The sequence below is a fragment of the Streptomyces sp. NPDC091376 genome, assembly GCF_044757085.1.
GTDB classification, from domain to species: Bacteria; Actinomycetota; Actinomycetes; order Streptomycetales; family Streptomycetaceae; genus Streptomyces; species Streptomyces pratisoli.
In genome coordinates this window covers 1-112,628 of sequence record NZ_JBIVUF010000012.1, presented here as the reverse complement: position 1 = coordinate 112,628, position 112,628 = coordinate 1, and the positions used below count along the sequence as shown (strand labels likewise).

At 71.5% G+C, this 112,628-nt stretch carries 106 protein-coding genes and 1 riboswitch (1 of these 107 running past the window's edge); of the genes, 46 read left to right on the top strand and 60 right to left on the bottom strand.

Annotation, left to right across the window (positions count from 1 at the left end; genetic code table 11):
• From ACIQMR_RS25100 to ACIQMR_RS25085, 4 genes are all read left to right on the top strand, one after another.
• Positions 1-1,203, top strand: partial view of an acyl-CoA carboxylase subunit beta gene (locus tag ACIQMR_RS25100; protein ID WP_401391287.1) — the 3' portion only. The gene continues 399 nt to the left of window position 1, outside the view; the window shows 1,203 of its 1,602 coding nt (coding positions 400-1,602); its start codon lies off the left edge, out of view; its stop codon occupies positions 1,201-1,203.
• A 25-nt stretch (positions 1,204-1,228) separates the two neighbouring features.
• Positions 1,229-1,435, top strand: a complete 207-nt coding sequence (locus ACIQMR_RS25095; protein ID WP_401391284.1) for an acyl-CoA carboxylase epsilon subunit — start codon at positions 1,229-1,231, stop codon at positions 1,433-1,435.
• Positions 1,436-1,509: 74 nt separating this feature from the next.
• Positions 1,510-1,638 carry a morphogenic membrane protein MmpB gene (gene mmpB, locus ACIQMR_RS25090; protein WP_401391281.1) on the top strand — a complete coding sequence of 43 codons (129 nt, stop codon included), beginning with the start codon at positions 1,510-1,512 and terminating at the stop codon, positions 1,636-1,638.
• A 154-nt stretch (positions 1,639-1,792) separates the two neighbouring features.
• The gene (locus ACIQMR_RS25085; RefSeq protein WP_401391278.1) at positions 1,793-2,407 is read left to right on the top strand and encodes a nucleoside triphosphate pyrophosphatase; all 615 of its coding nucleotides are present in this window, start codon (positions 1,793-1,795) and stop codon (positions 2,405-2,407) included.
• Positions 2,408-2,446: 39 nt separating this feature from the next.
• Here the strand turns inward: ACIQMR_RS25085 and ACIQMR_RS25080 are convergent, their stop codons facing one another.
• Positions 2,447-2,893: a hypothetical protein gene (locus ACIQMR_RS25080; RefSeq protein ID WP_401391689.1), complete on the bottom strand. Its 447-nt coding sequence runs from the start codon at positions 2,891-2,893 to the stop codon at positions 2,447-2,449.
• 474 nt (positions 2,894-3,367) lie between these two features.
• On the opposite strand from ACIQMR_RS25080, the gene ACIQMR_RS25075 reads away from it, so the two are divergent.
• Complete coding sequence (locus ACIQMR_RS25075) at positions 3,368-5,122, top strand: acetyl/propionyl/methylcrotonyl-CoA carboxylase subunit alpha (protein WP_401391275.1); 1,755 nt, start codon at positions 3,368-3,370, stop codon at positions 5,120-5,122.
• Positions 5,123-5,204: 82 nt separating this feature from the next.
• Positions 5,205-5,801: a TetR/AcrR family transcriptional regulator gene (locus ACIQMR_RS25070; RefSeq protein WP_266382051.1), complete on the top strand. Its 597-nt coding sequence runs from the start codon at positions 5,205-5,207 to the stop codon at positions 5,799-5,801.
• 71 nt (positions 5,802-5,872) lie between these two features.
• Here the strand turns inward: ACIQMR_RS25070 and ACIQMR_RS25065 are convergent, their stop codons facing one another.
• Positions 5,873-6,793 (bottom strand): DeoR/GlpR family DNA-binding transcription regulator, encoded by a 921-nt coding sequence (locus ACIQMR_RS25065; protein WP_266382048.1) that lies wholly within the window; start codon positions 6,791-6,793, stop codon positions 5,873-5,875.
• A gap of 154 nt (positions 6,794-6,947) precedes the next feature.
• A complete protein-coding gene (locus tag ACIQMR_RS25060; protein WP_266384390.1) occupies positions 6,948-8,387 on the bottom strand; it encodes an NAD(P)H-quinone dehydrogenase in 1,440 nt (479 codons plus the stop codon).
• 191 nt (positions 8,388-8,578) lie between these two features.
• Between ACIQMR_RS25060 and ACIQMR_RS25055 the strand changes: the two genes are divergently transcribed.
• From ACIQMR_RS25055 to ACIQMR_RS25040, 4 genes are all read left to right on the top strand, one after another.
• Positions 8,579-9,016 carry a gamma-glutamylcyclotransferase gene (locus ACIQMR_RS25055; protein WP_266382045.1) on the top strand — a complete coding sequence of 146 codons (438 nt, stop codon included), beginning with the start codon at positions 8,579-8,581 and terminating at the stop codon, positions 9,014-9,016.
• Between the two features lie 131 nt (positions 9,017-9,147).
• On the top strand, positions 9,148-9,957 hold the full coding sequence (locus ACIQMR_RS25050) for a purine-nucleoside phosphorylase (RefSeq protein ID WP_401391269.1): 810 nt from the start codon (positions 9,148-9,150) through the stop codon (positions 9,955-9,957).
• 139 nt (positions 9,958-10,096) lie between these two features.
• Entirely contained in the window at positions 10,097-11,746 is a 1,650-nt protein-coding gene (locus ACIQMR_RS25045) for a phospho-sugar mutase (RefSeq protein ID WP_401391267.1), read from the top strand.
• A 175-nt stretch (positions 11,747-11,921) separates the two neighbouring features.
• Positions 11,922-13,118, top strand: a complete 1,197-nt coding sequence (locus tag ACIQMR_RS25040) for a mannosyltransferase family protein (RefSeq protein WP_401391264.1) — start codon at positions 11,922-11,924, stop codon at positions 13,116-13,118.
• A 70-nt stretch (positions 13,119-13,188) separates the two neighbouring features.
• Here the strand turns inward: ACIQMR_RS25040 and ACIQMR_RS25035 are convergent, their stop codons facing one another.
• The 11 genes from ACIQMR_RS25035 to ACIQMR_RS24985 form a co-directional block, all read right to left on the bottom strand.
• Positions 13,189-13,983: a hypothetical protein gene (locus tag ACIQMR_RS25035; protein WP_401391261.1), complete on the bottom strand. Its 795-nt coding sequence runs from the start codon at positions 13,981-13,983 to the stop codon at positions 13,189-13,191.
• Between the two features lie 8 nt (positions 13,984-13,991).
• Complete coding sequence (locus ACIQMR_RS25030; protein ID WP_401391259.1) at positions 13,992-14,825, bottom strand: phosphate ABC transporter ATP-binding protein; 834 nt, start codon at positions 14,823-14,825, stop codon at positions 13,992-13,994.
• A gap of 29 nt (positions 14,826-14,854) precedes the next feature.
• Complete coding sequence (locus ACIQMR_RS25025) at positions 14,855-15,811, bottom strand: sortase (RefSeq protein WP_401391256.1); 957 nt, start codon at positions 15,809-15,811, stop codon at positions 14,855-14,857.
• A gap of 141 nt (positions 15,812-15,952) precedes the next feature.
• Entirely contained in the window at positions 15,953-17,371 is a 1,419-nt protein-coding gene (locus ACIQMR_RS25020) for a hypothetical protein (protein WP_401391253.1), read from the bottom strand.
• Positions 17,372-17,595: 224 nt separating this feature from the next.
• Positions 17,596-18,573 carry a hypothetical protein gene (locus tag ACIQMR_RS25015; RefSeq protein ID WP_401391250.1) on the bottom strand — a complete coding sequence of 326 codons (978 nt, stop codon included), beginning with the start codon at positions 18,571-18,573 and terminating at the stop codon, positions 17,596-17,598.
• Between the two features lie 144 nt (positions 18,574-18,717).
• Positions 18,718-21,216: a hypothetical protein gene (locus ACIQMR_RS25010; RefSeq protein WP_401391248.1), complete on the bottom strand. Its 2,499-nt coding sequence runs from the start codon at positions 21,214-21,216 to the stop codon at positions 18,718-18,720.
• On the bottom strand, positions 21,200-22,960 hold the full coding sequence (locus ACIQMR_RS25005; RefSeq protein WP_401391245.1) for a phosphate ABC transporter substrate-binding protein PstS: 1,761 nt from the start codon (positions 22,958-22,960) through the stop codon (positions 21,200-21,202). The genes ACIQMR_RS25010 and ACIQMR_RS25005 overlap by 17 nt, the downstream gene beginning before the upstream one ends.
• Entirely contained in the window at positions 22,957-24,231 is a 1,275-nt protein-coding gene (gene pstA / locus ACIQMR_RS25000) for a phosphate ABC transporter permease PstA (protein WP_401391242.1), read from the bottom strand. The genes ACIQMR_RS25005 and pstA overlap by 4 nt, the downstream gene beginning before the upstream one ends.
• A gap of 37 nt (positions 24,232-24,268) precedes the next feature.
• Positions 24,269-25,267: a phosphate ABC transporter permease subunit PstC gene (gene pstC, locus ACIQMR_RS24995; protein WP_266382014.1), complete on the bottom strand. Its 999-nt coding sequence runs from the start codon at positions 25,265-25,267 to the stop codon at positions 24,269-24,271.
• 365 nt (positions 25,268-25,632) lie between these two features.
• Positions 25,633-26,019: a hypothetical protein gene (locus ACIQMR_RS24990; protein ID WP_401391239.1), complete on the bottom strand. Its 387-nt coding sequence runs from the start codon at positions 26,017-26,019 to the stop codon at positions 25,633-25,635.
• 268 nt (positions 26,020-26,287) lie between these two features.
• Entirely contained in the window at positions 26,288-26,914 is a 627-nt protein-coding gene (locus ACIQMR_RS24985) for a PH domain-containing protein (protein ID WP_401391237.1), read from the bottom strand.
• A gap of 93 nt (positions 26,915-27,007) precedes the next feature.
• Here ACIQMR_RS24985 and deoC point away from each other — a divergent pair, with 93 nt between their 5' ends.
• From deoC to ACIQMR_RS24970, 3 genes are read left to right on the top strand one after another with little or no spacing between them, the layout of a single operon-like run.
• Positions 27,008-27,961 carry a deoxyribose-phosphate aldolase gene (gene deoC, locus ACIQMR_RS24980; RefSeq protein WP_401391234.1) on the top strand — a complete coding sequence of 318 codons (954 nt, stop codon included), beginning with the start codon at positions 27,008-27,010 and terminating at the stop codon, positions 27,959-27,961.
• Positions 27,962-27,973: 12 nt separating this feature from the next.
• Complete coding sequence (locus tag ACIQMR_RS24975; protein WP_401391233.1) at positions 27,974-29,443, top strand: aldehyde dehydrogenase family protein; 1,470 nt, start codon at positions 27,974-27,976, stop codon at positions 29,441-29,443.
• Positions 29,440-30,336, top strand: a complete 897-nt coding sequence (locus ACIQMR_RS24970) for an aldehyde dehydrogenase family protein (RefSeq protein ID WP_401391230.1) — start codon at positions 29,440-29,442, stop codon at positions 30,334-30,336. The genes ACIQMR_RS24975 and ACIQMR_RS24970 overlap by 4 nt, the downstream gene beginning before the upstream one ends.
• Before the next feature lie 61 nt (positions 30,337-30,397).
• Here the strand turns inward: ACIQMR_RS24970 and ACIQMR_RS24965 are convergent, their stop codons facing one another.
• The gene (locus ACIQMR_RS24965) at positions 30,398-30,742 is read right to left on the bottom strand and encodes a hypothetical protein (RefSeq protein WP_401391228.1); all 345 of its coding nucleotides are present in this window, start codon (positions 30,740-30,742) and stop codon (positions 30,398-30,400) included.
• A 120-nt stretch (positions 30,743-30,862) separates the two neighbouring features.
• On the opposite strand from ACIQMR_RS24965, the gene ACIQMR_RS24960 reads away from it, so the two are divergent.
• Positions 30,863-31,522 (top strand): uridine kinase, encoded by a 660-nt coding sequence (locus ACIQMR_RS24960; RefSeq protein WP_401391226.1) that lies wholly within the window; start codon positions 30,863-30,865, stop codon positions 31,520-31,522.
• 119 nt (positions 31,523-31,641) lie between these two features.
• On the opposite strand, the gene ACIQMR_RS24955 is transcribed toward ACIQMR_RS24960, so the two are convergent.
• Complete coding sequence (locus ACIQMR_RS24955) at positions 31,642-32,397, bottom strand: SigE family RNA polymerase sigma factor (RefSeq protein WP_401391223.1); 756 nt, start codon at positions 32,395-32,397, stop codon at positions 31,642-31,644.
• Positions 32,398-32,590: 193 nt separating this feature from the next.
• Here ACIQMR_RS24955 and afsQ1 point away from each other — a divergent pair, with 193 nt between their 5' ends.
• The 5 genes from afsQ1 (at position 32,591) to ACIQMR_RS24930 (ending at position 36,521) form a co-directional block, all read left to right on the top strand.
• Complete coding sequence (gene afsQ1, locus ACIQMR_RS24950) at positions 32,591-33,268, top strand: two-component system response regulator AfsQ1 (protein WP_266381994.1); 678 nt, start codon at positions 32,591-32,593, stop codon at positions 33,266-33,268.
• On the top strand, positions 33,265-34,821 hold the full coding sequence (locus ACIQMR_RS24945; protein WP_401391220.1) for an ATP-binding protein: 1,557 nt from the start codon (positions 33,265-33,267) through the stop codon (positions 34,819-34,821). The genes afsQ1 and ACIQMR_RS24945 overlap by 4 nt, the downstream gene beginning before the upstream one ends.
• 77 nt (positions 34,822-34,898) lie before the next feature.
• Entirely contained in the window at positions 34,899-35,516 is a 618-nt protein-coding gene (locus ACIQMR_RS24940) for a hypothetical protein (RefSeq protein ID WP_401391686.1), read from the top strand.
• 145 nt (positions 35,517-35,661) lie between these two features.
• A complete protein-coding gene (locus tag ACIQMR_RS24935; protein WP_401391217.1) occupies positions 35,662-36,228 on the top strand; it encodes a VanZ family protein in 567 nt (188 codons plus the stop codon).
• A 92-nt stretch (positions 36,229-36,320) separates the two neighbouring features.
• On the top strand, positions 36,321-36,521 hold the full coding sequence (locus tag ACIQMR_RS24930) for a PspC domain-containing protein (RefSeq protein WP_266381987.1): 201 nt from the start codon (positions 36,321-36,323) through the stop codon (positions 36,519-36,521).
• Between the two features lie 99 nt (positions 36,522-36,620).
• Here ACIQMR_RS24930 and ACIQMR_RS24925 read toward each other — a convergent pair whose 3' ends face one another.
• Both ACIQMR_RS24925 and ACIQMR_RS24920 read right to left on the bottom strand, forming a co-directional pair.
• Positions 36,621-36,905, bottom strand: a complete 285-nt coding sequence (locus ACIQMR_RS24925; RefSeq protein WP_401391214.1) for a hypothetical protein — start codon at positions 36,903-36,905, stop codon at positions 36,621-36,623.
• A gap of 134 nt (positions 36,906-37,039) precedes the next feature.
• Positions 37,040-38,227: an adenosine deaminase gene (locus ACIQMR_RS24920; protein WP_401391211.1), complete on the bottom strand. Its 1,188-nt coding sequence runs from the start codon at positions 38,225-38,227 to the stop codon at positions 37,040-37,042.
• Between the two features lie 295 nt (positions 38,228-38,522).
• Here ACIQMR_RS24920 and ACIQMR_RS24915 point away from each other — a divergent pair, with 295 nt between their 5' ends.
• Positions 38,523-39,203 carry an alpha/beta hydrolase gene (locus tag ACIQMR_RS24915; RefSeq protein WP_401391683.1) on the top strand — a complete coding sequence of 227 codons (681 nt, stop codon included), beginning with the start codon at positions 38,523-38,525 and terminating at the stop codon, positions 39,201-39,203.
• A 36-nt stretch (positions 39,204-39,239) separates the two neighbouring features.
• Here the strand turns inward: ACIQMR_RS24915 and ACIQMR_RS24910 are convergent, their stop codons facing one another.
• Positions 39,240-40,193, bottom strand: coding sequence for a LysR substrate-binding domain-containing protein (locus tag ACIQMR_RS24910; protein ID WP_401391208.1), 954 nt, complete (start codon positions 40,191-40,193; stop codon positions 39,240-39,242).
• A 62-nt stretch (positions 40,194-40,255) separates the two neighbouring features.
• Here ACIQMR_RS24910 and ACIQMR_RS24905 point away from each other — a divergent pair, with 62 nt between their 5' ends.
• The 3 genes from ACIQMR_RS24905 (at position 40,256) to ACIQMR_RS24895 (ending at position 43,462) form a co-directional block, all read left to right on the top strand.
• Positions 40,256-41,560, top strand: a complete 1,305-nt coding sequence (locus ACIQMR_RS24905; protein ID WP_401391205.1) for an MFS transporter — start codon at positions 40,256-40,258, stop codon at positions 41,558-41,560.
• Positions 41,561-41,753: 193 nt separating this feature from the next.
• Complete coding sequence (locus tag ACIQMR_RS24900) at positions 41,754-42,398, top strand: L,D-transpeptidase (RefSeq protein ID WP_266384383.1); 645 nt, start codon at positions 41,754-41,756, stop codon at positions 42,396-42,398.
• Positions 42,399-42,466: 68 nt separating this feature from the next.
• The gene (locus ACIQMR_RS24895) at positions 42,467-43,462 is read left to right on the top strand and encodes a sigma-70 family RNA polymerase sigma factor (RefSeq protein WP_401391202.1); all 996 of its coding nucleotides are present in this window, start codon (positions 42,467-42,469) and stop codon (positions 43,460-43,462) included.
• Here ACIQMR_RS24895 and ACIQMR_RS24890 read toward each other — a convergent pair.
• The 12 genes from ACIQMR_RS24890 to ACIQMR_RS24835 all read right to left on the bottom strand — a co-directional run bounded on the left by ACIQMR_RS24890 (position 43,437) and on the right by ACIQMR_RS24835 (position 57,375).
• Positions 43,437-43,766 (bottom strand): STAS domain-containing protein, encoded by a 330-nt coding sequence (locus tag ACIQMR_RS24890; protein ID WP_401391199.1) that lies wholly within the window; start codon positions 43,764-43,766, stop codon positions 43,437-43,439. The two genes, ACIQMR_RS24895 and ACIQMR_RS24890, sit on opposite strands and share 26 nt — an antisense overlap.
• 75 nt (positions 43,767-43,841) lie before the next feature.
• On the bottom strand, positions 43,842-45,119 hold the full coding sequence (locus ACIQMR_RS24885; protein WP_401391196.1) for a thymidine phosphorylase: 1,278 nt from the start codon (positions 45,117-45,119) through the stop codon (positions 43,842-43,844).
• Between the two features lie 103 nt (positions 45,120-45,222).
• Complete coding sequence (locus ACIQMR_RS24880) at positions 45,223-45,648, bottom strand: cytidine deaminase (protein ID WP_266381964.1); 426 nt, start codon at positions 45,646-45,648, stop codon at positions 45,223-45,225.
• A complete protein-coding gene (locus tag ACIQMR_RS24875) occupies positions 45,645-46,934 on the bottom strand; it encodes an ABC transporter permease (RefSeq protein ID WP_401391192.1) in 1,290 nt (429 codons plus the stop codon). Before ACIQMR_RS24875 ends, ACIQMR_RS24880 begins: the two co-directional genes overlap by 4 nt.
• A complete protein-coding gene (locus ACIQMR_RS24870) occupies positions 46,931-48,043 on the bottom strand; it encodes an ABC transporter permease (protein WP_401391189.1) in 1,113 nt (370 codons plus the stop codon). Before ACIQMR_RS24870 ends, ACIQMR_RS24875 begins: the two co-directional genes overlap by 4 nt.
• Positions 48,040-49,614, bottom strand: coding sequence for an ABC transporter ATP-binding protein (locus tag ACIQMR_RS24865; protein WP_401391680.1), 1,575 nt, complete (start codon positions 49,612-49,614; stop codon positions 48,040-48,042). Before ACIQMR_RS24865 ends, ACIQMR_RS24870 begins: the two co-directional genes overlap by 4 nt.
• Before the next feature lie 201 nt (positions 49,615-49,815).
• Complete coding sequence (locus ACIQMR_RS24860) at positions 49,816-50,856, bottom strand: BMP family protein (RefSeq protein WP_401391186.1); 1,041 nt, start codon at positions 50,854-50,856, stop codon at positions 49,816-49,818.
• 426 nt (positions 50,857-51,282) lie between these two features.
• On the bottom strand, positions 51,283-52,569 hold the full coding sequence (locus ACIQMR_RS24855) for an amidohydrolase (RefSeq protein WP_401391677.1): 1,287 nt from the start codon (positions 52,567-52,569) through the stop codon (positions 51,283-51,285).
• A gap of 204 nt (positions 52,570-52,773) precedes the next feature.
• On the bottom strand, positions 52,774-53,853 hold the full coding sequence (locus tag ACIQMR_RS24850) for a hypothetical protein (RefSeq protein ID WP_401391183.1): 1,080 nt from the start codon (positions 53,851-53,853) through the stop codon (positions 52,774-52,776).
• Positions 53,854-53,858: 5 nt separating this feature from the next.
• Positions 53,859-54,773, bottom strand: coding sequence for an N-acetylneuraminate synthase family protein (locus ACIQMR_RS24845; RefSeq protein WP_401391180.1), 915 nt, complete (start codon positions 54,771-54,773; stop codon positions 53,859-53,861).
• 23 nt (positions 54,774-54,796) lie between these two features.
• On the bottom strand, positions 54,797-56,029 hold the full coding sequence (locus tag ACIQMR_RS24840; RefSeq protein ID WP_401391177.1) for a cytidylyltransferase domain-containing protein: 1,233 nt from the start codon (positions 56,027-56,029) through the stop codon (positions 54,797-54,799).
• A gap of 32 nt (positions 56,030-56,061) precedes the next feature.
• Positions 56,062-57,375, bottom strand: coding sequence for a DUF6716 putative glycosyltransferase (locus tag ACIQMR_RS24835; RefSeq protein ID WP_401391174.1), 1,314 nt, complete (start codon positions 57,373-57,375; stop codon positions 56,062-56,064).
• Between the two features lie 188 nt (positions 57,376-57,563).
• Between ACIQMR_RS24835 and ACIQMR_RS24830 the strand changes: the two genes are divergently transcribed.
• Together ACIQMR_RS24830 and ACIQMR_RS24825 are read left to right on the top strand one after the other, a co-directional pair.
• Complete coding sequence (locus tag ACIQMR_RS24830) at positions 57,564-58,562, top strand: glycosyltransferase family 2 protein (RefSeq protein ID WP_266381944.1); 999 nt, start codon at positions 57,564-57,566, stop codon at positions 58,560-58,562.
• On the top strand, positions 58,562-59,878 hold the full coding sequence (locus ACIQMR_RS24825; RefSeq protein ID WP_401391170.1) for an alpha-2,8-polysialyltransferase family protein: 1,317 nt from the start codon (positions 58,562-58,564) through the stop codon (positions 59,876-59,878). The genes ACIQMR_RS24830 and ACIQMR_RS24825 overlap by 1 nt, the downstream gene beginning before the upstream one ends.
• A gap of 116 nt (positions 59,879-59,994) precedes the next feature.
• Here ACIQMR_RS24825 and ACIQMR_RS24820 read toward each other — a convergent pair whose 3' ends face one another.
• Entirely contained in the window at positions 59,995-60,657 is a 663-nt protein-coding gene (locus tag ACIQMR_RS24820) for a TetR/AcrR family transcriptional regulator C-terminal domain-containing protein (protein ID WP_401391167.1), read from the bottom strand.
• A 37-nt stretch (positions 60,658-60,694) separates the two neighbouring features.
• Between ACIQMR_RS24820 and ACIQMR_RS24815 the strand changes: the two genes are divergently transcribed.
• Complete coding sequence (locus ACIQMR_RS24815; RefSeq protein ID WP_401391165.1) at positions 60,695-62,137, top strand: FAD-dependent monooxygenase; 1,443 nt, start codon at positions 60,695-60,697, stop codon at positions 62,135-62,137.
• Here the strand turns inward: ACIQMR_RS24815 and leuE are convergent.
• Together leuE and ACIQMR_RS24805 are read right to left on the bottom strand one after the other, a co-directional pair.
• Positions 62,121-62,783, bottom strand: coding sequence for a leucine efflux protein LeuE (leuE, locus tag ACIQMR_RS24810; protein ID WP_401391162.1), 663 nt, complete (start codon positions 62,781-62,783; stop codon positions 62,121-62,123). The two genes, ACIQMR_RS24815 and leuE, sit on opposite strands and share 17 nt — an antisense overlap.
• A gap of 63 nt (positions 62,784-62,846) precedes the next feature.
• On the bottom strand, positions 62,847-64,427 hold the full coding sequence (locus tag ACIQMR_RS24805; protein WP_401391159.1) for a methylmalonyl-CoA mutase: 1,581 nt from the start codon (positions 64,425-64,427) through the stop codon (positions 62,847-62,849).
• Positions 64,428-64,623: 196 nt separating this feature from the next.
• Here ACIQMR_RS24805 and ACIQMR_RS24800 point away from each other — a divergent pair, with 196 nt between their 5' ends.
• Positions 64,624-65,478, top strand: a complete 855-nt coding sequence (locus tag ACIQMR_RS24800) for a L,D-transpeptidase family protein (protein ID WP_401391156.1) — start codon at positions 64,624-64,626, stop codon at positions 65,476-65,478.
• Positions 65,479-65,675: 197 nt separating this feature from the next.
• Here the strand turns inward: ACIQMR_RS24800 and ACIQMR_RS24795 are convergent, their stop codons facing one another.
• The 5 genes from ACIQMR_RS24795 to ACIQMR_RS24775 all read right to left on the bottom strand — a co-directional run bounded on the left by ACIQMR_RS24795 (position 65,676) and on the right by ACIQMR_RS24775 (position 69,682).
• Positions 65,676-66,749, bottom strand: a complete 1,074-nt coding sequence (locus tag ACIQMR_RS24795) for a hypothetical protein (protein ID WP_401391153.1) — start codon at positions 66,747-66,749, stop codon at positions 65,676-65,678.
• On the bottom strand, positions 66,749-67,444 hold the full coding sequence (locus tag ACIQMR_RS24790; protein WP_401391674.1) for an RNA polymerase sigma factor: 696 nt from the start codon (positions 67,442-67,444) through the stop codon (positions 66,749-66,751). The genes ACIQMR_RS24795 and ACIQMR_RS24790 overlap by 1 nt, the downstream gene beginning before the upstream one ends.
• Positions 67,445-67,789: 345 nt before the next feature.
• Positions 67,790-68,263 carry a DUF3995 domain-containing protein gene (locus ACIQMR_RS24785; RefSeq protein WP_401391150.1) on the bottom strand — a complete coding sequence of 158 codons (474 nt, stop codon included), beginning with the start codon at positions 68,261-68,263 and terminating at the stop codon, positions 67,790-67,792.
• Positions 68,264-68,380: 117 nt separating this feature from the next.
• Positions 68,381-68,950, bottom strand: a complete 570-nt coding sequence (locus ACIQMR_RS24780) for a TetR/AcrR family transcriptional regulator (protein ID WP_401391147.1) — start codon at positions 68,948-68,950, stop codon at positions 68,381-68,383.
• Positions 68,951-69,001: 51 nt separating this feature from the next.
• Positions 69,002-69,682 carry a hypothetical protein gene (locus tag ACIQMR_RS24775; protein ID WP_401391145.1) on the bottom strand — a complete coding sequence of 227 codons (681 nt, stop codon included), beginning with the start codon at positions 69,680-69,682 and terminating at the stop codon, positions 69,002-69,004.
• 148 nt (positions 69,683-69,830) lie between these two features.
• Here ACIQMR_RS24775 and ACIQMR_RS24770 point away from each other — a divergent pair, with 148 nt between their 5' ends.
• Entirely contained in the window at positions 69,831-71,339 is a 1,509-nt protein-coding gene (locus tag ACIQMR_RS24770) for an FG-GAP-like repeat-containing protein (protein WP_401391142.1), read from the top strand.
• A gap of 92 nt (positions 71,340-71,431) precedes the next feature.
• Here ACIQMR_RS24770 and ACIQMR_RS24765 read toward each other — a convergent pair whose 3' ends face one another.
• The 3 genes from ACIQMR_RS24765 to ACIQMR_RS24755 form a co-directional block, all read right to left on the bottom strand.
• On the bottom strand, positions 71,432-71,950 hold the full coding sequence (locus ACIQMR_RS24765) for a hypothetical protein (protein ID WP_401391139.1): 519 nt from the start codon (positions 71,948-71,950) through the stop codon (positions 71,432-71,434).
• Positions 71,951-72,011: 61 nt separating this feature from the next.
• Positions 72,012-72,698: a DUF4328 domain-containing protein gene (locus ACIQMR_RS24760; RefSeq protein WP_401391137.1), complete on the bottom strand. Its 687-nt coding sequence runs from the start codon at positions 72,696-72,698 to the stop codon at positions 72,012-72,014.
• Between the two features lie 153 nt (positions 72,699-72,851).
• On the bottom strand, positions 72,852-74,456 hold the full coding sequence (locus ACIQMR_RS24755) for a glycoside hydrolase family 20 protein (protein WP_401391671.1): 1,605 nt from the start codon (positions 74,454-74,456) through the stop codon (positions 72,852-72,854).
• A 251-nt stretch (positions 74,457-74,707) separates the two neighbouring features.
• Here ACIQMR_RS24755 and ACIQMR_RS24750 point away from each other — a divergent pair, with 251 nt between their 5' ends.
• From ACIQMR_RS24750 to ACIQMR_RS24725, 6 genes are all read left to right on the top strand, one after another.
• Entirely contained in the window at positions 74,708-75,304 is a 597-nt protein-coding gene (locus tag ACIQMR_RS24750) for a 2-oxo-4-hydroxy-4-carboxy-5-ureidoimidazoline decarboxylase (RefSeq protein ID WP_401391668.1), read from the top strand.
• 167 nt (positions 75,305-75,471) lie between these two features.
• Positions 75,472-75,852: a succinate dehydrogenase, cytochrome b556 subunit gene (gene sdhC / locus ACIQMR_RS24745; RefSeq protein ID WP_266381909.1), complete on the top strand. Its 381-nt coding sequence runs from the start codon at positions 75,472-75,474 to the stop codon at positions 75,850-75,852.
• 8 nt (positions 75,853-75,860) lie between these two features.
• Entirely contained in the window at positions 75,861-76,337 is a 477-nt protein-coding gene (locus ACIQMR_RS24740) for a succinate dehydrogenase hydrophobic membrane anchor subunit (protein ID WP_358668556.1), read from the top strand.
• Positions 76,338-76,361: 24 nt separating this feature from the next.
• Complete coding sequence (gene sdhA, locus ACIQMR_RS24735; RefSeq protein WP_401391133.1) at positions 76,362-78,116, top strand: succinate dehydrogenase flavoprotein subunit; 1,755 nt, start codon at positions 76,362-76,364, stop codon at positions 78,114-78,116.
• On the top strand, positions 78,116-78,877 hold the full coding sequence (locus ACIQMR_RS24730; protein ID WP_401391130.1) for a succinate dehydrogenase iron-sulfur subunit: 762 nt from the start codon (positions 78,116-78,118) through the stop codon (positions 78,875-78,877). Before sdhA ends, ACIQMR_RS24730 begins: the two co-directional genes overlap by 1 nt.
• A 101-nt stretch (positions 78,878-78,978) precedes the next feature.
• Positions 78,979-79,446: a hypothetical protein gene (locus tag ACIQMR_RS24725; protein ID WP_401391127.1), complete on the top strand. Its 468-nt coding sequence runs from the start codon at positions 78,979-78,981 to the stop codon at positions 79,444-79,446.
• A gap of 59 nt (positions 79,447-79,505) precedes the next feature.
• Here the strand turns inward: ACIQMR_RS24725 and ACIQMR_RS24720 are convergent, their stop codons facing one another.
• On the bottom strand, positions 79,506-80,369 hold the full coding sequence (locus ACIQMR_RS24720) for an alpha/beta fold hydrolase (RefSeq protein ID WP_401391125.1): 864 nt from the start codon (positions 80,367-80,369) through the stop codon (positions 79,506-79,508).
• Positions 80,370-80,493: 124 nt separating this feature from the next.
• Between ACIQMR_RS24720 and ACIQMR_RS24715 the strand changes: the two genes are divergently transcribed.
• The 3 genes from ACIQMR_RS24715 to ACIQMR_RS24705 are packed head-to-tail and all read left to right on the top strand — an operon-like array spanning position 80,494 to position 82,116.
• A complete protein-coding gene (locus ACIQMR_RS24715; protein WP_358668552.1) occupies positions 80,494-80,928 on the top strand; it encodes a hypothetical protein in 435 nt (144 codons plus the stop codon).
• A gap of 7 nt (positions 80,929-80,935) precedes the next feature.
• Positions 80,936-81,334 (top strand): thiol-disulfide oxidoreductase DCC family protein, encoded by a 399-nt coding sequence (locus ACIQMR_RS24710; RefSeq protein WP_401391120.1) that lies wholly within the window; start codon positions 80,936-80,938, stop codon positions 81,332-81,334.
• An 11-nt stretch (positions 81,335-81,345) separates the two neighbouring features.
• A complete protein-coding gene (locus ACIQMR_RS24705) occupies positions 81,346-82,116 on the top strand; it encodes a TetR family transcriptional regulator (protein WP_401391118.1) in 771 nt (256 codons plus the stop codon).
• A 9-nt stretch (positions 82,117-82,125) separates the two neighbouring features.
• Here ACIQMR_RS24705 and ACIQMR_RS24700 read toward each other — a convergent pair whose 3' ends face one another.
• The 3 genes from ACIQMR_RS24700 to ACIQMR_RS24690 all read right to left on the bottom strand — a co-directional run bounded on the left by ACIQMR_RS24700 (position 82,126) and on the right by ACIQMR_RS24690 (position 86,831).
• On the bottom strand, positions 82,126-84,666 hold the full coding sequence (locus ACIQMR_RS24700; RefSeq protein ID WP_401391115.1) for an MMPL family transporter: 2,541 nt from the start codon (positions 84,664-84,666) through the stop codon (positions 82,126-82,128).
• 383 nt (positions 84,667-85,049) lie between these two features.
• Positions 85,050-86,573: a metallophosphoesterase gene (locus tag ACIQMR_RS24695; RefSeq protein WP_401391112.1), complete on the bottom strand. Its 1,524-nt coding sequence runs from the start codon at positions 86,571-86,573 to the stop codon at positions 85,050-85,052.
• A 12-nt stretch (positions 86,574-86,585) separates the two neighbouring features.
• Positions 86,586-86,831, bottom strand: a complete 246-nt coding sequence (locus tag ACIQMR_RS24690; RefSeq protein ID WP_266381884.1) for an SCO4848 family membrane protein — start codon at positions 86,829-86,831, stop codon at positions 86,586-86,588.
• Positions 86,832-86,961: 130 nt separating this feature from the next.
• Between ACIQMR_RS24690 and ACIQMR_RS24685 the strand changes: the two genes are divergently transcribed.
• A complete protein-coding gene (locus ACIQMR_RS24685) occupies positions 86,962-88,230 on the top strand; it encodes a D-alanyl-D-alanine carboxypeptidase family protein (protein ID WP_401391108.1) in 1,269 nt (422 codons plus the stop codon).
• Here the strand turns inward: ACIQMR_RS24685 and ACIQMR_RS24680 are convergent.
• From ACIQMR_RS24680 to ACIQMR_RS24670, 3 genes are all read right to left on the bottom strand, one after another.
• Positions 88,178-89,107 (bottom strand): YihY/virulence factor BrkB family protein, encoded by a 930-nt coding sequence (locus ACIQMR_RS24680; protein WP_401391107.1) that lies wholly within the window; start codon positions 89,105-89,107, stop codon positions 88,178-88,180. The genes ACIQMR_RS24685 and ACIQMR_RS24680 overlap by 53 nt on opposite strands.
• Before the next feature lie 124 nt (positions 89,108-89,231).
• Positions 89,232-90,200, bottom strand: coding sequence for a decaprenyl-phosphate phosphoribosyltransferase (locus ACIQMR_RS24675; RefSeq protein WP_401391104.1), 969 nt, complete (start codon positions 90,198-90,200; stop codon positions 89,232-89,234).
• Positions 90,193-90,765: a phosphatase PAP2 family protein gene (locus ACIQMR_RS24670; protein WP_401391101.1), complete on the bottom strand. Its 573-nt coding sequence runs from the start codon at positions 90,763-90,765 to the stop codon at positions 90,193-90,195. The genes ACIQMR_RS24675 and ACIQMR_RS24670 overlap by 8 nt, the downstream gene beginning before the upstream one ends.
• Before the next feature lie 150 nt (positions 90,766-90,915).
• On the opposite strand from ACIQMR_RS24670, the gene ACIQMR_RS24665 reads away from it, so the two are divergent.
• Both ACIQMR_RS24665 and ACIQMR_RS24660 read left to right on the top strand, forming a co-directional pair.
• Positions 90,916-92,277: an FAD-binding protein gene (locus ACIQMR_RS24665; RefSeq protein ID WP_401391098.1), complete on the top strand. Its 1,362-nt coding sequence runs from the start codon at positions 90,916-90,918 to the stop codon at positions 92,275-92,277.
• Between the two features lie 34 nt (positions 92,278-92,311).
• A complete protein-coding gene (locus tag ACIQMR_RS24660) occupies positions 92,312-93,067 on the top strand; it encodes a decaprenylphospho-beta-D-erythro-pentofuranosid-2-ulose 2-reductase (RefSeq protein WP_266381868.1) in 756 nt (251 codons plus the stop codon).
• A gap of 16 nt (positions 93,068-93,083) precedes the next feature.
• Here the strand turns inward: ACIQMR_RS24660 and ACIQMR_RS24655 are convergent, their stop codons facing one another.
• Both ACIQMR_RS24655 and trpS read right to left on the bottom strand, forming a co-directional pair.
• Positions 93,084-93,674, bottom strand: a complete 591-nt coding sequence (locus ACIQMR_RS24655) for a 2'-5' RNA ligase family protein (protein ID WP_266381865.1) — start codon at positions 93,672-93,674, stop codon at positions 93,084-93,086.
• 122 nt (positions 93,675-93,796) lie between these two features.
• Entirely contained in the window at positions 93,797-94,810 is a 1,014-nt protein-coding gene (trpS, locus tag ACIQMR_RS24650) for a tryptophan--tRNA ligase (protein ID WP_358668533.1), read from the bottom strand.
• Positions 94,811-94,884: 74 nt separating this feature from the next.
• On the opposite strand from trpS, the gene ACIQMR_RS24645 reads away from it, so the two are divergent.
• From ACIQMR_RS24645 to ACIQMR_RS24635, 3 genes are all read left to right on the top strand, one after another.
• Entirely contained in the window at positions 94,885-95,499 is a 615-nt protein-coding gene (locus ACIQMR_RS24645; protein WP_401391094.1) for an RNA polymerase sigma factor, read from the top strand.
• Positions 95,492-96,301 (top strand): hypothetical protein, encoded by an 810-nt coding sequence (locus tag ACIQMR_RS24640; RefSeq protein WP_401391091.1) that lies wholly within the window; start codon positions 95,492-95,494, stop codon positions 96,299-96,301. Before ACIQMR_RS24645 ends, ACIQMR_RS24640 begins: the two co-directional genes overlap by 8 nt.
• Before the next feature lie 105 nt (positions 96,302-96,406).
• A complete protein-coding gene (locus ACIQMR_RS24635; protein ID WP_401391088.1) occupies positions 96,407-97,120 on the top strand; it encodes a hypothetical protein in 714 nt (237 codons plus the stop codon).
• 116 nt (positions 97,121-97,236) lie between these two features.
• Here the strand turns inward: ACIQMR_RS24635 and glyA are convergent, their stop codons facing one another.
• Positions 97,237-98,511, bottom strand: coding sequence for a serine hydroxymethyltransferase (gene glyA / locus ACIQMR_RS24630; protein ID WP_401391086.1), 1,275 nt, complete (start codon positions 98,509-98,511; stop codon positions 97,237-97,239).
• A 30-nt stretch (positions 98,512-98,541) separates the two neighbouring features.
• A riboswitch (ZMP/ZTP riboswitch) is annotated at positions 98,542-98,631 on the bottom strand.
• Between the two features lie 201 nt (positions 98,632-98,832).
• On the opposite strand from glyA, the gene rocD reads away from it, so the two are divergent.
• Positions 98,833-100,041, top strand: a complete 1,209-nt coding sequence (gene rocD / locus ACIQMR_RS24625; RefSeq protein ID WP_401391083.1) for an ornithine--oxo-acid transaminase — start codon at positions 98,833-98,835, stop codon at positions 100,039-100,041.
• 56 nt (positions 100,042-100,097) lie between these two features.
• Here the strand turns inward: rocD and ACIQMR_RS24620 are convergent, their stop codons facing one another.
• Entirely contained in the window at positions 100,098-101,279 is a 1,182-nt protein-coding gene (locus ACIQMR_RS24620) for a glutathionylspermidine synthase family protein (protein WP_401391080.1), read from the bottom strand.
• A 20-nt stretch (positions 101,280-101,299) separates the two neighbouring features.
• On the bottom strand, positions 101,300-101,578 hold the full coding sequence (locus ACIQMR_RS24615) for a hypothetical protein (RefSeq protein WP_401391077.1): 279 nt from the start codon (positions 101,576-101,578) through the stop codon (positions 101,300-101,302).
• A gap of 132 nt (positions 101,579-101,710) precedes the next feature.
• Between ACIQMR_RS24615 and ACIQMR_RS24610 the strand changes: the two genes are divergently transcribed.
• Positions 101,711-102,610: a hypothetical protein gene (locus tag ACIQMR_RS24610; RefSeq protein WP_401391665.1), complete on the top strand. Its 900-nt coding sequence runs from the start codon at positions 101,711-101,713 to the stop codon at positions 102,608-102,610.
• An 11-nt stretch (positions 102,611-102,621) separates the two neighbouring features.
• On the opposite strand, the gene ACIQMR_RS24605 is transcribed toward ACIQMR_RS24610, so the two are convergent.
• Complete coding sequence (locus ACIQMR_RS24605) at positions 102,622-104,082, bottom strand: PLP-dependent aminotransferase family protein (RefSeq protein ID WP_401391074.1); 1,461 nt, start codon at positions 104,080-104,082, stop codon at positions 102,622-102,624.
• Between the two features lie 47 nt (positions 104,083-104,129).
• On the opposite strand from ACIQMR_RS24605, the gene ACIQMR_RS24600 reads away from it, so the two are divergent.
• Entirely contained in the window at positions 104,130-104,624 is a 495-nt protein-coding gene (locus ACIQMR_RS24600; RefSeq protein WP_401391071.1) for a carboxymuconolactone decarboxylase family protein, read from the top strand.
• Positions 104,625-104,746: 122 nt separating this feature from the next.
• Here the strand turns inward: ACIQMR_RS24600 and ACIQMR_RS24595 are convergent, their stop codons facing one another.
• The 5 genes from ACIQMR_RS24595 to ACIQMR_RS24575 form a co-directional block, all read right to left on the bottom strand.
• The gene (locus tag ACIQMR_RS24595) at positions 104,747-105,709 is read right to left on the bottom strand and encodes a glycine betaine ABC transporter substrate-binding protein (RefSeq protein ID WP_401391069.1); all 963 of its coding nucleotides are present in this window, start codon (positions 105,707-105,709) and stop codon (positions 104,747-104,749) included.
• A gap of 31 nt (positions 105,710-105,740) precedes the next feature.
• Positions 105,741-107,702 (bottom strand): ABC transporter permease, encoded by a 1,962-nt coding sequence (locus tag ACIQMR_RS24590; RefSeq protein ID WP_401391066.1) that lies wholly within the window; start codon positions 107,700-107,702, stop codon positions 105,741-105,743.
• Between the two features lie 118 nt (positions 107,703-107,820).
• Positions 107,821-108,927 (bottom strand): glycine betaine/L-proline ABC transporter ATP-binding protein, encoded by a 1,107-nt coding sequence (locus tag ACIQMR_RS24585; RefSeq protein WP_401391662.1) that lies wholly within the window; start codon positions 108,925-108,927, stop codon positions 107,821-107,823.
• A 41-nt stretch (positions 108,928-108,968) separates the two neighbouring features.
• On the bottom strand, positions 108,969-110,510 hold the full coding sequence (locus ACIQMR_RS24580; protein ID WP_401391064.1) for a GMC family oxidoreductase: 1,542 nt from the start codon (positions 110,508-110,510) through the stop codon (positions 108,969-108,971).
• Positions 110,511-110,535: 25 nt separating this feature from the next.
• Positions 110,536-112,026, bottom strand: a complete 1,491-nt coding sequence (locus ACIQMR_RS24575) for an aldehyde dehydrogenase family protein (RefSeq protein WP_401391060.1) — start codon at positions 112,024-112,026, stop codon at positions 110,536-110,538.
• Between the last annotated feature and the right edge of the window lie 602 nt (positions 112,027-112,628).

The following is a 112,628-nucleotide window of genomic DNA, read 5'->3' as shown; positions in this document are numbered from 1 at the left end:
TGTCCGGTCATCGGGATCAACGACTCCGGAGGCGCGCGGATCCAGGAGGGCGTCAGCGCCCTGGGCATGTACGGCGAGATCTTCCGCCGGAACACCCATGCCTCCGGCGTGATCCCGCAGATCTCGCTGGTCGTCGGCCCGTGCGCGGGCGGCGCCGTCTACTCCCCCGCGATCACCGACTTCACGGTCATGGTGGACCAGACCTCGCACATGTTCATCACCGGACCCGACGTCATCAAGACGGTCACCGGCGAGGACGTGGGCTTCGAGGAACTGGGTGGCGCCCGTACGCACAACACCACGTCCGGTGTCGCGCACCACATGGCCGGCGACGAGAAGGACGCGATCGAGTACGTCAAGTCGCTGCTGTCGTACCTTCCGTCGAACAACCTGTCCGAGCCGCCGGCCTTCCCGGAGGACATCTCGCTGGACCTCACCCCCGAGGACCAGGAGCTGGACACGCTGATGCCGGACAGCGCCAACCAGCCGTACGACATGCACACGATCATCGAGCATGTGCTGGACGACGGTGAATTCCTGGAGACCCAGGCGATGTTCGCGCCGAACATCGTCACCGGCTTCGGCCGGGTCGAGGGCTTCCCGGTCGGTATCGTCGCCAACCAGCCCATGCAGTTCGCGGGCTGTCTCGACATCGACGCCAGCGAGAAGGCCGCGCGCTTCGTGCGCACCTGCGACGCGTTCAACATCCCGGTGCTCACGTTCGTGGACGTGCCCGGCTTCCTGCCGGGTGTGGACCAGGAGTACGGCGGCATCATCCGCCGCGGCGCCAAGCTGATCTACGCCTACGCCGAGGCGACCGTCCCGCTGATCACCGTCATCACGCGCAAGGCGTTCGGCGGCGCGTACGACGTCATGGGCTCCAAGCACCTGGGCGCGGACCTGAACCTCGCGTGGCCGACGGCGCAGATCGCGGTCATGGGCGCGCAGGGCGCGGTGAACATCCTGCACCGCCGCACGATCGCGGCCGCCGGGGACGCGGAGGCCCAGGAGACGATCCGCGCCGAGCTGATCGCGGACTACGAGGACGCCCTCCTCAACCCCTACACCGCGGCCGAGCGCGGCTACATCGACGCCGTGATCATGCCGTCGGAGACCCGCGCGCAGGTGGTCAAGGGACTGCGTCAGCTGCGGACGAAGCGGGAAAACCTTCCCCCGAAGAAGCACGGCAACATCCCCCTGTAGATCCCCGAGACCGCGAGGAGCCGCGATGATCAAGGTCGTACGGGGAAACCCGACCCCGGAGGAGCTGGCCGCCGCCCTGGCGGTGGTCCAGGCGCGCGCCGCGGCGACGGCCTCGGCCACCTCCGGCGCGCCGCAACCGCCCGAGGAGTGGTCGGATCCCGCCCGGATCGCGCGGGCCCGGGCCCTGCGGCCGGGCCCCCGGGCCTGGACGCGCACGTTCTGGCCGGGCTGACTGGTCCATCGGCACCGGGCGCCTGAGTACGCGTACTCAGGCGCCCGGGCCGTCCCGCCAGCACGATCGGAAGCATGCTGTGGTCCGACCCGGAGAACGAACCCCCACAGGAGATGCGCGACATGCAGGCGATGCTGCGCCGCGCGGGAATCCTGCTGGCCCTCGCCATGATCGTCGCGATGTTCGTGGTGGGCCTGCACTGACCGCGCCGGGCCGCGGGCGGCGTGCCGTGCCGTGCCGCGAAGCCGGCGCCACCCGGCCCCGCGCCCACGCCGGCCGCCCGCACCAGGACCACGCCCCGGGGCGGACATCGCGTATCCCCGGTCCGCGTCCACGGGGTCGTACACGGCGCCTACGATGGCCCGCATGAGTGATCAGCGCCGTCGTGTCGTGCTCGCCTCCGCCTCGCCCGCCCGGCTCAATCTGCTCCGGGACGCCGGGCTCGCGCCCGAGGTGATCGTCAGTGGTGTCGACGAGGACGCTCTGACCGCACCCGATCCGGGCACGCTCGCGCTGGTCCTCGCCGAGGCGAAGGCCACCGCGGTGGCCGGGCGGCCCGAAGCCGCCGGCGCCCTCGTCATCGGCTGCGACTCCGTCCTCGAACTCGATGGTGAGGCCTTCGGCAAGCCCGCCGACGCGGAGGAGGCCACCGCACGCTGGAAGTCCATGCGCGGCCGCGCCGGCATCCTGCAGACCGGCCACTGCGTCATCGACACCGTCTCCGGCCGCCGCGTCTCCGCGACCGCCTCCACCACGGTCCGCTTCGGCGAGCCGACGGACGCCGAGATCGCCGCGTACGTCGCCAGCGGCGAACCGCTGCACGTGGCGGGCGCGTTCACGCTGGACGGCCGCTCGGCGCCGTTCGTGGACGCCATCGAGGGCAGCCACGGCAATGTCATCGGGCTGTCGCTGCCGCTGCTCCGGCGACTGCTGGGCGAGCTGGGGACCGGGATCACGGACCTCTGGGTCTGACACGGGCCCGACACCGGCGGGCGCCGTGCCCGGGAGCCCTCAGGCGGTGGCTGCGCCGTCGCTGACCACGGGGCCGCCGTCCTCGCTCTTCTCCGCGCCCGGCGTGCCGTACGCCACGAGCGACAGCACGACCAGTCCCAGCACCACCATCAGGAACGCGAAGGCGTGCCAGCCGACCAGGCCCACGGTCAGCGCACCCAGGACACCGTGCACGACCGCGCAGCTGACCAGCAGGATGCGGCCGAAGCGGCCGGGCGCACGGTCACGGATGCCCGCCACGAGAAGGACCGTCCCGCAGGCGGCGAGGAAGACGCCGAACACCCCGCCCATCACCCACGTGCCCATGGCCATGGCTTCGGGGTCGAGGCCGTCCAGGGACATGTTCTGCTTGCCCACGAAGGTGGCGAGAACGCCGTTGATCACCACGATGCCCACGGCTTCCAGGTAGAGCACGATCGCGGCCACCACGGCCACCGGTCTGCGCACCACGGCGCCCACCCCTTTGGTTCACAGCTTCTGTTACCAGCAGTACGAACGACACCGCGCACGCTACTAACGGGTAAACCCGTGGACAAGGGTCCGGGCACAGGCAAAGAATCATTCGGCCATTCGTAGGGACTCCACAAAGAAACGCGTGGCGCCGCTGGCCGCCCGAGCAGAGACCTTGACCACATCGGACGGCTACGCTGCTCAGGAGGAACCCGGCGTACCGTGGTGCGACAAGGGCTTTCGCGATACGGATACGCCTCGGATCACCCTCCGTGTGGGCAAGCTCACGACTGGGAACGGGTCGAAAGGCCGTGTCGGTAGTCCCTAAACTCAGCGTGTTTCAGCGAAGTCTTCGGCGCGGTGACCTGCCGAGTGCTCCGGTCCCGGTGCGCCCGGACCGGGGACCGGCCCGCGGCGTAGCCGCACACCGGGGGTGGGATCCCCCGGAATAACAGCAAGGAGGGAGCCATCGTGCGCAAGGTGCTCATCGCCAACCGAGGCGAGATCGCTGTCCGCGTTGCCCGTGCATGCCGGGACGCCGGGATCGCGAGCGTAGCCGTCTACGCCGACCCGGACCGTGACGCTCTGCACGTCCGCGCGGCCGACGAAGCGTTCGCCCTGGGCGGTGACACCCCGGCAGCCAGCTATCTGGACATGGCCAAGGTCCTCCAGGCCGCCGCCGATTCCGGCGCGGACGCCATCCACCCCGGTTACGGCTTCCTCTCCGAGAACGCCGACTTCGCCCAGGCCGTCATCGACGCCGGGCTGACCTGGATCGGCCCCCCGCCGGCCGCGATCCGCGACCTGGGCGACAAGGTGGCCGCCCGTCACATCGCGCAGCGCGCCGGTGCCCCGCTGGTCGCCGGCACCCCCGACCCGGTCTCGGGCGCCGACGAGGTCGTCGCCTTCGCCAAGGAGAACGGGCTGCCGATCGCCATCAAGGCCGCCTTCGGCGGCGGCGGGCGCGGCCTGAAGGTCGCCCGCACGCTGGAGGAGGTCCCGGAGCTCTACGATTCGGCGGTGCGCGAGGCCGTCGCCGCGTTCGGTCGCGGCGAGTGCTTCGTCGAGCGGTACCTGGACAAGCCCCGGCACGTGGAGACCCAGTGCCTGGCCGACCAGCACGGCAACGTCGTGGTCGTGTCGACCCGTGACTGCTCGCTGCAGCGCCGGCACCAGAAGCTGGTGGAGGAGGCCCCCGCGCCGTTCCTGACCGAGGCGCAGAACGCCGAGCTGTACCGCGCCTCCAAGGCCATCCTCAAGGAGGCCCACTACGTCGGCGCGGGCACCGTGGAGTTCCTGGTCGGCGTGGACGGCACGATCTCCTTCCTGGAGGTCAACACCCGGCTGCAGGTCGAGCACCCGGTCACCGAAGAGGTCACCGGCATCGACCTGGTGCGGGAGATGTTCCGCATCGCCGACGGCGAGAAGCTCGGGTACGACGACCCGCCGATGCGGGGTCACTCCTTCGAGTTCCGTATCAACGGCGAGGACCCGGGCCGGGGCTTCCTGCCCGCGCCCGGCACCGTGACGTCCTTCGTCCCGCCCACCGGTCCCGGTGTCCGCCTCGACGCGGGCGTGGAGTCCGGCAGCGTCATCGGTCCCGCGTGGGACTCGCTGCTGGCGAAGCTGATCGTCACCGGCGCGACGCGCGAACAGGCGCTGCAGCGTGCGGCGCGGGCGCTGGCTGAGTTCCAGGTGGAGGGCATGGCCACGGCCATCCCCTTCCACCGTGCGGTGGTCGCCGACCCGGCGTTCACCAGCGACCCGTTCCGCGTCCACACCCGCTGGATCGAGACCGAGTTCGTCAACGAGATCCCGGCGTTCGCCGCTCCGGCCGACGCCGAGGTGGAGGACGAGCCGGGCCGCGAGACGGTCGTGGTCGAGGTCGGCGGCAAGCGCCTGGAGGTCTCGCTCCCCTCGTCGCTCGGCATGACCCTGGCGCGTACGGCCGCGGCCGGCGGTGCCAAGCCGAAGCGCCGCGCGGCGAAGAAGTCCGGGCCCGCCGCCTCCGGCGACACGCTGGCCTCCCCGATGCAGGGCACGATCGTCAAGGTCGCCGTCGAGGAGGGCCAGGCGGTCAAGGAGGGCGACCTCGTCGTCGTCCTGGAGGCCATGAAGATGGAGCAGCCGCTGAACGCGCACCGCTCCGGCACCGTCAAGGGGCTGAACGCCGAGGTGGGCGCCTCGCTCACGTCCGGCGCGGTGATCTGCGAGATCAAGGACTGACGTCAGCCTGACGCGTACGGGGCCCGCCGGAGTCGTCCGGCGGGCCCCGTCGGCGTTGCGCGGCGATGGCATTCTGGGTGCCATGACGACGAGTACGGCAGCTGATCCGGTACCGGGCGGCGCGGCACGGCCGATGCGGGCCGACGCGCGCCGCAACTACGAGCGGCTGCTCGTCGAGGCGCGTGCGGCGTTCGCCGAGCACGGCACGGACGCGTCGCTGGAGGACATCGCACGGCGGGCGGGCGTGGGCATCGGGACGCTGTACCGGCACTTCCCGAACCGGCACGCGCTGATGAACGCGGTCTTCCAGGACGCGCTCGAGTCACTGCTCTCCCGGTCGAGGGAGCTGGCCTCGGCGGAGCAGCCGTGCGCGGCGCTGGTGGAGTGGCTGCGTGCCGTCGTCACTCATGCGGGTGAGTATCGCGGCGTCGCACGCGCGCTCATGTCCGCCTCGCACGATGCGAGTTCGGCCCTCTCCCAGTGCAGTGTCCCCCTGCGCGAGGCGGGTGCCCGTCTCCTCGCCCGCGCGCAGCAGGCGGGCACGGTCCGCACCGACGTCTCCGTCGCCGACCTGATGCAGCTGACCAACGCCATCGCGCTGGCCGCGGAGCAGGCCCCCACGGACCCGGAACTCGCCGATCGCCTGCTGACCCTGACCCTTCGGGGCCTGAAGCCGTAACCCGCGCCGTACGGGCTCACGCCAGGCCCGCGAGGGACACCCCGCAGGGGCGTCCCCGTCGGGCGGCGGGGTCAGCGGCGGCGGAGGTCGGCCACACGGCGGTCCGGGGCGTCCGTGGAGAGGGACGTCGCCGGGCGGAGGGTCGGCGTGGGGTGCGTGCGCCGCTGGCCCGGGAGGGGGACCTCGCGACGGGCGCGAGGAGTGTCGACCGTGCCGCCCGCCACCGCGACCTGCACGCCCTGGTCGGCGAGCGCCTGCAGCTCCGTCACCGCGCGGTCGTCGTGCGGCGGCGGCTCGTCCGTCACCAGGCGCGTGATCACGTCCGTCGGCACCGTCTGGAACATCGTGTCCGTGCCCAGCTTCGTGTGGTCCGCCAGGACCACGACCTCCGCCGCCGCCTGCACCAGCGCCCGGTCGACGCTCGCGGACAGCATGTTGGACGTGGACAGCCCGCGCTCCGCCGTCAGCCCGCTGCCGGAGAGGAACGCACGGGAGACCCGCAGCCCCTGCAGCGACTGCTCGGCACCGCTGCCGACCAGCGCGTAGTTCGAGCCACGCAGCGTTCCGCCGGTCATGACGACCTCGACCCGGTTGGCGTGCGCCAGCGCCTGAGCGACCAGCAGGGAGTTGGTGACCACGGTCAGCCCCGGGATCCGCGCGAGCCGGCGCGCCAGCTCCTGCGTGGTCGTACCGGCGCCGACCACGATGGCCTCGCCCTCTTCGACCAGGGCCGCGGCGGCGTCGGCGATGGCCGTCTTCTCCGCGGTCGCGAGATGGGATTTCTGCGGGAAGCCGGACTCTCGCGTGAATCCACCCGGCAACACCGCACCGCCGTGCCGGCGGTCGAGGAGTCCTTCTGCCTCCAGTGCCCGCACGTCCCGCCGTACGGTCACTTCGGAGGTCTGGACGACGCGGGCGAGCTCACGGAGCGACACGGCACCGTTGGCACGCACCATTTCGAGGATCAATTGACGACGTTCTGCAGCGAACACGAAACTGACAGTAACCCCAGCGGTCTAGGGGTTTCAGCACTTTGCGCCGAATTGGGGAAGTTGCGCACACAGAGGCCCCCGAAGTGGTATAGGCACCCTGCCCGATCGTCCCGGCTTGCCGGGGTTGATCCCCGTCGCGCCGGCCCCGGCTCCGTTACGCCTCGCCCATCGCCTTCCGCGTGTGCAGCTGGCGGGCGACCTCCGCGATCGAGCCCGACAGCGACGGGTACACGGTGAACGCGTTTGCGATCTGTTCCACCGTCAGGTTGTTGTCGACCGCGATCGAGATGGGATGGATCAGTTCCGAAGCGCGCGGCGACACGACCACTCCGCCGACCACGATGCCCGTGCCCGGACGGCAGAAGATCTTCACGAAGCCGTCCCGGATGCCCTGCATCTTGGCGCGCGGGTTGCGCAGCAGCGGCAGCTTGACGACGCGGGCGTCGATGACGCCGCCGTCGACGTCCGCCTGCGAGTAACCGACGGTCGCGATCTCCGGGTCGGTGAAGACGTTCGAGGAGACCGCCTTCAGGTTCAGCGGGGCCACCGCGTCGCCGAGGAAGTGGTACATGGCGATACGTCCCTGCATCGCCGCCACCGACGCCAGCGCGAAGATCCCGGTGACGTCACCTGCCGCGTACACACCCGGCGCGGTCGTGCGCGAGACCTTGTCCGTCCAGATGTGCCCGGACTCGGTGAGCTTGACCCCGGCCTCGTCCAGGCCCATGCCCGCGGAGTTCGGGATGGCGCCGACGGCCATCAGACAGTGCGTGCCCGAGATGACCCGGCCGTCGGCGAGGGTCACCTCGACCCGGTCGCCGACCCGCTTGGCGGACTGGGCGCGGGAGCGGGCCATGACGTTCATCCCGCGGCGCCGGAAGACGTCCTCCAGGACGGCGGCGGCGTCCGGGTCCTCACCGGGCAGCACCCGGTCGCGGGAGGAGACGAGCGTGACCCGGGAGCCGAGCGCCTGGTAGGCGCCGGCGAACTCGGCGCCGGTGACACCCGAACCGACCACGATCAGCTCTTCGGGCAGCTCGGTCAGGTCGTAGACCTGGGTCCAGTTGAGGATCCGCTCGCCGTCGGGCTGCGCGTCCGGGATCTCGCGGGGGTGACCGCCGGTCGCGATCAGCACGGCGTCGGCCGTGAGCGTCTCCTCGCTGCCGTCCGCGGCGGTGACGACCACCTTGCGGGAGCCGTCCATGGCCTGCATGCCCTGGAGCCGGCCCCGGCCGCGCATGACGCGGGCGCCGGCACGGGTGACGGAGGCGGTGATGTCGTGGGACTGGGCGAGCGCGAGCCGCTTCACCCGCCGGTTGACCTTGCCGAGGTCGACGCCGACGATCCGGGCCGCCTGCTCGATGTGCGGGGTGTCGTCCGCGACGATGATGCCGAGCTCCTCGTGCGAGGAGTCGAAGTTCGTCATCACCTCGGCGGTGGCGATCAGGGTCTTCGACGGCACGCAGTCGGTGAGGACGGATGCCCCGCCGAGGCCGTCGCAGTCGACGACGGTCACCTCCGCGCCGAGCTGGGCGCCCACCAGGGCCGCCTCGTATCCGCCGGGTCCGCCACCGATGATCACGATCCGGGTCACTGGGGTCACGCCTCGCGCTCTCGCTCGCTCTGCCGGGGGTCGGTCCCACCCATTGTCCCGCACGCTTCAAGGTGCTTCGCGCCGGGGCCTCGGTACCGGCCGGGATCCCGGCCCCGCGGACGCGCCCCCCCGACAGAGGCCCGTCCGTCGGGACGGGCGGTCACGGCTCCCCCTCCCGTACCCTCGATCCCATGTCGCTCTACGCCGCGTACGCCGGCAACCTCGACGCGCGGCTCATGACCCGCCGCGCACCGCACTCGCCGCTGCGCGGCACGGGCTGGCTCAACGGCTGGCGGCTGACGTTCGGCGGCGAGCAGATGGGCTGGGAAGGCGCGCTGGCCACGATCGTGGAGGCCCCGCGCTCGCAGGTCTTCGTCGCGTTGTACGACGTCGCTCCCCTGGACGAGGACTCGCTGGACCGCTGGGAGGGTGTCGGGCTCGACATCTACCGGCGCATGCGGGTGCGGGTGCACACACTGGACGGCGAGGAACCCGCCTGGGTGTATGTGCTGAACGGATACGAGGGCGGGCTGCCCTCCGCCCGCTATCTCGGCGAGATCGCGGACGCCGCCGAGTCCGCCGGCGCACCGCACGACTACGTGATGGAGCTGCGCAAGCGTCCCTGCTGAGCGACGGCTCTCTCGTACGCACGGCCGGGTCCGGTCCGCGCGTCCCCTTGTACGTTCCCACGAGGAAACGTTCACAGAGTCGTGAGCATCCTCATCTACGCGCGTAGGGCTTCTCGGGCTACCCTTTTCCCGTGAACGTTTCAGTTACCCCGGACCCCCACGCCGCCGCCGACGCCGCGGCCGCGCGCCTGCGAGAGCTGACCGGCGCCGAGACCCATGACGTCGCCTTGGTGATGGGCTCGGGCTGGGCGCCCGCCGTCGACGCGCTCGGCGCCCCCGAAGCCGAGTTCCCGGTCACCGAGCTGCCCGGCTTCCCGCCGCCGGCGGTCGAGGGCCACGGCGGCAAGATCCGCTCGTACAAGATCGGTGAGAAGCGCGCGCTCGTCTTCCTCGGCCGTACGCACTACTACGAGGGCCGCGGCGTCGCCGCCGTGGCGCACGGAGTGCGCACCGCCGTCGCCTCGGGCTGCAAGACCATCGTGCTGACCAACGGCTGCGGCGGCCTGCGCGAGGGCATGCGGCCCGGCCAGCCGGTCCTCATCAGCGACCACATCAACCTGACCGCCGCCTCCCCCATCATCGGCGCGAACTTCGTGGACCTGACCGATCTGTACTCGCCCCGGCTGCGGGCGCTGTGCAAGGAGGTGGACGCGACGCTGGAGGAGGGCGTCTACGTCCAGTTCCCCGGCCCGCACTACGAGACCCCGGCCGAGATCAACATGGTCCGCGTCATGGGCGGCGACCTGGTCGGCATGTCCACGGTGCTGGAGGCGATCGCGGCCCGCGAGGCCGGCGCCGAGGTGCTGGGCATCTCGCTCGTCACCAACCTGGCGGCGGGGCTGTCGGGCGAGCCGCTGAACCACGAAGAGGTCCTGCAGGCCGGGCGTGACTCGGCCGCGCGGATGGGCGAGCTGCTGACCCGGGTGCTGGCCCGCATCTGACGGGCCCCGCCCCGGTGCCCGCGCGGTGCCGGGGCCGCTTCGCCGCCCGGCGGCGACCCCGCCCGCGGCGGGTGGACGTGGCCGAGCAGGGGCGCGTGGACGCTCACTGCGACAACGACATTCAGAGAGGCACATCACCGTGGCGCAGGACCTGATCGCGCAGGCCCGGGCTTGGCTGGCCGAGGACCCCGACGCGGAGACCCGGGACGAGCTGGGCAAGCTCATCGAGGCGCGGGACACGGCGGAGCTGGGCGCCCGGTTCGCCGGGACGCTGCAGTTCGGGACCGCCGGGCTGCGTGGCGAGCTCGGAGCCGGGCCCATGCGGATGAACCGGTCGGTCGTCATCCGCGCGGCCGCGGGGCTGGCCGCGTACCTCAAGGCCCAGGGCCACGGCGACGGCCTCGTCGTCATCGGATACGACGCCCGTCACAAGTCCGCGGACTTCGCCCGCGACACCGCCGCCGTGATGGTGGGCGCCGGACTGCGCGCCGCACTGCTGCCGCACCCGCTGCCGACGCCCGTGCTCGCGTTCGCGATCAGGCATCTGGGCGCCGTCGCCGGTGTCGAGGTCACGGCGAGTCACAACCCGCCGCGCGACAACGGCTACAAGGTCTACCTCGGTGACGGCTCCCAGATCGTGCCCCCGGCCGACGGCGGGATCGCGGCGCGGATCGACGCCGTAGGGTCCCTGCACGACGTACCGCGCCCGCGGGACGGCTGGCAGACGCTCGGGGACGAGGTCCTTCAGGCGTATCTGGAGCGGACGGACGCGGTGCTGAGCCCCGGCTCCCCGCGGACGGCCCGCGTCGTCCACACGGCCCTGCACGGCGTCGGCACGGACGTGCTGCTGGCGGCCTGGAAGCGGGCGGGCTTCCCCGCGCCGGTGCTCGTCGAGGAACAGGCCCAGCCCGACCCCGACTTCCCGACGGTCGCCTTCCCCAACCCGGAGGAGCCGGGCGCGATGGACCTGGCGTTCGCCAAGGCGCGCGAGGCCCGTCCGGACATCGTCATCGCCAACGACCCCGACGCGGACCGCTGCGCGGTCGCCGTCCCCGACGACACGGTCGACGGCGGCTGGCGCATGCTCCGCGGCGACGAGGTCGGCGCACTGCTCGCCGCGCACCTGGTGCACAAGGGCGCCCGTGGCACGTTCGCCGAGTCGATCGTGTCGTCGTCGCTGCTGGGGCGGATCGCCGAGGCCGCCGGGCTCGGGTACGAGGAGACCCTGACCGGCTTCAAGTGGATCTCGCGCGTGGACGGCCTGCGGTACGGGTACGAGGAGGCGCTCGGCTACTGCGTCGACCCCGACGGTGTCCGCGACAAGGACGGAATCACCGCCGCGCTGCTCGTCGCCGAACTGGCCTCGGAGCTCAAGGCGCAGGGCCGTACGCTCTCGGACCTGCTGGACGACCTGGCCGTCGCGCACGGTCTGCACGCGACCGACCAGCTGTCGGTGCGGGTGGAGGACCTGGGCGTCATCGCGGACGCGATGCGCCGGCTGCGCGAGCAGCCGCCGGTGCTGCTGGCCGGGCTGCGGGTCGTGTCGGCACAGGACCTGACGCAGGGCAGCGGGCAGCTGCCGCCGACGGACGGTCTGCGCTACCACCTCGACGGCGCGTACACGGCGCGGGTCATCGTCCGGCCGAGCGGCACCGAGCCCAAGCTCAAGTGCTACCTGGAGGTCGTGGTCCCGGTCGCCGGGGCGAGCGGCCTGACGGACGCGCGGGCCCGGGCGACGGAGGTCCTCTCGGCGGTCAAGCGCGATCTGGCGGCCGCCGCCGGCATCTGACGGCTTCGGGGACGGGACGTCCGAAGGCCGCGGGCGCGGCCGTGGCACCCGCGCCCGCGCGGTCTACTTGCGGGTGATTTCCGTACGGCAGTTGACGCAGCGGCCCGTGCCTGCCCCCGCCGAGCGGGCGATGGTGGCCCCGAGCAGTGCCCGTCGAGTCACCGGAGCCACGCCCGTGCCCCCGACCGCAACGCATCACGTCACCGTCCCCGCCTCCCGCCGGCCACCCGCCCCGGGAGGCGGTCCCGTACCGGGCAGGGAGAACCGGCTGCTCCGGGCGCTGAACCGGGCCGCGCCCGCGCTGCTCGGATATGTCGCGGTACGGCTGACCGGGCTTCTCGTCCTCGCCCACTGGTCGCACCTCAAGGGGCAGACGCTGTGGCCGGCGCTGGCCACGTCCTGGGACTCCGAGTGGTATCTGGGGATTGCCGACCACGGCTACGAGCACCGGCTCGGCACCGCGATGGAGTCGAACAACCTGGCCTTCTTCCCGCTGTACCCGGTGCTGGTGAAGGCCGTCGCGGGGGTGACACCGGGCAGCCGTGCCTCGGTGGCCCTGGCCCTCGCGATCGGGTCGTCCCTGGTGGCCGCGTGGGGGATCTTCGCGGTCGGCGAGCGGCTCCACGGGTGGCGTACCGGGACGGTCGCGGCGGTGCTGTGGGGGGCGATGCCCGTCGCGGTCGTCCAGTGGATGGGCTACACCGAGTCGCTGTTCACGGCGTTCGTCGCCTGGGCGCTGTACGCGGTGCTCACCGGCCGCTGGCTGTGGGCGGGCTGGCTCGCGACGCTCGCCGGGCTGACCCGCCCGACGGGCATCGCGATCGCGGCGGCGGTGACGCTGGCCGGTCTGGTGGCACTCGTCCGCACCCGTGAGCTCCGCCCCCTCGCGGGCGCGCTGATCGCCCCGCTGGGCTGGTGCGGATACGTCACGTGGGTGGCGCTGCGGCTCGGGCGGTGGGACGGCTATTTCGCCGTGCAGGAGCGGTGGAAGAACGCGTGGGACGGCGGGCGTCTGACGCTGGAGGAGCTGACGAAGCAGCTCGCCTACCGCCCGCACCCGCAGCTGCTGATGGTGGTGGTCTCCGTCGTCCTGCTGGTGTCCACGGGGTTGTACCTGCTCTGCCTCACCGACCGGCAGCCGCTGGTGCTGCTGGTGTTCACCGGCGTACTGCTGCTGATCGTGCTCGGCAGCGGCGGCGTCTACTTCCCGCGGGCCCGCTTCCTCCTGCCCGCCTTCCCGCTGCTCCTGCCCGTCGCGGCCGGGGTGGCGCGGGCCCGGCGGCCGGTGGCGCTGCTGGTGCTGGGCGGGGCGGTGCTGTCGTCGGCGTGGCTCGGCGGGCATCTGCTGCTGGTGTGGCAGGGACCACCGTGACCGGGAGCAGCTCCGGGGGTCTCCTTCGGACCGCGGGGGCCCTCCCCTCCAGGGCGCCTTCGGAGCACCTTCAGGGCTCGCGAGCGGGCGAGACGCGTTCGAGGTAGCTGAAGCCGGTGTCCGGGCCGAGGCAGCTCTGCAGGGTGATGTCGCCCCAGTAGAGGCCGCTGTTGGAGCCGCCCTGGCCGGGGGTGACGTAGGTGGCGTAGACGCGGTACCTCAGCTCGCCCTTCGGGCCGGTGATCCGCACGTCGGTGCCGACGGGGAGATCCGCGAACAGGTCGAAGCCGCAGAAGTCATGACCGACGATCACCGAGGTGTCCAGCTCGAAGCCGTTCTCCCTGCCCGGCTCGGGCCCGTCGAAGAGGACCGCAGCCCGGCAGGCGTCCACCTCCTGCTGGCCGCCACGGACCAGCGGCCGGGACCAGGCGCCGATGTGCAGGACGGTCTCCTTCGGGTCGTACGCCGGCACCCTCGGCGTACGGGACTCGCGCGCCGAGGGCTTCGCGGTCGACGGCGCGGCGGCCCTCGACGGTCCGGCGGGTCCGGCGGTTCGCGCGGGCGTCGAGGGCTCGGCGACGCGGGACGGCGTACGGCCCTCGGGCCGCGCGCTGCGGGACGGCGCACGGCTCCCGGCCGGCGTCGGGGGCGATGCCGACGCCGCCGGGGGCGCCGATACGGACGCGCCCGGCCGTCCGGAAGGAGCCTGGCGCGGGGCGTCCGGCTCCACGGACCGGCCCCGGCCGGCATCGGCCTGCCGGCGGGCGGGGTCGGGGGCGGGGTCGGGGGCGCACGAGGCGAGCGCCCCCGCGAGGGCGGCGCAGACGACGGCGCGGGCCCAGCGGTGTGTGCCGTGCGGGACCATGTTCCCCCTCAGCCGAAGCGGCCGTTCACGTAGTCCGACGTCCGCTCGTCCTGGGGCGAGTTGAACATGGCCTCCGTGTCGCCGTGCTCGACGATCACGCCCGGGGTGCCCTGCTCGGCGAGGAAGAAGGCGCAGCCGTCCGACACCCGCTGGGCCTGCTGCATGTTGTGGGTGACGATGACGATGGTCACCTCGCTCGACAGCTCGCCGATGGTCTGCTCGATACGGCGCGTCGACGTCGGGTCGAGGGCCGAGCACGGCTCGTCCATCAGCAGCACGCGCGGACGCACCGCCAGCGACCGGGCGATGCACAGCCGCTGCTGCTGGCCGCCGGAGAGCGCGCCGCCGGGCTGGCGCAGCCGGTCCCGCACCTCCTTCCACAGCCCGCCCTTGGTCAGGCACTCCTCGACCAGGCCGTCCCGGTCGGCGCGGGACGCCTTGATGCCGTTCATCTTCAGGCCGGCCAGGACGTTGTCGTAGATCGACATCGCCGGGAAGGGGTTCGGCTTCTGGAAGACCATGCCGATCTCGCGGCGGGCGTGGGTGATACGGCGGCCGCGGTCGTAGATGTCGTCGCCGTCGAGCAGCACCTGTCCGGCCAGCGACGCGGAGCCGATCAGCTCGTGCATCCGGTTGAGGATGCGCAGAAACGTGGACTTGCCGCAGCCGGAGGGGCCGATGAGGGCCGTCACCTTCTGGGCGGGCATGGTCAGCGACACCCGGTCGAGGACCTTGTGGTCGCCGAACCAGGCGGAGATGTCACGGGCTTCGAGCGTGGCGGGACGGCCGCCGCCGACGGCGGGCAGCGTGACGGTGGATGCGAGAGCGTCGGTCGTGGTCATGGTGTGGGCACCTCGGGTCGCGGCGGGGGTCAGAGGAGGTTCGGCAGGAGCCGGGTGAGGGCGCCGGACAGGGCGATGCCCACGGCTCCGAGGACGGGGACACCGACGATCCAGGTCTGCCAGCGGCCCCAGCGTCGAAGGGTCCAGGTCACCGCCGCGGCCACGACGAGCAGGAGCTGGCTCCACAGCAGGACCGGCAGCCAGGCGTCGGGATCGCCTTCGAGCACTTCCTCGGCCCGGCTCATCCCGTCGGGGTCGAGCACACGGGCGGGCCGCGGCTGGAGCTCTGAGGTCAGCTCGGCGTCGACCCGCAGCACCCCTGACGGCGTGTAGGGCGAGCCGGTGGCGGTGACCAGCGTGAGCCGGCCCTGTCCTTCCTTGGCGAACGGGACGGGATCTCCGGCACGGCGCAGGCCGATGACCTTGTAGGTGTGCTTGCCCTGACCGGTCGTCACCTCGATCCGGGCGCCCGCGTCGAGGCGTTCGAGGTCCAGGAAGGGGCTGCCGTAGCCCCACTGGCGGCCCAGGATGACGCTCGTGCCGGCCTGGCCGGGCAGCGCGGTGTCCCGGCTGTGGCCGGGGCCGCCGCTGAGGACCGAGGACGTCGTGCCCTCGAAGACCACCTCGCGCAGTCCGATGGCCGGGACGCGGAGCACGGCGACCGGGGCGCCGGGCGTCAGCAGCTTGCCGTTGATGTCGGTCTGCCCGACAGGGGCGACGCCTTCGGCGAGCTGCTTCCGGAGGTCGGCGTAGCCGATCTGCTGGGCCCTGGCGTGCTGGAGGTGGCCGACCACGGTGAGGTTGGCGACGAAGCCGAGCAGCAGCGCGGCAAGGATCATCAGGGCGGCGCCGGGTACGGCGAACGCCGGGTCGGAGGCGGGGGGTTCGGGCAGGGATCCGGTGGTCTCGTCGGCCGGCGTACCGTCCGTCGGCGGCTTCCACACATCCGCGGCGTCGGTCTCGGGCGGAGACGACAGAACGGTCACGGTGACGCGCTCCTCGCTGTCGGTCGTTCGGTTCTTACGGAGACGGGGCGGGGTCGGGACGGGGTCGCACGGGCTTCGGCAGTGCGGCCGCCGGGCGGCGGGGCATGGACACCCCTGCCGCCCGGCGGGAACGAACGGACCTCAGTCGCCGGCGGGCGGCCCGAACGTGAGCAGCCGGCCCGAGCGGCGCGCCTGGACGACGACCACGGCGCCGGCCGCGATCAGCAGAGCGGCGCCGATCCCGAGCCCGAGCGCCATTCCGCCGGTGGAAGCCAGCGGGCCGGTGTTCTCCTCGCCGCCACCGGAGCCGCCGGCGTCGGCGGCGCCGCCGGAGTCCGTGCCGCCCGAGTCCGTGCCACCGGTGTCCGCGCCGCCGGCGTCACTGCCGCCGGAGTCGGCTCCGGCGGTGGCCGACGGGTCGTCCGACGGGTCGCCGGACGGATCGCCCGAGGGGTCGCCGGACGGATCGCCCGAGGGGTCGCCGGACGGATCGCCGGACGGGTCCTCGGAGGGCGCCTCGCCCACGGTGAAGGCGAAGTCGACCTTGGTGCCGCCCTTGGCGCCCGTGAAGGAGAGCGTGGCGGGCCCGTCGGCAGCGGCGGCGGGAACGGTGAACTCGTAGTCGTTCAGGATGCCCGCGGCGTCGGCGGTCCCCTCGGCCAGCGGGGCCTGACTGCCCGAGAGAGCGGCGCCGACCGTCTCGTCGGGCTGGTAGCCCTTGATGACGAGCTTGATCTTCTGGCCGGCTTCGAGGGTGGCGTTCGGCTCGACGGTGTCGCCGCTCTCGTCGCGGGCCCGCACGGACGGTATGTCGACGAACGCGTAGCCGGCGTTCTCCGACTGGCTCCCGTGGAACTTGGTCGCGTCCGTCGCGGCGAACACCGCGCTCAGCTCCGAGAGCCTCACGGGTGCGGCCGCCGTCAGTTCCAGGGACGCGGTGCCGCCCACCACCGGGACCGGAGAGCCCTGCGAGACTCCCCCGACCTTGAAGCTGACGATGCCCGCGGCGTCGGCCGGGGTGACGGTCGCCGTCAGCGTGTACTTGGCGCCGACGCGCACCTGCTGGGCGGGGCTCATCGCGAGGGTGGTCGACGTCTCCACGGCGGGTACGACGGGCTCCTTCACCCGCCACGTGTCCCCCGTGACCTCGATGTAGAAGCTGAAGTACTTGGTGAGGTCCGTGGCACCGGTCGCCGGCTGGCACAGGACACGCATCTCGTAGTCACCGGAGGGAGTGGCCTCCTGCAGCACCTCCGCGAGCGACTTCGCCGTGCCCGTCGTGGGGATGGGGACGGTGAAGCCGGCCTGGTTGTACGGGGCGTTCTGGGTGATGTTCATGGCCATCCACGAGGCGGCCGTGGCGCCGCGTTTGACCACGCCGACGGCCGCCTTCGCCTGGAAGCCCTCAGGGCAGGGCTCCGACACCGTCACCGACTGGAGCATCGGCTTCGCGGTGATGCTCCCGGTGCTGGGCGTCGCCGTGACCGTCCCGGTCTCCGCCGCGTTGGTCGTGTCCGCCGCGGCGATGACCACCACTCCCGAGGTCAGGAGCAGCGCCATCACCGCCATCATGAGTATGTGCAGTCTTCGTTTCACTTCAGCAGCCCCCAGCAGGTCGAGGATGGTGGGTTACGCGTGGTCCGGCCGATGTGAGGCGGCGTCGTTGGTGATGACCGACTGGTCCGACCGTTGTGGTGCGACGAGCGTCCGTGCGCCGACGCGCCCGGAGCCGGGCACCTGGAAGGTGCCCGGCCGGACGGTCAGTTGTGGTGCGGGGGCAACGGTCAGCTCTCGCCGGTGAACGCGACGGTGCCGCAGTTCGAGAGCGTGCCGAAGCCGTACTGCTGGATGACCGTGCTGTCGCAGGCCTCCGAGCCGGCGCCGACGAACGCGCCGATGATGTTCGCCTCGCCGGTGCGGGCGGTCTCGACGACGTTGTAGACCTCACGCTGGATCGGGAAGGCGGAGTTGAACACACCGCCGACGACCGCGTCCTGACCGTCGACGGACAGCAGCTCGGCGGCCTCACGGCGGTCCGGGACACCCGGCAGGCCGTTGCCCTGGGCGATGTACTGGGCGATCGAGTACGGCATGATGTCGCCCTCGTTGACCAGGGCACCGCCGTCGTGCTCCTGAACCGCCGAGCCGCCGTTGGTGTCCTTCACGCAGGACGGCAGGGTGGTGGCGTTGATGCCCATCTCGGCGGCCCAGTAGGTACGCGTACCCGAACCGGCCTGCGGGATCAGCGGGTTCACCGTGATGCCGTCGACCACGGTGGTCTCGCACTTGTAGATGGACTGCAGCTCGGCCTTGGTGAAGGTGTGGAACAGCAGGCCGCTGTCGTTGCGCACCGCCACGGTCACCGCGTCCTTGGCGAAGCGGTACCACGTCAGGTCGCTGGTCGACGTGTTGTTCGGACCACGGGAGGAGCGGGCGGCGTCGATGCAGTTCACCGCGGGGTCGGCGATGTCGGCGTTCAGCGCGTTGATACCGGCCGAAGAACCGTTCGGACGCGTGACGGTGTCACAGACGCCGACGGCGGCACGGGTGTCGATCGTGGCGCTGCCGATCGCGTCGTAGGAGCCGATCAGGGAACCGGCGCTGCTGAGGCCGTTCATCACGTACTGGGTGGTGTCGGAACCGACGGCGACGACCGGACGGGGGGCGGTCGGGTCGGCCTGCGCCGGGGCGCCGAGGACGGTGGCACCGAGGGCAACGGCGCCGAGGACGACACCAGCACGCTTGGCGGACTTCAGGTTCATCTTTCCTCCGTAATTCGGATGGAATTTCAGGTGAGACACTGCATCGAATCCTGGATTCATTTCCGCACCCAACCCGTCGGCCGGGCAGTCACGAATATTCCAAGGAGGTTTCGTGACCACAACAAAATTCCCGACGTCGTTGGGTTAACGAATGCCCCCCTGAGCCACTGAGGAGTTTCCTTCCAAGTGGGATCCAGGGGCGCCGGCTGCGCGCATGACACCCACTCGCAGAAGAATGGGTCCGGCGACGGCGCCGACGATTCCGGCGATGAGCGTGATCAGCAGCACCCAGCGGACGAAGCCGATGATCTTCTCCGGTGTGAGGGGTCCGGTCCGGGCGATGTTGTCCTTGTCCGATCCGTCCGCGGCGGCCCCGGGCGGCGGTGGCGAGGCCGTGGCGGTGGACCCGCTTCCGCCGGACGCAGCGCCTCCTCCCGGTCCGCCGGAGGTGCCGCCGCCCTCGGTCGCCGCTCCGTCGCCGCCGGAGGTCGCGCCGCCGCCGGAGGAACCGCCCGACGCGTTCCCGGACGACGACCCTCCGGTCTCTCCCGGCCGCGCCCTGGCCAGCTCGTCGGCCGCCGCGAGGGCCTGCTTCCGCAGCTGGTCGGTGAGCGGCGCGTAGCCCGGGGGCAGGGTGCCGGGTTCGATGCCCGGCTTCTGGCCCGGTTCGGCCGCGTAGCGGATGAGGTCCGCGTAGTCCCCGCGCAGTTCCGCGCCCAGCCCCGTCGAGGCGGCTCCGTAGATCACGGTGGTGAACGGGTAGGCCCCGTCGGTCCTGAGGGTCGGGTCCTGGTCGAGGACGCCTTCGGGGCCCTTCTTCATCCCCGCGACCGCCTTGTTGAACGACGCGTTCCCGGGCTTGACCCAGTCACCGTCGGCGTTGCGCAGCTCGGCCGTCCCGAGCCCGTAGCGGGCGGCGGTCGCCGCGTCGACGAGAGCGAGCTGGAAGCGCTCGCCCGCCGGCTGCGCGTCGCCGGTGAGTTTGCGCGGGTCCGAGCTGCAGTCCGCGCCCGCCTTCTGGCCGTTGTAGCCCTTGCGCGCCCTGAGGCCCGAGTCGTGCAGACTCGCCGTGTAGGGCCGGTAGTCGATCAGGTCGACCTTCATCTCCGGGCAGCGCGGGTCCGGTGAATAGGAGACCGGGTCCGCCTTGGGGAAGTCCGATATCGCATCGTCCTTTTCGAGGTGCAGCGCCAGGTAATGGGAGTTCACCTTGGCGCCCCAAGGGTCCTCCTTACCGGAGAGGAATTCGCGGGCGTGCTTATCGTTCTGCAGCCAGCGCCAGAGCATGCGCGCATAGTCCGAATTACCCTGGGGCACCATGATCCCGGCCGGCATGTTCAGCTCGGGCGGCCATCCCTGCCGGAATTCCGGATTGAGTTCCAGGAATTCCGGGTCGTGCCGGAGGGTCCGGGGGTTCTCCTTCGGCAGAGCACCCCGCTGGGCCCCTTGTCCGGGCAGGTCGTGATGGTAGGAGGACGTCAGGAGCTTGGCGACGAGCCGGGCGTTGAGCCGTAGCTGGGGGATCTGCTTCGAGGAACGCGGGAGCTCGACGTTGTAACCGATGACGAGTCCCGAGACGGCCATGGGCGCATGGACGACCTCGTCGCTGCCCTCGGACGCCTCGACCGGCGCGATGGTGAGGCCCAGCCCGGTGCCGACCTGCCCGCGGGCCGCCTCCTCGCCCTGCCGGATGTGGTTGAAGCTGACGTCCTTGGCCTCGCACAGCGCCGCCTGCCAGGAGCCGGTGGCCTCGGCCAGGATCTCCGAGCCGTAGACCGGACGTACCCGCAGATCCAGCGGGCAGCTGGCGCCGATCGGCTCGAACTCCAGCTTGATCGCTATGCGGTTGGCCCAGTTGGAGGCGGACAGGGGCGAGCTGGCGAGGCCGTTGTTGCCCGCGAGCTGCCCGTTCGCGTCGTGCTCGCCGCGTGGTACGACGACGAGCCAGCACGAGCGCGCGGTGGCGCCCTCGACGGCGCCGCAGCCCAGGTGGTCCGACTCCAGGGCGGTCTGCACCTCGAAGACGGCTTCACCGGTGCCGTCCGGCCCGGTGGACAGGAACGGCTGCTCGTTGGTGGTGAACTGCGTGAAGTACGTGTGATCGTTCGGTCCTGTCGTCGGCGCGCCGCTGACCGGCCGGAAGGGCACCCAGCCCTTCTCGCCCTGCGCCGGATCGCCGGGTGCGGGCGCGAACGGATACTCGGTCTCGTCGGGGTCGTACTGCGCCTCGCCGCTCTGGAAGCCGACCAGCGAACTCGCGAGCCCCCGGTTCCGGATGCCGTCGGGCATCGCCTGGATCTTGCCGAACTGGCACTGTTCGCGCCTGGGCCCGCTCGGATCGTCCCCCCAGCACTGCATGACCTGGAGGAAGTTGGTCTCGAAGCTGCCCTTGGTCGGCTTGCCGCCCGTCCAGGAGATCCGGACTCCCTGCCCGCGCAGCCCCTTCGTCTGGTGGACCGTCACCCGCAGGTCCGAGAAGTCGTCGTACCGGCCGGCCCTACCGGGTTCGGTGGACACCGAGTCCTCGGCCTCCGCCGCCCGCGCCTGGCCCGCACCCCCCGACGGAGGCAGCACGACGAGGCCGACGGCCGCGAGCAGGGCCGTGAGTCCCGATATCAGGCGGACCCTACGCTGCGTTCGCACGACGCCTCCCCCGGCTGTTCAGAAACCGCGAAGCGAGCGGCGGGGCCACGACGACGCCGATGATCATCGCGCCGGACAGCAGCATCAGCGCGGTCCTCACCCCCCAGGTGGATTCCGCTCCGATGGCGACGTTGGTGCCGTAGACCTGCTCCCCGCCGTCCCCGCCACCGGCCCCGTCGAGGATCTCGCCGGTGTCCGGGTCGATGACGGCGCCTTCCGTGCCGGCGCCGCCTGTGGCACCTCCGTCCGCTCCTGCGTCGGCGCCACCGGTGGCTGCGCCCGCTCCTCCGGAGCCGCCGTTCGCACCTCCCGAGCCGTTCGAGCCGCCCGAGGACGCCCCACCCGAGCCACCCCCGGATCCACCACCGGAGGCCGAACCGCCGTTCCTGGGTGCCGGCTTGCCCGCGGCGGTGCACTGCGCCGGGCCGCCCTTCTTGTCACAGGCGGGCGGTTGCGGCGCGTTCTTGGCCAGGGTGTTGGTCTTGCCGTCGGGGGCGAACGTGGGGTTGTTGCAGCCCTTGAGGTCGACGGTCTGCCGCTCCGTGCCCGGGATCTTCCTGACCTGTTCGAGGCCGGCCTGCACCAGGTTCATGGGCAGCGGCGAGTACCCCAGCGGCGCAGCCTGCTGCTGCCCTTCGCACAGGAAGTAGTACGAGAAGGCGCTCAGCGTGCGGCCCTTGGCCGTGGTGAAGCCCGCCTCGGCCTTCGTCGGCAGGATCATGTAGCTGTAGCTGGAGAGCGGATAGGCCCGGGGGTCGGTGCTGTTGTAGACGCCGTCGAGGATCTGGGTCAGGTAGTCCTTGGAGTTCTTGTTGTTGTTGATCTGCGCTTTGAGCAGACCGACGGCGACGGCCTCGGCGGTGGGGGAGACGTAGTAGTTGCTCTTGTTGAGCACCTTCACCACGGGGAAGTTGATGGACTTCGCGTACGAGTACTCGACGTAGGTGATCGAACCCTGGTTGTGGTCCTGCTTCACGAAGCCCTGCACACCCAGCGACTGGCTCTTGCCGATGAAGCCCGAGCCGTTGACGAAGGGGTAGTTGGACGTCATGCCGCAGGGGTTCGCGTTCCGCCCCGCCCGTCGGCAGTAGTCGTTCCACAGACCGGGGTGCTGCTTGGACATCCAGAGGGTGAACTGGGCCGTGGTGCCCGAGCCGTCGGAGCGGTAGACCGGAACGATCTTGATGGGCGGAAGGTTCAGGCTCGGGTTGTCCGCCTTGATGGCGGCGTCGTTCCAGCGGGTGATCTTCCCCGTGAAGATCCTGGTGACGACGTCACCGGAGAGCCGCAGGTTCCTGACCCGCTGTCCGCCGATCTTGAGGTTGTACATGAACGACGTACCACCGGCGACGATGGGCATGTAGGCGTAGCCACGGCTCGGGGGCGCGTCGAGGACTCCGCCGTCCCTGAGGCCGTAGGGGATCTCGGACACGCCGAAGTCGGCCGTGCCGTTGCGGAACTCCTGGCGGCCCTGCGAGGACCCGGAGTCCGCGTAGTTGACGGTCATCTGATGGGCGACGTTCGTGATCCACTGCTGGATCGCGTTCGCGCTCCAGGTGGATCCGACCCCGCTGATACGCGTGTACGTCGCGGCGTAGGCGCGCGGGGTGTCGAGTGCCAGCAGCGAGCACAGCACCAGGACGATTCCGGTGACCAGGGCGGGCGCGCGCATCCAGCGCGGCAGGATCCCTGCCTGCCGCCACCCCGGCGGGCCGCTGCTCGTGGGGACGTGTGCGGATGTCACGGGTGTCTCCTTGTGGGTTCCTGGACGGGTGCGGTGGAGAACCGGCCGGTACGGCGACCCGATTCGATGCGGTGCAGGTCCTTGCGCGATCCGAGGACACGGCGGTGCAGCTGGCGCCTGGTCAGCTGACCCGGACCGCGGCCGCCGATGACCCGGGCGATGACGAAGAGCACGAGCACGAGTCCCAGCAGCGTGGCGGCCGTCCCGAAGCCGCGGTCGATGAAGGTCTGTTCGGGGGACTTCACGAGCTGGAAGGTCGCCAGCGGCAGGGAGACCATCGGCGCGGAGAGCGGGTCGAGGTTGGTGGCCGTCGTGAAGCCGGCGGTCAGCAGCACGGGCGAGGTCTCGCCGATGCCGCGCGCGGTGCCGAGGATCACGGAGGTGGTCAGTCCGGACCGGGCCGTGGGCAGCACGACGTGCCAGGCCGTCCGCCAGCGCGGCGCGCCCAGCGCGTAGGAGGCCTCACGCAGAGTGCCGGGCACGAGCCGGATGACGACGTCGGCGGCCCGGATCACGATCGGCAGCATCATCACGGTGATGGCCAGCGAGGCGGCGAAGCCGGACTTCTCCATTCCGAGGGCCACGATGGCCAGCGCGTAGATGAACAGGCCCGCCACGATGGACGGCAGCGCGGTCATCGCCTCGACGATGGTGCGGACCAGGCGGGAGTAGCGGCCCGGGACCTCGTTGAGGAAGACCGCGCACAGCAGCCCCGCAGGCACCGTGATGGCCAGGGCCAGCGCGATCTGGATCAGCGTGCCGATGATCGCGTGACGGATGCCGCCCACGGTGAGCGGCTGCAGCGGCCCCGCGAGGACCATGTCCTCGATGAAGAAGTTCAGGTGCCACAGCGCGCGCCGCCCTTCCCACAGGGTGTAGACGACGACGAAGACGAGCGCCGTCATCAGCAGCAGACCCATGCTGTGGACGACCGCGGACACGATGCGGTCCCGTACGGCCGGACCGTCCTCGTCGAACGAGACCAGCAGCGCGTAGAGGCCGAGGAAGACCGCGTACGCGATGACGACGAAGCCCAGGAACCCGGAGAACCCGGTGAGGCGTGTGTACAGCAGCCCGGTGATGCTGAGCGACGCCGCGGCGGCGCCCACGCAGGCGTACACGTCGGTCGCGCGCAGACCGGAGGTGCTGCGGCGGGTCTCCGGGTGCTTTCGCCCGACGGCGGCGGGCCGACTCGTCGCGACGTCGGCCGCTGCCTTCGGCTCCGTGCCCGGTCCGGTGCCGGGAGTCGACTCGGTGGCGAGCGTACCCATGCGGTTGCCGCCCTCCTTCTCTGTCGGGTTGGTCGGGTCAGGCATCGGACGCGGCGCCGGAGCGGCTCCGGGCGACGATCGAGGAGGCGACGAAGTTGACGACGAGCGTCATGAGGAAGAGCGCGAGGCCCGCGGCCATCAGCGCCGACATCTCGAACGCGCCGGCCTCGCCGTAGCGCAGGGCGATCAGCGACGAGACGGAACTGGTGCCGGCCTGCAGGACGTGCGGCTGGATGACGAAGACCGGCGAGATGACGAGGAAGACGGCGATCGTCTCGCCCAGTGCACGGCCGAGGCCCAGCATGGTGCCGCCGATCATGCCGCCCTTGCCGAAGGGCAGCACCACGGAGCGGATCATCCCCCAGCGTGTGGCGCCCAGGGCCAGTGCACCCTCGCGCTCGCCGACCGGGGCCTGGGAGAAGACCTCGCGCATGATGGAGCAGATGACCGGCGCGACCATCATCGCCACGACGATGCCGGCGATGAAGGTGGAAGAGGTGTAGACGGTCGCGGAGTTCAGCGGGTCGTGGGGATCGGCTCCGTCCACCGTGAACGGCGGGAACCAGCCGAAGTACGTCGACAGCCAGCGGGCCACCCCGATGGCCTGGCCCTCCAGGAAGAACATGCCCCACAGGCCGTAGACCACGGAGGGCACGGCGGCCATCAGGTCGACCAGGCTGATGAGCGTGCGCCTGAACCGGGCCGGTGCGTACTCGGAGATGTACAGCGCGGTTCCGGTCGCGAGCGGCACCGCGATGACGATGGCGACCGAGGCGATCAGCACCGTACCGACCAGCACGGCCGCGACACCGAAGTTCCCGGAGCCCGGTTCCCATGCCTCGGTGGTGAGGAACGAGAACTCCGCCACTTCCAGCGCCTGCCAGGCGCGGTAGGTCAGAAAGCCGCCCACCAGGAGCATGATCGCCAGCACGGCGGCACCGCCGCCCCGCAGCGTGCCCCTGAACAGCCGGTCGGGCAGCCCCGAATCGGCATGCAGTCGGCGCGGCTCGTCCTCGACGCCGGTCGCGGTCGCCACTGAAGTCCCCTCCCTCACCACGTGTTCGCAGCACACGAATCCGTGTGCGCCCGTGACGCTGTCGGGAGCCGGCGTATCGGCGAGCAATCCACCGTGAACGAGGGGTTCCCAGGGGGGAACCTCCAGCGGGAACCGGCCGGGAAGCCGGCCCGGGTCGGCCGCCGGAGCGGCGCTCCGGACAACGAAGGGTCCGGTCCACCGCGGTGGGCGGTGGACCGGACCCCTCGGCCGGGCCGGCCCGGGCCGGCACAGGACCGTCTCGGCGAACCCGTCGTTTCAGTCGTCACAGCAGTGACGCTCATGGCGCAGCGTTGACATGCGCGCACCAAGATGTGAACGAGGTGCGCCCTAAGGGCAACATCCGGTTACGAGGCAGTTGCGGAGAGCAGCACCTCCCCCTCCTCGCCGAGCAGTGCCCTGAACCGCTCGTACGCCGAACGGCACGTGGAATGGCGCTCATAGGCGCGACCGGAGACGGCCGTCGGCGTGCCCTCCGCGTCCCGCAGCAACCACATCCAGCCGTTGCCCTCAGGCGCGTGCTGGACTCCGCCCACCATGTCCGCGTGCCGGGTGCACAGCACCTCGAACGCGTCGCGGCAGGCGCCGTGCTCCTCGTAGGTACAGGCCGATACGGCCACGACGCGCCCGTTCTGGGCGATCAGCCTCCATCCGTAAGCGCCTCTGGCGTCGATGTCGATCAGACATCTGGTGCCGGAAACGGCAGATCTGCCGCCCTCCTCGGGCTGCTTCATCTCGCCCCCACCCCCACTGTGTCGGCGGGAGCAAACCTATTGAGAGGCGCGTGACGGTTGGGGTCTAAACCAATTGTCGGCCTGATGGTTCATCAGGCCGTTGCCCCTTGGGGGTCTCCCGGACTCCGGGTGTCGGCGGAACGACACGATGGGAGCGCTAGAAAGAAAGCGGTTCACATGGCCGCGCGAGGTCTTCAGGCGAGGCCCTCGGAGCGTCGCTCGCGAGGCCCGGGACGCCTTCGACCGGCGCGGGGCGCCACCGCAGGAGTCACCCCACGGCGAGCAGCACCACGAGGGCGATCGCGCCCACGAGCACCGGTCCGATGACCTCGTAGGCCCAGCGCACCTGCGGATCGCCCTTCGCGCCCGGCCGGGACGCGCCGTGCTCGGCCAGCTCCCGCAGCTCGGCGATCGTCCGGTCGCCGGGCGCGACGGCGGAACCGGCGGCGCTGTCGCTCACACGGCCACGCGCGTCGTCACGGGCGGCCTTCGCCTGCCGGCGCGCGGCGATCTTGCGCTGCCGCAGCGACACCGGCACGGCCCACAGCTGGTACTTCGCGCCCTCCTGCGTGAAGACCTCGCTGGTGTACCCGGCGCGCACCTGCGCGACCGCGGCCCAGGGCACCGTGATCGTGCGGAACGGGTTCCTGATCCGGAGCCGGTCGTCGTTGGCGAACACGGCGGGCCGCAGGGTGAAGGCGACGATCAACGGCACCAGCACCACGAGCCCCGCGATCCCGATCCAGGGCGTGAGCCCCTCGCCCTGGAACACCGCGTCGCCGCCGATCCAGGCGGTGAGTGCGAGCAGCAGCACCCCGCCCATCAGGGCGGACAGCGAACGGTAGGCGCGGTCGGCGTAGACCGGCTCGGCGGGCGGCTGCTGGGGGCTCTTCATGCTCCCGATTCTGCCCCATGCGCCCCTCGGCTCCCACGGAGAGTGCCGGGGGCCCTCTGTACAGGTCGCTACGCGCGTAGATATGCTGGTGTGGTGACCATGCCCACCATTGCACCTGCATTCGCTGACGTGACCTCGTCCGACAGCGCACTGCGCCGCTTCCTGCACGGGCTGCCCGGGGTCGATCCTGTCGGCCTGGAAGCGCGCGCCGCGTCCCTCGGCACCCGCTCGATCAAGACGACGGCCAAGGCGTACGCGATCGATCTGGCCATCTCGATGATCGACCTGACGACGCTGGAAGGCGCGGACACCCCGGGCAAGGTCCGGGCGCTCGCCGCCAAGGCCGTCCATCCCGATCCCACCGACCGTACGACCCCCAGGACCGCCGCCGTCTGCGTCTATCCCGACATGGTGGCCACCGCCAAGGCCGCTCTGGGCGGATCCGACGTGAAGGTCGCCTCCGTCGCCACCGCCTTCCCGGCCAGCCGCGCCGCCCTCGGCGTGAAGCTCGCGGACACCCGTGACGCCGTCGAGGCGGGCGCGGACGAGATCGACATGGTGATCGACCGCGGCGCCTTCCTCGCGGGCGACTACATGAAGGTCTTCGAGGAGATCCGCGCCGTGAAGGACGCCTCCGGCGCCGCACGGCTCAAGGTCATCTTCGAGACCGGAGAGCTCTCCACGTACGACAACATCCGCCGCGCCTCCTGGCTCGGCATGATGGCCGGGGCCGACTTCATCAAGACGTCGACCGGAAAGGTCGCGGTCAACGCGACCCCCGCGAACACCCTGCTCATGCTCGAAGCCGTCCGCGACTTCCGGGCGCAGACCGGCGTGCAGGTGGGCGTGAAGCCCGCCGGCGGCATCCGCACCACCAAGGACGCGGTCAAGTTCCTGGTGCTCGTCAACGAGACCGCCGGCCAGGACTGGCTGGACAACCACTGGTTCCGTTTCGGCGCGTCCAGCCTGCTGAACGACCTGCTGATGCAGCGCCAGAAGCTGGCGACCGGCCGTTACTCCGGCCCCGACTACGTGACGGTGGACTGAGACCCCATGACCATGCACAAGCAGACATCCGCATTCGAGTACGCACCCGCACCCGAATCGCGCTCGGTCGTCGACATCGCCCCGTCGTACGGCCTGTTCATCGACGGCGAGTTCACCGACGCCGCCGACGGCAAGGTCTTCAAGACCGTCTCCCCGTCCACCGAGGAGGTCCTCGCCGAGGTCGCCCAGGCGGGAGCCGACGACGTCGACCGGGCCGTGAAGGCGGCACGCAAGGCCTTCGAGAAGTGGTCCGCACTGCCGGGCTCCGAGCGCGCCAAGTACCTCTTCCGTATCGCCCGGATCATCCAGGAGCGCAGCCGCGAGCTCGCCGTCCTGGAGACCCTGGACAACGGAAAGCCGATCAGGGAGACCCGCGACGCGGACCTCCCGCTGGTCGCCGCGCACTTCTTCTACTACGCGGGCTGGGCCGACAAGCTCGACCACGCGGGCTACGGGCCGAACCCGCGCCCGCTCGGTGTCGCCGGCCAGGTGATCCCCTGGAACTTCCCGCTCCTCATGCTCGCGTGGAAGATCGCCCCGGCGCTCGCCACCGGTAACACGGTGGTGCTGAAGCCGGCCGAGACGACCCCGCTGTCCGCGCTCTTCTTCGCCGACATCTGCCGCCAGGCCGGGCTGCCGAAGGGCGTCGTCAACATCCTTCCCGGCTACGGCGACACGGGCGCCGCGCTCGTCGAGCACCCGGACGTCGCCAAGGTGGCCTTCACCGGCTCCACCGCGGTCGGCAAGGCCATCGCCCGCTCCGTGGCCGGCACGGACAAGAAGGTCACCCTGGAGCTGGGCGGCAAGGGCGCCAACATCGTCTTCGACGACGCCCCCATCGACCAGGCCGTCGAGGGCATCGTCGGCGGCATCTTCTTCAACCAGGGCCAGGTCTGCTGCGCGGGCTCCCGGCTCCTCGTGCAGGAGTCGATCCACGACGAGCTGCTCGACTCGCTCAAGCGCCGTCTGTCGACCCTGCGCCTCGGCGACCCGCTGGACAAGAACACCGACATCGGCGCGATCAACTCGGCCGAGCAGCTGGCCCGGATCACGGCGCTCGCCGAGACCGGCGAGGCGGAGGGCGCCGAGCGCTGGACCGCGCCGTGCGAGCTGCCCTCGTCCGGCTACTGGTTCGCCCCGACGCTCTTCACGAACGTCACCCAGGCGCACACCGTCGCCCGCGACGAGATCTTCGGCCCGGTGCTGTCGGTGCTGACGTTCCGTACGCCGGACGAGGCCGTCGCCAAGGCCAACAACAGCCAGTACGGCCTGTCGGCGGGCATCTGGACGGAGAAGGGTTCCCGGATCCTCGCGGTGGCCGGCAAGCTCCGCGCGGGCGTCGTCTGGGCCAACACCTTCAACAAGTTCGACCCGACCTCGCCCTTCGGCGGCTACAAGGAATCGGGCTTCGGCCGCGAGGGCGGCCGCCACGGCCTGGAGGCCTACCTCGCCCCGTCGACCCCGGAAGGGGAGCGCCGATGAGCGCCGCTGATCAGACGCGTCTGTCCGTCTTCAAGACCTACAAGCTGTACGTCGGGGGCAAGTTCCCCCGTAGCGAGAGCGGCCGGGTGTACGAGGTGACCGACTCCAAGGGCAAGTGGCTGGCCAACGCGCCTCTCTCGTCCCGCAAGGACGCCCGTGACGCGGTCGTCGCGGCACGCAAGGCGTTCGGCGCCTGGTCGGGCGCGACGGCGTACAACCGGGGCCAGATCCTCTACCGCGTCGCCGAGATGCTGGAGGGGCGCAGGGACCAGTTCGTGCGCGAGGTCGCCGACGCCGAGGGGCTGTCCAAGTCCAAGGCCGCCGCCGTCGTGGACGCGGCGATCGACCGCTGGGTCTGGTACGCGGGCTGGACGGACAAGATCGGCCAGGTCGTGGGCGGGGCGAACCCGGTCGCGGGCCCGTTCTTCAATCTGTCCACCCCCGAGCCGACGGGTGTCGTCACCGTCCTCGCCCCGCAGGACTCGTCCTTCCTGGGCCTGGTCTCGGTGATCGCCCCGGCGATCGCGACCGGCAACACGACCGTGGTGATCGCCTCGGAGAAGGCCCCGCTGCCCGCGCTCTCGCTCGGCGAGGTGCTGGCCACGTCCGACCTCCCCGGCGGCGTCGTCAACGTCCTGTCCGGCCGCACGGCCGAGATCGCGGCCCCGCTGGCCGCGCACCAGGACGTCAACGCGATCGATCTGACCGGCGCCGGCGAACAGCTCGCCAAGGAGCTGGAGGTGGCCGCCGCCGACAACCTCAAGCGGGTCCTGCGCCCGCGCACCGAGGACTGGTCGGCGGACCCGGGCACGCACCGGATGACCGCGCTCCTGGAGACGAAGACGGTTTGGCACCCCACGGGATCGCTGGGCGCGTCCGGCTCGGCCTACTGAGGCATCGCGGACGACGGGCCCGGGGAGCGATCCCCGGGCCCGTTCTCCTGCGCGGTGACGCTCACCCCGGGATGAGACCGCCGAGCAGCGGCCCGGCGACCGGAACCTCGCCCGGCGTGCCGAGCGAGCCCGTGAGGCCCGTGGTGTCGAGCGACTTGAAGTCGGCGACCTGCGTGCCGACCCCGTTGTCCAGCGGGTCCACACCGGTGTGCGCGAGCGGGTTGAGCGGAACGCTCTTCACCGGCCTGCTCACGTACCCGACGGTGTCCGCCAGTGCCTGCGCCGACGCCGACGGATCGTGCTCGCCCGCCGGGGCCGCCTGGGCCGTGCCGACCCCGGCGCCGAGCACCGCACCCACCGCGGTGACGGTGAGACCGGCCGCCCTGAGCAACTTCTTGCCTGCCATGCGAATCCTGCCTTCAGAAGTAACCGGATGACTGCGCAGCGTAGTTGGCATGTGACGCTCGATACCAACCGGACCTCCCGGGGGTCCCCTGCACGGGTCAATGCCTCACACTGGTGTCCCGTGAGTTCCCAACCCCCGCCGACGCGCGTCGTCCTACTGTCCGGACCCTCAGGCTCCGGAAAGTCGTCCCTCGCCGCCCGCTCCGGCCTCCCGGTGCTGCGCCTCGACGACTTCTACAAGGAGGCGGACGACCCCACCCTCCCGCTGGTCACGGGCACCACGGACATCGACTGGGACTCCCCCGCCTCCTGGGACGCCGACGCCGCCGTCGCGGCGGTCGTCGAGCTGTGCCGTACGGGACGGACGACCGTACCCGTGTACGACATCGCCACCAGCTCCCGGATCGGCCGCGAGAGCCTCGCCGTCGAACGCACGCCGCTGTTCGTCGCCGAGGGCATCTTCGCGGCGGACATCATCACCCGCTGCCAGGACCTCGACGTGCTCGCCGACGCGCTCTGCCTGCGCGGCCGCCCCTCGACCACGTTCCGCCGCCGGCTCCTGCGCGACCTCCGCGAGGGCCGCAAGTCCGTTCTCTTCCTGCTCCGCCGCGGCTGGCGCCTGATGCGCGCCGAACGCGGCATCGTCGCCCGCCAGACCACCCTGGGCGCCCACCCCTGCGACAAGGCCGAGGCGCTCGGCCGCCTCGCCGCCGCGGCGGCGGGCCGCTGCCGCCGCGCACCGGCGCCCACGGCCGGGGAAGCGGCCCGGCAACGCACGTAGTGGCGCGGAAGTACGGTCGCGCACGCGGAGCGGGGCCGGACAAGACCCCCGGTCTTGTCCGGCCCCGCTTCGTTTCCCCCGTGGATCCCCCGTGATCCCCGTGTTCCCCCGTACCGCCCTCAGGCCACCAGCTCGCCGAAGGACTCTTCCTCGTCACGGCCGAAGCTGAGGACGTCGTCCTCGCGCAGCCGGCGGAGCGACCGCCAGATGCTGGACTTCACCGTGCCGACACTGATGCCGAGGATCTCCGCGATCTCCGGGTCCGTACGGCCCTCGTAGTAGCGCAGCACCAGCATGGTGCGCTGCAGCTCGGGCAGCCGCGCCAGCGCCTGCCACAGCACCGCCCGCAGCTCCGTGCCGCGCATCGCGTCCGTGTCGCCCGCCGTCTCGGGGAGCTCCTCGGTCGGGTATTCGTCGATCTTGCGCCGGCGCCAGGCGCTGATGTGCAGATTCGTCATGGTGCGGCGCAGATAGCCGCCGACCGCGGCCTTGTCGCTGATCCTGTCCCAGGCCCGGTACGTGGAGAACAGCGCGCTCTGCAGCAGGTCCTCCGCCTCGTACCGGTCACCGGTCAGGTGGTACGCGGTCGCGTACAGGGAGGCGCGGCGCTCCTGGACGTAGGCGGTGAAGGCCGCTTCCGCGTCCGCCCGCTCCGTCAGGCCGCCCCGTTCCCCCGTGGCCTCCCCGTACGCGCTTCCCCCGTGTGTGCCCTCGGCCTTCGCGTCAACGACCGTCATGTACGACGGCTTGTGCTGACGCCCGGCGCCGCGAACGCACCCCCGCCCGTTCACGGCGCCGGACTTCTCCGTGCTCCGCACGACGTCGTGGAGACGCGTGACAACTGCGCTTGAAGTGGTGCTGTGCAGTGCGTTCATCTCGCGCCCCCCGTCGATAGGAGTATGTGTTCGGCCTTGTGAAAAAGACTCTGCCCGGGGGACTTCACGCCACTGTCCGCCGACTGTCACAGGCCTGTCACAGGGGTTCGGGAGGTGCCTCGGCCCTGCCGGAACAAGGCCCGAACGCTCCGACGGTCGAACTACCGGGGCCACATGGGCCAGAATGACCTCCGTGCCTTTCCTGTTGCTGATCGAGGACGACGACGCCATCCGCACGGCCCTCGAACTCTCCCTGTCACGCCAGGGCCACCGTGTGGCCACCGCGGCGACGGGCGAGGACGGCCTGAAACTGCTGCGTGAGCAGCGGCCGGATCTGATCGTGCTGGATGTGATGCTGCCCGGCATCGACGGTTTCGAGGTGTGCCGGCGCATCAGGCGCACCGACCAGCTGCCGATCATCCTGCTGACCGCCCGCAACGACGACATCGACGTCGTGGTCGGACTGGAGTCCGGCGCCGACGACTATGTGGTCAAGCCGGTGCAGGGCCGGGTGCTGGACGCCCGGATCCGCGCGGTGCTGCGGCGCGGTGAGCGCGAGTCGACGGACTCGGCCACCTTCGGCTCCCTGGTGATCGACCGCTCCGCGATGACGGTCACCAAGAACGGCGAGGACCTGCAGCTCACGCCGACGGAGCTGCGTCTGCTGCTGGAGCTGAGCCGCCGCCCGGGCCAGGCCCTGTCGCGCCAGCAGCTGCTCCGGCTGGTGTGGGAGCACGACTATCTGGGCGACTCGCGTCTGGTGGACGCGTGCGTGCAGCGGCTGCGGGCCAAGGTCGAGGACGTACCGTCCTCGCCGACGCTGATCCGCACGGTCAGAGGCGTGGGCTACCGGCTGGACACTCCTCAGTGAGCGGTGCCGCGAAGAAGGCCATACTGGCGGGACTTGGCTGGACCAGCCTCAGGCTGCGCCTGGTCGTCGTGTTCGGCATGGTCGCACTGATCGCCGCCGTATCCGCGTCCGGCATCGCGTACTGGCTGAACCGCGAGGCCGTGCTGACGCGCACTCAGGACGCGGCGCTGGGCGACTTCCGGCAGCAGATGCAGAACCGGGTCGCGTCGCTGCCGGCGCGGCCGACGCAGAGCGAACTGCAGACGACCGCCGAGCAGATGGCGGGCGGCACCGCGGGCTACAGCGTGCTGCTGCTCGGGGAGCGGGAGGCGGGCAAGCCGATCGTCGGGGCCTCCGACCCGGACGCCTTCACGCTCGACGACGTTCCGGCCGAGCTGAGGAAGGCGGTCGGCGACCAGGAGCATCTGTTCTGGGTGCGCACCCAGCGCGGCAACACCCCGTATCTGGTGGCCGGTACGCGCATCGTAGGCGGCGGGCCCACCGGCTATCTGTTCAAGTCCCTCGACCAGGAGCGGCAGGACCTGAACTCGCTCGCCTGGTCGCTCGGCATCGCCACGGCCCTGGCGCTGGCGGGTTCCGCGCTGCTCGCGCAGGCCGCCGCGACGACCGTGCTGAAGCCGGTGCAGCGGCTCGGCCAGGCGGCCAGGCAGCTCGGCGAGGGCAAGCTGGACACCCGGCTGCAGGTCTCCGGCACCGACGAACTGGCCGAGCTGTCACGGACCTTCAACAACGCGGCGGAGTCGCTGGAGAAGAAGGTCGCGGACATGAGCGCGCGCGAGGAGTCGAGCCGCCGTTTCGTCGCCGACATGTCGCACGAGCTGCGTACCCCGCTGACCGCGCTGACGGCCGTGACCGAGGTCCTGGAGGACGAGCAGGAGGGCCTGGACCCGATGGTCGCGCCGGCCGTGGCGCTGGTGGTCAGCGAGACCCGGCGGCTGAACGACCTGGTGGAGAACCTGATGGAGGTGACCCGCTTCGACGCGGGTACGGCCCGCCTCGTCCTCGACGACGTCGACGTCGCCGACCAGGTCACCGCCTGCATCGACGCGCGGGCCTGGCTGGACGCGGTCGACCTGGACGCGGAGCGCGGCATCATGGCCCGCCTCGATCCGCGCCGGCTCGACGTCATCCTGGCGAACCTGATCGGCAACGCGCTGAAGCACGGCGGCTCTCCGGTGCGCGTCTCGGTGCGGACGGAGACCGGGGACGAGGGTGGGACCGGCGACGAGGGACAGGACGAACTCGTCATCGAGGTACGGGACCACGGGCCCGGGATCCCGGAGGACGTGCTGCCGCACGTCTTCGACCGCTTCTACAAGGCGAGCGCCTCGCGACCGCGGTCCGAGGGCAGCGGGCTCGGGCTGTCGATCGCGATGGAGAACGCCCTGATCCACGGTGGCGGCATCACCGCCGCGAACAGCACGGACGGCGACGGCGGCGCGGTGTTCGTGCTGCGGCTGCCCCGTGACGCGTCGGGCATCACCGCGGACGGCCGCGACCTGGCCGGCCGGGAGCGGGACGGCGAGCGGGGAGAGGCGGGCGACGCTCCGTGAGCGGAAGGACCATCCTGAGGGGCGCGGGTACGGGCATGGGTACGGGCACGAGCGCGGCCGGCCGGGATTCGGCCCGGATGCGCATCCGCCGGGTCATGGCCGCGGCCGCCGGGGCCGTCGCGTTCGCGGCCGCTGTCGCCGGGTGCGGGATCAGGACGACCACGGTGCCGGTGGACGCCGGGTCCGCCCCGTCGCGGGTGCCGTGCACGCTCTCCGGCAAGGAGACCGCCACCCAGACACAACCCCAGGTGCCGGTACGGGTGTATCTGGTGTGCGCGTCGGCGCTGGAGGCGGTGGACCGTGCGGTCCCGCTCACCGAGGGCCGCACCGGCAACCGGGTGCGGATCGCCCAGGCACTCCTCGGCGAACTGCAGGAGAGCCCCTCGGAGACCGAGCGGGAGGCCGGGTTCACCACGCTCGTACGGGCCCCGCTGACCGTCCTCGGACCGCGTTCCGGCGACCCGGCGGGGGCGCTGCGGCTCAGCCGCCAGCCCGAGGACCTGCCGCCGGCGGCGCTCGCGCAGATCGTGTGCACCTTCGCGGAGAGCGAGGCCGCGACCGACGACGGGACGGTGGTCCTCGGCGGCCCGGGCGAGTACCCGCCGCGCGGCTACCGCTGCACGCCGTCGGTCAAGCTGCGCCCGGACACGGCGCTGCCGACGGCCGGCCCGCTGCCCTCGGCCCGCCCTTCCTGACGCCGGGACACCACTCTTCCCGAGGCCGGGGAACGGGCCGTCGCGAGGCCGGGGAACAGCCCGTCGCAATGCCGGGGAACGGTCCTTTCCGACACGGCTCGGGCCGGGCGGAACCGATCGCACCGGTCGCCGCGTCTTGGGGGGCGTGCAGCGTCAAGGTTCGGACGGCAGTGCCGTCATCCGCTTCCGCGCGGCGGGGGGCCTACTCCTCCTCGCGCATCTGGCACTCGTGGCATGGCTGACGCTTCGTCCGCTGGATGTGCCGTGGGTGACGGCGGCGAATCTGCAGCCGCTCGCGGGGATCAAGGCCGATCTGGCGCTGGGTCCGGTGCACGCGGCCCGGCGGATCGGCGAGGGCCTGCTGCTGCTGGCGCCGCTCGGGATACTGCTGCCGATGACGGGCGGCCGGCTCGCCGTTTCCCCCTGGGCCTCGCTGGCCCGCACGGTCGCGACCGGGGCGCTGCTGTCGCTGGGCATCGAGCTGTTGCAGACCGCTGTGCCCGGGCAGGTCGTCGACGTGGACTCGCTGCTGCTGAACACGTCGGGTGTGGCACTGGCGCATCTCCTGGTCGTCCCGGCGGGCCGGGCGCGGCTGCGGCGCAGGCGGTCCGGTCGTGCCGCGGGACCGCGGAAGGAGCGGGGTGCCCTGCTTCGGGAGGAGGCCTCTCAGGGGCGCACCCCGACGATTCCCAGGGTCGGGATCGCCCCGTAGAGCGACGCTTCGCCCCCTTGGTCCCGGCGAGTATGGAGTCATCGGGAGCCCGACGAAGAGGCTTCCTCCAAGGACTCGTGAAGGAGCCCACCATGGCCGCCCTTGCCCGCCCTCGTGACGGACGCATGATCGGCGGAGTGTGCGCAGCGCTGGCACGGCGCTTCGGCACCTCCGCGACGACGATGCGCGTGATCTTCCTGGTGTCGTGCCTGCTGCCCGGCCCGCAGTTCCTGCTGTACCTGGCCCTGTGGCTGCTGCTGCCGACGGAGAAGTCCGCGACGACCGCCTGGTGACGGCGCCGGAGCGACACGAAGGGGTGCACACCCGATACCGGGTGTGCACCCCTTTCCCGTCGGCCGTCCTGAACGCCCGTCAGGTGTCGCGTACTGCCGTCACTGCGAGAGCGGCAGTCCGTTCAGCGGCACGCCGTTCAGCGGCAGACCGCCGAGGAGACCGCCGAGCGGGTTGGCCGCCGGCGCGGGCAGCACCTCGGGACCGGCCTGCTGGGTGATCCGCTCGACGGCGGGCAGAACGGTCGGCTGGACGGCGGAGAGGGCGTCCACGGGGGTGCCGACCTCGGGGAGGGAGGTCGCGGCCGACGCGGAACCGGCGGCGGCAGCGGCGAAGGCGGCGCCGAGAGCGGCGACACCGAGGGTCTTGGCAGCAGACTGCTTCATCAGGTGTTTTTCCTTGGGAAGGGGAAATTGAGCGGCTTTGCAAGCTAGCCAGCGCGTCCTGTGCCCCGCAAACACCCGGGAGTCGTGAAAACGGCCGGGAGTTGACACTCCCGGCCGTTCCGCTGCGCCCCCGCTCAGCCCTCGTCCGACGAGGATCCGCTGGTCGTGGCGGTCTGCTTGAACAGCCATTCGGATTTCAATTCGGCGTATCCCGGCTTGATCACGTCATTGATCATCGCGAGTCGCTCATCAAAAGGAATGAACGCCGACTTCATCGCATTGACCGTGAACCACTGCATGTCGTCGAGCGTGTAGCCGAAGGTCTCGGTCAGCAGCTCGAATTCACGGCTCATGCTCGTGTTGCTCATCAGCCGGTTGTCGGTGTTGACGGTGGCCCGGAAGTGCAGCCGGCGGAGCAGCCCGATGGGGTGTTCCTCGTACGAGGCGGCCGCACCCGTCTGCAGATTGGAGGTCGGGCACAGTTCGAGCGGGACGCGCTTGTCCCGTACGTACGCGGCCAGGCGCCCGAGTTTCACCGTCCCGTCGGCGGCGACCTCGATGTCGTCGATGATGCGCACACCGTGACCGAGCCGGTCGGCTCCGCACCACTGGAGGGCCTGCCAGATCGACGGCAGCCCGAAGCCCTCCCCGGCGTGGATGGTGAAGTGGTTGTTCTCGCGCTTGAGGTACTCGAAGGCGTCGAGATGGCGGGTGGGCGGGTAGCCCGCCTCGGCGCCGGCGATGTCGAAGCCGACGACGCCCGAGTCCCGGTAGCGGTTGGCGAGTTCGGCGATCTCCAGGGCGCGGGCGGCGTGCCGCATCGCGGTGAGGAGGGCGCCCACGCGGATGCGGTGACCGTTCGCGCGGGCTCGTCGCTCGCCTTCCCGGAAGCCCTCGTTGACGGCCTCGACGACCTCTTCGAGGGTCAGTCCCGCTTCGAGGTGCTGCTCGGGCGCGTACCGCACCTCGGCGTAGACGACTCCGTCCTCGGCGAGGTCCTCGGCGCACTCGACGGCGACGCGCCTCAGGGCCTCACGGGTCTGCATGACGGCACAGGTGTGCGCGAAGGTCTCCAGGTAGCGCTCCAACGAGCCGGAGTCCGCGGCCTCGTGGAACCAGATGCCGAGCTTGTCGGGCTCGGCCTCGGGGAGCGCGTCGTAGCCGACGTCACGGGCGAGTTCGATGATCGTGCCGGGACGCAGCCCGCCGTCGAGGTGGTCGTGCAGGAGCACTTTCGGAGCGCGGCGGATCTGGTCCGAGGTGGGCCCCTGGGGTCCAGGGGTGGATCCCTGGGAGGACACGTGGGTGGTCTGGCTCGTCATCTGCGCACTCTAATCCCTACGCGCGTAGAGGGCAGCTGCACGAATCACCTGTCGATACGTAACAGTGACCGTGCGGACGGGTGGCGTACACCTGCCCTTCTGAGACTGTTCTGCCATGGCACACCACGCACTGCCCCGGTGGTGGGGGCACACGGCGGGCGCAGCCGGACCGGCACACGCCCGGCTCGAAGCGAACGTGGCGCGAGGGGAGCGGCAGGACGTGCGGGAAGCACAGGCCCGGCTGGGCCGCGCGGTCCGGCCCTCGGGCGGGACGGCGGACGGGGTCGTCAGCGGTGTGGTGCTGCTGCTGCCCGACGGGGAACCTGAGTCGGCCCGCGGGCCCTCCACGGTGTCCCACGCGGCCGCACTGCCGCTCGCACGTTCGCTGGCGCGGGCCGGGCGAGGGGACGGCCTCGTCGCGCATGTCGTGCGCTACCGCGGACGCGGCTGGAACGGGACGGACGCGTGCCTCGCGGCGGACGCGTCCTGGGCGGCGGACGAGGCGGTACGGCGCTACGGCGACGTCCCGGTGTGCCTGGCGGGCCGGGGCATGGGCGGCCGTGCCGCGCTGCACGCCGCCGGGCACGACGCCGTCAACTCGGTGCTGGCGATCGCCCCGTGGCTGCCGGAGGACGATGTCGCGGCGCAACCCGAACCGGTGAAACAGCTCGCCGGCCGCCAGGTCCTGATCGTGCACGGCACGAAGGACGCCAGGATCGATCCGGAGCTGTCGTACCGGCTGGCCGAGCGGGCGAAGAAGTCCAACCGGGACACGTGCAGGTTCGAGGTGCACTCCGACGGGCACGCGCTGCGGCAGTACCAGGACGAAGTCCACTCCCTGGCGAGCGACTTCGTCCTCGGCTCGCTCTTCTCCCGCGCCTACGCCCGCCCGGTCGCCGACGCCCTCGCCGCACCGCCCCCGCTGGGCCTGCGCATGCCCCTGGCGGCGGGCTTCGGCCGCACCCTGCGGCACTGAGCCGGTCCGGGGCTCGCCCGCCGGCGGCGTCGCGCGTCAGTCCGGGAGCAGGTTCCCCCGCCGGGACAGCAGGAACCTCTTGAACGCCGTCACCGGCGGCGTGTCCGGATGGCCGTCCAGCCACGCGACACCGATCTCCCGCACCGCCCGCGGCGCCGTGACCGTGAGTTCGACCACCCCCGGACGGGGCGCCGCCGGCGGCGGCAGCAGCGCCACGCCGAGCCCCGCGGCGACCAGGCCGCGCAGCGTCTCGGCCTCCTCGCCCTCGAAGGCGACGCGCGGCGAGAAGCCGGCCTCCGCGCACAGCGCGTCGGTGATGCGGCGGAGCCCGTACCCCGGTTCGAGCGTCACGAAGGTCTCGTCCGCCGCTTCGGCGAGCCGGACCCGTTTGCGCGTCGCGAGGCGGTGGTCGTCGGGGACGACGAGCCGCAGCCGCTGTTCGTCGAGGCGGCGGGCGACGAGGTCGGGCGCGTCCGGCACCGGTGAGGTGAGGCACAGGTCGAGTTCGCCGGCCCGGAGCCGTTCGATCATCGCCTCGCCGTAGTTCTGGACGAGCGTGAAGCGGATGCGGGGATGGTCGACCCGGAAGGCGCGGATCAGCTCCGGCACGGTCTCGGAGCCCATGGTGTGCAGGAAGCCGAAGGCGACCCTGCCCGCCGACGGGTCGGCGTCGGCCCGTACGGACTCCGCGGCCCGTTCGACCTCGGCGAGGGCGCGCTCCACGGAGGTGAGGAAGGTGCGTCCGGCCGCCGTCAGCGACACCGTGCGCCCCTTGCGGGTGAACAGGGCCACGCCCAGGTCCTGTTCGAGCCGGACCATGGCGCGCGACAGCGTCGACTGCGGTACGGCGAGCTCCTGCGCGGCCCGGGTCACATGCTCGTGCCGGGCGACTCCCGCGAAGTACGCGAGGCGCGGCGCGAGCAGCAGAGGCATGTCTTCTTCGTAACTGTTCAGTGACACGCGAGGCCGTGAGCTGTAGTCATGCACCATGGGAACGATTAAAGCCGTTCCATGCATTGGACGCATCAAACCCGCGTGCCTACCTTCGAGGTATGCCTTCCGCAAGTACCGGGGCGCCCACCACCGTGGGTGCCCTCCCCTCGCAGTCCCCCGAGACCACCGATTCCCGCCACGCCCCCGGACTCCCCGGCTACCGCCGTATGAGCTTCGCGCTCTTCGCCGCCGGCGTCGCGACCTTCGCCCTCCTCTACTCGACCCAGGCCCTGCTGCCCGCCGTCTCCGACGACTTCGGCGTGACGGCGAGCGCGGCCAGCTGGACGGTCTCCGCGGCCACCGGGGCGCTGGCCCTGTGCGTCCTGCCGCTGAGCGCGCTGTCCGAGCGGTTCGGACGGGTGCGGCTGATGACGGTGTCGCTGGTGGTCGCGGCCGTGGTCGGACTGCTGGTGCCGTTCGCGCCGGGCCTGGAGTGGCTGGTGGCGCTGCGTGCGGTGCAGGGCGCGGCCCTGGCCGGGGTCCCGGCCTCCGCGATGGCGTTTCTCGCCGAGGAGGTGCGCCCGAAGGCCCTGATCGCCGCGATCGGGCTGTTCGTCGCGGGCAACAGCATCGGCGGGATGAGCGGCCGGATCGTCACCGGCTGGGTCGCGCAGCTGTGGGGCTGGCGGGCCGGGCTCGCCGCCGTCGGCCTGATGGCGGTCGTGTGCACGGTGGCCTGCAGGCTGCTGCTGCCGAAGGCCCGTCACTTCGTGCCGGGTTCGCTGAACCCCCGTGAGCTGGCGCGGACCGTCCGGGGTCATCTCGCCGACCCGCTGCTGATGCGGCTGTACGCGATCGGCGCGCTGTTCATGACGGTCTTCGGCGCGGTCTACACGGTGATCGGCTACCGGCTCGTCGAGGCCCCGTTCAGCCTCCCGCAGGGCATCGTCGGCTCCGTCTTCCTGGTCTATCTGGTCGGTACGGTCTCGTCGGCGGCCGCCGGGAAGCTGGTCGGCCGGCTCGGCCGGCGCGGCGCCCTCTATCTCGCGGTCGGCACGACGACGGCGGGTCTGCTGCTCTCCCTCGCGGACTCGCTGACCGCGGTGCTGCTCGGCTTGGTGCTGATCACGGCGGGCTTCTTCGCCGGCCACGCGGTCGCCTCCTCCTCCGTGAGCCGTACCGCGAAGACCGGCCGGGCGCAGGCCTCGGCCCTGTACCAGTCGGCGTACTACCTCGGCAGCAGCGCGGGCGGCACGCTCGGCGCGATCGCCTTCCACTCCGGCGGCTGGGCGGGCACGGTCCTGCTGGGGCTGCTCTCGGTCCTCGGCGTCGTGTCGATCACGCTGTACGGGTCGTACGCGGCCCGCGCCCAGGAGCGCCGGCCGGTGCTCGCCGCGGCTAGAGCGACGGCTGTACACCACTGAGGCTCCTGGGACGGCCGCCGCGGAAATCTCCGTGAATCAGGCCCTCGTTCCTACAACCGCCACTCCCCCGTACGCGTCCAAAGTGCAGAGCAACCGCACTGCGCGAACTGGGGAGTTGGTCACTGTGGATCGGGCACGACACACAAGGAACATACGGAGACGGGGCGGTGTCGCCCTCGGCGTCACCGGGCTGGTGGTGCCGCTGACTTTCGCGCTCGGCGCCGGGCCCGCACAGGCCGCGTCCTGCACGACGTCGACCGGGCCGTACCAGAAGCAGGTCGAGAAGTTCATGGGCCTGAAGGTCGACGGACGGCAGTCCGCCGCCGACTGCAAGGCCATCCAGACGTTCCAGCGCTGGCACGGGATCACCCCGACGATCGGCTACGCGGGTCCGGTCACCTGGCGCACGATGAACACGATCCTGGCCCAGCGGGCGGCGGGCAAGACGCCGAACAAGGCGGGCGCGTGCCCGACCAACAAGGGCCGCATCGCCTGTGTCGACCTGACCAGACAGCTCACCTGGATCCAGGACGGGGCCAAGCTGAAGTACGGCCCGGTGCCGGTGCGGACCGGGCGGGACGGGGCGGAGACCCGTACCGGCGCCAAGCGGGTCTACTACCGGCACATCAACCACTGGTCGACGATCTACAAGGTGTGGATGCCGTACTCGCAGTTCTTCGACGGCGGGCAGGCCTTCCACTCGGTCACCAAGAGCGTCTACAACCCGCCGGGATCGGGCGGCTGCGTCAACATGCGTCCGGCGGACGCCAAGGCGTACTGGGGCCTGCTCAAGAACGGGGACGACGTCCACGTCTACGGCCGCAAGCCGGGAACCTGACCCCTGTTGTCAGTCCCCTCCTGTAGCGTCCGAAGGGCTGGTGAGGACGGTCGACAGGGGTGGACCCGATGAGTGATCTCGCAACGACGCAGGACCTCGAATCCCGGCTGGAGAGCTACCGGACGGAGCTGACCGGCTACTGCTACCGCATGCTGGGCTCGGCCTTCGAGGCGGAGGACGCCGTCCAGGACACCATGGTGCGGGCCTGGAAGAGCTTCGAGAAGTTCGAGGGGAGATCGTCGCTGCGCTCGTGGCTGTACCGCATCGCGACGAACGTCTGCCTGGACATGCTGAACGCGGGCAATCGCCGGGCCCGCCCGATGGACCTGACCGCCGCCACCCCGGTGGCCCAGGCCCAGCTCACCGCCCGTCCGGAGATCACCTGGCTGGAGCCGGTGCCGGACGGGCGCGTGCTGCCGTCGGTGGCCGACCCGGCCGATACGACGGTGGAGCGGGAGTCGATCAGGCTGGCGTTCGTCGCGGCGCTGCAGCATCTGCCGCCGAAGCAGCGAGCGGTGCTGATCCTGCGCGAGGTGCTCGCCTGGAAGGCCGCCGAGGTGGCCGAGCTGCTGGGCACGTCCGTCGCCTCGGTCAACAGCGCGCTGCAGCGTGCCCGCGCCACGCTCGCCGACCATGATCCCGCCTCCAGCGACCCGGCGGACCCGCTCGACGAGGAGCAGCAGAAGCTGCTCGAGCGCTATGTCGCCGCCTTCGAGGGGTACGACATGAAGGCGCTGACGGCGCTGCTGCACGAGGACGCGACGATGTCCATGCCGCCGTACGACCTGTGGCTGCGCGGCCATGACGACATCGTGGGCTGGATGCTCGGCGTCGGCGAGGTCTGCCGTGGCTCCAAGCTGGTCCCGACCGTGGCCAACGGCTCGCCGGCGTTCGCGCAGTACCACCCGAGCCAGGACGGCGAGGGGTACGAGCCGTGGGCGTTGATCGTCCTGGAGGTCTCGGACGGCCGGATCGGCGGTATGGACTTCTTCCTGGACACCAAGCGCTGGTTCCCGCTGTTCGGGCTGCCGGAGCGGCTCAGCCCGGAGGGCGCCGAGGGCTGAGCGCCGACGGCCGGTCCGGGTCGTCCCCGCTGCCCAGTCCGACGAAGGCGAGCAGGGCCAGCAGCTCGGGACCGGCGTTCGTCAGCCGCAGCTCCCGCCCGAGTCTGCGGGCGGTGAGCCGCAGCCGGGCGACGGCGTCGACAGCGGTGAGATCGGCGACGACCAGCGCGCCGACGTCGCAGATCACCTCAGCCCCCTCGGCGGCGACGGCCTGTGCCTGCAGGCGAGCACACAGCAAGGGCACATCGGCGGGGGCGACCCGGCCGACGAGTTCGACGACGATCGGCTGTTGTGTGCTGTCCACATGGAAGAGACCTTCGCCGCGGCGACAACTCATCGCCGCGGCTCGGTCGCACCCGGTCAGCCCCTGTCGTCCGGGTCAGGCGATACGGTCCAGGACGATCGGATCCGGGACGAAGGCCGTGCCCGACGGGGCGATGTCGTACACCGACTCCAGCGACTCGAGGGCGTAGTCGAACTTCTCCGGGGTGTCCGTGTGCAGCGTCAGCAGCGGAGCGCCCGCCGTCACCTCGTCGCCCGGCTTGGCGTGGAGCTCGATGCCCGCGCCCGCCTGGACCGGGTCCTCCTTGCGGGCGCGGCCCGCACCGAGACGCCAGGCGGCGACGCCGATGCCGTAGGCGTCCAGGCGGGTGAGGACACCCGTGGAGGGGGCGGTGATGACGTGCCGCTCGCGGGCCACCGGCAGCTCCGCGTCCGGGTCTCCGCCCTGAGCGGCGATCATACGGCGCCAGACGTCCATCGCCGAGCCGTCGGCCAGGGCCTTCGCCGGATCTGCGTCCTTGACACCGGCCGCGTCGAGCATCTCGCGGGCCAGCGCCAGGGTCAGCTCGACGACGTCGGCGGGACCGCCGCCGGCGAGCACCTCGACCGACTCCCGGACTTCGAGGGCGTTGCCCGCGGTGAGGCCGAGCGGGGTCGACATGTCGGTGAGCAGGGCGACGGTCCGCACCCCGTGGTCCGTGCCGAGACCGACCATCGTGGAGGCGAGTTCGCGCGCGTCCTCGATGTTCTTCATGAAGGCGCCGGAGCCGACCTTCACGTCCAGCACCAGCGAACCCGTGCCCTCGGCGATCTTCTTCGACATGATCGAGGACGCGATCAGCGGGATCGCCTCGACCGTGCCGGTGACGTCACGCAGGGCGTACAGCTTCTTGTCGGCCGGGGCCAGGCCGTCGCCCGCCGCGCAGATGACCGCACCGGTGGTGTCGAGGACGTGCAGCATCTCCTCGTTCGACAGCAGGGCGCGCCAGCCGGGGATGGACTCCAGCTTGTCGAGGGTGCCGCCGGTGTGGCCGAGACCGCGGCCGGACAGCTGCGGCACGGCCGCACCACAGGCCGCGACCAGCGGGGCCAGCGGCAGCGTGATCTTGTCGCCTACGCCGCCCGTGGAGTGCTTGTCGGCGGTGGGCCGGGACAGCGACGAGAAGTCCATGCGCTCCCCGGACGCGATCATCGCGGCGGTCCAGCGCGCGATCTCCGCCCGGTTCATGCCGTTGAGCAGGATCGCCATCGCCAGCGCGGACATCTGCTCGTCGGCGACCTCGCCGCGGGTGTACGCGTCGATGACCCAGTCGATCTGCTCGGGGGTGAGTTCGCCTCGGTCGCGCTTGGTGCGGATGACGGAGATGGCGTCCATGTGCTTCAGGGGTCCTTCCGGTACGAACCAGGTGGTACGAAAATGTCGCGGCCCCTCCACCGGGGAGCGGAGGGGCCGCGGGTCTCGGCCCTGTGCGGTGGGCCTAGCCGAGCTTCTCGGGTCCGAGCTTCTCCGGGCCGAAGGCCTGGGGCAGCATCTCGGCGAGCGGCAGGATGCCGGCCGCCGTGTCCAGCAGCAGTCCGGGCCCGCCGAACTCGTACAGCAGCTGACGGCAGCGGCCGCACGGCATCAGTACGTCGCCGTGCCCGTCCACGCAGGTGAAGTGCGTGAGCCTGCCGCCGCCCGAGGCCTGCAACTGCGACACGAGGCCGCACTCCGCGCACAGCGACAGGCCGTACGAGGCGTTCTCGACGTTGCAGCCGCTGACCGTACGGCCGTCGTCGACGAGGGCCGCCGCGCCGACCGGGTAGCCCGAGTACGGCACATAGGCGTGGGCCATCACGCCCCGCGCCACCTCGCGCAGTGCCTCCCAGTCGACGGCGTCGGGCGCCGGTGCGCCGGCGGTCACTTGCCCTGACCCTTGCGGTAGCGCATACCGTCGGCCTTCGGCATCCGCAGGCGCTGCGCGGAGAGCGAGAGGACGAGCAGGGTCACGACGTACGGCGTGGCGCTCACGAACTCGGTCGGCACCGTGTTCGTGCCGAGGTACCAGACGAGCACACCGGCGGCGACGACCAGGCTGACCGCTGCCGACAGGTAGCTCTTGCGGTACAGCTTCCACAGGCCGAGGCCGACGAGCACCACGGCCAGCAGCAGGAGCAGCGCGTGGACGGACTGTCCGCCGGCGCGCAGCTGCAGGGCGTCGGAGAAGCCGAACAGGCCCGCGCCCATGGCGAGTCCGCCCGGCCGCCAGTTACCGAAGATCATCGCGGCGAGGCCGATGTAGCCGCGCCCCGCGGTCTGGCCCTCGTTGTAGATGTGCGAGGTGACCAGGGACAGGAAGGCACCGCCGAGTCCGGCCATTCCGCCGGAGACGATCACCGCGATGTACTTGTACTTGTAGACGTTGACGCCGAGCGACTCGGACGCGATCGGGTTCTCACCGCAGGAGCGCAGCCGCAGACCGAACGAGGTCTTCCACAGCACCAGGAACGTGCCGAAGAAGAGCAGGACGGCCACGATCGTCAGCAGCGAGACGTTGCTGACCAGGCCGCCGAGGATGCCGGCGAGGTCCGAGACGAAGAACCAGTGGTGCTTCTCGATCGAGACGAGCCAGTCGGACAGCCCCGGAACGGTCACCGAGGTGATCTCGTCCGCGGGCGGGGACTGCTTCGGGCTGCCGCCCTTGGCCGCGGCCTCGCCGCTGTTGAACCACAGCTTGGCGAAGTACGTCGTGAAGCCGACGGCCAGGATGTTGATCGCGATACCGGAGATGATGTGGTCGACGCCGAAGGTGACGGTGGCGACGGCGTGCAGCAGACCGCCGGCCATGCCGCCGAGCACACCGGCGAGCACGCCGATCCAGGGGTTCGTCTGCCAGCCGGCCCAGGCACCGAAGAAGGTGCCGAGGATCATCATTCCCTCGAGACCGATGTTGACCACACCGGCCCGCTCGGCCCAGAGACCGCCGAGACCGGCGAGACCGATCGGCACGGCCATCGACAGCGCGGCGCTGATCTGGCCGGCCGAGGTGAGGTCCTGCGCGCCCGTGATCGCGCGCACGGCGGACAGGGCGACCAGTCCCCCCGCGATGATCAGCAGGATGACGGGGAAGGAGAGGCGGGTGCGGCCGCCCTTGCCGCCGGACACCTTGGTCGCCCCGGGCGGCGGGGTGGAAGTCGCCGTGGCGCTCACGCCGACACCTCCTGGTTGTCGGAGTTACGGGCCTGCGCGGCGAGCTTCTCGCCGACCTGCCGCTGCTGGCGCTTGAGGCCGTAGCGGCGCACGACTTCGTAGGCGATGACGACACAGAGGACGATGACGCCCTGCATGACGCCGACGATCTCCCTGTCGTAGTCCTCGAACTCGAGCTTCTGCGAGCCGCGCTCCAGGAAGCCCCACAGGAGCGCGCCGAGCGCGATGCCGATGGGGTGGTTGCGTCCGAGGAGGGCGATGGCGATACCCGTGAAGCCGATGCCGAGGGGGAAGCCGCCGCCGTACTCGTAGGAGTCGTTGAGCAGCGTCGGCATGCCGATCAGACCGGCCACCGCGCCGGAGATCAGCATGGAGGTGACGACCATCTTCTTCACGTTCACACCGCTGGCCTCGGCCGCGGAGCCGGACTGGCCGACGGTGCGCAGGTCGAAGCCGAAGCGGGTGCGGGAGAGCGTGAACCAGTACGCCACGCCCGCCGCGATCGCGATGACGATGAATCCCCAGATCGGGGTCGGCGTCGTCGGGAACTCGAAGAAGTGCGCCGACTCCGGCAGCGGGCTGGTGGCGACCTCGGTGCCGGCCTCGTCGAGGTGGCCGAGGCGGCCGGGCTGGAGGAGGTAGCCGATGATGGCCGTGGCGATCATGTTGAGCATGATCGTCGAGACGACCTCGCTGACGCCCCGGGTGACCTTGAGGACACCGGCGATACCGGCCCACATGGCGCCGACGATCATGGCGGTCACGATGATCAGCGGGATCTGCAGGAAGCCGGGCAGCGTCAGCGCGCCGCCGACGGCGGCGGCGAAGAACGCGGCGAGCCGGTACTGGCCGTCGACGCCGATGTTGAACAGGTTCATTCGGAAGCCGATGGCCACCGCGAGACCCGCCAGGTAGTAGGTCGTCGCCTTGTTGATGATGTAGACCTGGCTGTCCGACTTGACGCCGTAGTCGAACATGATGCCGAAGGCGCTGAACGGCTCCTTGCCGGTCGCGGCCAGCACCAGCGCCGTGACCGCGAACGCGGCCACGATCGCGAGCAGCGGGGCCGCCAGCCCGAGGAGCACCCGCTCCTTGTCGAACTTCTTCATCGGGCCTCGTCCTCCGGGGCGCTGTCTTCGTGGTGCTCGAGGTGGCCGGATGCCGCGCCGGTCATGGCCGAGCCCAGCTCCTCGGGGGTGATCGAGGCGGGGTCGGCGTCCGCGACCAGCCGGCCGCGGTACATCACCCGCAGCGTGTCGGACAGCCCGATCAGCTCGTCCAGGTCGGCGGAGATCAGCAGCACCGCCAGGCCCTCACGCCGCGCCTCGCGGATCTGGTCCCAGATCTGCGCCTGCGCGCCGACGTCCACGCCCCGGGTGGGGTGGGCGGCGATGAGCAGCTTGGGGTTGTGGCTCATCTCGCGGCCGACGATCAGCTTCTGCTGGTTGCCGCCGGAGAGCGAGGCCGCGGTGACCTCGATGCCGGGGGTGCGGACGTCGTACTCGCGCACGATCCGCTCCGTGTCGGCGCGGGCGGCCTTGAGGTCGAGGAACGCGCCCTTGCTGTTGGGCTTCTCGGTGACGTGACCGAGGATGCGGTTCTCCCAGAGCGGGGCTTCCAGCAGCAGTCCGTGCCGGTGGCGGTCCTCGGGGATGACGGCCATGCCGTCCTCGCGCCGCTTGCGGGTCGGGGTCCGCGAGATGTCGGTACGGTCCAGGGTCACCACACCGGTGTCCGGGGCGCGCATGCCCATGACGGCCTCGACCAGTTCGGACTGGCCGTTGCCCTCGACGCCCGCGATGCCGAGCACCTCACCCTTGTGGATGGTGAAGGAGATGCCGTCGAGCACGGCGCGCACGACGCCGTCGGGGTCGGTCGCGGTCAGCCGGAGGTCCTCGACCTGGAGCATCGGGACGTCGGTGACGGTCGACTCACGGGTCTCCGGCGAGGGCAGCTCGGCGCCGACCATCAGCTCGGCGAGCTGCTTGGTGGTGACGGACTTCGGGTCGGCGTTGCCGACCGTGGTGCCACGGCGGATGACGGTGATCTCGTCGGCGACCGTGAGCACCTCGCCCAGCTTGTGCGAGATGAAGATGACGGTCAGGCCCTCGGCCTTGAGCTCACGCAGGTTGTCGAAGAGCGCGTCGACCTCCTGCGGGACGAGCACGGCGGTCGGCTCGTCGAGGATGAGGGTGCGGGCGCCGCGGTAGAGGACCTTGAGGATCTCCACGCGCTGGCGGTCGGCCACGCCCAGGTCCTCGACGAGGACGTCCGGGCGGACGTTGAGACCGTACGCGTCGGAGATCTCCTTGATCTTGGCGCGGGCGCGGTCGCCGATGCCGTAGAGCTTCTCGGAGCCGAGAACGACGTTCTCGAGGACCGTGAGGTAGTCCGCGAGCATGAAGTGCTGGTGCACCATGCCGATGCCACGGGCGATGGCGTCACCGGGGTCGTGGAACGTCACCTGCTCGCCGTCCACCGCGATGGTGCCCTCGTCCGGCTTCTGCATGCCGTAGAGGATCTTCATCAGGGTGGACTTGCCGGCGCCGTTCTCGCCCACGAGGGCGTGGACGGTGCCGCGGCGCACGGTGATGTCGATGTCGTGGTTGGCCACGACTCCGGGGAATCGTTTGGTGATGCCGCGGAGCTCTACGGCATGAGGACTGCTGGACGCGTTGATGGCGCACTCTCCTTGGCAGGAGCGGAGGAGCGGAGGCGGTGGTTGGCGCGAAAACTACCGCGTGGGCGATCGCGCTACGCGCGTAGCGCGGAGAATTGACGATGCGGGACCCGGACGCTGGGACCGGGGCCCGCGGGCCATGCGGGGCCGGGGTCCGGACGTCGGCCGAAGCCGTTCGCCGAACCCCGGTCACACGGTACGTCAGGTGGTGGTCTTCACCGTGATGGTGCCGTCCACGATCTTCTTCTTGGCCTCGTCGAGCTTGGCCTGGATGTCCTTCAGGTGGTCACCGGTGGTGGTGAGGCTGACGCCGTTCTCGGAGAGCGAGTAGGCGTGCGTACCGGTCCGCGGCTTGCCGTCCTTGACGGACTTGACCAGGTCGTAGACGCCGGTGTCGACGTTCTTGACGACCGAGGTCATGATCGTCGAGGCGTACTTGGACAGGGCCGGGTCCTTGGCCTGGTCCGAGTCCACGCCGATCGACCAGGCGCCCGGCTTCGCGGAGACGGCCTCGATGGAGCCGGCACCGGAGCCGCCCGCGGCGGCGAAGATGACGTCGATGCCCTTGTCGAGCATGCCCTTGGCGGCGGCCTTGCCCTTGTCCGGGGCGCCGAAGCCGGAGAGGTCCGTACCCGTGGTCAGGTACTGGATCTGCACCTTGGCCTTCGGGTTGGTGTCCGTGACGCCCTGCTCGAAGCCGGCGGCGAACTTCTTGATCAGCGGGAGGTCGACACCACCGATGAAGCCGATCTTGCCGTCCTTGGACTTGAGGGCGGCGGCGACACCGGCGAGGTAGGAGCCCTGCTCCTCGGTGAAGACGATCGAGTTGACGTTCTTCTTGTCGGAGACCGAGTCGATCAGACCGAAGGTGGTGTCGGGGTACTTGGCGGCGGTCTTGTCGATCGCGTCCTTGTAGGCGAAGCCGACACCGATGACGGGGTTGAAGCCGCCCTCGGCGAGCGACGCGAGCCGCTGCTCGCGGTCGGCGGGGGTCTCACCGTTCTTGGCGGTGAGCTCCTTGGTCTCGGCGCCGAACTCGGCCTTGGCCTTGTCCAGTCCACGGGCCGCGGAGTCGTTGAAGGAGTTGTCGCCACGGCCACCGACGTCGTAGGCCATGCCGATCTTGAGCTTGCCTTCGCCCGAGCCGGTCGACTCGGTGGACGACTCGCCGCAGGCGGTGGCAGTGAGGGCGAGAGCCGCGGTGACTGCACACGCGGCGGTGATCTTGGATACCCGGCGCACGAGGAGGGTCCCTTCAGACTGACCGAAAGCGCCCCTTGCGGCGCTGGTTTCGCGGCGATCGTAACGCGCGTAGATGTCGGTTAAAGACCCGTTCACCAGTCGTTATCAGATCGACGCGCAGGGAGCGTCGATCGACACACACGGCATCCGGGTGATGACGGGATGCCTCGCCCCCAGGCTCTCACGGGCAGAGCCCCGCCCCCGCGGCCGGTTGTCCCGGCGGGCAGGCGCTTTCCGGGCAATTCCCGGACGGGAAACGGGAGTACCCGTTCCCGGGAATGTTCTCGAAATGAATAAATTCGGGACCGGGTCGAGGAATCCCGGAACGAACGAACTGCCCGGCCCGGGAGACCGGACCGGGCAGCAGGACGCCCTCTCACGGGCGGCCCCGCGGACGGACCGAAGGCCGCCGCTCGCAAGGACGGCTCAACGACCGTGTGCCGCGTCGAGCAGCGCCGCCGCAGTGAACAGTTCCACGCCCACCGTGATCGCGGCCTCGTCCACGTCGAAGTCCCCACGGTGCAGGTCGAGCCTGGCGCCCGAGCCCGGCGCACGCACTCCGAGGCGGGCCATCGCGCCCGGGACGTGCTCCAGGTACCAGGAGAAGTCCTCGCCGCCCAGGCTCTGCTCGGTGTCCTCGATCGCCAGCGCTCCACGGCGGGCGGCATGGGCGTCGCGCAGCAGTTCGGTGACCACGGGGTCGTTGACCACGGGCGGCACCCCGCGGATGTAGTTGATCTGGGACTTCGCCCGGTGCAGCGTGGCGATCTCGTCGACCGCGGCGTGCACCAGGTCCGGGGCCTCCCGCCAGGCGGGCAGGTCCAGGCAGCGCACGGTGCCGGCGAGCTCCGCGTGCTGCGGGATGACGTTGCAGGCGTGGCCGGACTCGATACGGCCCCAGGTCAGGGCCAGTCCGGAGCGGGTGTCGACACGGCGGGACAGCAGCGCCGGAACCTCGGTGACGATCTTGGCGGCCGCGGTGACCAGGTCCGTGGTCAGATGCGGGCGCGCCGTGTGGCCGCCGGGGCCGTCGAGGGTGATCTCCAGCCGGTCGCAGGCGGAGGTGATGGGGCCGACGCGCAGCCCGATCCTGCCCGCGTCGACCCGGGGATCGCAGTGCACGGCGATGATCCGGCCGACTCCGTCCAGTACGCCGGACTCGATCGCGTCGGCCGCGCCGCCCGGCAGGACCTCCTCGGCGGGCTGGAAGATCAGCCGCACCGGCTGCGGCAGCAGGCCCTGCCGGTCCAGCTCGGCGAGGACCAGACCGGCGCCGAGCACGGCCGTCGTGTGGACGTCGTGGCCGCAGGCGTGGGCCCGGTCCGGCACGGTCGAGCGGTACGGCACGCCCGTCTTGGTGTCCGGGATGGGCAGGGCGTCGATGTCGGCGCGGATCGCGAGCACGGGCCGCCCGCCGGTCCGTCGTCCCCCGGCTTCCGGACCCGCACCGCGTACCCCTGCTCCGGCGCCCACGTCACAGACGAGTCCCGTACCGGTCGACAGCACCTGCGGGTGCAGCCCGGCGGCCTCCAGCCTGGCCTTGAGCGCGGCGGTGGTGCGGAACTCCTGGTTCCCCAGCTCCGGGTGCATGTGCAAGTCCCGGCGGAAGGCAATGAGTTCCGTGCGCAGGGCGTCGGACAGTGTGCCTGGCAGAGCGTAGTCGCCAGGCAACTCGGCATCGCCGGGCAGGCCGGCGTCGGGCTCGCGGGACATCAACTGGTTCACCCGTTGAAGAGTAGGCCCCTTCAAGGCCCAACTAACTCGAGATCAACAAAAGTTCAGCCCGATAGGGGGAAGAAAATGCGTCTGACGACGCATGGCCGTCATTCGGTGTGGGTAAGCTCACCCACCTTCTGACCACGATATGGACACTGTGGCGTCCTGTCGCGTTCAGATCCCCGGGCCCCGGACCCCCGCTCAGGCGGGCGCCGGAAGCCGGTGCACGTCCCGGGCGGTGCCGGTGACCCCGGCCAGGAAGCCGTGCGCCCGCGGGGACGCCGTGTCCTTGAGCCATTCCGGTGCGATGTCGCACACCGCGACCGTGACGCCGGTGCCCGCGAGAGCCAGCGGCAGGGTGTGCACGACGGTCGACGGAAAGCTCAGCACCGTACGCCCGATCGGGCCACGCCGGGCGATCAGCTCCAGCGGCAGGTCCGGGCGGACGATCTCCAGGCCGGTGGCGGCGGTCAGCCGGTGGAGCTTGTCCGCGCTCTCCCGGCGGTGGGCGAAGTAGCGGGTGGCGCCGTGTGTCCTGGCGAGCGAGGCGACGGCCTCGGAGTACTGCTCCCGGTCGATCACGCCCGTCTCGACGAGCGAGGTACCGACCAGATCGGCGCCACGGGTGAGCCGGGGCGGACCGAACCGGGAACGGGTCCAGCGGAACTGGTTGGCGGTGACCGTCAGCCCTTCCGGCGCGTCCACGGGCATCGCCGTGAAGACCTCGACCTCGCGGGAGCGCGAGGGGGTGAGCCGGCGGCGGGCGGCCGCCGAGACCGGCGCGAGCACGAGCTCGCGCGGGCCGCGGCGGCCACGCCGATGCCAGCGCACCAGCCGTTCGCCGCGCGCGAGCTGCGCGACGAACTCCATGGTCGCCGTGCCGTCGTCGACCACGGTCAGCTGCCGGGTACGCACCAGGGTCAGCAGGAGCTGTACGTAGCGGGAGAACGGGTCGCCTATGACGATCCGCTCCGCCCGGCGAAGCGCCGGGCCCAGCGCACGTACCGTCCGCACGACCGCGTCCGCACCCCCACGGGCCTCCTGCCAGCGCACCGTGATCCCCTCGTCGCGGGCCAGCTCGGCCATACGGCGCAGCTGGCCCCGCGACATGGGGTCGGTGGGCGAGAGCACCACGACCGTCAGGTCGCTGGTGCGGCTCGGCCGGGTGCGGACGGTGGACTCCGGCCCCGGCTGCACGGGGACACCGGGCAGCGCGGGGGCGTGCGCCCACTCCAGGACGTTCAGCAGCTGGACCGGGCTCTCGACGAAGGCAAGGTCCATGGTCGTCAGACCGCTACCGGCTCGGACTGCTCGGCGACGACGCCCGCGACGCGGCGGAGCTTCTTCATCGGGGCGAGCTCGGAGTCGTAGACCTTCTTGACGCCGTCACCGAGGGCGGCCTCGATGGTGCGGATGTCACGGACGAGGCGCTGCAGACCACCGGGCTCGACGGAGGCGGCCTGGTCGGAGCCCCACATGGCGCGGTCGAGGGTGATGTGACGCTCGACGAACGCGGCGCCGAGGGCGACGGCGGCGAGCGTGGTCTGCAGACCGGTCTCGTGGCCGGAGTAGCCGATCGGGACGTTCGGGTACTCCTGCATCAGGGTGTTGATGACGCGCAGGTTGAGCTCCTCGGCCTTGGCCGGGTACGTCGAGGTGGCGTGGCAGAGCAGGATGTTGTCGCTGCCGAGGACCTCGACGGCGTGCCGGATCTGCTTCGGCGTCGACATGCCGGTGGAGAGGATGATCGTCCTGCCGGTGGCGCGCAGGGCGCGCAGCAGCTCGTCGTCCGTGAGGGACGCGGAGGCGACCTTGTGGGCGGGGAGGTCGAACTTCTCCAGGAAGGCGACGGCCTCGGTGTCCCACGGGGAGGCGAACCAGTCGATGCCGCGCTTCTTGCAGTGCTCGTCGATGGCGCGGTACTCGTCCTCGCCGAACTCGACGCGGTGGCGGTAGTCGATGTACGTCATCCGGCCCCAGGGCGTGTCGCGCTCGATGTCCCACTGGTCGCGCGGGGTGCAGATCTCCGGGGTGCGCTTCTGGAACTTGACCGCGTCACAGCCGGCGTCGGCGGCGGCGTCGATCAGCGCGATGGCGTTGTCGAGGTCGCCGTTGTGGTTGATGCCGATCTCGCCGGTGACGTAGACGGGGTGGCCGGGGCCCGCGGTCTTGCTGCCGAGGGTGCGCAGACGGGAGTTCATGAGGGGGTTCCTTACGGGTCGGCTTACTGGGTGGGGGTGGTGAGGGTGGGACCGAGAAGCCAGGTGGCGATCTCCCGGATCGCGCCGGCGCCACCGGGGGTGGCGGTGACGGCGCGGGCTGCGGCGCGCACGGAGTCGTGCGCGCTCGCGACGGCGACGGGCCAGCCGACGAGCCCGAAACAGGGCAGGTCGTTGACGTCGTTGCCGGCGTAGAGGACCCGCTCGGGCGCGACCGCGTTCTCCTCACACCACTGCTTCAGGGCTATGTCCTTGCGGTCGATGCCGTGCAGTACGGGGATGGCGAGCTTGCGGGCGCGGGCCGCGACGACGGGGTTCTGTTCGGTGGAGAGGATCAGCAGCTTCAGCCCGGCGCGGCGCAGCGCGGCGATGCCGAGGCCGTCTCCTCGGTGGACGGCGACGAGCTCACGGCCGTCCGAGTCGACGAGGACGCGGTCGTCGGTCTGGGTGCCGTCGAAGTCGAGGACGACGGCGTCGACGTCCTCCCTGGTGGGGACGGGCGCGGGGTCGAGCAGCGGCGCCAGCGCGCGGGCCCGGGCCAGATCGTGCGGATCGTCGATCTCCAGCACCCGCGCGGGGTCGGTCTCGACGAGCGCGGTCCGCCCGAAGAAGCGGTGGCCGTGCGTCCGGAAGCCCTGGGCGTCCATGGCGTACGCGGCCCCGGTCTCCAGGAAGTCCTCGGGGCGGTCCTGACGCCGGGGCCGGTAGGCCTTGTCGTGGTTGACGCCCTGGCCGTCCTCCGCCGGAGCCTGAGAGGGGAACGGCGAGGCCGGGACCGTGGCCGGCACTGGCGCGGGGGTGCGGCGCCAGACGAAGGCGTGGAAGGGGGCCACCGTCACGGCCGTGTCCGCGCCGTCGTTCACGACCGCGGAGGTGACACCGTCGATGTCGTCGCGGGTGATGAAGGGGCTGGTGCACTGGACGAGGAGGACCACGTCGACCGGGCGGCCGTGGATCGCCTCGTACGCGTCCATGGCGTGGAGCACCGCGGACTCGCTGGTCGCGGTGTCGCCCGCGATGGCGGGCGGCCGTTCCACGACGGTGCCACCGGCCGCGCGGGCCACCTCCGCGATCGCCGGGTCGTCCGTGGAGACCAGCACGTCGGTGACCAGTCGGGCCTGCGCGCAGGCCCGTACGGCACGGGCGACGAGCGGGACGCCGCCGACCGTGGCGAGGTTCTTGCCGGGGACGCCCTTGGAGCCGCCCCGGGCGGGGATCACGGCGAGGACGGTCGTCATCTGGTGGGGCTCCTTCAGGGCTTTCGGGGGGTTCACAGTTCGCCCATGCGGCGGATGACTGGGGCGACGCGCTGCACGCCGTGGCGGTACGCGCCGCGCGCCGCGCCCCGCACCGCGTCGCGCACCACGCGGCGCACGCCGGTGACCTCGGTCGCCGGGGCCGCCCCGGCCAGCGGGGTGCCGTCCGCGGCGAGGCGGTGACGGGCGAGGATCCCGGGCAGATAGCCGGGAGCGGTGGCGGGGGTGTAGTAGGGGGTGACCGGCGGGAGCTCCGGCCGCGACAGCAGCTCCGCGACCCGCTTGCGCGCCTCCTCGAAGGCCGTCTCGTACGCGCCGTCCGCGGCGACGCCCTGCCGGGCCAGCCACTCCTCGTCGGGCTCGGGGCGGTGGCCGCCGTCGAGTCGGTCCCAGGACGTGAGCAGCCCGGAGCCGAGGAAGTGGTGGTTGCCGAGGGCCTCGCGCACCCCGAGGTCCGTCAGTACGGCCGTCGGGATCCGGCGGTGCAGGGCTTCGAGCGCCGCCGTGGAGGAGACGGTGACCAGCAGGTCGGTGCGGTCGAGGACCTCGCCCATGTGCCCGTACACGAGGCTGAAGTTGGGCGGCAGTCCGCCGGGGAGCCTGTCCGCCAGCTTCTGGTACGGCACCTCCTCCAGGTGCGTGGTGTGCTCGCCCGGCTTGGAGCGCAGCTTGAGCAGCACCTCGCGGGAGGGGTGGAGCCTGGCGTGCTCGACGAGCCGCCTCAGCAGGTACGTACGGTCGGCGCGGCTCTCCGGGACCGACGGCTGCACGGCGAAGACGACCGTGTCGCGGTCTTCCCGCCGGGCGTACGGGGCGCCGCCGAGGAACGGCAGCGCCGCCTCGGTCACCGAGGAGGCGTCGGCGCCGACGCCCTCGTACACCGCGCGGAAGCGGTCGGCGTCGTGGCGTGAGTTGGCGAGGACGACGTCCGCGCCGTGCCGCAGCAGCAGTCCGTCGGCGAGCTTCTCGTAGACGACGCCGACATAGCCGGTGACCAGCACCGGCCTGCGCGGCAGGCGCAGCGCGGCGAGTCCGTGCAGCATGGCCTGCACCGCGCCGCCGACGAGGGCGAGGACGACGAGGTCGTACCCCTCGTCACGTATCGCGTGGAGGAACTCGACCCCGGTCACTTCGCGCAGTTCGTCCGCGTCGACGCCGACCTCGGCGAGCTGGCGGGCGGTGGGGGTCGCACGGCCGCGGAGCAGGAAGCCGGTCAGCTCGGCTTCGTCCTCGGCTATGCGGCGCGCGGTCAGCGCGCCCCACTTCCAGCGGGTGTCGGAGTCGGCGAGCACGGCGACGCGTGGCGCCTGGCTGGTACGTGATGGCACGCCGAGGACGTTAGAAAGGCATTTCGTTTGGCGGCCCAACTGGACAGCAACAAATGGTTAACAGCGGGTCTACGAATCGCGAAAGCGCAGACCGGTCGAGCCGGTTAACAATTCCGCCGCACCCTGTTCACCCGCCGTCTCTCCGACGGTCAGAGTGAATGACGGGGCCGGCGCCTAGTGTCCGGCGCGTGGTCAAGCTCTCCGTCATCGTGCCGTTCTACAACGTGCAGTCATACGCGCCCGACACCCTCAGAAGCCTGCGTGCGAACGCCCGCGAGGACTTCGAATTCCTGCTCATCGACGACTGTTCCAGGGATGGGACACCGGAGATCCTCGAGCGGGCCGAGCGAGAGGTCCCCGGAGCCGTCCTGATCAGACACGAACAGAACGGCGGGCTGGCCACGGCCCGCAACACCGGTCTGGACGCCGCGCGCGGCGAGTACATCACCTTCCTCGACGGTGACGACTGGCTGGCGCCCGGCTACTACGAGCGGCTCCTCGCAGCCATCGAGGAACTCGGTGTCGACTTCGTCCGCACCGATCATGTGCAGTGCACGGCCCGTGAGCGCAAGGTGTTCCGGGTACCGGTCGGCCGCCGGGGCGAGGTGCTGCGCCCGCGTGACGCGATCCTGCCCGCCGACCGGTCCACCTCCGTCGACTACCCGATGGCCTGGGCCGGCATCTACCGGCGCGAGCTCCTCGACCGGGGGCTGCTGCACTTCACGGACGGGCTGCGGACGGCCGAGGACCGGCCCTGGATCTGGCGGCTGCACCGCGAGGCCGAGTCTTTCGCGGCGGTGAGCCTGCTGGGGATCTTCTACCGGCGCGGGGTGGCCTCGTCGCTGACGCAGATCGGTGATGTCAGGCAGCTCGATTTCATCAAGGCTTTCGATCAGGTGCTCGAAGAAACCGCAAAGGATCCGGATTCGGATCGGCTGCTGCCGAAAGCCGTGCGAACGTACTGTGCCGTTATTTCCCATCACCTGGGATCAGTCGAGAGGTTCGAACCGGCAGTGGCCCGGAAATTGCGCTCCATGAGTGCGGCGGCACTGCGGCGGATGCCGCAGGACATTCTGAAGGACGCACTCGACTCGATGGACGTCGAGCGGTCCTCCCGGCTGCGCAGGCTGCGCCGCCGGCCGGTCGCGGTGCCCTCGGGATCCGGCTCGGCGGGGGCGGCGGCCTGATGGGTACGACGCGCACGACGCAGATCTTCTTCGCCTCCACGCTGTACGGCGCGGCGACGCTGGCGGCCGCGCTCGACAGCGGCTGCTTCGAACCCGCGGACCGGCGGCTGCTGCTGGTCAGCAACAACGCGACGACGCCGGAGACGACACCGGCGCTCGACGAGATGCCGGGCTTCGAGCGGCTGCGCGGGCGCTTCGACGGAGTCCTGTCGTGGAACGACGCGATCGACCCGTTCCATCCGGGCGGCTGGTCGCCCCGGTCCGACGACGTCCCCATGTGGGAGCGGTATCTGCGGATGCTGTGGGACCTCGGGGACGACCGGATCGAGCTGGCCCTGGAGTCGATCCAGGTCAGCCCGGCGCTGTCGGTGGCCCAGTTGTTCCCGGACGCGCGGCTCGATGTGTACGCGGACGGGCTGATGAGCTACGGCCCGACCCGGAACAAGATCGATCCGCTGGTGGGCGAGCGGGTGCGCAGGCTGCTGCACCTGGACCTGGTGCCCGGCCTGAAGCCGCTGCTGCTCGCGGAGTTCGGGGCGGAGCCGCTGCTGGTGCCGGCGGAGGCGTTCACGAAGGTGGTCGCGGAACTGGCGGAGGACGCGGGGGAGCCGGTCTGGGCGCAGGACGCGGCGCCCGCGCTGCTGCTGGGCCAGTACCTGGCGGCGCTGGACATCATCACCGCGGCGGAGGAAGAGGCCCTGCACGTACGGATGGTGCGGGGTGCGGTGGCGCTCGGCCACCGCCGGCTCGTCTTCAAGCCGCATCCGGTGGCGCCGGCGGCGTGGTCGCGGACACTGGAGCGCGAGGCGGAGAAACTGGGCGCGGAACTGACGGTGCTGGACCGGCCGTTGCTGGCGGAGGTGCTGTACCGGCAGCTGAGGCCGGCGCTGGTGGTCGGGTGCTTCTCGACGGCGCTGCTGACGGCGAGCACCTTCTACGGCATCCCCGTCGCAAGGACGGGCACGGAGCCGCTGCTCGACCGTCTCACGCCGTACCAGAACAGCAACCGGGTGCCGCTGACGCTCGTGGACACGCTGCTGCCGGATCTCGAGGACGGGGCACCGGGCGCACCGCGGCCCGTGGACGACGAGGTGTCCGGGCTGGTCCGGGCGGTCGGCTTCGCGATGCAGCCGCAGATCCGCGCGGACCTGCGCGAGGCGGCGGAGCAGTATCTCGCCGCCCACCTCTCGACGAGCACCTGGCGTTACTTCAAGCGCCGCCGGCTGACGGTGCTCGGCCTCCCGGGCGGCCTCCCGATCCCCCGCCACGCGGCGGTCCGCCGGGTGGCCCGCAAGGTGCGCCGCGTCCTGCGCTGACGAGGGCCCGCGGCCCTCCGGGTCCCCTGCGCCCGAGAGCGCGGGGGGACTTCACCGTCCCGGCGCCCGTCCCGCGTTCGAGGACGCAGATGCCGGCCCGCCCCGACGCCACCGGGCTACGGAGCCGCGTCCCCCTCGGGACCGAGAGCGTGGGCGATGCCCGCGACCACCGCCCCGAGGCCCGCGCGGAAGCCCGCGTCGTGGCCGGCGAAGAGTTCGGCTCCCGCCCGGGCGGCCAGCGGGTACGCGGCCAGGCGTTCCGCACGTGCGGCGAGGTCGTAGCCCTCCGTGCCCGCCACCGGGTCCGGCCTCATCGCCTGCTCCTCGATCACGTACCCGACCGTGTAGCTGTACGCGGTGAACCAGGCGCGTGCCGCCGCCCCGGGGCTGAAGCCCGCGTCGACGAGCACGCGCAGATTCGCCTCCATCGGTGCGGCGTAGCTCGTGTCCGTGTAGTGCGTGCCGCTGTAGACCTTCGCGCCGTCGCGGTAGCGCAGCAGATGGGCGCGGAGCCCGCACATCATGTCCGTGAGGCCCTGCCGCCAGTCCCGGCCCGCCGACGACGGCTCGCTCATGTCGGCGGCCATGCGCCGGACCATCTCCGTCGCCATCTCGTTCAGCAGCGCCTGCTTGTCCTTGAAGTGCCAGTACAGAGCCGGTGCCTTGACGTCCAGTTCCCTGGCGATGGCGCGCAGGGTCAGCCCGTCCAGGCCCACCTCGTTCAGCAGGCGCAGCGCGGTGTCGGCGACCAGCGCCCGGTCGATCTTCGTCGGTCCCACCTTGACAGTTTAACGCCGTTAAGGGCACGCTCCCGCCATGGAACTTAACAGCGTTAAGGAAGCGTCGACGGGGACGGACGTGCTCGTCGTGGGCGCCGGGCCCACCGGACTCGCGCTCGCCGTCGACCTCGCCCGCCGCGGAGTCGGCGTGCTCGTGACGGAGCGGACGGACGGCCTCTTCCCCGGCTCACGCGGCAAGGGCCTCCAGCCCCGCACCATGGAGGTCCTCGACGACCTCGGCGTGGTGGACGCGGTCCTCGCGGCAGGCGGCCCCGCCCCCATGGGCATGGTCTGGCAGGACGGCGAGCGGCTCGGCGAGCACGACATGTTCGACCGCGCCCGGCCGTCCGGAGCCGAGCCGTACGGAGAACCCTGGCTGCTGCCCCAGTGGCGCACCCAGGAGATCCTGCTCGCCCGGCTCCGCGAGCTCGGCGGGGACGTGGCCTTCGGCCGGGAGGTGACGGGCGTCGCGCAGGACGCGGACGGCGTCACGGCACGGCTCGCGACGGGCACGACGGTCCGCGCGCGGTACGCCGTCGCCGCGGACGGCGGCCGCAGCACGGTCCGTTCGGCGCTCGGCATCGCGATGCACGGCGAGGACGTCGACCCCGCCCCGGTCCTCGTCGCCGACGTCCGCGTGCCCGGCCTCGACCGGGACAACTGGCACATGTTCGGCGGCGGGGAAGCGGGCTACCTGGCCCTCTGCCCGCTGCCCGGCACCGAGGACTTCCAGCTGGTCGCGCAGTTCACACGGGGCCGACCTGACACCACGCCCGAAGGCGTACGGGCCGTGGTCGCCGCCCGGACCCATCTGACGGCCGACCAGGTCACCGAGGTGCGCTGGGCCTCGGACTTCCGGCCCCGCGCGGCGCTCGCCGAGCGCTTTCGCGACGGACGGATCTTCCTGGCCGGGGACGCCGCCCACATCCACTCCCCCGCCGGCGGCCAGGGCCTGAACACCAGCGTCCAGGACGCCTACAACCTCGGCTGGAAGCTCGGCCAGGTGCTGCGCGAGGGCGCGCCGGAGACTCTGCTGGACACCTACGAGGAGGAGCGACTGCCCGTCGCCGCCCACATGCTGGGCCTGTCGACACGGATCCACCACGGCACCGCACGGCGCGGCGCCGAGACCCGCCAGCTCGGCCTCGGCTATCGCGGCGGCCCGCTCGCGGACGGCTCGGCGGGCGCGCTGGTGGCAGGCGACCGCGCCCCGGACGGACGGCTCCCGGGCGGCCGCAGGATCTTCGACCTGCTGCGCGGCCCCCACTTCACACTGCTCGCCGTCGGTACGGACGCGGAACCGCCGACGCTGCCCGGCCCCGTGCGCTTCCACCGGATCGACGCGTACGAGGCGTACGGCAAGGGCCTCTTCCTGGTCCGCCCGGACGGCTACGTGGGCTGGGCCGGCGACACCGCCGACGGCCTGGACGCCCACCTGAGCCGCGTGGCGCCAGCGGCGCGCCCTACCCTCCGGAGCTGAGCGACAGCTTCACGGCGAAGCCCAGGAAGAGCGCGCCCGCCGCGGACGTCGCCCCGGCCGACAGACGCTTGCGGCGGCGGAAGGCGGCCGCGAGGTGGGTGCCGGTGAAGATGAGCAGCGTGAGGTAGAGGACGCTCGCCACCTGGGCGAGGCCCCCGAGCACGGTGAAGGACACGGCCGGGTAGGCGTACGCCGGATCGACGAACTGCACGAAGAAGGCGATGAAGAACAGGATCGCCTTCGGGTTGAACAGGCTGATCACCAGCGCCCGGCGGAACGGCCTCTCGGCGGCGGACGCCGGCTCGGAGGCCAGCGCCCCGGCCTCCGCCACCCGCTCGTGCCGGGTGCGCCACATCGACCAGGCGGCCCTCAGCATCCCGATCGCCAGCCAGGTCAGATAGCCCGCGCCGGCGAACTTCACGATGCCGAACAGCACGGCGTTGGCCTGGAGGAGCGAGGCGACACCCGCCGCGGACAGCACCATCAGCACGGTGTCACCGCACCACACACCCGCGGCGGCCGTGTATCCGGTGCGCACACCACGGCGCGCGGCGACCGAGAGCACGTACAGCGAGTTCGGCCCCGGAAGGAGAATGATCAGGACAAGTCCTGCGAGATACGTCGGCAGATCGGTGACACCCAGCATGTGGCGGAGTGTCGCACACGGGTACGACACCCCGCCTCGGTGTTCCGGATGGCGGAAACGTGATCAGAACACGTCGCTCGGTACGTACGTCCCCCACACCTCCCGCAGCGCGTTGCACACCTCGCCCACCGTCGCCCGCGCCCGCAGCGCGTCCTTCATCGGGTAGAGCACGTTGTCCGTGCCCTCCGCCGCCGCCCTCAGCGCGGCGAGCGCCGCGTCGACCGCCGGCCGGTCGCGTTCGGCGCGCAGTTTCGCCAGCCGCTCCGCCTGCTGCGCCTCGATCGCCGGGTCGACGCGGAGCGGCTCGTACGGCTCCTCCTCGTCGAGGGTGTAGCGGTTCACGCCGACGACGAGGCGCTCCCCGCTGTCGGTCTCCTGCGCGATGCGGTACGCGCTCCGTTCGATCTCGCTCTTCTGGAAGCCGCGCTCGATGGCGCTGACCGCACCGCCGAGGTCCTCCACCTTCGTCATCAGCTCCAGCGCCGCGGCCTCCACGTCGTCCGTCATCGTCTCGACGACGTACGAACCGGCGAACGGGTCGACGGTGGCGGTGACATCGGTCTCGTACGCGAGGACCTGCTGCGTGCGCAGCGCGAGGCGGGCCGACTTGTCCGTCGGCAGGGCGATCGCCTCGTCGAAGGAGTTGGTGTGCAGCGACTGGGTGCCGCCGAGGACGGCCGCCAGGCCCTGCACCGCGACGCGCACCAGGTTCACCTCGGGCTGCTGGGCGGTGAGCTGGACGCCCGCGGTCTGGGTGTGGAAGCGCAGCATCAACGACTTGGGGTTCTTCGCGCCGAACTCGTCCCGCATCACCCGCGCCCAGATCCGGCGCGCGGCGCGGAACTTCGCGACCTCCTCCAGGATCGTCGTACGGGAGACGAAGAAGAACGAGAGCCGGGGCGCGAAGTCGTCCACGTCCATGCCCGCGGCCACGGCGGTCCTGACGTACTCGATGCCGTCCGCGAGGGTGAAGGCGATCTCCTGCGCGGGCGTCGCCCCGGCCTCCGCCATGTGGTAGCCGGAGATCGAGATCGTGTTCCACTTCGGGATCTCGGCCCTGCAGTACTTGAAGATGTCGGCGATGAGCCGCAGCGAGGGCTTGGGCGGGAAGATGTAGGTCCCGCGGGCGATGTACTCCTTGAGCACGTCGTTCTGGATGGTGCCGGTGAGCCTGTCCGCCGGAACACCCTGCTCCGCGCCCACCAGTTGGTAGAGGAGCAGCAGCAGCGCCGCCGGGGCGTTGATCGTCATCGACGTGGAGACCTTGTCCAGCGGGATGCCGTCGAACAGCACCCGCATGTCGTCGATGGAGTCGATCGCCACACCGACCTTGCCGACCTCGCCGTGCGCGATGGGCGCGTCGGAGTCGTGGCCCATCTGGGTCGGCAGGTCGAAGGCGACGGACAGGCCCGTCGTGCCGTTGGCGATGAGCTGCTGGTAGCGGGCGTTGGACTCGACGGCCGTGCCGAAGCCCGCGTACTGCCTCATGGTCCACGGCCGGCCGGTGTACATGGACGGGTAGACGCCGCGCGTGAAGGGGTACGAGCCGGGCTCCCCCAGCTTCTCGGCCGGGTCCCACCCCTCCAGGGAGCTCGGCCCGTAGACCGGCTCGACGGGCAGTCCCGACTCGGATTCGCGCGCCATGTGCTGTGCCTCCCGGTAAAGCCACTCGTCAAAGTTACTTGTCAGTACGCAACCCTCGCGACGGACTGTATCGGCGGGTCTCCCGACCATGGTGTGCCCGTTGCTGGGACCTTGCTCACAGGATGCTCCTCCGCCCGCAACCAAGCGCGGCCAGGAAGCATCACTACTCACACATACGAGAACCCGGGGGGCCCTCATGCACCGTACGTCCGTCCTGCGCAGATCGCTCATGGCCCTCGCGGCCGCGGCCCTGGCCGCCGGCTGCACCACCCAGGCGACGGGCGGCGGTGCCGCCGGTTCGGCCCCCGCCGGCGGTGACGCGAAGGCACCCGCCGCCGGCCCCACCGCGACGCCGGACGACGCGAAGCCGAAGGCGTCCCCGGCTCCGGTGACCCCCTCCCCCTCGCGGACGGCACAGCCGAAGGTGCTCATGGCGGAGGGCACGGAGAACGAGCAGGTCCGCGAACTCCAGGCGCGACTGCGGCAGATCGGCCACTTCCACCGCAGCCCCACCGCGTTCTACGGCTCGATGACGTCGACGGCGGTCAGCGCCTTCCAGGGCAAGCGGGGGCTGCCCACGACCGGTTCGGTCGACGAGGCCACCTGGGAGCGGCTGATCGGGCTGTCCCGCACGCCCACCGCCGCCGAGTTGCGCCCGCCGACGACGAACACGCTGGACAAGCCCGACGCGCGGTGCATGACAGGTCGGGTGCTCTGCATCAGCAAGGAGAGCAGGACGCTCGCCTGGATGATCGACGGCACGGTGGTGGCGGCGATGGACGTGCGCTTCGGCTCGGAGAACACGCCGACCCGCGAGGGCACCTTCAGCGTGGGCTGGAAGGCCAGGAAGTGGGAGTCGACGATCTACCACACGCCGATGCCGTACGCGATGTTCTTCAGCGGGGGCCAGGCGGTCCACTACTCCGCGGACTTCGCGGCCCGTGGCTACAACGGCGCCTCGCACGGCTGCGTCAACGTCCGGGACAAGGGGAAGATCGCGTCGGTCTTCAGCCAGGTGAAGGTCGGCGACAAGGTCGTCGTCCACTGGTGACGGCGAGAAGTTCAGGAGGCGCGGGCGGGACCGGGGGAACGTGTCCCGCCCGCGCCTGTGTGCGCCGAGCCGTGGGTACGGGGGGAACCCCGGCTCTGGCACGGCCGATGACCAGTCGGCTCACTTAGTACTGCGCCGGGCAGCCGAAAAACGTCACACCTTGGCCGGAAAATCTTTCGCGAGAAGAAAACAGCAGGTCAGAAGGGCGGGTTCACGGGAACTGCCAGGAGGCCGCCCGTGACGGCCGACAGCGATGTGGAGACCGAGGACGCGGACAGGGACGGCGCGGAGACCGACGGCCAGGGCACGGGCCGCACCGTGATCGACGGCGCGGGGACCGGGTTCACCGGAGCCGGCCGTACGCCGGCAGGCGGCATGGCCGGGAAATGCGGAATGCCGCCGGGTCCGGAGCCACCACCGCCCGCGGGGCCGTCGTCGCCGTCGTCACCGCCGCCGCTGTCGCCGTCGCCCTTGCCGTCACCGCCGTCGCCGCCGTTGTAGTCGTCGCCCCTGCCGTCGGAGGACAGCACGCGGTCGCAGAACCGCTTGACCCGGTCCGCTCCCCTGGCCGCGGCCTCCAGGCGGCGCCTGCGCTCCTCGTCGAGCGTGCCGTTGCGATGGTCACGGCAGGCGTCGGCCGTCCTGCGGTACCAGTCCCTGTTGTGCTCGTCCCGGTCCTTCGCGTCGTCGCGCGGCCGGGCGCTCTCGCCCGCGCTCGTCCCGTCGCGGGTCCCGCCGGAGGCGTCGCCCGAAGACGGCGGCGCGCTCGGAGTGCCCGGGCTCGCGGGCGGCGCGGGCGGCTGGGACGTACCCGAGTCGTCGGCCGGGGACTCCGAGGCGAGCGGTCCGGGGTCGACGGGCGCCGAGACGGAGGACGCCGGCTGGGGGCTGTTGTCGCCGCCGAACGGCGCCGGCAGCACTCCGGCCCCGGCGGCGACGGCCACGCCGCCCACCATCAGGCCGGCCAGCGAGGCGGCCAGCCCCCAGCGCGCGGACCGGACCCAGGGAACCGGCCGGGGCTCGGTCGTCAGATGCACCGTCGGCAACAGCTCCGCCGCGCCACCGTCGCGGGCCTTGCGGAACGCCGCGAGCGCGGCGTCCTCGCCCCGCAGCGGCTCGGGCCCGATGCCCTGGACCCGGACGCCGTCCAGCAGTTCCGTGAGTCGTTGGGCTTCGCTACGCGCGTCAACACCGGACGGCTCGACCGGTTCACCGCGAAGCAATCGCTCCGCCGCCGCCTGGTCGAGCCATTCGTAACGCTCGTCGGCCATCACATGTCCTTCTGCGTCCGCAGACGCGAATGCGTCACACCCGCGGGCCGCGCGGCACCCGGGCGGACGTTGCGCGGAGACGGTACCGCGCCGAGCCCGGGGCCGGCACCGGGGCCGTGTCCATGGCTCTCGGGGAGGGCTCCGTGTTCGGCTCCCAGCAGCTCGGCGAGCCGTTTCAGTCCGCGATGGGCCGCGGTTCGTACGGCTCCGGGACGCTTACCCAGAGTCCTGGCCGCGCTCTTCGCGTCGAGGCCGACGACCACGCGCAGGACGACGGCTTCGGCCTGGTCCTGGGGCAGCTGGGCGATCAGGGCCATGGTCCGGCCGGTGGCGAGGGCCTCCATTGCCTCTCCGGCGGTGTCCGACTCGGCCGGTTTCCCGGTCAGTTCGGTCTCGTCGCCGCCGACGGCGGGGCGCCTGCCCCGCATCCGTATGTGGTCCAGTGCCCGGTTGCGGGCGATCCGCGCCGCCCAGCCGCGGAAGCGGTCCGCGTCGCCGCTGAACCGGTCGAGGTCCCGGGCTATCTGCAGCCACGCCTCCGAGGCGACGTCCTCGGCCTCCGGCTCGCCCACGAGCGTCCGTATGTATCCGAGCAGCCGCGGGTGCACGGCGCGGTACACAGTCCGGAAAGCGTCTTCGTCTCCGTCCTGCGCCGCGCCCACCGCGGCGGTCAGCTCCGCGTCGTCCCCCAGCACTCCCACTACCCGTTCGTCATCGCGGCTGGTCACCACGGCCGCACAGCCCAGCGCGCAGCGCCACGCTACGTCCTCGACGGGGGCCGCGTCCACGTCTTGTACAACCTGCAACATTCTGCCGGACCGACGCGGTGTGACAGAAAACGCATCCACGGCGCTGAGAGAAGTACGGGGTCGCTCCGCGGCCCCGGCGGACGACGACCGGGGCCTCTCCTGTGGGGGGTGGCGGCCCCGGTCGTCCTTTCCGCCCCCGCTCCGGCCAGAGCAATGCCCGGGGCGAGGGGCTTCTGCGTGCCCGACCGAGCGCTGCGTCGTCCCCCATGTGCGCTTCCGGGCCCCGGTCGGTCAGTGAACCCGGCCCGCCATGCCCCTGCCGAAGCTGCGGGCTGCCAGCCCGAACGCCAAGCCACCGAGAACGAACCAGGGGTTCCACAGTGCGAGCGACCAGAACCTCTGCGCGGCACTGATCTCGCCGACGGTCGGCACTCCGGCGATGAGCAGCACCTCGACAAGAAACCCCCGGGTCAGCAGCAGCACGCAGATCGCAACGCCGAGCCACCGGAGCGCACGCCACCGGCGCCCATGCACACCGCGCCGCTGCAGCCCGATCGCCACCGCAGCGCCGACCAGGCACAGGATGCCCACTCCCCAGAGACCTCCGGCCACGAACCAGGTCGGCCGTTCGGACGCGAGACGCTCACCGGACGAGACATCCAGCCCCACGTCCCCACCGAGGGCCCAGAAGAAATGCAAACCGGCGAAAGCTACTGCCCATCCGGCAGCAAGACGTCCACAGCAGCGCGACGAACTCAACCCCACCTCGCAACTCCCCCGATTTCCCAGCGCATCGCAGCACCCTGCGACACGGCCGACCCTTTCCCGGCGCCGAAAGGCTCCGCAAGCCGGGGCGAGGATCTTCCGGCCGGGTGATCCTCGTCAGTCGACTCGTGAGCCGCGCAGGAGCCGTTGGACCGCGTCGACGGCCAGCTGGTCGGGGGCGTGGGCCGGGGGCAGCGTCTCGCCGGCGGCCAGGGACGCGATGCCCTGCAGCGCGGCCAGGAGGATCACGCCGAACCGCTCCGGGTCACCGATGGCCACGTCGCTCTCCGCGAAGAGGGTGAGCAGGACCGCCGCGCAGGCGTCGGCGGCGGTGCGCACGTCGCCCGTCGGCTCACGGTGCTTGCGCGCGTACATCAGCTCCAGCAGCGCCGGATGGCCGGTGGCGAACCGGACGTAGGCGAGGGCTGTCCTCGTCAGCCGGTCCTCGAACGACCCGCCGTCCCCCACGGCCGCCGCCAGCTCGCCGCCGAGCCGCTCGAAGCCCTCGATCGCGAGCGCGTCGAGCAGGGCCTGACGGTCGGGGAAGTGCCGGCCGGGTGCCGCGTGCGAGACGCCGATGTCGCGCGCCAGCGAGCGCAGCGAGAGTGCGTCGACCCCCTCGGAGGCGACGACGCTCTCGGCGCGGGCCAGCAGCTCGGCCCGCAGGTTTCCATGGTGGTACGGCATGACTCCGAAGCCTATCACCCGATGTTGGCGGCGACTACATAGGCGGTGCCGTCAGCAGTCGGGGACCGCTCCGTACCAGCGCCACGACTCCAGCCGCCCGTGCCGCGGCAGTTCCCCGCGGCCCGTGGCCCACAGGAGCGTGGCCCAGCGGTCGGAGTCCGTCGGAGCGTGCGGGAAGAGGCGGGCCAGGACGCGGTCGCAGAGGCCGGCCGGAGGCGTCCAGGCGAGGCCGAGCCCCTGGGCGAGGTCGTGGGTGTGGACGAGGGTCTCCACCACGCCCATCGCGGCGAAGCCCTCCGCGTCGGACACCCCGAAGACGTGGTGCGAGCGGACCTCCGCAGGAGTCGTGCGGACCATCGCGGTGAGCATGGCCCCGCACGCCTCCAGCACCTGGAGCAGGCCCCGGGGCCCCGCGGCCCGGTCCGCGAAGATGACGTTCGGGGGCGCGCCCTCCCGGCGGACCACCCAGGCGAACGGCACCGCCTCGTCCGAGGGCGGCACCTCGGGCCCGAGTTGCGCCGCGTAGGCGAAGAGATCGTCGGCGAGATGCTCGACGGTCTCCCAGCAACTCCACTCCAGGGTTCCGGCCCTGCCGTCCCAGTCGGCGCCGAGGCCGGCGCGCAGAGCGGTGAGTGCCAGGCGGACGGCGTGCTGGACGTCGTCGGCGGTGACGGGCGTTCTCGTTGCTTCGTCCGGTGCGCCTGACGCGCCTGACGCGTGATCAACGGCCATGGCGGGACCGTACCAATGACCAATGAACGGGAGTTCGGACGGGCCGACGTCCGACAGGCCGCCCCCACCCGCTCATTTCGGTCGTCAACGGTCCGGCCGGAGCGTCATTGCACACCATATGCCCGCCGTTTCCCTATGCTCGCGGCACATGAGATGCCGCCCTGTGGCCGTCACCGCCGTGTGCACCGCCGCCATCTGTCTCACCTCGGCCCCCACTCTCGCCGCACCTCCGGCACCTCCGGCCGCTCGGACGGCGGCGACGGGCGGCGGTGAGGTCCACACCGTGGCCGTCCCCGGCATCGACCCCGCACAGCGTTCGCTCGCCGCCCGCACTACACAGCCTTTCAGCATGGTCGGCCTCACCTGGGACGATCCGCACGCGCGGCTCGGCGGCACGGCCGAGGTCCGCACCCGCGACAGCCGCACCGGCGCCTGGTCGCGGTGGCAGGCGCTCGACACCGACGCGCGCACGCACGAGTCGGGGTCCGACCACACCGGCGCCGGACTGCGGGCCGGGACCAAGCCGCTGTGGGCGGGGCCCTCCGACGGGGTGGAGCTGCGGGCCGAGGGTTCGGCGCTGCCCCGGGGACTCCGCATCGACCTGGTCGACCCACAGGGCGGCGTCCCCGCGTCCGCGTCACCCGAGGAGGAGCTGCCCGCCGGCGCCCCGGACGTGACCCTGCGCTCGGGCTGGGGCGCGGACGAGTCGATGGTCGGGGACGCGCCCACGTACAACGCGAGCACGGAGGCGGTGTTCGTCCACCACACCGGCACCTCGAACGGGTACGCGTGCGCCGAGTCGGCCTCGATCGTGCGGGCCATCTTCACGTACCACGTGGAGAGCCAGGGCTGGAACGACATCGGCTACCACTTCCTGGTCGACAAGTGCGGCACGGTCTTCGAGGGCCGCGCGGGCGGCATCGACCGGCCCGTCCAGGGCGCGCACACCTTCGGGTTCAACGTCGACACCAGCAGCATCGCGGTCATCGGCGACTACAACGCGGCGACCACCACCCCGGAGGCCCGCGACGCGATCATGAACGTCGCGTCCTGGAAGCTCGGGCTCTACGGAGCGACCGTGTCCGGGACGACGACGCTCACCTCCGCCGACGACAACGGCAGGTTCGAGGAAGGCGAACGGGGCACCTTCGACCGGCTGTCGGGGCATCGCGACGCCTACGACACCGACTGCCCGGGGGACAACCTCTACGCCGATCTGTCCGCGATGCGCGAGTCCGCGGCGAACCGGGACGCCACCGGCGACTTCGACGGCGACGGCGACCAGGACAGGGCGGTCGGCCGCGAGACCCGGGACGGCGCCTCGTCGCTCACCGTACGGAGCGGTCCGGAGCGCGGACCGCGCGCCACCGCCTCGCCCACCGTCCTGATGGGAGCCGGCGGACACGCGCTCGCCTCGGGGGATCTGAACGGCGACGGGTACGACGATCTCGCCGTCGCGACCGGGCGGGGCATCGTCACGTACCACGGCTCGGCCGCCGGCCTGACCACGGCCGGAGCGCCGACGCTCACGACGGTCGTCCGGAACGGATCGCTGACCGCGCACGACGCGGACGGCGACGGATACGCGGACCTTCTCGCCGGCGGGGAAGTGGTCGCCAGGGGCGGCCCGCGGGGCGCCGTCACGCCCTCGGGCTGACGCGCTCTCCGGCTGACGCGTCCTCGGGCTGATCGGTCCCGAGCCGATCGGTCCCGAGCCGATCGGTCCCGGGCTGATCGGTCCCGGCCCGGTCAGCCCTTGGCCCGCGCCCGGCGGGAGAGGGCCGCGCGCAACACGCGCCGGCCCTCCGTCGACAGGTCCAGGGCCCGGCGCAGCGCGGCGCCGTCCGCACCTCCGGCGAGGATCTCCAGGATCTGGATCTGGCGGCGCTCCTCACCGGCGACGAGCGGACCCGCCGCGCCGCCCGACGGGTCGAGTTCCTCGTGGAGTTCGAGCGCGAGGGCGGAACAGGCCGTGGCCCATTCGGCCAACGGCCCCGGGGCCCACTCCGACGGGGCGGCACCGATCATCTTCCGCACCGGGGCCCACGCCTCGCTCGCCTCGTCGGCGTCAGACGTCTCGTCCAGGGCGGCCCTGGCCGTGGCCAGCCGCCCCGCCCAGCCCTCCTCGCCCGAGGCGATGCCCGCCCAGAGGGGGCGCAGCACGTCGTTCTCGTCGTCGAGCAGAGGCAGGCAGCGATCCAGACACGCCAGACCACTCGCGGCCAGGCTCCGCTCATCCGCCTCAGCAATCAGTTGCACCAGGCTCATCGACGTCTCCCGACTGTGCGGACGCAGTACGTCACTTACTGCGCCGAGTGGCCGAAATTCGTCACCCGGCTGCCTGGTTGGTTCCCCTTTGCGTGCCGACGGCCTTGGCGTGCTGAAGAGCCGTGACCTGCCGTACGAAGAGGATGGCGAGCACGGCCGCGGCGATGTCGAACCCCGCGCCGGTCATCACCAGCGCCGACGCGTCGTGGATCGCCTCCACGTCGTCGGCCTTGTCGTACGCCTTGGTCGCGAAACGGTCGAAGGCCAGGGACCAGAGCCAGGCACCCCACCAGGCGTTGAGCAGACCGGTGCGCGCGGGCTCCGGTCCGTAGGTGTCGTGCTGGCTCGCCCGCAGGACGTCGCCGGCGACCCCGCGCGGTATCCAGAGGTTTCCGATCGGAATGAACCAGCCACCGATCGCCCAGCCCGCGCCCCTGCGCTGCAGATCGGGCGCGAAGACGCCGGCGTTCGTGCGGACGCGGTGGAACCAGACGATGAAGACGGTGGCCGTCGCCAGCAGAGCGAGCAGGTACAGCGCGCTCGCACCGGCCATGGCGTAGTCCGCCCGGTCCGCCTCGGCCTGGTCGATGACGGCGAGACCGTCCCCGACGACCCTGCCCATCAGCAGCCGCATGTTGAGCGAGGCGGCGACGATGATCAGATCGGCCACGACAACGAGCCCGAGCAGTGCGGTCACGGCGTGCGAGAGCCCGACGGGCGACCGGAGAGCCGGCCAGGACACGGGCATCGGTGCAGGCGCGGCCGACGGCGTTTGCGCAGGCCAAGGCGTTTGGGTCATGACGAAGAACCCCCACGGGTCACAGAAGGAGAAGCGCGCGCCCCTCCCCAGGGCGCGCGGCGAACGGTCGTACGAGGACGACCGGCCTGCGGACCCTAACCCTCAGCCGAGCTTGTTCGCCAGCGCGTTGAATTCCGCCCACGACAGCGCGGGCTGCCCCGGTGCCCACAGCTTCTGGGACACCGCGCGCAGTGGCATGTGGATCCCCGCCGCCACCTGACTCTGGGTCTGGGCCCGGGAGAGGTCGCTCCAGATCGCGAGGCGGCCGCCGAGGATCTGGTCGGAGTAGCGCTCCGGGACGGCGGTCGTGCCACGCAGCACGAGCGGGGTCCACTGCTCGTAGATGCGCCGGCCGGTGGGGTAGGTGAACTGGTTGGGCTCGCCGAGCACGTAGTACAGGTACTCGTCGTTGAGGTTGACGACCTTGCGGCCCTCCGCCAGGTACTCCTGCGGTTCGCGCGCCCCGTTCTCCTTGCCCGTCCAGTACTCGACCTCGATGTTCTTGTCGGCGGAGGTCACCCCGCCGCGGAAGAAGCCGTCGTTCCACGCCTTGGGCTGCTTCTGCGCGGCACGCACCACGGCGGCCCGGTCGTTCAGCCAGCCGGTGGCCAGGTCCTGGACGCCGGCGTTCGGTCCGTACTTCTGCACGGCCGCCCGGGCCAGCTGCGGGTAGGACGCCTCCGGGTTCCGTACGGTCAGCGCCTGGTACTCGTCGGCGCCGACGTGGAACCAGGCACCGGGGAAGAGCCCGGAGTACTCGCGCAGCAGGTCGTCCACGATCCGCGCGGACTCGGGCTTGGAGATGTCGACCGCGCCCTGCCGGGGCACCCCGTTGATGTTGCGCAGCTGGAGCTGCGGGTGGGCCTTCATGACCGCGCCCAGATGTCCCGGCGAGTCGATCTCGGGCACGACGGTGATGTGCAGGCTCTGCGCGAGGGCGATGATCCTGCGCACCTCGGCCTTGCTGAGGTGCTCCGCGGAGACGACCTCGGGATGCGAGTCGGAGGCGATCCGGAAACCCTGGTCGTCCGAGAAGTGCAGACCGAGCGTGTTGAGCTTGAGATCGGCCATCTCGCGCAGCCGGGCCTCGATCCAGCCCGCGGTGTAGTGCTTGCGCGCGATGTCGACGTTCAGCCCGCGCTGCGGCCGGTCCGGCCGGTCGCGGATGACCCCCTCGGGCACCGAGCCGCCGGAGCGGAGGGCCTGCTTCAGGGTGCGGGTGCCGTAGAAGACCCCGGCCTCGGCGGGTCCGGTGATCCGGACACGGTTGTCACGGGTCGTGAGGGTGTACGACTCGGGGCCGCCCTGGCCGCCCGACGGGGCGAGCGACAGCTCGATGTCGCCGGCCTTGACGGGCCCGCTGTTGCGGAAGCCGGTCTTCAGCTCCTGGGCGAGCAGCCGCCCCTCGTCGGCGAGCGCCTCGCTTCCCTTGGCGACGACGACCGCGCTGCCCGCCGCCGGACGCCAGCCCGGACCGCGCGCCGCCTCGTGGGCGCGTACGGCCGGGATGGTGCGGGGCGCCGTGGAGAGCGCGTACGTCTTCGTCGGCGAGGGGGGTGGAGTCGGCGCCGCGGCCTTCGCCGTGGTCCCCGGGGCGTGTGAAGCGCCGCCCTGCTCCGTCCCGGCGGAGCAGGAGACCACCGCGGACAGGGCCACGGCCGTCGCCACGGCCGGGCCGACACGCCGTACGCCCCGGGAATGCCACATCACCGATCGAACCTCCTCTTACCCGCAAAACTATCGAACAAAGTCGAATCGGGTGATCTCACCCCAGGTCGTCTATCATGCGCACCGGAACTCTTCCGTCCGAGTGAAAATCGCGCATCCTTCGGACAGCTCCGGTCGCGCCTCGATAGCGTTGTCACTCAACCACCCCATCCTCCCCTGTCGCCCCGGAGCCCACGCTGTCCAGCGAACCGCCCACCGGCCTCCCGCAGCGACCGCCACTCCAGCCCGCACTGCGGATCCCTGCCCCCTCGCCACCCGCCGACGAGCCGTCCCGCCGGCCGGCCGGACGCCGCCCACCGGGCCTCACACGCTTCAACACCGCACCGGCCTCATCGGTCACCACGGCCCTGCTCTCCTGCTGCGCCAGCCCCCGCTGGGCCCGGCGGATCGCCACCCACCGGCCCTACCCCGACGTGGACGCCCTCCTCGCCGCCGCCGACGAGGCCAGCTACGACCTCTCCGCCGCGGACCTCGACGAGGCCCTCGCCGGCGAATCCTCCCCCGGACTCCATCCCGCCGCCCCGCCCGCCGCACACACCGCGCTGCGCGCCGCCCACGCCGCGTACGAGGCGAGTTTCGGCCACGCCTTCGTGATCTGCCTCGACGGCTTCCGGCCCGACGAGCAGCCCGACCAGGTGCTGGCCGGGATCCGGTCGAGACTTGGTAACGATCCGGACGAGGAACGGGTCGTCGCCGCCGACGAGCTGCGCCGGCTGGCGCGCGCCCGACTGACCCACGTACTGGCACATGTATGGGCCAATCACCCGGTCGGCGGCGATTCCGGCCGCCCCGACAGCCGCCCCGATAGCCCGTCCGTGCCTGTTTGATTGCCGGTTTGATCACACCTATGGACCCCGCGCGAGGGAACCGACATCTCGTCGCTACGATGGCGAGGGCCGGTGGACCGTACCCGGCCGGGCCAGACCGACAGAGCTGTCACCTTTGGTAGAACGCTGGCGGCCGGCTCCAATCCCCGCTCCCGGAGGGTTTTTCCGTGCCGGCTGGAACGCTGTACCGCGGCCGGGAAGGTATGTGGTCCTGGGTGGCTCATCGAGTCACCGGCGTCCTCATCTTCTTCTTCCTGTTCGTACACGTGCTGGACACCGCTCTCGTCCGTGTCTCCCCCGAGGCCTATGACGACGTCGTCGCGACGTACAAGACGCCGATCGTCGCGCTGCTGGAGTACGGCCTCGTGGCCGCCATCCTCTTCCACGCGCTCAACGGCCTTCGTGTCATCGCCGTGGACTTCTGGTCCAAGGGCCCGCGCTACCAGAAGCAGATGCTCTGGACCGCGATGGGCATCTGGGTCGTACTGATGGCAGGCGCCCTTTACCCGGTGCTCGGCCACGCTGCACGTGAACTGTTCGGGAGCTGACGCCAGACATGTCTGCTGAGACTTCTTCCGCGATCGGATCCGTCGAGGGCGTGCGCCTGTACGACGTCGACAACCCCGCCCCGGTCATCGAGGCCCCGCGCAAGCGCACGGGCAAGACCCCGAAGTCGACCCGCGGGAACTTCGAGATGGCCGCATGGCTCTTCATGCGGCTCTCCGGCGTGGTCCTCGTCGTCCTCGTCATCGGCCACCTGCTGATCCAGCTGGTCCTGGACGGCGGTGTCTCCAAGATCGGCTTCGCGTTCGTCGCGGGCCGCTGGGCCAACCCGTTCTGGCAGATCTGGGATCTGCTGATGCTGTGGCTGGCGATGCTGCACGGCGCCAACGGCCTGCGTACGGTCATCAACGACTACGCCGAGCGGCCGAACACGCGTCTGTGGCTCAAGGGCCTGCTGTACACCGCCACGGTGTTCACCATCCTTCTGGGCACGCTGGTGATCTTCACCTTCGACCCGAACATCCGCTAGGCACGGGGCTGAGGTTCTAAACCCATGAAGATTCACAAGTACGACACCGTCATCGTCGGCGCCGGCGGCGCCGGCATGCGCGCCGCCATCGAGGCGACGAAGCGCAGCCGCACCGCCGTGCTGACGAAGCTCTACCCCACCCGCTCCCACACGGGCGCCGCGCAGGGCGGCATGGCCGCCGCGCTGGCGAACGTGGAGGAGGACAACTGGGAGTGGCACACCTTCGACACGGTCAAGGGCGGTGACTACCTGGTCGACCAGGACGCCGCGGAGATCCTGGCGAAGGAGGCCATCGACGCCGTCCTCGACCTGGAGAAGATGGGCCTGCCGTTCAACCGGACCCCGGACGGCACCATCGACCAGCGTCGCTTCGGCGGCCACTCGCGCAACCACGGCGAGGCCCCGGTCCGCCGGTCCTGCTACGCCGCGGACCGCACCGGCCACATGATCCTCCAGACGCTGTACCAGAACTGCGTCAAGGAGGGCGTGGAGTTCTTCAACGAGTTCTACGTCCTCGACCAGCTCATCACCGAGGTCGACGGCGTCCGCAGGTCGGCCGGTGTCGTCGCGTACGAGCTGGCCACCGGCGAGATCCACGTCTTCCAGGCGAAGGCCGTCATCTACGCCTCCGGCGGCACCGGCAAGTTCTTCAAGGTGACCTCCAACGCGCACACCCTGACCGGTGACGGGCAGGCCGCCTGCTACCGGCGCGGTCTGCCGCTGGAGGACATGGAGTTCTTCCAGTTCCACCCGACGGGCATCTGGCGCATGGGCATCCTGCTGACGGAGGGCGCCCGCGGTGAGGGCGGCATCCTCCGCAACAAGGACGGCGAGCGCTTCATGGAGAAGTACGCGCCCGTCATGAAGGACCTCGCCTCGCGTGACGTCGTCTCGCGCTCCATCTACACGGAGATCCGTGAGGGCCGCGGCTGCGGTCCCGAGGGCGACCACGTCTACCTGGACCTGACCCACCTGCCGCCGGAGCAGCTGGACGCCAAGCTCCCCGACATCACCGAGTTCGCGCGGACGTACCTCGGCATCGAGCCCTACACGGACCCGATCCCGATCCAGCCGACCGCGCACTACGCGATGGGCGGCATCCCGACGAACGTCGAGGGTGAGGTCCTCAGCGACAACACCACCGTCGTCCCGGGTCTGTACGCCGCCGGTGAGGTCGCGTGCGTGTCGGTGCACGGCGCCAACCGTCTCGGCACCAACTCGCTGCTCGACATCAACGTGTTCGGGCGCCGCGCCGGTATCGCCGCCGCCGAGTACTCGGCGACGGCCGACTATGTGGACCTTCCGGAGAACCCGGCCTCCCTCGTGGAGGAGCAGGTCGAGCGGCTGCGCAACTCCACCGGCCGCGAGCGCGTCGCGGAACTGCGCCGTGAGCTGCAGGAGACGATGGACGCGAACGTGATGGTGTTCCGTACGGAGCAGACCATCAAGACCGCCGTCGAGAAGATCGCGGAGCTGCGCGAGCGCTACCGGAACGTGTCCATCCAGGACAAGGGCAAGCGCTTCAACACGGACCTGCTGGAGGCCATCGAGCTGGGCAACCTGCTCGACCTGGCCGAGGTCATGGCCATCTCGGCCCTGGCCCGCAAGGAGTCCCGCGGCGGCCACTACCGCGAGGACTTCCCCAACCGCGACGACGTCAACTTCATGCGCCACACCATGGCGTACCGCGAGGTCGGCGCCGACGGCTCCGAGACCGTGCGTCTCGACTACAAGCCCGTCGTCCAGACCCGCTACCAGCCGATGGAGCGTAAGTACTGATGGCTACCCCCGTACTGGAGAAGAACGACGCGGCCCCCGCCGACGCGTCCCCGTACATCACGGTCACTTTCCGGATCCGCCGCTTCAACCCCGAGATCTCGGACGAGGCCCAGTGGCAGGACTTCCCGATCGAGATCGACCCGAAGGAGCGTGTGCTCGACGGTCTCCACAAGATCAAGTGGGACGTCGACGGCTCGCTGACCTTCCGGCGCTCCTGCGCCCACGGCATCTGCGGCTCCGACGCGATGCGGATCAACGGCAGGAACAGGCTCGCCTGCAAGACGCTGATCAAGGACATCAACCCGGAGAAGCCGATCACGGTCGAGCCCATCAAGGGCCTCACGGTCCTCAAGGACCTGGTCGTGGACATGGAGCCGTTCTTCCAGGCGTACCGGGACGTCATGCCGTTCCTGGTCACCACCGGCAACGAGCCGACGCGTGAGCGTCTGCAGACCGCCGAGGACCGCGAGCGCTTCGACGACACCACCAAGTGCATCCTGTGCGCCGCGTGCACGTCGTCCTGCCCGGTCTTCTGGAACGACGGGCAGTACTTCGGCCCGGCCGCGATCGTCAACGCGCACCGCTTCATCTTCGACTCGCGTGACGAGGCGGGCGAGCAGCGCCTGGAGATCCTCAACGACAAGGACGGCGTGTGGCGTTGCCGCACGACGTTCAACTGCACGGACGCCTGCCCGCGTGGCATCGAGGTCACGAAGGCGATCCAGGAGGTCAAGCGGGCGCTGATCACCCGCCGCTTCTGAGCGAAGAGTCAGATGCTCCGTCAGAGGCCCGTTTCTGTACGCTCGCCGTACCGGAACGGGCCTTTGTCATGTGTGATGCACGATGTGAGAGCGGGGACTTGATGACCGAGCCGAACCCCTACAAGGACGGCGGCGACTACCAGTGGGGGCCCACGCAGCCGCCGGGTGCCCCCGACGGGCACGGCTACGCCCAGGCGCCGCTGGCCCCCATGGGCGGCAGCCCCGGTGCACCGCTGCTGGCCCTCGGTGACATCACCGTCCTCCAGGACTCGGTCATCACGCCGAACGGAACGATGCCGCTCAAGGGCGCGGTGTGGAACTGCACGGACATGTCCCGCACCGAGGAGAAGATCCCCACGGTCGGCATCGTCCTCGCGGTCGTCTTCGCCGTCTTCTGCCTCCTCGGCCTTCTCTTCCTGCTCATGAAGGAACGCCGCACGACGGGCTTCATCCAGATCAGCGTCACCAGCGCGGGCCGCCACCACTCGACGATGATCCCGGCGACCGGACCGGACACCATCCACTGGGTCGTCGGCCAGATCGGCTACGCGCGCTCGCTGAGCGCCTAGGTCACCGAGGCGTCGCACAGCCCGGCGGCGACGGGGGCGAGGGCCCGCGCTGCTCGGCGCTAGGCGGCCCGCTCGACGGGCGCGTGCTCGCGGAGGAAGGCGGTGAGCAGGGCCGTCGCTTCGGCGGGACGCTCCAGCGAGGGAAGGTGTCCGGCCCAGGCGAGTTCGATGTGCCGCGCGTCCGGGATCAGTCGGGCGAGGCGGGTGGACATGGCGCGGAAGTCGGCCATGTCGTGGGCGCCGGAGACGACGAGGCTGGGCGCCGTGATCGCGGCAGGGTCGACGGAGGGCCCCTCGGACTCCGGCGGCTCCAGGCCCGCCGCCTCGTCCGCCGTTCCTTCCGCCGACTCGCCCGCCGACTCGTCCGCCGTTCCTTCCGCCGACTCGCCCGCCGCCTCGTCCGCCGCGAGCTGGACCTCGAAGGCGTGCCGCTGCATGGCCCGTACGCGCTCGCGCACCGCCTCGGTGGCCTCCGGGCCCAGCCAGGTGGTGACGTTCAGTTCCACCGCGCCCCGGAGGTCGTCCGCCTCGATCAGCTCGTCCTCGCGGCTGTCGAAGTCCCTCAGTGCCGGGCCGGGTTCGTGCCCGGGCAGCGCCGCGCAGAGCAGCGCCAGCGCGGTCACCCGCTCCGGGTTGCGGGCGGCGATCTCGACGGCGACACGGCCCCCGAAGGACGCCCCGACGAGGGCGGCGCGCCCGACGCCGAGCGTGTCGAGCAGCGCGAGAACGTCGTCCGCGTCGCGGTAGGGGTGAACCGCCTCCGCCGGGGTGTCGCCGAACCCCCGGAAGTCACAGCGCACGACCCGGTGGCCGGCGTCGGTCAGGGCCTTCCACTGGTCGTCCCACATCCGCCGGTCGCAGACGGACGAGTGCAGGAGTACCACCACGGGGCCGTGCCCCGCGACATCGTGAGAGAGCGTCATCCGGCTGAGCCTAGGCGCCCACAAGCGCAACCGCCTCCCGATTTCCCCTTCGCTTGAACATGTTCAAGAACAGGTCTACAGTCCATCCCAAGACCTTTTGAACGCGTTCAAGGGAGGGTGGGGAATGGACCTCACAGTCATCGCGTATGTCGTCTACCTGCTGATCAGCGTCGCGCTCACCATCTGGGTGGCCCGTACGCTCAGCCGGAACGGACGGATCTTCCTCTCCGACGTCCTGCACGGGAACGAGAAGCTCGCAGACGCCGTCAACCACCTTCTGGTGGTCGGCTTCTACCTCGTCAACTTCGGCTTCGTCGCGCTCTACCTCAGCCAGGACGACGCGGTCGCCGACGCCCGCCGGCTCTTCGAGGCGCTCTCGGTGAAGCTCGGAGTCGTGCTGCTCGTCCTCGGGGTGATGCACCTCGCCAACGTCTACGTCCTCAACAAGATCCGCCGACGTGGCGTGATGGAGCGGGAGCAGACCCCGCCGGTCCCGCCGCAGGGCTGGACCGGACCGGCCGGCCAGGGCCCCTGGACGGCACCTGCCGCGGGCGCGTGAGCGGGTCATGGGCATCCCGGTGAAGCGGCTGACCGTGCTGTACGACGCGCAGTGCCCGCTCTGCGTCCATCTGCGCCACTGGCTGCTGCGGCAGCGGCAGCTCGTCCCGCTCGACCTGGTCCCGGCGGCGTCGCAGGAGGCAAGGCGCCGCTTCCCGGACCTCGACCATGAGAGCACCCTGCGGGAGATCACGGTGATCGGGGACCGGGGCCAGGTGTACCGGTCCACCGCCGCCTGGATCGTCTGCCTCTGGGCACTGGCCGAACACCGGCCGAGGGCCCACTGGCTGAGCACTCCGGCCGGGGCGCCCTTCGCCAAGGTCACGGTCCTCGCCGCCGCGAAGTACCGGGAGATGACGGCCGCGTCCTGCGAAGGCCGGTGCGAGGTCCCGGCCCCGCCCGGTTAGGCTCGGTCACCGTGAACGACGTGAAGGACGAGAAGCAGGACGACCGGTCGGCCAAGCCCGCCAAGAGCGAGCAGACCCGCACCCTCATCCTCGAAACCGCGCTCCGGCTCTTCCAGGAGCGCGGCTACGACAAGACGACGATGCGGGCCATCGCCCAGGAGGCGGGCGTCTCCGTCGGCAACGCGTACTACTACTTCTCCTCCAAGGAACATCTGGTCCAGGGCTTCTACGACCGGATCGCCGAGCAGCACCAGGCGGCCGTCGCCGAGGTCCTGGACGGCGGTGAGAAGGACCTCACGGCACGCATCCGCGGGGTCCTCCTCGGCTGGCTCGACATCGCGGAGCCGTACCACGAGTTCGCGTCCCAGTTCTTCAAGAACGCGGCGGACCCGGACAGTCCCCTCAGTCCCTTCTCCCCGGAGTCCGAGGGCCCCAGGAACGCGGCGATCGAGGTCCACCGCCGGGTGCTGTCCGGGGCCACGGTGAAGGTCGATCCCGAACTGGCCGACGCTCTGCCGCGGTTGCTCTGGCTCCAGCAGATGGGGCTCGTGCTGTTCTGGGTGTACGACCGCTCCGAGGGCTGTGCCAACAGCCGTCGTCTGGTCGAGCGGCTCGCTCCGGTCACCGCCCGGGCGATCTCGCTCTCCCGGTTCCGCATCCTGCGGCCCCTGGTCAAGGAGACGCACGATCTGCTCAGGGACTTCATGCCGACGGCGGCGGGGATGGCCGCCTCGGGCAAGCCCAAGCGCGCGGCCGCCCGCAAGGACCAGGACGGGAAGTAGGCGACGGCCTCACGCCAGGAGGCGCCGGGCCGGCTGCTCCTGCGTCAGCACCAGATCCTGTACGAGCGGCTCGACGCCGGTCCTGATGTGGCGCGCGTCCGCCTCGAACCCCCGGGCACGGACCGCCAGCAGACACGAGCCGGCGCCCGGTGCGGCCAGGATGTACGAGCCGTCCGCCAGCGACCGCACCCGGTCGAGCTGCCGGCCGCCCGCCGAGATCAGGGTGAGCACCGCGTCCGCGACGGGGTCGCCGTCGTCGGCCCGTACGAAGCCGTGGACCACCGCCACACCCGGGGCACCCGGCACACCCGCCTGACCCGTCGCGCCCTCGACGGACGGTTCCGGAGTCGGCTCGTGTTCCTGCTCCACGTCCGGAGACGGGCCGTCCGTCTCCTCCTCGCGCGGCTCGACCGCCAGATGCGGCAGCCGCCGGTCCAGCCACCCGGGCAGCCACCAGTTGGCACGGCCCAGCAGATGCATCGCCGCCGGCACCAGCGCGGTCCGCAGCACGAACGCGTCCAGCGCCACCGCCGCCGCCGCGAGGCCGATGCCCGCCATCGCCCCTTCCATGTCGCCGCTCAGGACGAACGCGCCGAAGACGCAGATCATGATGAGCGCGGCGCAGTTGATCACCCTGCTGGTCTCGGCGAGGCCGATCCGCACGGCCCGCGCGTTGTCGCCGGAGTGCACCCACTCCTCGTGCATCCGGCTGACCAGGAACACCTGGTAGTCCATGGAGAGCCCGAACAGCAGCGACAGCATGATCACCGGCAGGAAGGACGTGATCGGCCCCTCCTTGCCGATGCCCAGCAGTTCCGTGCCCCAGCCCCACTGGAACACCGCGACCAGCACGCCGAACGACGCCGCCGCCGCGATCAGGTTCATCAGCGCGGCCGTCAGCGGCACGACGAACGAACGGAACGCGATCAGGAGCAGCACGAAGCCCAGACCGATGATCGTGGCGACGAAGGCGGGCAGCCGGTCGCCCGTCACCGTCGCGAAGTCCTTGAAGACCGCGGTCACTCCGCCGACGTGCGCCTCGACGCCGGACGCCGGGATCACCTCGTCCCGCAGGGTGTCGATCAGCCGGTCGGTCTCCTCGGACTGCGGCGAGGTCGTCGGCACGACCTGGATGACGGTGAGCTCCGCATCCGGCGGTACGGGCAGTGCCGTGGCCCGGGCGACGCCGTCCACGTCCCGTACCCGCTCCACCAGGGCGGTGGCGCCCGGCTGTTCGACGACGATCTGCAGCGGCCCGTTGAACCCGGGCCCGAAGCCCTCCGCGAGCAGGTCGTACGCCTGCCGGGTGGTCGCCGACTCCGGCTGATTGCCCTGGTCGGTCGCGCCGAGGCGCAGCGACAGCACCGGGACCGCCAGCGCGGCCATCACCACGACGGCGACGGCCGCCACGGCGCGGGGCCGCCGCTGCACCGTCGCGGACCAGCGTGCGGCGGCGCCGCCCGCCTCGAGCGGCTCAGGACCCTTCGCGGCCAGCGCGCGCCGCTGCCTCCTGCTCAGCACGCGCGGTCCCAGCAGCCCGAGCAGCGCCGGCAGCAGCGTGATCGCGGCGAGCACGCTGAGCACCACCGTCAGGGTGGTCGCGACGACCACGCCGTCCAGGAAGCGCATCCGCATCACCAGCATGCCGGCGAGCGCGATGCACACCGTGCCGCCCGCGAACAGCACCGCGCGCCCGGAGGTGTTGAGCGCCAGCACGGCGGCGTCCTCCGGCTCGTGGCCGCGCAGGATCGCGCGGCGGTGCCGGGTGACGATGAAGAGCGCGTAGTCGATGCCGACGCCGAGGCCGATCAACGAGCCGAGCAGCGGGGCTACTTCGGGCACGTCGGTCACATGGCCGAGGAGCGTCGTCGACAGCATGCCCGTGCCGACGCCGAAGACGGCGACGACGATCGGCAGCAGCATCGAGAAGAGCGAGCCGAAGGCCAGGAAGAGCACCACGGCGGCCGCGAGGATGCCGACCGCCTCGGCGATCCCGGCCGGCGGCTCCTGCGTCCTGGTGATCGCCTGGCCGCCCAGCTCCACCTGGAGCCAGGGGCGTTCGGCGTCCCGCGCCGTGGCGACGACGTCCTCGACGAGCGCCTTGGGTACGGAGTTCGCCTGTTCGGCGAACGTCACCTGGGCGTAGGCGATGCGCCCGTCACCGCTGATCTGCGCCGCGGCCGCCGGTCCTTCGGCGTAGGGGCTCGCGACCTCGCCGACCCCGTCCATCGCCGCGATCTTCCGCAGCGCGGGCTCGATCCGTTCCCGTACGGCATGGTCCCGTACCGAGCCGCCGTCGGACCTGCCCGTGCCCGCCCCGCCGTAGCCGGACACCCGCCACACCACGGTGTCCGTGTCGCCGGAGCGTTCCGGGAAGGCCTGTGCCATCAGGTCGTAGGCCTCGGACGAGTCGGTGTCCGGAAGGCTGAAGACGTTCGCATAGCTGGTGCCCGCGGTGCTGCTCGCGGCCCCCAGGCCGAGCAGTGCCGCCACCCACAGCACCAGGACCACCACTCGGTGCCGGTAGCACCAGCGCGCCCATGCCGCCACGATTCCCGCTCCTCTCCGCCGGTCCCTCGGGCCGGCTCCCGGAGTCGGTGCGGACGTGCGGGCGCGGCCGCGTCACGGGCGCGACTCCCGGGGAACTCCGAGGCGGCATCCGGTGCCCGGCCCGTCCCCCGTACGGATACCGGAAGCGTACGGGAGGCGATGGACACCGCACGGACGACGCGCCCCGGCACGGTACTCCTCGATGTGATGCCGCTCCCGGACGGCGCCGGCCGTGGGACCGCACGCCAACTGCGCGCCTCCCGCCCGCAGATCGGGCTCGGCGTCCTCACCGCGCGGCGTGGCGGGCGGGGCGCGGTGGGCGCGGCCCCGTCGCTGCACGGCTGCGCAGTGCCGCGTAGTGCCGTGCGGACCGGATCAGTTCGTCATGCGTGGCGGGAGGCGAGTTCCACGACGGTGATGTCGGAGGGCGCGCCGACCCGTACGGGCGGGCCCCAGGCGCCGGCGCCGCGCGACACGTAGAGCTGGGTGTCGCCGTACTTCTCGAGACCGGCGACGGTCGGATTGGCCAGCTCCGCCAGGTAGTTGCCGGGCCAGAGCTGGCCGCCGTGGGTGTGACCGGACAGCTGGAGGTCCACTCCGTGGCGTACGGCGTCGTGGATGACGACCGGCTGATGGGCGAGGAGCACGGCGGCGCGGCCGCGGTCGCGGTCGCCGAGCGCCCGGGCGAAGTCCGGGCCCTGGCCCTCGCTCTCACCCGCGATGTCGTCGACGCCCGCGAGATCGAAACCGGCGATCTCGACACGGTCGTTGCGCAGGGGGGTGAGGCCGAGTTCGCGGACGTGGTCGACCCAGGCGTCGGCGCCCGAGAAGTACTCGTGGTTGCCGGTGACGAAGTACGAGCCGTCGCGTGCGCGGAGCTGCGCGAGGGGTTCGGCGGACCGGCCGAGGTCGGCCACACTGCCGTCGACGAGATCGCCGACGATGGCGACGAGGTCGGGCTGGGTGGCGTTGATCGTGTCCACGATGCGCTGGGCGTGGGCCCGGCCGAGGACGGGCCCGAGGTGGATGTCGCTCACGACGGCGATCCGGTACCCGTGCATCCCGCGCACCAGCTTCGCGAGCGGCACGGTGACCCGCTTGACCTTCGGCCCGCGCAGTACCCCGTACGCGCCGTACCCGACGGTTCCCGCCGCGACGGCGCCCGCGGCGCCGCCCACCATGCGCGCGACGAACAACCGCCGCGACACGCCGCCCGCCGGGACGGCACCGGCGGTCGACGCGGTGGCCTCCGGGCGGACGTCCGCCGCATCGCCGGATGCGGCCGTGGCGTCGGAGACGGCGTGAGTGCGGGTGTCGGTGCCGGCATCGGCATCGGCATCGGCATCGGCGGGTGCCATGGCACGCACGTGCCCGCGCGCGCCCCCCGCGCCGGACCCATCGTCCGTGGCGACGGCAACGGAGACGGCGACCGAACCCGTGCCTTCGAGCACCTCGGCGTCCTGCGGGCCGCCTTCCTCACGCGAGGCGTCGCCGGTCTCAGCGGCGCTCGCGGCGGTCCCACCGTTCACGGCGACGGTGCCGCTTCCGGCCGCGGTCGCCCGAGCGCCCGCCGCTGACCTGGCGTCAGCCCGGCGGGACAGGGCGCGGCGCAGGAGGGGCCGGGCGGCCTCGCCCACGACGAGGGCGAGGGTCAGGTACAGGAGCGTGGCGAGCCAGAGGAAGCCCGGCCAGGCGAGGATCTGCTGGAGCCAGAAGGGCGCCCCCGCGCGGCCGGAGGCGAGGGCGCCGACGGAGAGCACGGGCAGCAGGACGACCGCCGCCGTGCCCGCGCGGCGGACCGCACCGGGGCCGGCCGTCGTGTCGCGGACCAGACGCCGCCAGACGTACCAGTGGACGCCCGCCAGCAGGGCCACCACGACAGCGATCACGAGCAGGACGACCAGCACGGAACCGTTCCCCTATCCCCGGTCGCGACGCAATGCGCGTACGCCACGCAACCCGATGACCCCGACCACCGTCCCCAGAACCAGGGACGTAACGGCGAGCAGCAGATGGACCCAGAAGTACGCAGTCGGGTCACCCGCGTCGTCGAAGGCGAGCCCGCCGGCGTCCTGCCACAGGTTCTTGACGAAAGTGACCCAGATGACCCAGCTCCACACCCCGAACGCGAGCAGGAACCAGGAGACCGGGCGGCTGAGCTTCATGGACTCAGTATCGCCGCCGTCCTCCGTCCCGGTGCGGCGGGGTCCGGGTGATGGGCTGTACCGGCGGAGCTCGCGGCGGGTCACCCGGCCGGTGTCGGCATCGGCGTCAACTCCCTGTACGTTCTCGTCCGTGTCTGCTTTGAAGAAGACCGCATTGACGGTCGCCGCCGCCGCGCTGCTTCCCGCACTCGCCACCGCGCCCGCGACAGCGGCCACCAAGGCCGAAAAGCAGGTCAGCAAGGACAACAAGGCCCCGAACCCACCGTCGGTCATGTCCACCGTCGGCGGCAGCCTGCTCGGCAAGCCCGGCACCCAGGTCAACCTGATGCCCGGCGCACCCGTCCTTCCGAAGGACGTGTCGGGCCGCTCCTGGATCGTCGCTGACGCGGAGAGCGGCGACGTGCTCGCCGCCCACAACGCGCACTGGCGGCTGCCCCCCGCCTCCACGCTGAAGATGCTCTTCGCGGACACGGTGCTGCCCAAGCTCCCCAAGGACCGGCAGCACACGGTCGAACGCAGCGAGATCGCCGGGCTCGGTGTCGGCAGCAGCCTCGTCGGGATCAAGGAGAAGCAGACCTACACCGTCCACGACCTGTGGCTCGGCGTCTTCCTCCGATCGGGCAACGACGCCGTCCATGTGCTGTCCGAGATGAACGGCGGAGTCAAGGAGACCGTCAAGCAGATGCAGGAGCACGCCGAGGAGCTGCAGGCCCTCGACACGGAGGTCGTCACTCCGGACGGTTACGACGAGAAGGGCCAGGTGTCGAGCGCGTACGACCTGACCCTGTTCGCCCGCAGCGGTCTGCAGAAGAAGGACTTCCGGGAGTACTGCTCGACCGCCCGCGCCAAGTTCCCGGGCGAGCTGAAGCCGGGCAAGAAGCGCGAGACGTTCGAGATCCAGAACACCAACCGGCTGCTCACCGGCGAGTCGGGCGTCACCCCGTACCAGGGCATCGCGGGCGTGAAGAACGGCAACACCACGCTGGCCGGCTCGACCTTCACCGGCGTCGCCGAGCGCAACGGCAAGGTGCTGCTCGTCACGGTCATGAACCCGTCGTCGAAGGAGAACCACGCGGTCTACAACGAGACCGCCCGCCTCCTCGACTGGGGTTTCGCGGCGGCCGGGAAGGTGAAGCCGGTCGGCGAGCTGGTGGCGCCGGAGTCCGCGCGTACGGACACGTCGAGCGGTCCCGACCAGCGCGCCGCGAGCGGCGACGAAGGCAAGAAGAACCGGCCCGGTCCGGACAAGGCCTCCGCGACAGGGCAGGGCGGGTCCAGCGGCGCCGGTGTCGCGCTCTCCGTGATCGCCGGGGTGCTGGTGCTGCTGGCGGGTGCCGCGTTCCTGGTCAACCGGCGCTGGCCGCTGCCGGATCTGGTCCGTCGTCTGCCTCGTCGCTAGCGCTCTCCCCGGCACCGGGGGTGCCGGGGCCGCTGTCCGTCGCGGTCCACGCGGCGCAGTACAGAAGCAGTTTCGCGGTGAAGTTGATCCACAGCAGCAGCGCGACGGGGACGCCGAACGCGCCGTACATCGAGTTCGTCGCGACGCCCGAGATGTAGCCGCTGAGCAGCAGTTTCAGCAGCTCGAAGCCGACCGCCCCGAGCAGCGCCGCGACGATCAGCCGGCGGCGGGGCGGGTGGACGCCGGGCAGCAGGGTCAGGACGTACAGCAGCACCAGGAAGTCGGCGAGGACCGCGACGGCGACGGCGACGATCTGCAGCAGGACGCCGCCGGCCCCGTCGCGTTCGATGCCGAGACGGTCCGCGCTCCAGCCGACGGCGCTGGAGCCCAGGGCGGACGCGGCGAACGAGGCCAGGCCGACCGCGCCCATGCCGAACAGCACGGCCGCGTCCTTGCCCTTGCGTACGATCGGGTTCCCCTCGTCCTTGTCGTCGAGGCCCCAGACCACCCGCAGGCACTCCCGCATCGAGCCGATCCAGCCGATGCCGGTGAGCAGCAGCAGCGCGCCGGCGATCAGGCCGACGGTGGCCGCGTTGTCCACGAGCGCGCCGATGTCGAGCTGGCCGGAGATCCCCGGCACCTGCTCGGCCAGCTTGTCCTGCAGGGACGTCACCCGTTCCTTGCTGAGCAGCGCGGCGCCGATCGCGGCGGCGACGGTGATCAGCGGGAAGAGCGCGAGGAAACTGATGAAGGTGATCGCGGCCGCGAGCCGCGTCCAGCGTGCTTCTTCGAGCGTCTCGTACGAGCGCCATGCGTGGGTCCGCATCAGCCGCTCCACGAGCGGGCCGACGACGGGGAGCTTCTTCAGCCAGTCCATGACGTACGCCTTCCCCGGCACCCGGGTCCGGCCACGGAGCGGGGCGTCCCGGATTCGGCCGTCCCGGATTCCGCTGCGGCTTCGGCCGTCCCGGATTCTGCTGCGGCTTCGGCCACCGGCCCGGTCACAGGTCCGCGACCGCCATCGCGTACATCGCCAGCCACGCAAGCCCGATGACGGCGAGCGGCCGGTCGCGCAGCACGACGTCCTCGGGAGCGCCGGCGGTGCCCCGGTCGGCGAAGACCGCGTACCGCAGCACCGCCAGGATGAACGCGATCATCGAGAGCTGACGCCACGGCAGCAGTGAGCCGTTCGCGGTTCCGCCGCTCTCCAGCGCCCACAGGCAGTAGCCGAGGACCGCGACGCCGGCCGCCAGCTGCCACACGAAGCGGAGGTAGCCGGTGGTGTAGGAGGTGAGCAGCGCCCTGGTCGCACCGTCCGAGCCGGCCATCTCGACGGCTTCCGAGTAGCGCTTGGCGGCCACCATGAAGAGCGCTCCGAAGCCCGTGGTGATCAGGAACCAGCGGGAGAGCGGAATGGACAGCGCCACTCCGCCGATCATCGCCCGCATCAGGAATCCGGTGGTGACGATGGCCAGGTCAACGACGAGGACGTGCTTGAGCCGGACACAGTAGGCGATCTGCATGAGCACGTAGGCGCAGAGCAGCGCCGCGGTCATCGTGTTGCACAGGACGGCCGCGGCGGCGGTCGCGGCGGCGGCGAGCAGCACCCCGGCGGCGCAGGCGACGGCTGCGGGTACGTCGCCCGAGGCCACCGGCCGTGTGCACTTGACCGGGTGGGCGCGGTCGGCCTCGGCGTCGCGCGCGTCGTTGATCAGGTAGACGGCGGAGGCGGCGGCCGTGAACAGGGCGAAGACGACCGCCAGTTGGACGACCGTGTGCCGGGAGTCCAGCTCCCCCGCGGCCGCCGGGGCCGCCGCGACCAGCACGTTCTTGATCCACTGACGGGGCCTGGCGGTCCGGATCAGCCCCAGCGGCACCCGCAGCGGCCGCCGTCGCGCGGACACGGCCCGCCCGACGTGCTGCTCCGGCCGCTCCGGCTGCTCGAGCAGCACGGTGCTCCGCTCAGACATGTCCGCCGCCTCCGGCTCCGTCCTGCGTCGCGCCCCGGCCGGTCCGTAGCCATGCCGCGCCCCGGTGGGCCATGAGGCCGCCGAGGGCCGCGCCGGCGAGGACGTCGGTCGGGTAGTGGACGCCGGCGACGAGCCGGGAGACGCACATCGCGGCGGCCAGTGGCCGCACGAGCCGGCGGACCGCCGGGCGGAGCGTGCCGAAGGCCACGGCGGCGGCGGCCGCCGAGGCGGCGTGCGAGCTGGGGAAGGAGTGCCGGCCCAGGGCGCGTACGAGCGGTTCACCCACCGGCAGTCGAGGGCGGGGGCGGCGTACGACCCGCTTGACGCCGATGCTGGTCACGTGGGCCGCGCAGATCAGTGCGGTACCGCGCAGCCACCCGCGGCGCCGCTCGGGGTCGGCCGCGGCGCCCGCGAGGCCGGCGGCGATCCACAGCGTGGCGTGCTCGCCGGTGTGCGACAGCGCGCGGGCCGCCGCGGCCACCCGTGGCTCCGTGCCGAAGCCGCGCATCACCGTCAGCAGCCGGTGCTCGACGCCCGGCCGTCGCGTCCCGTCGGCCTCTCGCATCTGCCACCCCTTTCGATGAGCCGGAAGCGACTCTTCTCAACGACGGGCCGACATTTGCGGTCATTTTTCATGACACTCGTTTAATCACCCGTTTCGGCGAGTCAGGGGCATTAAGGCAAATCCCCCGAAGAGGGCGATACCGTCGCGCGCATGTCCCCCTACGACGACGACCTGCCGGTGCCGGTGACCGGCTGGGGCCGTACCGCGCCCTCGGCGGCGCTGCTGGTCCGTCCCCGTACCTTCGACGACGCCGCGGCGGCCGTACACCGCTGCGGGACACGCGGCGCCATCGCGCGCGGACTGGGCCGGGCGTACGGGGACGCGGCGCAGAACGCGGGCGGCGCCGTCCTCGACATGACCGGCCTGGACCGGATCCGCACCATCGACGCGGAGGCGGGCGTCGTGGTCTGCGACGCGGGGGTCAGCCTGCACCGGCTGATGGAGGTGCTGCTGCCGCTCGGCTGGTTCGTCCCGGTCACGCCCGGGACCCGCTATGTGACGGTCGGCGGAGCCATCGGCGCCGACATCCACGGCAAGAACCACCACGTCTCGGGCTCGTTCTCCCGCCATGTGCTCTCGCTGGAACTGCTCACGGCCGACGGTGAGCTGCGTACCGTGCTCCCCGGCACCGAGCTGTTCGACGCGACCGCGGGCGGCATGGGCCTGACCGGGATCGTCCTCTCCGCCACGGTCCGGCTGCACCGGGTCGAGACGTCGCTGATGTCCGTGGACACCGAACGCGCCGCCGACCTGGACGACTTGATGGCGCGGCTGACCGGGACCGACGACCGCTACCGCTACTCGGTCGCCTGGATCGACCTGCTCGCCCGCGGCGCGGCGACCGGGCGCTCGGTCCTCACCCGCGGGGAGCACGCGCCCCTCGACGCGCTCCCGCGGCGCGCCCGGCGCCGGCCGCTGGGGTTCCGGCCCCTGCGCCTTCCCGCGGCGCCCGCGCTCGTCCCGGAGGGACTGCTCGGCCGCGCCTCCGTGACCCTGTTCAACGAGCTCTGGTACCGCCGGGCGCCGCGTCGCCGCACCGGCGAACTCCAGTCGATCCCCGCCTTCTTCCATCCGCTGGACGGCGTCCCGCACTGGAACCGGATCTACGGGCGCAGCGGCTTCGTCCAGTACCAGTTCGTGGTCGGGCACGGTCAGGAGGAGGCGCTGCGCGCGATCGTGGGGCGCATCGCCCGCCACGGCTGCCCGTCGTTCCTCGCCGTGCTGAAGCGCTTCGGCGAGGGCGACCCGGGCTGGCTGTCGTTCCCGATGCCCGGCTGGACGCTCGCCCTGGATTTGCCGGCCGGACTGCCGGGGCTCGGCGTGTTCCTGGACGAACTCGACGACGTGGTGGCGGGCGCGGGCGGGCGGGTCTATCTGGCCAAGGACTCCCGGCTGCGGCCGGAACTGCTGGCGGCGATGTATCCCGGGCTCGACCGGTTCCGCGCCCTGCGGGCCCGGCTGGATCCGAGGGGAGTGTTCGTGTCCGATCTCTCCCGCCGTCTCTCGCTGTGACTTCCGTGACCTCTGTGATGAAGGAGCACGCACCATGAAGGACGCATTCGGCACCCCGCAGTCCCTGCTCGTCCTCGGCGGCACGTCGGAGATCGGCCTGGCGACGGCGCGCCGGCTGGTGGCCCGCCGTACCCGTACGGTCTGGCTGGCGGGCCGCCCCTCCCCCGCGCTGGAGTCCGCCGCCGACGGCCTGCGCGAACTGGGCGCGGACGTACGCACCGTCGCCTTCGACGCGCTGGACCCCAGCCTGCACGAGGAGGTCCTCGGCAAGATCTTCGCCGAGGGCGACATCGACATGGTGCTGCTCGCCTTCGGTGTCCTCGGCGACCAGGCACACGACGAGGCCAGACCGCTCGCGGCGGTCCGGGTCGCCCAGACGAACTACACCGGAGCCGTCTCCTCCGGGCTGATCTGCGCGGGCGCCCTGCAGACGCAGGGCCACGGCTCGCTGGTCGTGCTGTCGTCGGTGGCGGGCGAGCGCGCCCGCCGCGCCAACTTCATCTACGGATCCAGCAAGGCGGGACTCGACGCGTTCACCCAGGGCCTCGGTGACGCCCTGCACGGCACGGGGGTGCATGTGATGGTCGTCAGGCCCGGGTTCGTCCGATCGAAGATGACGGCCGGGTTGGCCGAGGCACCGCTGGCCACGACACCGGAGCACGTCGCCCTGGCGATCGAGAAGGGTCTGCGGCGGCGCGCCGAGACGGTGTGGGTGCCGGGGGCACTGCGGGTGGTGATGTCGGCGCTGCGGCATGTGCCACGGCCGCTGTTCCGCCGTCTCCCGGTCTGAGCCCGGGCTGGCCCGCTCAGTACGGGGTCGCGGCCGGCTCGTCCACGGGGGTGCTCTGCGCCGGGAGGCTCGGCACGGCCGGGCCGCCCCCGAACGCGTACTCACGGAGCTTGCGCCAGATCCCGTCCGCGCCCTGCTCGTACAGCGCGAAGGACGTGCAGGTCCACTCCGCCTCGTACCCGGCCAGCTCCTCGTAGGCCCGGTCCATCGCCTCCTCGGCGATGCCGTGCGCGACGGTCACATGCGGGTGGTACGGCCACTGCAGCTCGCGCACGAGCGGGCCGGACGCGTCCCGCACCCGCTGCTGGAGCTGGGTGCAGGCCGCCCCGCCCTCGGCCACCTTGACGAAGACGACCGGCGAGTCCGGCCGGAACGTACCGGTGCCGGACAGCCTCATGGGGAAGGCGCGGCCCGCCGCCGCGACCCGCGTGAGGTGCGCCTCGACCACAGGCAGGGCGGACGCGTCGGCCTCGGTCGGCGGCAGGAGGGTGACATGCGTGGGGATGCCGTGCGCGGCGGCATCCCCGAAGCCCGCGCGCCGCTCCTGGAGCAGGCTGCCGTAGGGCTCCGGGACCGCGATCGAAACGCCGAGCGTTACGGTCCCCACGTCGTTCTCCTTATCCGGGTTTTCGGTGGTCTGCGCAGTCGCCAGTGTGACGGCTGCGGCCATGGTCCCGCCAGAGTCCTTTTCCTCGGTGCCCGACGGGACCACTGGCCCCAGGGTCCGGCTCAGTGCTTGGCGGGCAGGAAGCCCACCCGGTCGTAGGTCTGGGCGAGGGTCTCGGCGGCGACCGCACGGGCCTTCTCCGCGCCCTTGGCCAGGAGGGAGTCCAGCGTCTCGGGGTCGTCCAGGTACTCCTGGGTGCGGGACCTGAACGGAGTGACGAATTCCACCATGACGTCGGCGAGGTCGGTCTTCAGCGCACCGTAGCCCTTGCCCTCGTACTTCTGTTCCAGTTCCGCGATCGCGGTGCCGGTGAGGGTGGAGTAGATGGTCAGCAGGTTGCTGACGCCCGGCTTCTCGACCTGGTCGAAGCGGATGACCGTGTCGGTGTCGGTGACCGCGCTCCTGACCTTCTTCGCCGTCGCCTTCGGCTCGTCGAGCAGGTTGATCAGACCCTTGGGGGTGGACGCCGACTTGCTCATCTTGATCTGCGGGTCCTGCAGGTCGTAGATCTTCGCCGTCTCCTTCAGGATGTACGGCTCCGGGAGCGTGAAGGTCCGGCCGAAGCGGCCGTTGAAGCGCTCGGCGAGATCGCGGGTCAGCTCGATGTGCTGGCGCTGGTCCTCGCCGACCGGGACCTGATTGGCCTGGTAGAGCAGGATGTCGGCGACCTGGAGGATCGGGTACGTGAAGAGGCCGACGGTGGCCCGGTCGGCGCCCTGCTTGGCGGACTTGTCCTTGAACTGCGTCATGCGCGAGGCCTCGCCGAAGCCGGTGAGGCAGTTCATGACCCAGCCGAGCTGGGCGTGCTCGGGGACGTGGCTCTGGACGAACAGGGTGCAGCGCTCGGGGTCGAGACCGGCGGCGAGCAGCTGGGCCGCGGCGAGCCGGGTGTTGGCGCGCAGCTCGGCCGGGTCCTGCGGGACCGTGATCGCGTGCAGGTCGACGACCATGTAGAAGGCGTCGTGGGTCTCCTGCAGGGCGACCCACTGGCGGACCGCGCCGAGATAGTTGCCGAGGTGGAACGAGCCTGCGGTGGGCTGGATTCCGGAGAGCACACGAGGACTGTCAGAGGCCATGTTCAGCATTCTCTCAGGTGGTGCCTACAGGTCGGGAACCGATCGGGGGCGCGCGGTGTATCAAGGGTGTGAGCATGCGGGAGGGGACCCTGGAGGGGGGCCGCACTCTGACCGTCGTCGACGAGTCCGCGGTGATCGCGCGCGTACGTTCCGGGGAGCCCGAGGCGTATGCGGAGCTGGTGCGCGCGTACACGCGGGTGGCATTGCGCGCGGCGGTGGCCTGCGGCGCGGGTGCCGACGCGGAGGACGTGGTGCAGTCCGCCTTCTTCAAGGCGTACCGGTCACTGGGCAGCTTCCGGGACGGCTCGGCCTTCCGGCCGTGGCTGCTCCGGATCGTCGTCAATGAGACGAGGAACACAGTGCGGTCGGCGGTGCGGATGCGGGAGCTGGCGGGGCGGGAGGCGATGCTGCTGGGCGCCGCGGAGCCGCTGATACCGGACACGGCGGATCCGGCGGCCGCGGCGGTGGCCGGCGAGCGCCGGGGGCGGCTGCTCGCCGCTCTGGACGAGCTGGGCGAGGAGCATCGGCAGGTCGTGATCCATCGCTATCTGCTGGAGCTGGACGAGTCCGAGACCGCTCAGGCGCTGGGCTGGCCGCGCGGCACGGTCAAGTCGCGGCTGAACCGCGCGCTGCGCAAGCTGGAGCGGCTGCTGCCCGATGCCCCCGAAGGGGGTGAGGAGCATGGCTGAGCGGGAGCCGCAGCCCGGGTCCGGGGACCCGCTGGAGGCCGAGCTGAGGGAGCTGGGGCGCCGTCTGCCGCTGCCGGACGTCGACGGCGGGACGATGGCCGAGCGGGTGCTGGCCCGGATGATCGCGGAGTCGGTGCCGGTTCCCGTGGCGGAGACGGTGCCCGTCCGCCGCCGGGTCGCTTCGTGGATACGGCGCAGGTGGCGGACGCTGACCGTGACGCTCTCCGGCGTGCTGGTGGTGCTCGTCCTCACTCCCCCGGTCCGGGCCGCCGTCGCGGACTGGTTCGGCTTCGGCGGCGTCCAGGTGCGCTACGACCCCTCGGCGCCGCCTGCGCCGGGCGCGGCGGTGCCCGCGTGCCGGGAGCCGGTGCCGCCGGCCGAGGCCGGACGGCGGGCGGGCTTCGTGCCCCGCGTGCCGCGGGCGCTCGGCGAGCCGGACGCGGTGTCGGTGAGCGCGGTCCCGGGCGGCCGCAGCGCGGTCAGCCTGTGCTGGTACGGGCGCACGGGCAGCACCGTCAGGCTCGATGTCTTCCCGGCCCGGCTGGACCTCGGCTTCTCCAAGCAGGTGCGGATCCCTCCGCAGTGGCTGGAGCTGTCCGGCGGACGGACCGCGCTGTGGTTCGCGGAGCCGCATGTGCTCCGGTTCCCGCTGACCGGCGGGGCCGGGCAGCGGTGGACCGAGTCGCGGCGGACGGCGGGGCCGACGCTGCTGTGGATGTCCGCCGACGGGCGGACGACCCTTCGGCTGGAGGGCGAGTCCGACATGACACGCGGGCGGGAGATCGCGGAGTCCATGCCCTGAGGAAGTCGGGGCGCGGTGGGAACCCGGAGGGCTCGGGCGGTGTACCAGAAGTGACGCGGACAGGTGCGGAGGGTCCGTACCGCGCCGGCGTCGGCAGGGGGAGACATGGGACTGCTACGACGACTCGCCGCACTGGTGGCACTGCTGGGCCTGGCCCTCGGTGCGGCCCTGTTCCTCGCTCCCGGCGCGGTGGCCGGGGGCCCGACGAGCGTGCTGATCGTCTCACCGGAGAGCGGCGAGGCGACCGCGCTCTACGCCTCGGCACCGGAGTACGGGCAGCTGTCCTCGCTGCTGCGCTCCGGCTCCGCCGGCGGGAAGGACCGGCCGCCGGGCCTGGACTCATTGACGGGGGTGCGCCAGATCAATGTGACGTGGATGGCCCACGACATCAGTCCCTGGCGGCTGGACCGCGTCTATCCGTCCGACGACGCCCGCACGGTCTGGGTCCATTCGGCGGCCGGACTGCCGGAGTCGTACGACGGGGTGTGGCACAAGGCGGCGAAGCCGGCCGAGCTGACGCGGCTGCTGAGCAGCCTCGGCGTGATGGGCGAGAAGAGCACCGAGCGGGGCGGGCCGGGCATGCCACCGGTCTCGTCCTGGCAGGACGGCGGCACCGCGTCGCCACCGACCGCCGCATCGGCCGGCTCCACCCGTTCCACCGGTTCCAGCGACTGGTGGTGGGCGATACCGGGCCTCGCCGTGGGCCTGGCCCTCGGTCTGGCCCTGCGTCCCCTCGCTGCCCGCCTGCCCCACCCGTTGTCCGGCCCGCGCGGCCGTGAGCGGGACGACGGGCCCCGCCGGCAGCTTCTGGACCTCTAGGTCCTCTGCTGCTGGACCCTCCACGTCCTCTCCAGACCCTGCCGGCCACCCGGACACCGCGCGGGCGCCCGGGTGGGACGGCGAAGGCCGGGTGGGACGGCGCAGCCCGGGTGGGGCTAGGCCGGGAGGCCGGGGGCCGGGAAGGCGGACATCAGGTCGGCGACCTCGGCGCGGATCACGGCGAGGGCGTCCTCGTCGCCCGTGCGGGCCGCCGTGACGCCACGGTCGATCCAGGCGGCGACGGCCGGCATCTGCTCGGCGGTGAGACCGCGCGAGGTGAGGGAGGGGGTGCCGATACGGACGCCCGAGGGATCGAAGGGCTTCCGGGGGTCGTACGGGACGGTGTTGTAGTTGACGACGATCCCGGCCCGGTCCAGCGCCTTCGCCGCCACCTTGCCCGGGACCTCCTTGGACGTGAGGTCCATCAGGATCAGATGGTTGTCGGTGCCGCCGGAGACGAGGTCGAAGCCCCGGGCGAGCAGTGCCTCGGCGAGGGCCCTGGCGTTGGCGACGACCGCCTGCGCGTAGTCATGGAAGGAGGGCTGGGCCGCCTCGTGCAGGGCGACCGCGATGGCGGCGGTGGTCTGGTTGTGCGGGCCGCCCTGGAGGCCGGGGAAGACGGCCTTGTCGATCGCCTTGGCGTGTTCCTCACGGGACATCAGCATGGCGCCGCGCGGACCGCGCAGCGTCTTGTGGGTGGTCGTGGAGATCACGTCGGCGTACGGGACCGGCGAGGGGTGCGCGCCGCCCGCGATCAGGCCGGCGATGTGGGCGACATCGGCGACGAGCACCGCACCGCACTCGCGGGCGATCTCGCCGAAGGCCGCGAAATCGATGGTGCGGGGAAGGGCGGTGCCACCGCAGAAGATGACCTTCGGCCGCTCCTTGAGGGCGAGTTCGCGCACCTCGTCGAAGTCGATGAGGCCCGTGTCGTGGCGCACGCCGTACTGGACGCCGCGGAACCACTTACCGGTGGCGGACACGCCCCATCCATGGGTGAGGTGGCCGCCCATCGGGAGAGCCATGCCCATCACGGTGTCACCGGGCTCGGCGAAGGCGAGATAGACGGCCAGGTTGGCCGGGGAGCCGGAGTAGGGCTGGACGTTGGCGTGCTCGACGCCGAACAGGGACCTGGCGCGGGCGATGGCGAGCAGCTCGACCTGGTCGATGTTCTGCTGGCCCTCGTAGTAGCGGCGCCCGGGGTAGCCCTCGCTGTACTTGTTCTGGAGGACGGTGCCGGAGGCTTCGAGAACCGCCTGCGACACGTAGTTCTCGCTGGGGATGAGCCGCAGGGTGTCGGCCTGGAGCCGCTCCTCGGCGCCCACGAGCGCGGCCAGTTCGGGGTCGGCGGCGGTGAGCGCGGGATGGCTGTGCTGAGCGGAAAGAGTCATGGCGTCCTCCGGGGCAGGTGATGAGTGCACCCGCGGTGCCCAGGCGGGCGGCACCCGTAGGTTCTGCCGCGCACGGCTCCCCCGCGGTCGGTTCCGCGTACGCCAGTCGCCGTGCGTACCGCCCACCTTACTCTCGGCGGCCGCGCGGCCCGGGCACGGGTGCGCAAACCCCGGGGAAACGGGAAGGTCTCCGGCGAGTCCCGTGCGAAGCCCGATGTTTCTTCACCTGGTGACCGAGCGACGATAGAAAGAGGCACCCACCCAGGCCCTGGTACGCGCCACCGATCCGGCGACCCGCGCCGACGTACGAACGGAGACCTCGTGTCTGCAACGGAGAGAGCCATCGCCTCCGCGGAGGCGCACAGCGCCCACAACTACCACCCGCTGCCCATCGTCGTCGCGTCGGCGGACGGTGCGTGGATGACGGACGTCGAGGGGCGCCGCTTCCTCGACATGCTCGCCGGCTACTCGGCGATCAACTTCGGCCATGGCAACCAGCGGCTGATCGACGCCGCGAAGGCCCAGCTGGAGCGGGTGACGCTGACCTCCCGCGCGTTCCACCACGACCGGTTCGCCGACTTCTGTACGCAGCTGGCGGAGCTGTGCGGCATGGAGATGGTGCTGCCCATGAACACGGGGGCGGAAGCGGTGGAGACCGCCGTGAAGACCGCCCGCAAGTGGGGCTACCAGGTCAAGGGCGTTCCGCCCGGCCAGGCGAAGATCGTCGTCGCCGCGAACAACTTCCACGGGCGTACGACGACGATCATCAGCTTCTCCACCGACGCGGAGGCGCGGGCCGACTTCGGTCCGTACACGCCGGGCTTCGAGATCGTGCCGTACGGCGATCTCACGGCCCTGGAGCATGCGGTCAGCGCCAACACCGTGGCGGTGCTGCTGGAGCCGATCCAGGGCGAGGCAGGCGTCCTCGTGCCGCCGCCGGGCTATCTCGCCGGGGTGCGGGAGCTGACCCGCGAGCGGAACGTGCTGTTCATCGCCGATGAGATCCAGTCCGGCCTCGGCCGTACGGGCCGCACCTTCGCCTGTGAGCACGAGGGTGTCGTCCCCGACATGTACATCCTGGGCAAGGCGCTGGGCGGGGGTGTCGTACCCGTCTCGGCGGTCGTGTCGTCCTCCGAGGTGCTCGGGGTGTACCGGCCGGGCGAGCACGGTTCGACGTTCGGCGGCAATCCGCTGGCCTGCGCGGTGGCCCTGGAGGTCATCGCCATGCTGCGCAGCGGCGAGTTCCAGCAGCGGGCGACCGAGCTGGGCGAGCATCTGCACCACGAGCTGGGTCTGCTGGTGGGCGGCGGCTCGGTGGACGCGGTGCGCGGGCGCGGACTGTGGGCGGGGATCGACATCGCCCCCTCGCACGGCACCGGCCGGGAGGTCTCCGAGAAGCTCATGGACCGCGGTGTCCTGGTGAAGGACACCCACGGCTCGACGATCCGGATCGCCCCACCGCTGGTGATCAGCAAGGAGGATCTGGACTGGGGCCTCGACCAGCTGCGCGCGGTGCTGGCCGGAGAGTGACCCGGGGGCGGTGGTCCCGGTGGACCACCGCCCCGCTGGGCCGTGTCCGACACGGCCTAGAGGATCACGTGCGGAAGGAAGCGCGCGTACTCGTCGGTGATCAGTCCCGACGACTCACGGATGCCGAGCCCGGCGGCCTCGTCCTCGACGACCCACGCGCCGAGCACGACCCGGTTGCCGTCGAAGTCCGGCAGCGGTGCCAACTCCTGGTAGCAGCAGGGCTCGTCCCGTACGACGGGGTCCGCGCCCGGCTCGTGGACGGTGACGCCGGCGCCTTCGCGGCCGAGGAGCGGCTTGGTGACATAGCCGCCGGTGGCGGCGAGTTCGCGCGGGCCGTCGAGGTAGGCGGGCAGCAGATTCGGGTGCCCGGGGTAGAGCTCCCACAGCACCGCGAGCAGCGCCTTGTTGGAGAGCAGCATCTTCCAGGCGGGCTCGATCCAGCACGTGGTGCCGGTGCCGCCGCCGTTGTCCAGGGTGTCCAGGACGTACGGGCCGAAGCGGTCCGTCGTCAGCCACTCCCACGGATACAGCTTGAAGCAGCTGCGGATGAAGCGGAGCCGGTCGTCGACGAAGCGGCCGGACAGCCTGTCCCAGCCGATCCGTTCGACGGACAGCGCCTCGGTGGCGAGCCCGGCCTGCTGGGCCGTCTCGCGCAGATACGCGACCGTCATCAGGTCCTCGCCGAGTTCGTCCCCGTCGGAGTGCACGAAGTGCAGCGGCCCGGGCGGCAGCAGCGGGGCCTGCCGTTTCCAGGCCGCGACGAGGCGCTCGTGGAGGGAGTTCCACTGGTCGGCGCCGGGGAAGCGTTCCTCCATCCAGAACCACTGAGGGCTGGCCGCCTCCACCAGCGAGGTGGGGGTGTCGGCGTTGTACTCCAGCATCTTGGCGGGGCCGGTGCCGTCGTAGCGCAGGTCGAACCGGCCGTAGAGCGACGGCAGTTCGGCGCGGCGCCGCCAGGACTCGGCGACGCGCCTCGCCAGCCGGGGGTCCTTGATGCCGAGGTCGGCGAAGCGGTCGTGCTCCACGATGTGCGCGGCCGCTGCCAGGCACATCGTGTGCAGTTCCTCGACGACCTCCTCCAGCGCCTCGACCTCGGGCAGCGAGAACTCGTAGTACGCGCTCTCGTCCCAATAGGGGCGCAGGGAGCCGTCGGGGTAGCGGGTGAGCGGGTATATGCAGCCCTGCTCCTCGACGGTTTCCTGCCAGCCGGGGCGGGGTTCTGTGGTGTGGCGCTTCATCGGTGCGTACGTGTCCCGGCTCAGCCGCCGCCGCTGCTGGAGGACCCGAAGCCCCCGCTGTCCACGGCCGCCTTGTCGTAACTGCCGCCCGAGACCTTGCCGCTGCGGACGCTTCCGCCGTAGTAGTAGCGGCCGCTGCCACTGCCGTCGTCGTCGCACTCGTAGTCGGGCAGCACCTCGTACGTCACCGGATCGACGCACCGCTCGTCGGGCTCCGAGCCACAGGACGTGAGCGTCGCCGCGAGCACCCCCATACCGCCGAGCACCACTGTGCCCGACCTCAGCCTGCGCCGCGCCATCCTTCCGGCCTCCCCGTCCTTGTACACATCAAGCCAGTCAACGATCGCCGCACACACTAGAGGGCCGCGCCGCCCGGCCGTAAGCCCGGTCCACAAACACTCCACGTCTAGAGTCGTTTTGTGGTCTTTGGAATGCTTTGCGCGATCGCGGCATCGGTCTGCTACGGCACGGCCACCGTCCTCCAGGCCGTCGCCGCGCGGGCGGCCGTCGAACCGGGCGAGCCGGGCGCGGCCTCGGGGGTGGACGCCGCGCTGTTCCTGCGCGCGGTACGGCAGTGGCGATACCTCGCCGGACTCGCCCTAGACGGGGCGGGATTCGCGCTGCAGATCGTGGCGCTGCGGCTGATTCCCATCTACGCGGTGGGCGCGGCGCTCGCCGCGAGCCTGGCGGTGACGGCGGTGCTGGCGACCCGGGTACTGGCGGTGCGGCTGACCCGTACCGAATGGACGGCGGTCGCCCTGGTCTGCCTGGGACTCGCGATGCTGGGGCTGGCCTCGGGCCCGGAGGGCGAGACGCCCGCGCCGCCCTGGCTGCAGTGGGCACTGCTGGTCACGGCGGTCACCGTGCTGCTGATCGGCGCGGCAGCGGGCCGGCTGCCCGGCCGATCACGGGCGCTGGTGCTGGGCGCGGGCGCGGGGATCGGCTTCGGCGTGCCCGAGGTCGCGGTGCGGCTGCTGGACGAGGTGGACTTCACCAGCCCCGCGCTGTACGCCCTGCTGCTCGGCGGGGCGGCCGCTTTCCTGCTCCTGACCTCGGCGTTCGCCCGCGGCTCGGTGACCACGGCGACCGCGGGCCTGGTGCTGGCGGAGACCCTGCTGCCCTCGGCGGTCGGTGTGGTCTGGCTCGGCGACCGTCCGCGCGACGGGCTGGCCTGGCTCGCCGTCCTGGGCTTCGCGATCTCGGTGGGCGGTGCGCTGGCGCTCGCACGGTTCGGGGAGATCCCGCCGGCGCCCTCCGGTTCGCCGCGCTCCGGTTCGGCGTCCTCCGATTCGGCACCCTCCGGTTCGCCGCCCGACGATGGGGCTCCGTAGCGGCAGCGCGGTCAGGGGAGTACCCGGCAGAGTGCGTCCAGCGTGCCCGACCAGGCGCTGTCGGAGGGGGTGCCGTAGCCGACGACGAGGGCGTCCGGGCCGGGTGGGGTGGCGGGGTGGTGGAAGCGGCCGAGACCATCGAGCGCGAGGCCCTGCCATGCCGCGGCCTGGCAGACCGTGCGCTCGGTGCCCGGCGGGAGTTCGAGCACCGCGTGCATCCCGGCCGCGATACCGCTCGCCCTGATGCCGGGGGCACGCTCCGCGAGCGCGTCGACGAGCTGGTCACGTCGCCGCCGGTAGCGCAGCCGCATGGCCCGCACATGACGGTCGTACGCGCCGGAGCCGATGAACTCCGCCAGCGTCAACTGGTCCAGCACGCCCGTCGCCCAGTCCGACTCGCCCTTCTCGCCGAGGACTTCGGGGACGAGGCCCTCCGGCAGGACCATCCAGCCCAGTCGCAACCCGGGGACCAGGGACTTGCTCGCCGTACCGAGATACACGACCCGCTCGGGGTCGAGGCCCTGGAGCGCTCCGACGGGCTGGCGGTCGTAGCGGAACTCCCCGTCGTAGTCGTCCTCCAGGATCAGCCCGCCCGTGCCGCGCGCCCAGTCGACCACGGCCGTCCGCCGGTCCGGGGGAAGCGCCACGCCCATCGGGAACTGGTGCGCCGGTGTGAGCAGCACCGCGCCCACTCCCTTGAGCCCGGCACCGCCCAGCGCCTCGGTCCGGGTGCCGCGTTCGTCGAAGGGCAGCGCGGGCAGCCGCAGCCCCGCCTCGCTCAGGCGCTGCCAGTGCAGATCGAGCCCGTACGCCTCGACGGCCACCTCCCGCACCCTCCGCTTGCACAGCACCGAGGACAGCAGCATTAGCCCGTGGATGTACCCGGCACAGATCACGATGCGGCCAGGATCGGCGTACACCCCACGGGCCCGGGCGAGATAGTCCGCGAGGACGGTGCGCAGTTCGATCCGCCCGTACGGGTCCGGGTAGCCGAGGGCCTCGTGCGGTGCGGCGGTCAGCGCCCGCCGGGCCGCCTTCAGCCACTCGGCTCGCGGGAACGACGACAGGTCGGGGGTGCCGGGCATCAGGCTGTACGCGGGCCGGACCCGCGACGCCCGGCCCTGAGGCGGCGCGGTGGCCGCGGAACCGGCGCCCGAGGACACGGAACCGGCCGTGGGCGCGGGCCTGCGGGGGCTGGCGCGCCGGGCGACCCTGGTGCCCGAGCCCTGGCGGGCGGTGAGCCAGCCCTCGGCGACGAGTTCGGCGTAGGCGTCGGCGACCGTGTTGCGGGCGATGCCGAGGTCGCCGGCGAGCGTACGGGACGACGGAAGCCGGGTCCCGGGCGCCAGCCTGCCGCCACGGACGGCGTCCCGCAGCGCGTCCATCAGCCCGGAGCGCAGGCCCGTCCCGCGCAGCTCGATATGGAAGTCGGCTCCGAACGCCGACCTGAAACTGGCCCAGTCATCCGTCATGGAAATGGACCATACCGAGGCGCCATCCACGGCATACGGTCAGGATCATGGCAACGAAGAACGAGTACAACCATGAGCACGCGCCCCGCATGGAATGGGCCAGGCACGCCCCCGAGGTGTACAAGGCGATGGTCAGGCTCGACGCGGCCGCCCGGCAGGGCGTCGACCCCACCCTCCTGGAGCTCGTGAAGATCCGCGCCTCGCAGCTCAACCACTGCGCCTTCTGCCTCGACATGCACACGAAGGACGCGCTGGCCGCGGGCGAGTCGGTCGACCGGATCATCCAGCTGAGCGCGTGGGAGGAGTCCCGGCACTTCTACACGGCGAGGGAGATCGCGGCCATCGAGCTCACGGAGGCGGTGACCGTGCTGACGGACGGGTTCGTCCCGGACGAGGTGTACGAGCGGGCGGCGAAGCAGTTCGAGGAGGCGGAGCTGGCGCAGCTGATCGCGGCGATCACGGTCATCAACGCCTGGAACCGCTTCGGTGTCACGACCCGGATGGCTCCGGGGCACTACACGCCGGGGCAGTACAACCACTGACGGGCGTGGTGGCGCGGGTCATGGACACCGCCGCCGTTTCCTGAAAGCGCCGAACGGGCCGGAGGTTTCCGGCCCGTTCGGCGCTTGTGGCACGTGTCCGGGCGCGCGGCCGGGCAGCCCCGCTACTTCTTCGGGAGCCACGCCTTCCAGGTGGACTCGTTCTCCTTCACCCACTTCTCCGCCGCCGCCTCCGGCGACAGCTTCTGGTCGGCGATCATCAGCGCGACCTCGTTCTGCTGCTCCGTCGTCCACTTGAAGTTCTTCAGGAACTCGGCCGCCTCGCCGCCGTCCTTCGCGAAGTCGGCGTTGAAGAACTTCTGCAGCGGCGTGTTCGGGTAGGCGCACGCGACCTTCTTCGGGTCGGCGTCGCAGCCCTCCTTGTACTCCGGCAGTTTGACCTCGACCATGTCGATCTGCGCGTTCAGCCACTGCGGCGTCCACCAGTACGTCAGGAAGGGCTTCTTCTCCTTCGCGTACTTCTTGATGGCCGTGATCTGCGCGGCCTCGGAGCCCGCGTAGTTCGTCTTCAGGTCCAGCTTCAGATTGCCGATGATCGCGTCGTCGTTCGTGACGTAGTCGGGCGAGCCCTCCAGCAGTTCGCCCTTGTCGCCGCTCTCCGCGGTTCTGAAGTCCTTGGCGTACTTGTTGAGGTTCTTCCAGTCCGTGACATCGGGGTGCTCGTCCGCGAAGTACTTCGGCACGAACCAGCCGATGTGCCCGGTGACGCCGAGGTCGCCGCCCTTGACGACGGTCTTCTTCGTCTCGACGTACTGCTTCTCCTCCTTGGGGTGGCCCCAGTCCTCGAGGATCGCGTCGACGTCGCCCTTGGACAGCGCGTCCCAGGCCAGGACCTCGCCCATCTGCTGGGTCTTGACCGTGTAGCCGAGTTCCTTCTCGAGGATGTGCTTGGCCACGGCCGTGTTCGCCTGGGCGCCGACCCAGGACGGGACGGTCAGCTTCACGGTCTTCTTGCCGCCGACGTCGTTGCTCTTGCCGGTGTCGGCGGCGCCGCAGGCGGTGAGGGACAGCAGGGCTATGGATCCGGTGACCGCGGCGGCTGTGCGGAGGGTTCGTACGGTACGCATGGTGCTCCTGTCGTAAGGGAAAGGTGGGGGGTCAGCGGTCGGTGGGGCGGGAGGGCCGCTGGGTGATCCGGTCCAGGACGAGCCCGAGGCAGACGATGGCGATGCCGGCCGTCATGCCGAGGCCCATCTCGCCGCGCGAGAGGCCCTTGACGACGTCGTAGCCGAGCGCGCCTCCGCCGACCAGACCGCCGACGACGACCACGGCCAGCACCAGCACCACGCCCTGGTTCACGGCGAGTTGCAGTGCGGGACGGGCCAGCGGCAGCTGGACCCCGAAGAGCTGCTGCCGGGTGGAGGCACCGAGCGAGCGGGACGCCTCGACCGCGGCCGGGTCGACCTCACGCAGGCCCTGGGTGGTGATGCGGACGACGGCGGGCAGCGCGTAGACGACGGCCGCGACGATCGCCGAGGTGCGGGTGGCGCCGAAGAGCGCGACCACCGGGATGAGGTACACGAACTGCGGCATCGTCTGCATGGCGTCCAGCAGCGGCCGCAGCCACCGCTCCAGCCGTCCTGCGCGGGCGCAGAGCACACCCGCGAGGAAGCCGAGCACCAGCGTCACCACCAGCGCCGCGAGCACCTGGGAGAGCGTGTCCAGGGACTTCGCCCAGACGCCGAGCGCGCCGACGGCCGCCATCGCGGCGGTCGCGGTGACCGCGGCCGCCCAGTTCCCGACGAGCCAGGTCACGGCGGCCACGAGCAGCAGCACCGACCACCACGGCAGCCAGACCAGCGTGTCCCGCAGCGGGTTGAGGATCCAGAGCGTGAACTCTCGGGCCCAGACCTCGGTGAAGGTCAGGTTCGCGGTGATCCACTCCTGCGCCTTGTTGACGGGCGTCGAGATGTCGTACGTCCAGGCCTCGGGCCAGGTGGTGGTGCGTACCGCCGCCGCGACGGCGACCGCCGCCGCTACCAGCGCCCAGGCCCGGCCGCCGTGCAGCCGGCTGCCGGCGGGCGTGGGCTCGCCGATACGGTCGCCGGCGGCCGCCGTCGTACGGTCCAGCCAGATCGCGATGAGCACGATCGGGACACCGGCGGCGAACGCCTTGCCGACGTCCGTGGTCGACAGCGCCGAGTACACCTCCTCGCCCAGACCGCCCGCGCCGACGAGCGCGGCGATGACGACCATCGAAAGCGCCATCATGATCGTCTGGTTGAGGCCGAGGAGCATCTGCTTGCGGGCCAGCGGCAACCGCGCCGTCCGCAACCGCTGCCAGCCGCTCGCGCCGAGGGAGGCGGACGCCTCCAGCGCGGCAGGGTCCGCGCCGCGCAGTCCGAGCGCGGTGAGGCGGGCCATCGGCGGGGCGGCGTAGATCACGGTGCAGAAGAGCGCGGCGGGCGTACCCGTGCCGAAGACCAGCACGAACGGCAGGAGGTAGGCGAACGCCGGCAGCACCTGCATGGTGTCGAGCACCGGCCTCAGCAGCCGGTTCACCCGGTCCGACAGCCCGGCCGCGAGCCCGATCAGCGCGCCGAGCAGGGCCGCGGCCGCGACGGACACCACCATCAGCGCGATGGTGAGCAACGTGGCGTCCCACATCCCGAGCAGCCCGCACACGGCGAACGCCCCGAGCGCGGTGAGCGCCACGCGCAGCCCGCGCCGCCCGAGTCCGGCCGCCCGCCAGGCGACGAGCACGCCGGCCGCCACGACGCCGAGCCAGCCCAGCGCGTCGAGCACCTGGTAGACGCCGTCGACCGCGTCGGTGGCGGTGTTGGACAGGTGCAGCAGGAAGTAGAGGAACAGGGGGTGGGTGTCCCGGTTGTCGACGACCCACTCGTTGGCGTCGTCGAGCGGCCCTGAGATGTCGGCGGTCAGCCCGGCCGGCCAGCCGCCGCCACCGAGCAGCACGCTGCCGAGCACGACGAGGACGACGAGCGCCCCGACGCCCGCGATCAGCCCGCGGCGGCGGCGCACCCACTCGGACACGGAAGCCCGGTTCCCGGCCTCGGCGGTCCTGGCCGTCTTGGACACGTCGTTCACGGTGACGCTCATCGGGACCACCGCCCCGTACCGCGCGCCGGGGCTCCGCCGGAGCGCGTCCGGCGGTCGAGAACCAGACCGGGGGCTCTGCCGTCGAAGCGGCCCCGCGGCGGGTGCACCACTGCCCCTGTCACGCCGCCACCTCCTGTGCCGGCACGCCCGCCACCACCGCGAGCAGCGCCGCGTGGTCGACGACCCCCACACAACGCCCGTTCTCCATCACCCGGGCGGGGCCGCCCGCACGGGCGACCGCCTCGATGGCCGCGGAGACCGTGGCGTCGGGGGCGACCGCGGGACCCGCACCGGCCTCGTCCGCGCCGTTCGCCGGGCGCATCGCCGTGCGGACGGTCATGACCTGCTCGCGCGGCACATCGCGGACGAAGTCCCGTACGTAGTCGTCGGCGGGCGAGCCGACGATCTCCTCCGGCGTGCCGAGCTGCACGATCCGCCCGTCCCGCATCAGCGCGATCCGGTCGCCGAGGCGCAGCGCCTCGTTCAGGTCGTGCGTGATGAAGACCATCGTGCGGCCCTCCTCGCGGTGCAGCCGGATGACCTCCTCCTGCATGTCGCGGCGGATGAGCGGGTCGAGCGCGCTGAACGGCTCGTCGAAGAGGAGCACTTCGGGGTCGACGGCGAGCGCTCGTGCCAGCCCGACGCGCTGCTGCTGACCGCCGGAGAGCTGTCCCGGCCGGCGGTCCTCCAGACCTTCGAGGCCGACCTTGGTGATGACCTCGGCGGCCCTGGCGCGCCGCTCGGCCTTCCCCATGCCCTGGATCTCGAGTCCGTAGGCGACGTTGTCGAGAACGCAGCGGTGCGGCAGCAGCCCGAAGTGCTGGAAGACCATGGCGGCCCGGTGCCGGCGCAGCTCGCGCAGCCGCGCCTTGTCCATCGACAGCACGTCCTCGCCGTCGATCTCGATCGAGCCCGACGTCGGCTCGATCAGCCGGGTCAGACAGCGCACGAGCGTCGACTTGCCGGAGCCCGACAGGCCCATGACGACGAAGACCTCGCCCTTGCGGACGTCGAAGCTGACGTCACGCACGGCGGCGGTGCAGCCGGTACGTTCGCGCAGCTCGGTGGGGTTGAGGGCGGCGAGTTCGGGCGATCCGGGCACCCGGCCGGCGCGGGGTCCGAAGACCTTCCACAGCTCGCGCACCGCGAACACGGGCGGTTCCTGGCCCGCGCCCTTGTCCTCGATGCCCTCCAGGTCCTCGAGGCCCTTGATGCCGGTGGTCATGTCGGCCTTGTCGGCCTTGATGCCGGCGTTGATGTCGGCGTTCATCGCGTCTCACTTCCCGTAGGCGTCAGCAGATCCGCACATTTCTCACCGACCATCAGGACCCCGATCATCGGGTTGACGGCGGGCATCGTCGGGAAGACGGACGCATCGGCGATACGGATCCCGTCGAGCCCCCTGACCTTCAGATCCGGTGACACCACGGCACGTTCATCGGTCGGGGCACCCATGCGGCAGGTACCCGCGGGGTGGTACACCGTGTGCGCGACCTTGCGCGCGTACTCCCCCAGCTCCTCCTCGCCGGTGACCTCGGGTCCCGGGCACACCTCCCGCTTCAGCCAGCTCGCGAGCGGCTCCGTCTTCGCGATCTGCCGGGCGATCCGGATGCCGTCGACGAGCGTGCGGCCGTCGTAGTCGTCCTCGTCCGTGAAGTAGCGGAAGTCGAGGGCGGGCTTCACCTCGGCGTCGGCGCTGGTCAGATAGAGCCGGCCGCGGCTGCGGGGCTTGGGGATGTTCGGCGTCATCGACACCCCGTACTCGGGGCGTTCGTAGCCCAGCCGTTCCGGATTGTCCGTGAACGGGATCTGGTAGAAGTGGAACATCAGGTCGGGGCCGCGCTCGTTCTCGTCCCGTCGTACGAACAGCCCCGCGTCGGAGTCCATCGCCGAGTTCTCGGGGATCGGTCCGTGGGTCTCCCAGACGATCACCGACTCGGGGTGGTCGAGGAGGTTCTCGCCGACGCCCGGCAGATCGTGGACGGCGGGTATGCCCAGCGCCTCCAGATCGGCCTTGGGCCCGATGCCGGAGTGCAGGAGCAGCCGCGGGGTGTCCACCGCGCCGGCGCAGACGATCACTTCACGCCGCGCCCGTACGAGCTGTTCCCGGCCGTCCTGGGTGCGCACGTGGACGCCGCGCGCCGTGGTCCCGTCCAGTTCCAGCCGGTACGCCCAGGTCTCCAGCAGCAGCGTGAGGTTGGGCCGCCGGTCCATGACCGGGTGGAGATACGCGACCGACGCCGACGAGCGCTTGTTGTCCTCCGGGTGGTACGCGAGGTCGAAGAAGCCGGCGCCCTCGTGGAACGGCTTCTTGTTGAACCCCTCCACGCGCGGCACGCCGAGCGCGCCCAGGGCGGCCTCGACGAAGTCCCGCGCGATGGCGTTACGGTCCGCCTCGTCGACCGGCACGATGTTGTTGAGCAGCCGGTCGAAGTACGGGTCCATGGCGGCCGCGTCCCAGCCGTCCGCACCGGCCTCGGCCCACTCGTCCCAGTCGGACGGCAGCGGCCTGAACGCGATGAGGGTGTTGTGCGAGGAGCAGCCGCCGAGCACGCGGGCGCGGCTGTGGCGGATGTGGGAGTTGCCACGGGGCTGTTCGGTGGTGGGGTAGTCGTAGTCGAGTTCCCCGCCGAGGAGGCCCATCCAGCGGCGCAGCGTGAGGACGTCCTCACGGCCGACGTCGCTGGGGCCGCCCTCGATGACGGCGACGGTGACGTCCGGGTTCTCGGTCAGCCGGGAGGCGATCACCGACCCCGCGGTGCCTCCCCCGACGACGACATAGTCGTACTCGTGATGGTGCTCGGTCATGGTGTGGTGCTCCTGCTCCCCGTGTTCAGCCCGCGAACCAGCGCACGGGGCGCGGGGCGAGGTTCTGATAGACGTGCTTGGTCTCGCGGTACTCGGCGAGCCCGGCGGGGCCGAGCTCCCGGCCGATGCCGGACTTGCCGAAGCCGCCCCACTCCGCCTGCGGCAGGTACGGGTGGAAGTCGTTGATCCAGACGGTGCCGTGGCGCAGTCGCGCGGCCACGCGCCGGGCCCGCCCGGGGTCGCCGCTCCAGACGGCGCCCGCGAGCCCGTACTCGGTGTCGTTGGCGAGCGCGACGGCCTCGTCCTCAGTGCGGAACGTCTCCACGGTCAGGACCGGCCCGAAGACCTCCTCGCGGATGACGCGCATGGTCCGGTCGCACTGGTCGAGCACGGTGGGCCGGTAGAAGTAGCCCTCGTACCCGGGCCCTTCGGGCCGTCGGCCGCCGGCTCGCAGGACGGCGCCCTCGGCCAGCGCGGAGGCGACGTACTCCTCGGTCTTCGCGCGCTGCTGCGCGGACACGAGGGGGCCGCACTCGGCGGCGTCGTCGGTGCCGCGGCCGAGGCGGATCCTCTCGGCCCGGCGCGCGAGTTCGGCGACGAAGCGTTCGCGCAGGGATTCCTCGACGATGAGCCGGGAGCCGGCGGAGCAGACCTGGCCGCTGTGGATGAAGGCGGCGTTCAGTGCCTGGTCGACCGCGGTGTCGAAGCTCTCGTCGTCCGTGCAGGCGTCCGCGAACACGACGTTCGGGTTCTTGCCGCCGAGTTCGAGGGCGACCTTCTTGACGGTGTCGGCGGCGGCCCGCATGACCTTGGTGCCGCTGATCAGTCCGCCGGTGAACGAGACGAGATCGACGTCGGGATGCTCGGCGAGGCGGGCGCCCACCGGATCGCCGGGGCCGGTGACGATGTTGGCGACGCCCTCCGGGAGCCCGGCCTCGGCGAGCAGCCGGATCAGCGCGACGGTGCTGAGCGGGGTGATCTCACTCGGCTTGACGACAAAGGTGTTGCCCGCGGCGAGCGCCGGGGCGATCTTCCAACTGGCCTGGAGCAGGGGATAGTTCCAGGGCGTGATGAGCCCGCACACTCCCACGGGTTCGTGCACGACGACGCTGTGGATGTCCGGCGAACCGGCGTCCACGACGCGTCCGGTCTCGTTGACGACGAGATCGGCGAAGTAGCGGAAGGCGTCGGCCACGCAGTCGACGTCGACGCGGCCCTCCTCCAGGGTCTTGCCGGCGTCGCGGCTCTCCAGTCGTCCGAGCTCCTCACGGTCCCGCTCCAGCAGTGCGGCGACCCGCCGCAGCAGCGCGGCCCGCTCGGCCACCGGTGTACGGGGCCAGTCCCCCTCGTCGAACGCCTTGCGCGCGGCGGCGATCGCGGCGTCGGTGTCCTCGGCCCCGCCCTCGGCCACGACCGCGAAGGTCGTGGCGTCAGCGGGGTCGAGGATGTCGCGCGTGGCCCCGGAGGCGGCTTCACGCCACTCTCCGGCCACGTGGATGGTCTGTTGTGCCGACACGTCGCGTTTTGCCTTCCATTCCCGTTATGTCCCTCACCAGCGAGAACCGGTGATCGGGGCGCCTGCCCCGGAGGGTGGAAAGCATGCGCGACGCATGGCCGGAAGTAATGCGTGTCACTCCCCGGCGGACCGTTCATGATCCTCGCCTCCCGCCCGGGACGGAGGGCTCAAGACGACCCTTGACTTCGGACAGAACGGGAGGAAACTGGTCTTTATACCGGACAACCGGAGAGAGCCGCACCCCTCGGTGGAGACGTCCATCGGTCGGAGTGACCCATCCCCAGGCTCTGGCTAGGCCCCCGGCAGAAGATGCGGGAACCGATGTCCCAGCGACGACCGGGGCATATGGGACCGACGTCGACTACCGGGGACTGTTTTGTGTCCCGGCAGGTGCGAGGCGGGACAGCGGTGGGGGCCGGACAGCAGTGGGGCCGGTGGGGCGCCGGAAGGCATGAGTGCTGGAAGGCATGGAGCGCCGGAAAGCACAGTGGGGGGGGGGGGGGGGGGGGCGCGCCCCCCCCCGCCGGCGCGGGGGCGGGGGGGGGGCGGCCGGCGCCCCCCCCGCCCCCCGCCCCCCCCCCCCCGCCCCCCCCCCGGGCGCC

Excerpts from the sequence above, each read along its gene's own strand:
- ACIQMR_RS24795 (WP_401391153.1), bottom strand. The coding sequence starts at position 66,749 with ATGGCCGACGAGCGTTACGAATGGCTCGACCAGGCGGCGGCGGAGCGA.
- ACIQMR_RS24775 (WP_401391145.1), bottom strand. The coding sequence starts at position 69,682 with ATGGCCGTTGATCACGCGTCAGGCGCGTCAGGCGCACCGGACGAAGCA.
- ACIQMR_RS24585 (WP_401391662.1), bottom strand. The coding sequence starts at position 108,927 with ATGACCACCGGCATCAAGGGCCTCGAGGACCTGGAGGGCATCGAGGAC.
- ACIQMR_RS24895 (WP_401391202.1), top strand. The coding sequence starts at position 42,467 with ATGAGTGATCTCGCAACGACGCAGGACCTCGAATCCCGGCTGGAGAGC.
- ACIQMR_RS24970 (WP_401391230.1), top strand. The coding sequence starts at position 29,440 with ATGAGCGCCGCTGATCAGACGCGTCTGTCCGTCTTCAAGACCTACAAG.
- ACIQMR_RS24600 (WP_401391071.1), top strand. The coding sequence starts at position 104,130 with ATGGCAACGAAGAACGAGTACAACCATGAGCACGCGCCCCGCATGGAA.
- ACIQMR_RS25095 (WP_401391284.1), top strand. The coding sequence starts at position 1,229 with ATGATCAAGGTCGTACGGGGAAACCCGACCCCGGAGGAGCTGGCCGCC.
- ACIQMR_RS24800 (WP_401391156.1), top strand. The coding sequence starts at position 64,624 with ATGCACCGTACGTCCGTCCTGCGCAGATCGCTCATGGCCCTCGCGGCC.
- ACIQMR_RS24760 (WP_401391137.1), bottom strand. The coding sequence starts at position 72,698 with ATGCCCGTGTCCTGGCCGGCTCTCCGGTCGCCCGTCGGGCTCTCGCAC.
- ACIQMR_RS24690 (WP_266381884.1), bottom strand. The coding sequence starts at position 86,831 with ATGAAGCTCAGCCGCCCGGTCTCCTGGTTCCTGCTCGCGTTCGGGGTG.
- ACIQMR_RS25070 (WP_266382051.1), top strand. The coding sequence starts at position 5,205 with ATGACGACGAGTACGGCAGCTGATCCGGTACCGGGCGGCGCGGCACGG.
- ACIQMR_RS24675 (WP_401391104.1), bottom strand. The coding sequence starts at position 90,200 with ATGTCTGAGCGGAGCACCGTGCTGCTCGAGCAGCCGGAGCGGCCGGAG.
- ACIQMR_RS24870 (WP_401391189.1), bottom strand. The coding sequence starts at position 48,043 with ATGAAGAAGTTCGACAAGGAGCGGGTGCTCCTCGGGCTGGCGGCCCCG.
- ACIQMR_RS24780 (WP_401391147.1), bottom strand. The coding sequence starts at position 68,950 with ATGCCGTACCACCATGGAAACCTGCGGGCCGAGCTGCTGGCCCGCGCC.
- ACIQMR_RS25035 (WP_401391261.1), bottom strand. The coding sequence starts at position 13,983 with ATGGTCCCGCACGGCACACACCGCTGGGCCCGCGCCGTCGTCTGCGCC.
- ACIQMR_RS24665 (WP_401391098.1), top strand. The coding sequence starts at position 90,916 with ATGTCCCCCTACGACGACGACCTGCCGGTGCCGGTGACCGGCTGGGGC.
- ACIQMR_RS24755 (WP_401391671.1), bottom strand. The coding sequence starts at position 74,456 with ATGTGGCATTCCCGGGGCGTACGGCGTGTCGGCCCGGCCGTGGCGACG.
- ACIQMR_RS24920 (WP_401391211.1), bottom strand. The coding sequence starts at position 38,227 with ATGACGAGCCAGACCACCCACGTGTCCTCCCAGGGATCCACCCCTGGA.
- ACIQMR_RS25055 (WP_266382045.1), top strand. The coding sequence starts at position 8,579 with ATGTCGCTCTACGCCGCGTACGCCGGCAACCTCGACGCGCGGCTCATG.
- mmpB (WP_401391281.1), top strand. The coding sequence starts at position 1,510 with ATGCTGTGGTCCGACCCGGAGAACGAACCCCCACAGGAGATGCGCGAC.
- ACIQMR_RS24680 (WP_401391107.1), bottom strand. The coding sequence starts at position 89,107 with ATGGACTGGCTGAAGAAGCTCCCCGTCGTCGGCCCGCTCGTGGAGCGG.
- ACIQMR_RS24770 (WP_401391142.1), top strand. The coding sequence starts at position 69,831 with ATGAGATGCCGCCCTGTGGCCGTCACCGCCGTGTGCACCGCCGCCATC.
- ACIQMR_RS24720 (WP_401391125.1), bottom strand. The coding sequence starts at position 80,369 with ATGACGCTCTCTCACGATGTCGCGGGGCACGGCCCCGTGGTGGTACTC.
- ACIQMR_RS24885 (WP_401391196.1), bottom strand. The coding sequence starts at position 45,119 with ATGGACGCCATCTCCGTCATCCGCACCAAGCGCGACCGAGGCGAACTC.
- ACIQMR_RS24940 (WP_401391686.1), top strand. The coding sequence starts at position 34,899 with ATGCGCATCCGCCGGGTCATGGCCGCGGCCGCCGGGGCCGTCGCGTTC.
- trpS (WP_358668533.1), bottom strand. The coding sequence starts at position 94,810 with ATGGCCTCTGACAGTCCTCGTGTGCTCTCCGGAATCCAGCCCACCGCA.
- ACIQMR_RS24765 (WP_401391139.1), bottom strand. The coding sequence starts at position 71,950 with ATGAGCCTGGTGCAACTGATTGCTGAGGCGGATGAGCGGAGCCTGGCC.
- ACIQMR_RS25030 (WP_401391259.1), bottom strand. The coding sequence starts at position 14,825 with ATGACCACGACCGACGCTCTCGCATCCACCGTCACGCTGCCCGCCGTC.
- ACIQMR_RS24610 (WP_401391665.1), top strand. The coding sequence starts at position 101,711 with ATGCTTTGCGCGATCGCGGCATCGGTCTGCTACGGCACGGCCACCGTC.
- ACIQMR_RS24730 (WP_401391130.1), top strand. The coding sequence starts at position 78,116 with ATGGCTACCCCCGTACTGGAGAAGAACGACGCGGCCCCCGCCGACGCG.
- ACIQMR_RS24955 (WP_401391223.1), bottom strand. The coding sequence starts at position 32,397 with ATGAACGCACTGCACAGCACCACTTCAAGCGCAGTTGTCACGCGTCTC.
- ACIQMR_RS24660 (WP_266381868.1), top strand. The coding sequence starts at position 92,312 with ATGAAGGACGCATTCGGCACCCCGCAGTCCCTGCTCGTCCTCGGCGGC.
- sdhA (WP_401391133.1), top strand. The coding sequence starts at position 76,362 with ATGAAGATTCACAAGTACGACACCGTCATCGTCGGCGCCGGCGGCGCC.
- ACIQMR_RS24855 (WP_401391677.1), bottom strand. The coding sequence starts at position 52,569 with ATGTCCCGCGAGCCCGACGCCGGCCTGCCCGGCGATGCCGAGTTGCCT.
- ACIQMR_RS25020 (WP_401391253.1), bottom strand. The coding sequence starts at position 17,371 with ATGGCGCTGCTCCTGACCTCGGGAGTGGTGGTCATCGCCGCGGCGGAC.
- ACIQMR_RS24990 (WP_401391239.1), bottom strand. The coding sequence starts at position 26,019 with ATGAAGCAGCCCGAGGAGGGCGGCAGATCTGCCGTTTCCGGCACCAGA.
- ACIQMR_RS24580 (WP_401391064.1), bottom strand. The coding sequence starts at position 110,510 with ATGACCGAGCACCATCACGAGTACGACTATGTCGTCGTCGGGGGAGGC.
- ACIQMR_RS24815 (WP_401391165.1), top strand. The coding sequence starts at position 60,695 with ATGGAACTTAACAGCGTTAAGGAAGCGTCGACGGGGACGGACGTGCTC.
- ACIQMR_RS25085 (WP_401391278.1), top strand. The coding sequence starts at position 1,793 with ATGGCCCGCATGAGTGATCAGCGCCGTCGTGTCGTGCTCGCCTCCGCC.
- ACIQMR_RS24595 (WP_401391069.1), bottom strand. The coding sequence starts at position 105,709 with ATGCGTACCGTACGAACCCTCCGCACAGCCGCCGCGGTCACCGGATCC.
- ACIQMR_RS25015 (WP_401391250.1), bottom strand. The coding sequence starts at position 18,573 with ATGAACCTGAAGTCCGCCAAGCGTGCTGGTGTCGTCCTCGGCGCCGTT.
- ACIQMR_RS24640 (WP_401391091.1), top strand. The coding sequence starts at position 95,492 with ATGGCTGAGCGGGAGCCGCAGCCCGGGTCCGGGGACCCGCTGGAGGCC.
- ACIQMR_RS24645 (WP_401391094.1), top strand. The coding sequence starts at position 94,885 with ATGCGGGAGGGGACCCTGGAGGGGGGCCGCACTCTGACCGTCGTCGAC.
- ACIQMR_RS24635 (WP_401391088.1), top strand. The coding sequence starts at position 96,407 with ATGGGACTGCTACGACGACTCGCCGCACTGGTGGCACTGCTGGGCCTG.
- ACIQMR_RS24985 (WP_401391237.1), bottom strand. The coding sequence starts at position 26,914 with ATGAAGAGCCCCCAGCAGCCGCCCGCCGAGCCGGTCTACGCCGACCGC.
- leuE (WP_401391162.1), bottom strand. The coding sequence starts at position 62,783 with ATGCTGGGTGTCACCGATCTGCCGACGTATCTCGCAGGACTTGTCCTG.
- ACIQMR_RS24670 (WP_401391101.1), bottom strand. The coding sequence starts at position 90,765 with ATGCGAGAGGCCGACGGGACGCGACGGCCGGGCGTCGAGCACCGGCTG.
- pstA (WP_401391242.1), bottom strand. The coding sequence starts at position 24,231 with ATGGGTACGCTCGCCACCGAGTCGACTCCCGGCACCGGACCGGGCACG.
- glyA (WP_401391086.1), bottom strand. The coding sequence starts at position 98,511 with ATGACTCTTTCCGCTCAGCACAGCCATCCCGCGCTCACCGCCGCCGAC.
- ACIQMR_RS24825 (WP_401391170.1), top strand. The coding sequence starts at position 58,562 with ATGGGTACGACGCGCACGACGCAGATCTTCTTCGCCTCCACGCTGTAC.
- ACIQMR_RS24845 (WP_401391180.1), bottom strand. The coding sequence starts at position 54,773 with ATGAACTCCCGTCTGCGCACCCTCGGCAGCAAGACCGCGGGCCCCGGC.
- ACIQMR_RS24840 (WP_401391177.1), bottom strand. The coding sequence starts at position 56,029 with ATGACGACCGTCCTCGCCGTGATCCCCGCCCGGGGCGGCTCCAAGGGC.
- ACIQMR_RS24605 (WP_401391074.1), bottom strand. The coding sequence starts at position 104,082 with ATGACGGATGACTGGGCCAGTTTCAGGTCGGCGTTCGGAGCCGACTTC.
- ACIQMR_RS24930 (WP_266381987.1), top strand. The coding sequence starts at position 36,321 with ATGGCCGCCCTTGCCCGCCCTCGTGACGGACGCATGATCGGCGGAGTG.
- ACIQMR_RS24725 (WP_401391127.1), top strand. The coding sequence starts at position 78,979 with ATGACCGAGCCGAACCCCTACAAGGACGGCGGCGACTACCAGTGGGGG.
- ACIQMR_RS24715 (WP_358668552.1), top strand. The coding sequence starts at position 80,494 with ATGGACCTCACAGTCATCGCGTATGTCGTCTACCTGCTGATCAGCGTC.
- ACIQMR_RS24615 (WP_401391077.1), bottom strand. The coding sequence starts at position 101,578 with ATGGCGCGGCGCAGGCTGAGGTCGGGCACAGTGGTGCTCGGCGGTATG.
- ACIQMR_RS24805 (WP_401391159.1), bottom strand. The coding sequence starts at position 64,427 with ATGGCGCGCGAATCCGAGTCGGGACTGCCCGTCGAGCCGGTCTACGGG.
- ACIQMR_RS24590 (WP_401391066.1), bottom strand. The coding sequence starts at position 107,702 with ATGAGCGTCACCGTGAACGACGTGTCCAAGACGGCCAGGACCGCCGAG.
- ACIQMR_RS24910 (WP_401391208.1), bottom strand. The coding sequence starts at position 40,193 with ATGGTGCATGACTACAGCTCACGGCCTCGCGTGTCACTGAACAGTTAC.
- ACIQMR_RS24905 (WP_401391205.1), top strand. The coding sequence starts at position 40,256 with ATGCCTTCCGCAAGTACCGGGGCGCCCACCACCGTGGGTGCCCTCCCC.
- ACIQMR_RS24710 (WP_401391120.1), top strand. The coding sequence starts at position 80,936 with ATGGGCATCCCGGTGAAGCGGCTGACCGTGCTGTACGACGCGCAGTGC.
- ACIQMR_RS24620 (WP_401391080.1), bottom strand. The coding sequence starts at position 101,279 with ATGAAGCGCCACACCACAGAACCCCGCCCCGGCTGGCAGGAAACCGTC.
- ACIQMR_RS24975 (WP_401391233.1), top strand. The coding sequence starts at position 27,974 with ATGCACAAGCAGACATCCGCATTCGAGTACGCACCCGCACCCGAATCG.
- ACIQMR_RS24740 (WP_358668556.1), top strand. The coding sequence starts at position 75,861 with ATGTCTGCTGAGACTTCTTCCGCGATCGGATCCGTCGAGGGCGTGCGC.
- ACIQMR_RS24925 (WP_401391214.1), bottom strand. The coding sequence starts at position 36,905 with ATGAAGCAGTCTGCTGCCAAGACCCTCGGTGTCGCCGCTCTCGGCGCC.
- ACIQMR_RS24850 (WP_401391183.1), bottom strand. The coding sequence starts at position 53,853 with ATGGACCTTGCCTTCGTCGAGAGCCCGGTCCAGCTGCTGAACGTCCTG.
- ACIQMR_RS24965 (WP_401391228.1), bottom strand. The coding sequence starts at position 30,742 with ATGGCAGGCAAGAAGTTGCTCAGGGCGGCCGGTCTCACCGTCACCGCG.